Source organism: Arsenicicoccus cauae (assembly GCF_009707125.1).
GTDB classification, from domain to species: Bacteria; Actinomycetota; Actinomycetes; order Actinomycetales; family Dermatophilaceae; genus Arsenicicoccus; species Arsenicicoccus cauae.
This window is the reverse complement of the sequence record NZ_WLVL01000039.1, coordinates 54572-164145: the sequence shown is the minus strand read 5'-3', so window position 1 is coordinate 164145 and position 109574 is coordinate 54572. Positions and strand designations below refer to the sequence as shown.

Below are 109574 nucleotides of genomic sequence, written 5' to 3'. Positions count from 1 at the left end.
CTGGGCAACGGCCAGACCTACACCGGTGTGGGCACCGGCGGCAAGGTCGGCCCGGCGACGGTCATCGACTCCGAGAAGGCGGGCCTGCCGGGCGCGGACCCGGCCAAGGTCAGGTACTGCTACTCGGACGCCGACGACAACCACGGCAACGGCATCACGCCGGTCCTGGACCCCGCCAAGACCAAGGGCAAGATCGTCCTGTGCACCCGCGGCGGCAACGCCCGCGTCGACAAGGGCGAGGCGGTCAAGGCGGCCGGCGGCATCGGCATGATCCAGGTCAACACCTCGGACGCGCAGTCGCTCAACGCCGACTTCACGCCGGTCCCCATGGTCCACCTCAACGCCACGGACGGCTCCAAGGTCAAGGCCTACGTCAACGGTGACGCCAACCCCACCGCGACGATCGGCGACCCCTACCTCGACCCGGCCGCGCGCAACCCGCAGATGGCGGGCTTCTCGTCATACGGCCCGTCCCTCGCCGGCGGTGGTGACCTGCTCAAGCCCGACATCACCGCCCCGGGCGTCGACATCATCGCCGCGGTCTCGCCCAAGGCGGACGGTCACAACAACTTCAACTCGATGTCCGGCACCTCGATGTCGGCCCCGCACATCGCCGGCATCGCCGCGCTCATCAAGCAGGCCCACCCGGAGTGGACCTGGTCCCCGATGGCCGTGAAGTCCGCGATGATGACGACGGCGACCACCCAGGACGACAAGGGGCTGCCGATCCAGCGCAGCGGCGAGAACGCCACCCCGCTGGACTACGGCGCCGGCCACGTCCGTCCGGCCCAGGCCCTCAACCCGGGTCTGGTCTACGACTCCTACTCGCCCGACTGGCTGATGTACCTCTGCGGCATCAAGCAGCTCGAGCTCGTCCAGGCGCCGGGCACCTGCGACCGGGTCGGCACCATCGACCCGAGCAACCTCAACTACCCGAGCATCGCGATCGGCGACCTGGCCGGCTCGCAGACGGTCACCCGCTACGTGCGCAACGTCGAGAGCAAGACCGCGACCTACAAGGCGCGCGTCCAGCAGCCGACCGGCGTGAGCGTCAAGGTCGAGCCGGCGGTCCTCACCGTCAAGCCGGGTGAGACCAAGAAGTTCACGGTCACCTTCACCCGCACCGCGGCGCAGATGGACCAGTACGGCTTCGGCGCGCTCACCTGGCAGGGCAACCGCGGCCAGGTCGTCCGCAGCCCGCTCGCGATCCGTCCGGTGGCCCTGGCCGCCAGCACCGGCGAGATCAAGAGCACGGCGACGTCCGGCTCCGAGGTCGTCGCGATCACGCCCGGCTACTCGGGCACGCTGACCGCCAAGCCGGCCGGCGCGATCCCGTCGCAGGTCAGCACCGGCACCGTCGCCAAGGGCGCCGTGCTCACGACGACCGTGCAGGTGCCGGCCGGCACCAAGGCCGCGCGCTTCGCCACCTTCGACGCCGACTACCCCCAGGGTGTCGACATCGACCTGGTCGTCAAGAAGGACGGCAAGGAGATCGGCACCAGCGGCGAGGCCACGGCGCAGGAGCAGGTCACGCTCATGGACCCCGCTGCCGGCACCTACACGGTCGAGGCCAAGCTCTTTGCCGGGGCGGACTCGCTCGCGGTCAAGCAGCACTCGTTCGTGCTGGGCGACAAGGCCGAGGGCAACCTGACGGCCACCCCGGCCGCGCAGTCCGTGACGATGGCTCGGCCGACCAGCGTGACCGCCGCGTGGAAGGGCCTGACCGCGGGGCAGCACTACTTCGGTGCGATCTCGCTCGGCAACGGCACGACCACGGTCAAGGACGTCCTGGTCAGCCTGGACCCCCAGTGATCTCGGCCCGCTGAGTCGACGAGGGCCCGTCACCTCCCGCGAGGAGGGGGCGGGCCCTTCGTCGTCCCCGCGTCGATCAGCGCGTCGTGACCAGGCCGTGCAGGTCGGGGAGCACGAGGTCGGCACCCGCCGCGCGGAGCTCGTCCGCGGAGAAGCTCGTGGTCACGCCGACGACGGTCCCGGCGCCGGCGGACCGACCCGCGCGGACGCCCGCGGGGGTGTCCTCGGCGACCAGGCAGTCCTCGGGCCGGACCCCGAGGGTGCGTATGGCGAGCAGGTAGCCGTCGGGAGCCGGCTTGCCGTCGGTGACGTCCTCGCGGGTCACCATCGCCGCGAACCGCCCCGCGCCGCCGAGGATCTCGAGCGCGGTGCGGGCCCAGCGGCGGTCGGCCGAGGTGACGAGCACGCACGGGATCCCCCGCGAGCAGGCGTCGTCGACCAGCTCGCGGGCGCCCTCGACCGGCTCGGGGAGCAGGTCGTGGGGGTGGTGCGAGGCGACCTCGTGAAGGAGCGCGGTCGGGTCCTCGCCGGACCACGGCCCCGGGGTGCCGGCGAAGACGTCGTCCGGACGACGCCCGGTGAACTGCGCCAGCAGGGCGTCGTCGTGCTCCCACCCGCGGGCGCCGAAGAACCGCCGGTAGGTCTCGCGGTGCACGGGCTCGGAGTCGACGAGGGTGCCGTCGAGGTCGAGCAGCAGCGCGGCGGGAGGCCTCAGGCCGGCCACGTCAGCAGCCTCTGCCCGACGGCGACCTGCTCGCCGGCCCGGTCGGCGGGCACGGCACCGGCCGGCTGGTCCAGGACGCACACCATGACGATGGGGGAGCGGTCGCCGGCCTCGACGGTGGCGGGGTCCCAGCGGACCACGACGTCACCTGCCTCGACGTGGGTGCCCTCGGTCGCGACGACCTCGAAGCCCTCGCCGCCGAGCTGGACGGTGTCGATGCCCAGGTGGACGAGCACGGCAATGCCGCCGTCGCCGTCGCCGGCGATGGCGAAGGCGTGCGGGTGGAGCTTGGCGATCGTGCCGGTGATCGGTGCGACGGCCGTCTGCGGCTCGCGGGTGGGGTCGACGGCTAGGCCGGGGCCCACCATCTCGGCGGCGAAGACGGGGTCGGGGACCTCGGACAGCGGTCGGATCGTCCCGGCCGCCGGGCTGAGGACGTCCGTCACAGCAGGTCCTCGATGTCCTCGGCGAGGTTGTCGGCCTCGGGGCCGACGACGACCTGCACGACCGTGCCGGCGACGACCACGCCGTGCGCGCCGGCGGCCTTGAGGGCGGCCTGGTCGACGACGGAGGCGTCCTTGACCTCCGTGCGCAGGCGCGTGATGCACGGCTCGATCTCGACGATGTTGGCGGCGCCGCCGAGGGCGGCGAGGATGTGCTCGGCCTTGCTCATGTCAGGGTCGGTCCTTTCGGGCTGGGCTGGGCTCTCAGCGGGTCTCGGAGGCAGGCGAGCCGGCGTCGGTCTGGGTGACCTTGGCGAGCCCGCGCGGGTTGTCCGGGTCCAGGTCCAGCCGTGCGGCGAGGCGTTCGACGACGAGCTGGGCCGGGACGATGGTGCCGATGGGGGACAGCGTCTCAGGTGCGGCGGGTGCCGGCACGTGCAACCCGCAGGCGCGCACGAAGTCCTCGTCACCACCGACACCGACGACGGTGGCGCCGCGCTCGGCGAGCGACCCGGCCAGCTCGGTCATCGCCGCCGTGAGCGGGCCGTCCTGGGCGGCCACGAGCACGGCCACCGCGCCGGGACGGACGACCGCGATGGGCCCGTGCCGCAGGTCGGCGTAGGAGTAGCCGCGCACCGGGCGCAGGCAGGTCTCCTCGATCTTGAGCGCCGTCTCGAGCGCGGTGCCCAGCAGCAGGCCGCGCCCCGTGACGATGGTCGGGCCCATGGCCTCGGCCAGCGCGCAGGCGGCCTCGTCGACGCCGGTGCCGGCCTCGATGACCTGCGCGATGCGGCCGGGCAGCTCGGCGAGCTCGCCGTCCAGCGCGACCCGCGCACCCTCGTCGGGCGCCAGGGTCGTGGCCAGGACGGCCATGGCGATGGTCTGGCCGAGGTAGGTCTTGGTCGCGGGCACGGCGAGCTCGGGACCGGCCTGGGTGACGAGGGCGAGGTCGGCCTCGGCCGCCAGCGGGGAGTCGCCCACGTTGGTGACGGCGACCGTCGCCGCGCCTCGCTCGCGGACCAGCGCCTGCGTCTCGACCAGCTCCTGGGTGCCCCCGGACTGGCTGATGGTGACCACGAGCGTGTCGGACAGGTCGACGGCGGCGTGGTAGTGCGTGAACACGCTCGGTGCCAGCATCGCGGCGGGGCGTCCGGCATACGTCTCGAGCAGGTACCGGCCGTAGAGGCCGGCGTTGTCGCTGGAGCCGCGCGCCGCGAACAGGACGTGCCGTCGCCCCTCGGCGAGCGCGGCGATCTGCGGACGGAGAGGCGTGAGCGCCTCGATGGTGCGAGTGGCGGCGGCGGGCTGCTCGTGGATCTCGCGCAGCATCTGGCTCTCGGTCATGACGTCTCCTTCGAGTCACGAGTCGGCATCGACGTGGGCGGGTGCGTTGACAGTGATGGCTACCAGGTGGATCCTACAGGTCCGTACTGGTACGGACCAGTTTTACCCCAGCAGCGACGACGCTCCCCACGGACGTCCGGACGAGAGGACCCTGATGCCACCGCGCACCCCGCTCGCCGACGGCCCCGTCCCCAAGCACGTCCAGCTGCGCGAGGCCCTCGCCCGGCAGGTCCGCACCCTCGGCCCCGACGAGGCGATCCACTCCGAGCGCGAGCTCATGGCGGCCTACGACGTCAGCCGGGCCACAGTGCGCCGGGCCATCGAGGGACTCATCGCCGACGGCGTCCTGCACCGCATCCAGGGCAAGGGCACCTTCGTGGCCCGGCCGCGCGTGCAGTCCCACCTGCACCTCGCGTCGTTCACGCAGGACATGCGGCGCCGGGGCCTCACCCCGTCCACGCGCCTGGTCGGCATCAGCCTCGAGCAGCTGCCCGGCCAGGCGGCCGCGGACCTGCGTCTCGGGGTGGGAGCGCCGGCCTGGCTGGTCCGACGGGTCCGGCTCGCCGACGACGAGCCGATGGCCTACGAGCGAGCCTGGCACCCCGCCGACCTGCTACCCGGGCTCGACCAGCGCGACCTCACCGGCTCGCTCTACGACGTGCTGGCCCGCGACTACGCGCTCACCGTCGACGAGGCCGAGCAGACCGCGTGGGCCGACCAGGCCCAGTCCGTCGCCCGCCACCTGGGGGTCTGCGCCACCTCCCCCGTCATGATCTTCGACCGGACCTCCCGCTCCCGGGGCCGGCCGATCGAGCGCGTGCGCAGCTGGTACCGCGGAGACCGCTACCAGCTGCACATGTCGCTCGACCGCACGATGGCGCCCTGATGCCGTCGCGCAGCACCACCCCGCACCCCCGAGAGGAACGCCCGATGAGCACCACCAGCACGACGACGGCGTCGGCGCCCCGCGAGCGCAAGGGCCTGGCCGCCGCCCAGAAGCTCGGCCGCAGCCTCATGCTGCCGATCGCCGCGCTTCCCGCGGCAGCCATCCTGCTGCGCCTCGGTCAGCCGGACATGCTCGGTGCCGACGGCGCCGGCTGGACCCAGGTCGCCCCGGTCATCGCGGCCGCCGGCGGCGCGCTCTTCGACAACCTGCCCCTGATCTTCGCCGTCGGCGTGGCCATCGGCTGGGCCAAGAAGGCCGACGGCTCCACCGCCCTGGCCGCCGTCATCGGCTACCTCGTCTTCAAGGGCGTCGGCGACGCCATGTCCCTGATGGTCCTCCAGCAGCCGACCGCGGCCGGCGCCAAGCCCGCCCTGATCAACTACGGCGTGCTCGGCGGGATCATCATCGGCCTGCTCGCCGGGTGGCTGTGGCAGCGCTACTACCGCATCTCGCTGCCGCCCTACCTGGCCTTCTTCGGCGGTCGCCGGTTCGTGCCGATCGTGACGGCCTTCGCCGCGCTGCTGCTCGCCGTGGCCACCGCCTTCCTCTACCCGGCCTTCAACGCCGGCCTCACCTCCGTCGGCGAGTGGGTCGCCCAGAACACCATCCTCGGCGGCTTCGTCTACGGCACGCTCAACCGGCTGCTGATCCCCCTCGGCCTGCACCACATCCTCAACTCCGTGCCGTGGTTCATCCTCGGCGACTACACCGCCGCGTCCGGCAAGGTCGTCCACGGCGACATCGCCCGCTTCCTGGCCGGCGACAGGACGGCCGGCGCCTTCATGACCGGCTTCTTCCCGATCATGATGTTCGCCCTGCCTGCCGCGGCGATCGCCATCTGGCAGGAGGCCAAGCCGGCCGCCAAGAAGGTCACCGGCGGCATCATGCTGTCCGCGGCGCTGACCGCCTTCCTCACCGGCGTCACCGAGCCGCTGGAGTTCGCGTTCATGTTCGTCGCCTGGCCGCTCTACGTCATCCACGCCGTCCTGACCGGCACCTCGCTGGCGCTGGTCAACGCCCTGGGCATCAAGGACGGGTTCGGCTTCTCGGCCGGCGCCATCGACTTCGCGCTCAACCTGGGCATCGCCACCAACCCCTGGTTGCTCGTCCCCATCGGCCTGGCCTACGCCGCGCTCTACTACGTCCTCTTCCGGTTCGTCATCCGCAGGTGGAACCTCAAGACGCCCGGCCGCGAGGACGAGGGCGAGGACAGCGCCGTGCTCGACGCCGACGCCCGCCGATGATCCTCACCGCGCAGCGGCTGCTCACCACCCGGGGCATCACCGGCCCCGGGTGGGTCCGCGTCCAGGGCGACACGATCGTCGAGGTGTCGTATGCCGAACCGCCCGCACCCGGGGCCGGGCCGGACGCCGAGGAGCGGCTGGACCTCGGGGACGTGCTCCTCTCGCCCGGCTTCGTCGACGCGCACAGCCACGGAGGCGGGGGAGCGGCCTACACCGACGGCACGGTCGAGGCCGCCCGCCAGGTGATCGCCACCCACCGCGCCCGCGGCACCACCACGATGATGGCGAGTCTGGTCACCGACACCGTCGACGAGCTCGCCCGGCTGGTGGGGGTGCTCGCGCCGCTGGTGGCGGACGGCGAGCTGGCGGGAGTGCACCTCGAGGGGCCTTGGCTGAGCCGCTGCCACAAGGGCGCGCACGACCCGGACAAGCTGGTGCCGCCGACCCGCGCCGACCTCGGTCGGCTGCTCGGCACGCATCCCGGGACCGTGCGGATGGTCACCCTGGCGCCCGAGCTCGAGGGCGGGATCGAGGCGGTCCGCACCGCCGTCGAGCACGGCGTGGTGGCGGCGATCGGCCACTCGGACGCGACCTACGACCTCGCCCTCGAGGCGGTGGACGCGGGGGCGACGGTGGCGACGCACCTGTTCAACGCGATGCGGCCGCTGCACCACCGCGAGCCCGGCATCATCGGCGCGTCGCTGACGGACCCGCGCGTCACCGTCGAGGTGCTCTGCGACGGCATCCACGTCCACCCGGCGATGGTGCGCCACGCCGCCGACACCTGCCCCGAGCGGCTCGTGCTCGTCACCGACGCGATGGCGGCGGCGGGGGCGCCGGACGGTCACTACCTGCTCGGCCCGCTCGGCGTCGAGGTGACCGACGGCGTGGCGCGGCTCGTCACCAACGGCGCCATCGCGGGGAGCACGCTCACGCTGGACCGCGCCGTCCGCTTCGCCGTGCAGGTCGCCGGCGTCCCGCTGGAGGTCGCGCTGGCCGCCGCCACCACCAACCCCGCCCGCGTGCTCGGGCTGGACGACCGCGGCACGCTCGAGCCCGGCCGGCGCGCCGACCTGGTCGCCCTCGACGGTGACCTGCAGGTTGCCGCGGTGGTCCACGCCGGGATCCGCCTGAGCTAGGTCGCGGCCCGCGCGAAGGGGCCGGTCACCGCGATGCGGCGACCGGCCCCTCGGCATACGGGCAGGACCTCGGTCCGGACGGATCCCGAGCTCAGTGACCCACCGGGCGATCCATCCCCTCGGTGTCGCTGTGGTCCGGGACCACGATCGGCCGCAGGCGCGCCCACGCCATGAAGCCGCAGGCGACGACCAGCAGGGCGACGCCGGTCCACAGGTTGGCGTTGACGCCACCGGTCTTGTCGAGCTCCTTGTCCCCGAACAGTCCCATCAGGGTGAGGACCAGGCCGTAGAGGCCGAGCAGGTAGCCGATGAAGTTGCGGATGTCGAACGCGCCCGCCTTGTGCCGACCCGTGCCCGGGCTGTCATCGGCGGGCTGCGCGGCGGAGGAGCTGGTGCTCATCGGTGCCTCCTCAGGCGAAGATCGTGTTGAGGATGATGACGAGGACGAGAGCCAGACCGGCCAGCGGCACCGGCCGGGCGAGCAGCGGCAGGGCGGCCGCGTCCGCGTCGGTCAGGTGCTCCTTCGGCGTCTCGGAGTAGACCAGGCCGAGCAGCGACTCGCGCGGCTTGGGCTTGGTCATGAGGGAGACCACGACGCTGACGACGATGTCGACGACGAAGGCCGTGGAGGCGGCGAGGAAGGCCAGGCCCTGCCCCGCCATGTCGAACGCACCACCGAACTTCGAGGCGTACCACAGGCCGATGGCCGAGACGGTGCCGGCCACCAGGCCCGCCCAGCCGGCCGTCGCCGTCATCCGCCGCCAGAACATGCCGAGGATGAAGGTCGCGAACAGCGGGGCGTTGAAGAAGCCGAACAACGTCTGGAGGTACTCCATGACGTTGCCGAACTGCCCGGCGATGCTGGCCGTGAACACCGCGATGATGGTGGCGGCGACGGTGGCCAGGCGGCCGACGCGCAGGTAGTACTCGTCAGGCTTGTCCTTGACGACGTACTCCTGCCACAGGTCGTAGCTGAACACCGTGTTGAAGGCCGAGATGTTGGCGGCCATGCCGGCCATGAACGCCGCCAGCAGACCCGCGATCGCGAGGCCTAGCAGACCGTTGGGCAGCACGTCGCGCATCAGCAGGAGCAGAGCGTCGTTGTAGGTCGCGGTCGTGTCGCCGCCGCCCTTGAGCGTCTTGATCTCGCCGACCAGGACCGCCGCCACCATGCCGGGCAGGATCACGATGAACGGGATGAACATCTTGGGGAAGGCGCCGATGATCGGCGTCTTGCGGGCCGCGGTGATGGAGTTGGACGCCATCGCCCGCTGCACCTCGACGAAGTTGGTCGTCCAGTAGCCGAAGGACAGCACGAACCCGAGGCCGAAGATGATGCCGACGACCGACAGGATCGGGCTGTCGAAGCCCGACAGCGCCTGGCCCGGCCAGGACGACAGCTGCTCGGCGCCACCGGGCGAGGCCGTGACCCGCTCGGTGAACCCGCCCCAGCCGCCGACGCGGTGCAGACCGATCAGTGTCAGCGGCAGCAGCGCCGCCACGATGACGAAGAACTGCAGCACCTCGTTGTAGATCGCGGCCGAGAGGCCACCGAAGGTGATGTAGGACAGCACGATCACGGCGGCGACGATCAGCGACACCCACTGCGGCCAGCCGAGCAGCGCCTCGACGATGCGGGCGAGCAGCAGCAGGTTGACGCCGGCGATCAGCAGCTGCGCCAGCGCGAACGAGATCGCGTTGACCAGGTGAGCGCCCGGGCCGAAGCGACGGAGCATGAACTCCGGCACCGACCGCACCTTGGAGCCGTAGTAGAACGGCATCATCACGACGCCGAGGAAGAGCATCGCCGGGATGGCGCCGATCCAGAAGTAGTGGAAGGTCGGCATGCCCATCTCGGCACCGGTGGCGCTCATGCCCATGATCTCGACGGCACCGAGGTTGGCCGAGATGAACGCGAGCCCGGTGACCCACGCGGGGAGGGACCGGCCGGACAGGAAGAAGTCGATGGAGCTGGAGACCTGGCGGCGGGCGGCGAACCCGATGCCCAGGACGAACAGGAAGTACAGCGCGATCAGGAGGTAGTCGACCCAGGTCGCGTCGATCAACGTGTCCTTGGCGGCGAGGGCCGCCGCTGGAACGAGTGCAGTCATGGGACCACCCTTGCGTCGGTGGAAAGGTATGGCGGGACCCTACGCCCGCCACGGGGCGACCACCTACCGGGCCCCTCGTGGTCCTCGCACTGTGGCCGAACCGTCATACTGTGCGGGCCATGTCATCGCTCGCGCCGTCGCCCGCAGAGGCGCGCATCCCTCGTGAGATCTGGGTCCTGGTCGCGGCGGCCCTGGTCATCGCGCTCGGCTTCGGCCTCATCGCCCCTGTGCTGCCCGCCTACGCGCGGTCCTTCGACGTCGGGGTGACGGCGTCGTCGGTCGTCGTCAGCTCGTTCGCGCTGATGCGGCTGGTCTTCGCGCCGGTCGGCGGGCGTCTCATCGGTCGGCTCGGTGAACGCCCCGTCTACCTGCTCGGTCTGCTCGTCGTGGCGGTCTCGACGGGGGCCTGCGCCTTCGCCGGTTCCTACTGGCAGCTGCTGGTCTTTCGTGCGCTCGGGGGCATCGGGTCCACCATGTTCACCGTCTCGGCGGCCGCGCTGATCGTGCGGCTCGCGCCACCGAGCCTGCGCGGGCGGGTCTCGTCGGCCTACGCCTCGGCCTTCCTCACGGGCAACATCCTCGGCCCGGTCGTCGGCGGCACCCTGGCCGGTCTCGGCTATCGCGTGCCCTTCGTCGTGTATGCCGTCACCCTCGTCATCGCGTCGGCCGTCGTCGCGGTGTTCCTGTCCGGCGCGTCGTTGCGGCCGGCCCCCGGCTCGGTCCCGCTGCCGCCGACGACCGTGCGCGAGGCCTGGGCCCACCCGACCTACCGCGCCGTCCTGGGGGCCGGTTTCGCCAACGGCTGGTCGAACTTCGGCATGCGCGTGGCGATCCTGCCCCTCTTTGCCGTCGCGGCGCTCGGCACCTCCCCTGCGGTCGCGGGGCTCGCGCTCGCGGTGTTCGCCGCCGGCAACGCCTGCGCCCTCACCGTCTCCGGCCGGATGGCGGACCTGCGGGGTCGCCGCCCTCTGGTGATCGCCGGGCTCGTGGTCAACGGCGTCTTCACGATGGTCGTCGGGGTCACCGGGTCCCTGTGGCTGCTGTTCGTCGTGTCGCTGCTGGCGGGGGCCGGGGCGGGGCTGTTCAACCCCGCGCAGCAGGCCGCCGTGGCCGACGTCGTGGGCAACGAACGCTCGGCGGGCGAGGCGCTCGCGACCTTCCAGATGGTGCAGGACGCGGGCATGATCGTGGGGCCCGTGCTGGCCGGCGTGATCGTCGACCACGTCGGCTACGGCTCGGCGTTCGCGCTGTCGGGGCTGATCACGCTGTTCGCGGTGGTGCCGTGGCTGCGCGCCCCCGAGACCGCCCCTACCACCACCTGACCCACCCGCACCTCGCCCCCACCCGCACCTCACCCCCACCCGCACCCTCACCCCCGATCATCGGTCCGATATGTCGACGACCCGTGGCTCGTGGCACTGCTGCGCGGAGCTCGGCGCGCGTCACGATGCCCGCGCGCCGTCTGGCGAGAGCGGTGAGGTAGCCCCGATCTACGGCAACCAGACGGTAGGCAGAGTCAGGGGAGGATGGGGGCATGAGCGAGGGAGCAGATCGCGTGCAGGTGCCCGACGCCGTGCTCGCCCCGGCGCGGGGCGTCGCGCGGGTCTGCGTCCTGACGTGACGTCGCCTGGTTCGTCATACGGTCGAGCACATAGGATTGCACGGACACCTGACCACAGGGAGGGACCCACGATGACCTCGCCCCAGCTGCCCCCGCGCCTCGAGACCGTCCGCGAGACGATTCTGCGCCGCAACCCGGGGGAGGTGGAGTTCCACCAGGCAGTGGACGAGGTGCTCGTCAGCCTGGGGCCCGTGCTGGAGCGCCGCCCCGACTACGTCGACGCCAGCATCCTGGAGCGTCTGGCCGAGCCCGAGCGGCAGATCATCTTTCGCGTGCCGTGGGTCGACGACCAGGGCCGCGTGCAGGTCAACCGGGGCTTCCGCGTCGAGTTCAACTCCGCGCTCGGGCCTTACAAGGGCGGGCTGCGCTTCCACCCCAGCGTCTACCTCGGCATCGTCAAGTTCCTCGGCTTCGAGCAGGTCTTCAAGAACTCCCTGACCGGGCTGCCCATCGGTGGCGGCAAGGGCGGCTCCGACTTCGACCCCAAGGGCAAGTCGGACGGCGAGGTCATGCGCTTCTGCCAGGCCTTCATGACCGAGCTCTACCGCCACATCGGGGAGTACACCGACGTGCCGGCGGGCGACATCGGCGTCGGCGGCCGCGAGATCGGCTACCTCTTCGGGCAGTACAAGCGCATCACCAACCGCTACGAGGCCGGCGTGCTGACCGGCAAGGGCCTGACCTGGGGTGGGGCGCAGACCCGCACGGAGGCCACCGGCTACGGCACCGTGTTCTTCGCCGAGGAGATGCTGGCGATGCGCAAGAGCGGGTTCGACGGCATGCGGGTCGTGGTCTCGGGCTCCGGCAACGTCGCGATCTACGCGGCGCAGAAGGTCGAGCAGCTCGGGGGCACGGTCGTGGCGATGAGCGACTCGGGCGGCTACGTCGTCGACGAGGACGGCATCGACATCGACGTCATGAAGGACCTGAAGGAGGTCCGCCGCGAGCGGATCAGCGCGTATGCCGAGAACCGGTCGTCGGCTCGCCACGTCGCCGACGGTTCCATCTGGGACGTCCCGTGCGACGTGGCCCTGCCCTGCGCGACGCAGAACGAGCTGCCGGTCGCCGGCGCCCGGGCCCTGATCAGGAACGGCTGCCGGGTCGTGGCGGAGGGCGCCAACATGCCCACCACCCCCGACGCGACCGACGCCCTGCAGCAGGCCGGGGTGCTCTTCGCACCCGGCAAGGCGTCCAACTGCGGCGGCGTCGCCGTGTCCGCGCTCGAGATGCAGCAGAACGCCTCACGCGACTCGTGGACCTTCGAGCACACCGAGGAGCGGCTGCGGGAGATCATGTCGGGCGTCTTCGGCACCTGCGCGATGACGGCCGAGGAGTATGGCGTGCCCGGCGACTTCGTCAAGGGCGCAAACATCGCGGGCTTCGTCAAGGTGGCCGACGCCATGCTCTCGCTCGGCGTCATCTGACGAAGGGGGCGTCCCTTCCTGGGCTTTCCTACGGGCCCACCGACCTGCCCGTCGTCGCCACCCGGCCGGTCGCCCCCTCCTGCCGGTCGCGGGGGTGGACAACGTGCTGGCGGCTCTGGTCCAGCTGCTCGTCGACGTCGAGTGGGCCCTCGGCGCCGTGGCCGGCCGCCGCGAGGTGTGGTGCCTCCAGGCCCGGTCCATCACCACCCTCCCGCAGCCCTGCCAGGTCGGGGACCAGCCGGTACGGTAGGCGCCGTGACCTCCCGCAGCACCGCCCGCCCCGCCGGCTCTCCCTCCTCCACGTCATCGTCCCGCCGCTGGTGGCAGGCCTCCCCGCCCGCCAACCTCGCCGCCGTCGCGCCCGAGGTGGCCCGCCGCACCCCCACCAAGGTCGTGGCGCGCCGGCGTCGGGGCAAGGACTGGCACCCCGTCACCGCCACTCAGCTCGCCTCCGAGATCGCGCAGCTGGCCAAGGGTTTCGTCGCGGCCGGGGTGCAGCCGGGAGACCGCGTCGCGCTGATGAGCCGCACCCGCTACGAGTGGATGCTCGTCGACCTGGCGCTGTGGACCGCGGGCGCGATCCCGGTCGCGGTCTACGACTCCTCGTCGGCCTCGCAGCTGGAGTGGATCCTCGAGGACTCCGGCGCGGTCGGCGTCGTCGTCGAGGGGCGCGACGGGGTCGCGATGGTCGAGCAGATCGCGTCCCGGCTGCCGGTCCTCGTCCACCGCTGGAGCATCGACGACATCCGCGACCGCGACGACGCCGATGACATCGACGGCGCGACCAGCCTGGACGTCCTCGTCACCCGGGCCGGCGAGGTCGACGACGCCGAGCTCGACCGGCGCCGCGAGGCACTGACCCGCGACGACCTGGCCACCCTGATCTACACCTCCGGCACCACGGGGCGACCCAAGGGCTGCGAGCTGACGCACGACAACCTCCTGCGGGAGGCCGAGCTGGCCGTGGGGCAGCTGCCCGAGCTGTTCGACCCGGAGGACGCCTGCTGCCTGTTCTTCCTGCCCATGGCGCACGTCCTGGGACGACTCATGGAGGTCGCCTTCCTGCTCGACGGCACCACCGTCGGCCACAGCGACCCCGGCCGCGTGACGCTCGACCTGGCGACGCTCCGCCCGACCTTCACGGTGGCGGTGCCGCGCATCTTCGAACGCATCTACGACGGCGCGCAGCGCAAGGCCGCCAAGGACGGCAAGGGCCGCATCTTCGACGCCGCGACCACCACCGCCATCCGGTGGAGCAAGGCCCGCCAGGGCGGCCGGGTGGGGCCGCTCCTGGCGGCGCAGCACGCGGTCTTCGACCGGCTCGTCTATGCCAGGATCCGCGAGCTCTTCGGCGGCCAGGTGCGCTATGTCGTGAGCGGGGGGGCGCCCCTGGGGGAGCGGCTCGGCCACTACTTCCACGGCATCGGCATCACGGTCCTCGAGGGCTACGGCCTCACCGAGACGACGGGGGCGGCCACCGTCAACACCGCGGCGCAGATGCGCATCGGGTCGGTAGGGCGGCCGCTGCCGACGTATGACGCCCGGGTCGACGCCAAGGGTGAGCTGCTGGTCCGGGGCCGCCACGTCTTCCGCGGCTACTGGGGCAACCCCGAGGCCACCGCGGAGGTCCTCGACGAGGACGGGTGGTTCCGCACCGGCGACCTGGCGCGCATCGACGCCGACGGCTACGTCCACATCACCGGCCGGGCCAAGGAGATCATCGTCACCGACTCGGGCAAGAACGTCTCGCCCGCCCCGCTCGAGGACGTGATCCGCGCGCACCGCCTCGTGTCCCAGGCCGTCGTCGTCGGCGACGCACGTCCGGCGATCGGGGCGCTGATCACCCTGGACGAGGAGGCGGTGGGCGAGTGGCTCGCCGAGCAGGGCCGCCCGGCGACCCCCGTGACCGAGCTGGTGGACGACGCCGCCCTGCGGGCCGAGCTGCAGCGCGCGGTGGACGACGCGAACGCGACGGTGTCGCACGCCGAGCGGATCGCCCGGTTCACGATCCTCCCGGCCGAGCTGACCGAGGAGGGAGGGCACCTCACCCCCACCATGAAGCTCCGTCGCGGCGCGGTGACCTCGCAGTTCGCCGACGAGATCGACGGGCTCTACCGCCGCGGCTGACCGTCCACAGGCCGACACGCACGGCCATGTCGTATGCCGCCGGGTGATCGCGGCCCACCGTCTGGCGCTGCCAACCTGAGAGATGTCTGCACATTTCGCGCCGACGCCTACCCTACCCTCACGTAAGGGTAGGGTTGACGTCATCGCCGAGCTCGCCGACCTTCGCCAAGGAGCCACAGCCGTGACCCGGTCCAACGCCTTCCGGCCCCCGTGGGACGCGCCTCAGCCCGAGCCCGCCCAGCCCACCTCTTGCGATGCCCGCGTCCCTGCCGAGCGCCGCTGGGTCGAGTGGCTCGCCCGGCGCCACCCGATCGTCGACATCCTGCGCGAGGACCGCCAGCGCAACGACGGCATCTCGTCGCCGGGATTCCAGGCCGTCGCGTCGCAGCGTCTGGCCCGCTGGGCAGCCTCCGGTGAGGCCCCGCGATGGGCGCGGGGACCTGTGGGTCGCGCCGCTCGTGCGGGGCAGTGGGTTGCCCGGTCCGTCTACGGCATCGAGATCCCGGCCGAGGTGAGCCTGGGCCGTCGCATCCGGGTCGCTCACCAGGGCGGCATCGTCGTGCACCGCGACGCGGTGATCGGTGACGACGTCACGCTGCGGCAGAACGTCACGATCGGCCTGCACCGCGACGACGTCGACGACCAGGCGCACAACGTGCCGACCATCGGCGACGGCGTCTCTCTGGGCGCTGGTGCCGTGGTCGTCGGGCCCGTCGCGGTGGGTGCCGGTGCCCGGGTGGGCGCCAACGCCGTGGTCACCGAGGACGTGCCCGCCGGGGGCAAGGCCGTGCTCCCCAAGGGTGTCGTGAGCGGGCCCGACCGGCTCGCGGCGACGCCGCGCGCCTCCTGATCCCGGGCCCTCGCGCGGGACCGATCAGACCCTCGCGCGGGCGGTGGCCTGTCCCAGCCGTTGCCCCAGGTGCTTGGCCGCCGACAACCGCTGCTCGATCTCGGCCATCGCTGTCGTGACGTCCGAGCGGCACTCGTCGACGGTCGCCACGTCGTGGACCGTGCCTTCGCCGTTCTCCAGCGCCAGGCAGGCGTCGACGATCGGACGGATCCGCTCGAGAGGCAGCCCGATGATCTTGAGGTCCATCACGAGCCGCAGCCGCTCGACGGCCTCGGCGCCATAGATGCGGAAGCCGCCGTTGGTGCGGCCGCGGGGCGTCACGAGCCCCAGGTCCTCGTAGTGCCGGATGGACCGCAGGCTCAGCCCCGTCAGGTCGGCGACGTCCCCGATGTGCAGAGGGCGGTCGGGGACGGGCCCGGACACGGGCGAGGTCAGCATCGAGGACTCCGGGGGCCTGGTGGGCAGGGTGGCTGGCTAGGCATCCTAGCCCGGTCAGGCCCAGACCCCCGACGATCCCCGGCGATGGCTGTCGACCAGGTGGGTGTCGATGATGCCGAGGGCCTCCATCAGGGCGTGCATCGTCGTCGGCCCCACGAATCGGAACCCGCGCGCCTTCAGCGCCCGCGACAGCGCCACCGACTCCGGGGACGTGGTCGGGATCTCGGCGAGGGTCCTCGGCGCGGGGGTCGCGGCGGGGCGGTGGGACCAGACGAGCTCGGGCAGCCCGCCCTCGCGGCGCAGGGCCACGGTCGCGCGGGCGTTGGTGATGGTCGCCTCGATCTTGCGGCGGTTGCGGACGATGCCGGCGTCGCCCATCAGCCGCTCGACGTCGCGCTCGCCGTAGGCCGCGACGACGTCGGGGTCGAAGTCCGCGAAGGCGGCGCGGAAGGCCGGTCGCTTGCGCAGGATCGTCGCCCAGGACAGGCCGGACTGGAAGGCCTCCAGGCTCAGCCGCTCGTAGACCCCGCGCTCGTCGCGGACCGGCATCCCCCACTCGGTGTCGTAGTAGTCGCGCAGGAGAGGGTCGGTCGCCGCCCACGGTGGGCGCGCCAGGCCGTCCTCGCCGATCACGATCTCGCTCAACGACTCTCCTCAGGTGCCGGTATGCCGATCCGCCGGCGTGACCGCGGCGGACTCCATTGCCAGCAGCCACCGCTTGGCCGCGGCTCCACCACGATAGGCGCCGGTCGTGCCGTCGCTACGGACGACGCGGTGGCAGGGCACGAGGATGGGGACGGGGTTGGTGGCGCAGGCCGTCCCGACGGCCCGCACCGCACGCGGGTTGCCGCAGGAGGTGGCGACGGCGGCGTAGGACTCCGTCCTCCCATAAGGGATCTCGCGCAGGTGGTCCAGGACCTGTCGCCGAAATCCCTGGGCCAGCACCAGGTCCGTGGCCACGCGGATCTCGTCCCGGCGTCCGGCGAAGAACTCGTCGAGCTCGCGCGCAACGTCGTCGAGGGTGGATCCCGCGGGCAGGACACGGGGCGACAGGCGGCGGGCCAGGTCGGCGACGACCTCGTCGAACCCCTCGTGGGAGAACGCGACCCGGACCACCCCTCGGGGGGTGGCAGCCACGAGCAGGGGCCCGAGAGGTGAGTCCACGCTCCGGTGCCGCAGGTCGAGCTCGCCTGCGGCGAGGGCGCGTTCGGCGAGGCGGGCGCGCAGCGCAGCCAGGTGCGACGGGTCGACGTGGTCGAGGGCGGCGAGGTCAGTCATGCGGGTCCTCCTCGGCGAGCAGGGGATACGTGCGGCGGAGCGCAGCGATGCCGTCGGCGCAGGCCCGGCGCGCGGCGGCCGGGGTGCTGCCGAGGATCGCCGCGACCTCGGCGTGCGGCAGCCCGGCCAGGTGGTGGTAGGCGACGGCCTGCCGCTGTCGGTCGGTGAGCCCGGCCAGCGCGCGCCACAGGTCGGGGTCGTGGTCGTGCGGGTTGCCCTGGCGTGCAGGACGGTCCGGGAGGTGATCGGTCGGTGTGCTGCGAGCGTCCTTGCGCACCAGGTCGATGGCCTTGCGGTGCGCGATCGTGACCAGCCACGCCTCGACATTGGCGTCCGCGTCCAGCCGTGGCCAGGCGCGCAAGGCCGCGAGGAAGGTCTCGGACCAGGCGTCCTCGGCGTCGACGGGCCCCACCACGGCGCGGCACACCCGCAGGACGGTGGCCCCGTGCGCGGTGACCACGTCCTCGAAGGGCTCGGTGCGCGGCATACGAGATCCGTTGCTGCTCAAAAGAGTCGACCGGTCACGTCGGCCGCTGGCTCCTCGTGCGCGAGGAGCCAGCGCTTGCGTTCCAGGCCCCCTGCGTAGCCGGTCAGGGAGCCGTCGGACCCGATGACGCGGTGGCAGGGGACGACGACGGAGATCGGGTTGGCGCCGTTGGCGTTGCCGACCGCCTGGGCCGCGCCAGGCTGGCCGAGGGCCCGGGCGAGCTGTCCGTAGGACCGCGTCTCGCCGTAGGGGATCTCGCGCAGCTGGGCCCATACGCGCTGCTGGAAGGCATCGCCTGGCGGCGCCAGCGGCAGGTCGAAGGTCGTGCGCCGGCCCGCGAAGTACTCGCCCAGCTGGGCGCTCACGCGCGCCAGCAGCGGGTCGGCGTCGACGCGAGCACCGTGGTCGGTGACGGCAGGCCGGCGTCCGTGCGCCTCGAAGTAGACCGCGATCAGCGCGTCCGCGTCGGCGACCGCGGTCAGCGGCCCGACGGGGCTGTCGATGATCGTGTGGCGACGCATCCTGCTCCTCGGGACTCGTGTGTCGCGCGGCTCGCTGCCCCGCCTCACACCGTAGACGCCGCAGCCTGCCGATGTGTGAGGTCCGGGTCAGACGGGGGCCAGGGGCTCGTCGCGGCTGACGGCGACGACGTGCGGGGCGGTCATGGTGCCAGCCTGGCACAGGCCTACCGATAGGTCTGGGCGATGCCGTGCCAGGCCAGCTCGGCGAGCTGGTGCGTGAGCTCGGCCCGTGTCATCCGGGCGGCGGGGTCGGCGGCGAGCCAGTCGTCGGCGCACGCCTGCACCGAGCCGACGAGGGCCACAGCCCACACGTGGGCGATCGCCGGGGTGGTCGTGTCGTCGAGCAGACCGGCGATGGTGGCCGCCACCTGGCTGGTGATGCCGGGCACCGGGTCGTCGTCCAGGGGGCCCTCGACCAGCGGACGTCGTATGACGAAGCGGTACAGCTCGGGGTCGCGCTCCACCAGGCGCAGGTAGGCGTCGATGACGGACTCCAGCACCTCGCGCGGCGAGGCGTCGGCGTCGAGCGACGAGCGAACCCGGCCCACGATCTGCCCCTCTACCCGTTGCGCCACCGCTCGGTACAGGCCCGTCCGATCGTCGAAGTGCCGGTAGATCACGGTCTTGCTGGTCCCCGCCTGGGCCGCGACGTCGTCGAGACCGACCCCGGCGCCGTGCCTGCGGATGGCGCGGACGGTGTGGTCCACGAGCTCGACCCGACGCTGGCGACGGTGCTCGTCCCAGCGCGAGGCGCGCCCGTCGACTCGTCCGTCGGCGCGCCCGGCGTCGTCGTCCGAGGCGGGAGTGGCGCTCGTCATACGCCAGAAGTTATCAGGTGATCAAGGTATCGGATACTCAGGGTATCGGTTACATTGGCGGGAGCGTCCGACCCGTCTCGCACAGGAGCACCCATGACGACCACCCGTCGCGTCGCCGTCCTCGGCGGCAATCGCATCCCCTTCGCCCGGTCCAACGGCGCCTACGCCAAGGCCTCCAACCAGGACATGCTCACCGCCGCGCTCGACGGGCTGGTCGCCCGCTACGGCCTCGCGGGGCAGCGGCTCGGCGAGGTCGCCGCCGGGGCCGTGATCAAGCACTCGCGCGACTTCAACCTCACCCGCGAGTCCGTGCTCGGCACCCGGCTGTCCGCGCAGACCCCGGCCTATGACCTGCAGCAGGCGTGCGGCACCGGCCTCGAGGCCGCGATCCTCGTCAGCAACAAGATCGCCCTCGGCCAGATCGACGTCGGCATCGCCGGTGGCGTCGACACCACCTCGGACGCCCCGATCGTCATCAGCGAGGGTCTGCGCCGCACCCTGCTCACGGCGATGCGAGCCAAGACCCCCCTGGCCCGCGCCAAGGCGGTCGCCAGCCTGCGACCCCAGCACCTCGCGCCCGTCGCCCCGCAGAACGACGAGCCACGCACCGGGCTCTCGATGGGCGAGCACATGGCCCAGACCGCCAAGCGCTGGGGCATCACCCGCGAGGCGCAGGACGAGCTGGCCGCCGCCTCGCATCGCAACCTCGCCGCCGCCTACGACCGTGGCTTCTTCGACGACCTGATGACGCCGTTCATGGGCCTCACCAGGGACAACAACCTGCGCCCCGACTCCACGGTCGACAAGCTCGCCACGCTCAAGCCCGTCTTCGGCAAGGGTGAGGGCGCCACGATGACCGCGGGCAACTCCACCCCGCTCACCGACGGCGCCTCGACCGTGCTCCTCGCGAGCGAGGAGTGGGCGCGCGAGCACCACCTCGAGCCTCTCGCCTGGTTCGTCGACGGCGAGACGGCGGCCGTCGACTACGTACACGGCGACGAGGGCCTGCTGATGGCGCCGGCGTATGCCGTGCCCCGCCTGCTCGCGCGAAACGGCCTGAGCCTGCAGGACTTCGACTTCTACGAGATCCACGAGGCCTTCGCCTCGACGGTGCTGTCGACCCTCGCGGCGTGGGAGGACGAGGACTTCTGCCGCGAGCGGCTCGGCCTGGACGCCCCGCTCGGCTCGATCGACCGCGCCAAGCTCAACGTCAACGGCTCGTCCCTCGCGGCGGGCCACCCCTTCGCGGCCACCGGTGGCCGCATCCTCGCCAGCCTGGCCAAGATGCTGCACGAGCGGGGCTCGGGCCGCGGCCTGATCTCCATCTGCGCGGCCGGTGGCCAGGGCGTCGTCGCGATCGTGGAGGCCTGAGGTGACCGACCAGTACTCCGACTTCGTCAACACCCCCTTCGGCAAGAATGTCGCCCAGCGGCTGGGGCTGCCCGCCCCGGTGCGCCTGCGGCGCTACGAGCCGGGCCAGATCCTCTGCGAGTCACCGGTGCTCGTGGCCGGGACGGGCTCGTATGCCGCGAGCGTGCGCTCCCTGCTCACCAACGCCGCTGTCTCCGTGGTGGGCTCGCTCGACGAGCTGGGCGAGGGCCGCCTCGGTGGCATCGTGCTCGACCTGTCGGACGCGCGTCGGCCCTCCGACCTCGCGGCGCTGCCCGAGCTGGCGGCGCCGGCCGTCAAGCGGCTCGCCCGCAACGCGCGCGTCGTCGTCCTCGGCACCGACCCCACCCAGCTCACGGACCCCGTGCAGGTGGCGACCCAGCGCGCGCTCGACGGGTTCACCCGATCCCTGGCCAAGGAGCTCCGAGCGGGCGCGACGGCCAACCTCGTCCTCGGGCCGGTCCGCGAGGGCGGCACCGGCGAGGGCGTCGCGCAGCAGGCCGAGGCCAACGTCGGCGAGGCCGTGCGCTTCTTCCTCTCGGGTCGGTCGGCCTTCGTCGACGGCCAGCCGGTCCGGGTGAGCGACGCTGCGGCGCAGGCCAACCCGTCGGTCGACCGCCCCCTCGACGGCCGGGTGGCCGTCGTGACGGGTGCGGCTCGCGGCATCGGTGCGGCCATCGCCCGCACCCTGCACCGCGACGGCGCCACGGTCGTGTGCGTCGACGTGCCCGCGGCCGGCGAGGCCCTGGCGCGCGTGGCCAACGAGGTGGGCGGCACCGCGCTCCAGCTCGACGTCACCGCCGAGGACGCCGGCCGACGCATCCTCGACCACGCCCGCACGCGTCACGGCGGCCTCGACATCGTGGTGCACAACGCCGGCATCACCCGCGACAAGCTCTTCGTCAACATGGACGAGTCCCGTTGGGACAGCGTCATGGCCGTCAACCTCGCCTCGATCGTGCAGATGAACGAGACCCTCCTCGGCCCCGACGGTCTCGGCGAGGGCGGCCGCATGGTGTGCCTGTCCAGCCAGTCCGGCTTCGCGGGCAACCGCGGCCAGACCAACTACTCGGCCACCAAGGCCGCGATCATCGGGCTCGTGGGCGCCCTCGCCCCGCAGCTCGCGGAGCGCGGCATCACCATCAACGGCGTCGCCCCCGGCCTGATCGAGACCGAGATGACCGGCAAGATGCCGTTCGCCACGCGTGAGGCGGCCCGGCGCCTGTCCTCCCTGCAGCAGGGCGGTCTGCCGGTCGACGTCGCCGACACGATCGCCTGGCTCGTCCAGCCGGCCTCGGCGGGGGTCAACGGCCAGGTCATCCGGGTGTGCGGGCAGAACATGATCGGGGCGTGAGCGCAGGATGACGACCGACCAGCCCGCGCTCCCCAGCCCGGAGCTCGGCGAGATCCGCGAGATCCGCGAGTCCCCGTCGCTGGTGGGCTCGCTCGTGCGCGGCGCCCTTACCGCCAAGGGCCGGGGCGGTGACCTGACCACCCGGCGCCTGCTGCGCCGCGGCGTGCAGGTCGACCGGGGTCACCTCGCGGACTACCAGCGCCTCGTCGGGGCGCCGGGAGGCGACGTCCTGCCGCACGCCTACCCGCACCTGCTGGGCTTCCCGCTCGCGGCCAAGATCATGTCCGACCGGGACTTCCCGCTACCCATGCCCGGTCTCGTGCACGTCGAGAACGCCACGACCGTGCACCGCACCCTGACCGCCGGTGAGGACTACGACGTCACCGTGTGGGCCGAGGCGCTGCGCCCTCACCCCAAGGGGCGACTCGTCGACCTGGTCACGCTCCTGCAGGTCGACGGCGAGGCGGTGTGGGAGGAGACCAGCACCTATCTGCAGCGGGGTCGCGGCGACGACGGCGCCCCGCGCGGCGCTGACGCGCCCGGCATACCGGCGGGTGAGCCGTGCGCCCGGTGGCGGCTGGCCGACGACCTGGGCCGCCGCTATGCCTCCGTCTCGGGGGACGTCAACCCGATCCACCTGCACCCGCTGACCGCGCGGGCCATGGGGTTCCCGCGGGCCATCGCCCACGGCATGTGGACCGGCGCACGGACCCTCGCCGCACTGGGCCCCGCGAGCACCGGCCCGAGCCGGTCGCACGTGTGGTTCCGCAAGCCCGTGCTGCTGCCCACCACCGTCGACCTCGTGGTGGACCGCTCCGGCGACGTCCAGGTCGCCGCAATGCGCTCTACCAAGAGGCCCGAGACCGTCCACCTGGTCGCCACCCTCGAGGCCTGACCGGCGTCGCCCGCGCCCCCGCCCGGGCGCGTCAACGACCGCTGATGCGGGAGTACGGGATCCGCTTGATCTCCAGCACCTCGCCGACCGTGCCCCACTCGTCCCGGCCGAGCCGGGCGAGCGGCGCGAGATCACGGATCCGGGCGTGCGGGCCGTCGGGGCGGCTGAGGTCGAGGACGTCCTCGTCGACGGCGACGTGCTGCACCGCGCCGATCACCACTGTCGAGTCGCCGAGGGTGAGGGCGGCGTGCAGACGGCACTCGATGGCCACCGGGCTGGCGGCCAGCCGGGGCACGGCGACGGTGACGCTGGGCTCCCGCTCGAGCTGGAGCGCGTCGAGCTCGCTCACCTGTGGCGGGTAGTCCGTGCCCGACGCGTTGCCCACCTCGACGTGCCGCTCCCCGAGCAGGTGCACGACGAACTCTCCTGTCTCCCGGACGTTTCGCAGGGTGTCCTTGACCCCCACCGAGGTGAACTGGACCATTGGCGGGTCCACGCACGCCACGGTGTAGAACGAGTGCGGTGCGAGGTTGTCCACCCCCGCGGCGGACCGTGAGGTGACCCAGGCGATGGGCCGCGGGACGATCACCGACGTCAGCAGGCGATAGAGGGCCGGGTTGTCCGGGGCGTTCTCTCCGTGGACCGGGAAGTCGTGACGCATGCCGCCACCCTAGCTAGAGTCCCCGCCATGGAGACCCTCGACCACGACGGCGGACCGGTCGTCACCTCGACGCCCGAGCTCGTCCGTCGGCTGGCGGAGGCCATCGACGGCCCCACACGCCGCAAGGCGCGCGCCTTCGAGATCGTGCTCGTCGGGCTGACTGTCGTCGCGGCGGTGGTCGTGGCGTTGTCCGGCGGATCGATCTCGTGGTGGCTGGCCCTCGCGCCCGCCATCCTGGCGCTGGTCCTCGTGGGGGCCGACGTCGGTCGGCGCCGACGGGTCACCTCGGCCCTCGGTCGCCAGGAGCGCTTCGCCCTGCGGTATGACGCCCCCGCCCGCCTCGTGCGCTTCCCGCTCTCGGGGACGGAGCACCCGCTCGACCGTTTCCGTCGGGCGCGGGTCACCGACGACGGCGTGCTCGTCCTGGAGCGCCGCGACAACACCCGCACCCCGCTGCCCGTCGACGCGATCCCCGCCGACCAGCGCGACTCGCTCCTCGCCGACCTCGACGGCTGACGCCGCGCCGTCCCGAGCCGCGGGGCGAGACATTTCTGCTGGGGGAGCGCGGGATGTGCGCGTGTGGGGTCGCTGGGTGTGACATTTCTGCTGGGGGAGCGCGGGATGTGCGCGCGGGTCAGGCGTCGCCGAGGTGCTTGAGGGCCTCGCGGACCGACAGGGGCGACAGGCGGGTGCGCCGGGTCGCGACATACGTCCGCACCCAGGTGGGGTCGACGCGGGCGTGCTGGCGCAACGCCCACCCGATCGCCTTGCGGATGAAGACCTCGCGGTCGCCGAGGTTGGCGTCCAGGCAGTCCTGCAGGAGCGCGACGTCGGTGCGGCCCTTGCTGTCGAGCTGGCCGATGATCGAGGCTCGGCGCAGCCACAGGTCGTCCGACCTCGACCATTCGCGCAGCTGCGACGCGAGTCCCGGCTCCGCGCGCAGGATCTCGCCGACGACCGGCGTGGTCGCGTCGACGACGTCCCACCACGCGCCGGTCGTGATCAGGTGCTCGAGCAGAGGTGCCAGCGCCGTGTCCCGCCAGCCGCGGTAGGCCCGGTGCCGGAGCAGCTCGATCGCGGTGTAGCGCTCCTCGCGGTGGGTCGCCTCATCCCACAGCCGGCGGATGGTGGCCTCCCACTCCTCGCGGGTGGCCAGGCGGTGCGCCGCGAGGATCGGGCGGGTCACGAGCCGTCGCTGCGGTGTCGTCAGCCCGTGGAACGGCATGGCCGACCGCATGTAGCGCTGCTGCCCGGCGGCCCGCTCCGGGTCGGCGTGCGCGGCCAGGGCCGCCCGGACCTGCGCGACCAGGGTGTCGGCGTCGCTCACGCCGTCAGCGTAGCGATGCGTGACCGACCGCGGGTGCCGCGGCTCAGTGCGGGCCGCCGGGCCGCCACTGGTCGGGGTCGGGCACGCCCGCCGAGATGATCGAGCCGTCCGTGCGCAGGTCCCCGATCACCGGGTGCGAGCCCTGCAGGCTGGCGCGGCGCTCGCCCTGCCCGTCGAGCGGGACGGTGACGGGTGAGCCGGCGGTCACGGCATACGAGACCCCACGGACCGACAGGTCGACCCGGGTGCCCTCCTCGACCTCGAAGGCGATCGACTCCTGCCGCACGGTGACGCGGATCCTGGTGCCGCGCAACCGGATCGGGAAGGTCAGCTGGGGCCAGGCGTCGGGCATGCGGGGGTCGAAGGACAGGGTGCCGTGGTAGTCGCGCATCCCCGCGAAGCCGTGGACCAGGGCGTTCCAGACGCCGCCCGCGGAGGCGATGTGCACGCCGTCGGAGGTGTTGCGGTGCAGGTCGGCGAGGTCGACGAAGAGCCCGGAGTAGAAGTACTTGAGCGCCATGTCGGCGTAGCCCACCTCGGCGGCGATGATCGACTGGACCACGGCCGACAGGGTGGAGTCGCCCGTCGTGATCGGGTCGTAGTAGTCGAAGTCGCGGCGCTTCTCCTCGAGGGAGAAGCGGTCGCCCTGCAGGAACAGCGCGAGTACCACGTCGGCCTGCTTGAGCACCTGGAAGCGGTAGATCACGAGCGGGTGGTAGTGCAGCAGCAGCGGTCGTTTCGTGGGATCGGTGCGGGACAGGTCCCAGACCTCGCGGTCGATGAAGTGGTCGTCCTGCGGGTGGATGCCCAGCTCGTCGTCGTAGGGGATCTCCATGTGCTCGGCGCACGCGTCCCACTCGACGACCTCCTCGTCCTCGAGCCGCAGGCGTCGCACGAGCCGGGCGTAGCCGGAGGGGTCGGTCTCCCGCAGCTCGCGGACCGCGCGGGCGGCGCGCTCGAGGTTGTCGCGGGCCATGACATTGGTGAACAGGTTGTTGTTGACCACGGTGGTGTACTCGTCCGGGCCGGTGACCCCGTGGATCTGGAAGGTGCGGTCGCCGTTCTCGCGCCAGAAGCCCAGGTCGGCCCACATGCGCGCGGTCTCGACCAGCACGTCGATGCCGTCGCGGGCCATGAAGCCCACGTCGCCCGTGATGTCGTGGAACTTGCTGAACGCGAAGGCCACGTCGGCGTCGATGTGGTACTGCGCGGTGCCCGCGGCGTAGTAGGCCGAGGCCTCCTCGCCGTTGATCGTGCGCCAGGGAAAGAGGGCACCGCGCTGCGACAGGTCGCGGGCGCGCTCGCGGGCCTTCGGCAGCATCTGCACGCGGGCGCGCAGGGCATTGCGGGCCACCTCGGGGGAGGTGTAGGTGAGGAACGGGACGACGTAGACCTCGGTGTCCCAGAAGTAGTGCCCCTCGTAGCCGGAGCCGGTGACGCCCTTGGCCGCGATGCCCATCTGGTCCGCGCGCGCCGACGCCTGGGCGAGCTGGAACAGGCTCCAGCGGATCGCCTGCTGCAGCGCCGGGTGGCCCTCGACCTCGACGTCGGTGTTGGCCCAGTAGCGGTCCATCCACTCCCGCTGCTGCTCGACGTAGAAGTCGACGCCGTGCTCGCGGACGCGGTCCAGGGTGCGCCGGCACCGGTCGACGAGCTCGCGCACGGGGACGCCGCGCGACGTGTGATAGCTGACGGCCTTGGTGATCGTGACGGTCTGGCCCTGCTTGGCGTCGATGCGATAGATCTTGCGGCCGCGGTCCTGGTCGCTGTCGATGAGCTCCTCGTATGCCGCCTCTGTCTCGATGGTGTGGTCAGCGCCGACGGCGAGGGTCATGCCGGACTGCGCGGTGCGGTAGCCGAGGATCATGCGGCGGTCGCTGTGCCAGTGCGACTGCGGCTCGAGCACCCGCTGGCTGAAGGCCGCAGCCTTGCGGGGGTCGTGGCCCTCGCCCATGGCGGCCGCGCGCACGTGGTACTCGTCCTTGCCGTCCTGCCGGTTGATGATCTGGCTGGACACGACGATCGGGGCGTCGCCCTCGAGCAGGGTCACCTCGAGGGTCATCAGGGCGAGGTGACGCTCGGTGAAGCTCACCATCCGGGTCGAGCAGATGCGCACCCGCTTGCCGGACGCGGTCCGCACCTCGACGTCGCGGGTCTGCCTGCCGGACCGGAAGTCCAGGGCGCGCTCGTAGTGCACGAGGTCGGCGACGGACAGCAGGAGCGGCTCGTCGTCGATGTAGAGCTTCATCAGCTTGGAGTCGGGGACGTTGACGATGGTCTGCCCGACCTTGGCGAAGCCGAAGGCCTGCTCGGCGTGCCGGATGTCCCAGGTCTCGTGGAAGCCGTTGATGAAGGTGCCGTGCGTGTGCGCCTCGCGCCCCTCGGGCGGGTTGCCGCGCATGCCGAGGTAGCCGTTGCCCACGGCGAACAGCGTCTCGGTGGTGCCGAGGTCGTCGCCGGAGTACTCGGTCTCGACGAATCGCCACGGCTCGACGGGGAAGCGGGTGCGGTCCAGCGGGTCGGCCGTCAGGTGCAGCGGCGTCACGGCACCAGCTCCGCGAGGTCCGAGACCACGACGTCGGCCCCGGACGCGGTGAGGCGGTCCACGCCGGCGCCACGGTCGACGCCCACGACCAGCCCGAAGCCGCCCGCACGCCCCGCCGCGACGCCGGACTCGGCGTCCTCGAGGACGACCGCGCGCTCGCGGGGCACGCCGAGGCGCTCCGCGGCGTCGAGGAAGGTGTCGGGGGCGGGCTTGCCGGCGAGGCGGTCCTGCCGCGCGACGACTCCGTCCACGATCACGGGGAAGCGGTCGACCAGCCCGGCCGAGGTCAGCACGGGGCGGGCGTTCTGGGAGGAGGAGACGACCGCGACCTTGGTGCCGATGGCGGCGAGGTGGTCGAGCAGCTGCACCGAGCCGGCATACGGCTCGACGCCGTCGCGCTCGAGGACGGTGCGGAAGGCGTCGTTCTTGCCGTTGCCGAGGCCGCAGACGGTCTCGGTGCCGGGCGCGTCGGTGGGCTCGCCCTCGGGGAGCGTGATGCCGCGCGAGGCGAGGAAGGTCCGCACGCCGTCGTAGCGCGGCTTGCCGTCGACGTAGGCGAAGTAGTCCTCGTCGGTGTAGGGCTCGGCGATCCCGCGCGAGGTGAGGTAGGCGTTGAACATCTCGCTCCACGCCCGCATGTGCACGATCGCGGTCGGGGTGATCACGCCGTCGAGGTCGAAGAGCGCAGCGTCATATCGGGTCCAGTCCACACCACGAGGGTACCGAGGTTGTCGCCGCTCTTGAACGATCCAGCCGCGATTGCCCCGCACGAGCGCCGGGGGTCGCCCAGCGTGACGAGGGGTGGGCCGGGCAGAGTGGTCCCATGACGACGACCGAGCGCACTCCCGCGCAGTCCGTGGCAGGGATCGAGATGGGCGGCACCAAGGTGGTGTGCGCCATCGGTTCGGGCCCGCAGGACCTCCGCGAGCGGACGGTGATCCCCACGACGAGCCCGGACGAGACGCTCGGCGCCGTGAGCGACTGGCTGCAGGCGCGGCTCGACGAGGGGGAGGACCTGGCCGCGCTCGGGGTCGCGTCGTTCGGGCCGGTGTGCCTGGACGAGGCCGACCCGGCCTACGGCCGGATCACGACCACCCCCAAGCCGGGCTGGCGTGACACCGACGTGGTGGGTCGCCTGCGGGAGAGGTTCGGGCTGCCGGTGGGGTGGGACACCGACGTCAACGGCGCTGCGCTCGCCGAGCAGCGCTGGGGTGCGGGGCAGGGGGTCGGCTCGGTCGTCTACCTCACCGTCGGCACCGGGATCGGCGGCGGCGCGGTCCTCGACGGCCGACCGGTGCACGGCCTGCTCCACCCGGAGATGGGGCACGTCCTCGTCGAGCGTCACTCGGACGACGCCTACGACGGCCGCTGCCCCTACCACGGGCGGTGCGCGGAGGGTATGGCGAGCGGCCCGGCCTTCGCGGACCGCTACGGCACGCGCCTGGAGCTGCTGGACCCCGCCCGCCAGGCCGAGGCGGCGCAGCTCGCGGGCTACTACATCGGTCAGGTGACCGCGGCGCTGGTGCTGATCCTCTCGCCGCAGCGCATCGTCGTCGGCGGCGGCGTGCCGCACCTGCCGGGAGCGCTGGAGGCGACGCGCGCCGCCATGGTGGGCAGGCTCGGCGGCTACATCAGCCGGCACGAGATCACCGGCGATGCAGGCGATTACGTCGTCGCACCGGGTCTGGGCGACGACGCCGGCGTCCTCGGCGCCATCGCCCTCGGGCTCGACGTCAGCGGCTGACGAACGGATCCACGATGGTCACGCCGCGGAGCGTCGACCCGGTGGCGAGGTCCTCCGTCCACAGCTCCGTGCAGCCCGCCTCGGCTGCCGCCTCGACCACCATGGCATCCCAGATGCTCAGCTGATGGTCCCTGGCGGTCGTCGCTGCCCGGACCACCAGGTCGGCGTCTGTGGTCACGCAGGGGAGCTGTGCCAGCCGTGCCACGACGACCTGCGCGTCGTCGAGACCGACCGGTGGACGGAACTTCCGGGTCAGCACCGAGTGGAGCTCCAGGAGGACCTGGGTGCTGACGGTGAACCGGTGACCTGGTCGCTGCAGGAGTCGGCCTGCCGCGATCTGCTTGGAGGGCTCGCCATCGTCGTAGAGGTAGGCGAGGACGTTGGTGTCGAGGAAGATCTCAGGCACGGTGCAGCTCGTCCCTGCTCCACGACCGAGGGCCGTTGTCGGCCCCCGCTCCGGACGCTCGGACCACGCTCAGGGTGTCGGTGAAGATCTCCGCCTGGGGCACGTCCCCGGCATACCTGCGCAACATCTCGGCGAGATAGCCGTTGACCGACTCGCCCCGCTCCAGGGCTCGTATGCGGGCGCGCCGCAGGGTCTCACCGTCCACGGTCACGGTAAGGTTCGCCATGTCATCAGTGTAACGCTGAATCAGTGCTGCACGGGTTTACGGCGTCACCCAGGATGACGTGGCACGATCTGCGTCGCTGTCGTCAACCGTGCCGAGGAGTCTCGTGAGCCCCCGCCTGCTGTACCGCCGTCTCGCCCGGGCCGAGGTGGTCACCTGGACCCTGCTGATCGCCGGCATGGTCCTCAAGTACGTCACGCGCACCACCGAGCTCGGGGTGCGGGTCGGTGGGCTGGTGCACGGTGTGGTCTTCCTCGCCTACGCGCTCGTGACGGTCGTGGTGGCGATCGACCGGCGCTGGTCTCTCGGCACGACCCTGTCCGGACTGGCGTCGGCCGTGGTGCCCTACGCCACCGTGCCGTTCGAGTCGTATGCCGAACGGCGCGGCCTGCTCGCCGACCGCTGGCGCCTGGCGGCCGGCGGCGACGCCCCGCGGACGCTGCCGCAGCGGCTCGTCGCCATGGGTCTGGCCCGCCCCCTCCTGGCCGTCCTCGTCGCGGCGCTCGTCGTCGCCGTCGTCACGGCCGTGCTGCTCTGGCTGGGACCGCCGGTCCCGCAGCGCTGACGGGTGACGGGCGCCGGGTCGGGGTCGTGGTGACCCTCGTGGTCAAGCCGCTGCGGGCAGTCTTCGGGCTGCTCGAGCGGGTGCTCCTCGGCCGGCTGCTCCGGTGGCTGACCGTGCCGGGCGGCCCACTGGCGCTGCAGCACCGAGGTGCGGCAGCAGCGAGGGGCGACCTCACCGCAGCTGTGAGCGGAAGGCTCGGGCGTAGGCGGTCTGGCCGTCGATGGTCGGGTGCATGGACGAGCCGTCGATCGACACCGCGCCCGTGGTCGCCGAGACGGTGCCCTTGACGGGCGTGATCCACGACGTGGTGCTGCTGCACAGCGCGTGGTCGCCGTAGGCGGGGCGCACGTCGGCCACCCGCGCCGGACGACCACGCACCGAGCGCGGCGCGTCGAGGATCACCTGGTCGAGGCGGTTGACCGTCGCGGCGAACCACGCGGCGTCGGCCTTGGAGACATAGAGGGGGACGGTCTGGGTGGGCGCCTCGCGGACGGTCAGGCCGCCGACCCGGCACTCGCTCCCGGCAAAGGTCGAGGACACCAGCTGCGGGTAGGTGCCGAGCACGACCTTGGCGTGCGGGGAGCGGGCCCTGATGTCGGCGATGATCTGGCGCAGCGGCGTGATCGGCAGGCCGCCCGGGGTGGTGGCGGTGCCGCGCCCGGCCAGGGCGTCGATGCGGGCGGCCACCGCACCGGTCAGCGCGGCGTTGGTGGAGCAGTCCGTGCGGGTGGCGCGCTGGCGGTCGCCATACAGGCACGCCGCCAGGATCGAGCCGAAGCCCACGTCGTTGCCCCCGATGGTCAAGGTGACGACGTCGGTGCGCCGGTCGACCCGGCTGAGCTGGGCGGGCTCCAGGGCGTCGACGGTGACGCGGTTGCCGTTGTGGTCGGGGGCGTAGAGGTCCTGGGTGACGGCCCCCGAGCAGGCCCCGTGGTCGACGGTCGTGGCGTGCAGGGAGTCTGCCAGCTGCTGGGGATAGGCCCGCAGGGAGCGGTGGCAGCGGTTGATGGCGGTGTCCGAGCCGGGGAGGTAGGGCGTGACAGACTCGCCGGAGGAGTAGGAGTCGCCGAGGGCGACGTAGTCGCGCGGGCGCTGGGCCTGGGCGGGGGCGGCCGCGAGGAGGACGAAGGTGCCGGCGAGGGTCGAGCCGACCGCGGTCGCGGCAACGAGGGTCGCGAGCCGGGCAGGGCGGGTCGTCCGGCCGACGGCGGGGGTGCGGTGCTGACCCATGGGTGCTCCTGGGGTGCGGTCTGGGGCGTGGTTGACGGTGACGATAGCGGGCCGTGGTCGAGGATGGGCCCTTCGACTGGGATGATGTGCGCATGGGCGATCCCCGACTGATGAGCATGCAGCAGCGCTACGAGACCTGGGCGGACCACGCGAGCGTCGTGCTGCTGGAGACGGCGGCCGTCCATCAGACCGCCATCACCCATGCCGACCTGGCCGCTCGCGTCCAGGAGCGCTCGGGCGTGCGCACCGAGGTGCCGTTCCGCAGCTGGTTGGGCAAGGTCCTCACGATCGTGGGTCGGCGCACCCGCGAGGCCGGCGAGCCCGACCTCGTGTCCTTGGTCGTGCAGGCGGACGGGGCGGTGGGTCCGATGTATGACGCGGTCCTGGTCGCCTGCGGGGACCCGGCACCTGGACCGGGGCTGCGCGAGCAGGCCGCTGCCGAGGCGCGGCTGGAGTGCAACCGCCGCTATGCGCCCGCGGTGACCGAGGACGCCCAGCCGCTGCTGCGCCCAATCACCACGGTCGACACGTCGCCGGAGCGCGCGTCGCAGACCGCGCGGACCAACCCGGCCAGGCAGACGGCGCGGCCCTCGCGGGCCCCGCGAGTCCCCAAGGAGCCCAAGGCCTCTCGCGCCTCCCGTTCGGCCAAGGCCGAGGAGCCGGCGCCGGTGATCTGCCCGCGCTGCTTCCTGCAGCTGCCGTTGAGCGGGATCTGCCCCAACTGCGACTGACCACCCTCACGCCCGGCCCCCGCTCCTCCTCCGGGGGGAGGGGATCGCGTCCCGATCTCCGCCCGACGGGCCGCGGACAGGCTCGGGGTCAACCGGGCCGCCGTCGAGAGCCACCTGCGACTCCTTGGAAGACCTCTTCCTCGTGGTCCGCCTGCCCGCGTGGGGCAAGAACCTGCGCTCCCGCGTCAGCGCAAGGGCCCGAGGTGCACGTCGTCGATTCTGGTCTGGCTGCGCGGCTGCTACGGCTGACACCTGACAAGCTCACCGCCCTGGACCCGACAGCGCTGGCCGACTTCGGGCACCCGCTTCACCGCCGGCATCATCCTCACCACAGGAACCCGCTCCTACACGTGCACCGCGCAACCACGAACGCGCAGTGACATGGCGCTGACCGGTCGATAGACGTCGCAGATCACTGGAGATGGGTCCAGGTCGGGACCAGCAACCCTCAGCGCTGAGGGTCAGGGCGCCGAGCCGCCGTCACGGGGTCGCGGTCGCGGCCCCGGCTGGCGGCCCAGCCGAGCCCGACGACCGCGAGCAGGGCGATGAGGGGCCCGAAGACCCGGGCGAAGCCCGACGGCTCGTGCTCGCGCGAGATGTCATCAGTCATCCCGCCACCGTAGCCGCGCCCTGGTCACCACCGTCCCGGACGCCGCCGCCGTGCGCGCCATGGCCCTGATCCCCGCCGCGCCATTCTCGGTGGCGGATATGGGGTTTCCCGTCCGGGCGGACGTTCCCGTCGGCTGAGGTCGGTCAGCGGCGGCGGTTGGTGCGGGCGGTGGCTCGGGCGGTCCACGGGTCCTCGGGCCAGGGGTGCCGCGGGTAGCGGCCGCGCATCTCCGCTCGCACCTGCTGGTAGGGGCCGCTCCAGAAGGACGCCAGGTCGTCGGTGATCGCCAGCGGGCGCTGCGCCGGCGAGAGCAGGTGGAAGGTGATCGGGACCCAGCCGTCCGCCACCGTCGGCGTCGCAGCCCAGCCGAAGCACTCCTGCAGCTTGACCCGCACGGTCGGTCGGGCATCGGGGTCGTCGTGCGGGGGATAGGTGATGCGCACGTGCGAGCCGCTCGCGACGGCCAGCCGCTCGGGAGCGAGCTGATCGAGCCGCGATGCCGCGGGCCAGGGCAGCAGGCGGCGCAGCGGCTCGGTCAGGTCGATGCGCCCTGCCGCGGACCCCCTTGCGAGAGCGTCGATCTCGGGACCGAGCCACTCGTCGAGCCGATCGAGCAGGGCCTCGTCGGACACGTCCGGCCAGGGGTCGCCGAGATGAGTGTGCAGCAGTGCCAGGCGATCTCGCAGCGTGCGCGCGGCGTCTGACCAGGTGAGGACCCCAAGACCCCGATCGCGCAACGCTTCTCGCACGGCGGCGTGCGCGGCCGGGCCGGAGGCGGCCACGGGGGTCGACGTCAGCTCGATAGCGCCGAGCGCCCGCACCCGACGTGCGCGGACGCGCCCCTCCACGAGCTCGGCGCGCACCTCGTCGACGAGCAGGTGGGCCGCCACGAGCTCGGCGCCCTCCTGGTCCAGGGGTGCGGCCAGCCGGATCACCGCGCCCGTCCCCGCCGCCGTCCTGCCCGTCGCCCGCGTCACGTCGGCGATCGCGAGCCACTCCTGATGTGCAAGCGGACTGCCCTGCGGCAGAGCCGCTCTCGTGCCGCCGGCCAGCAGATAGGTGTCACCCGAGCGGCGGGCGACCCACTCGGGGTGGGCCATCCCGACGACGAGACCCTCGACCATCGCGTCGTATGCCGCCGCGCCCGCCCCCACCGCGAGGGACTCCAGGCGGCGGGACTCCCGACGCCATCGGTCGGAGGCCGGGTGCCCCGAGCGCAGCTCGCGCAGCAGGCCGGTGAGATCGCCGGTGGGAGAACGCAGGTCGTCGGCGAGCGCGGCCACCACCTCGGCGGCGCGGCGCGGGCCGACGAGCTCGGACCCGTCGAGCAGACCTCGGGCCAGCCTGGCACCCACCGGGATCCGCGCGAGCCGTCGCCCCTCCGCCGTCACGACGCCCTCGTCGTCGACCGCGCCCAGCCGCCGCAGGGTCGTCTCCGCGTCGCGGAGCGCCACGACAGGGGGAACGGTGGGCAGGCCAAGGCCCTGCCCCCGCGGCGTGCCCCAGCAGGCCAGCAAGAGAGCGCCGTCCGTGAGGTCGCTCGTGGCGATCGCGGGGGTCACGTGCTCGGGCATCCCGGCATACGTGCTCTCGTCGTAGCACCGGACCACCTCACCCGGCCCGAGGCGGGCCGCCCGCCCGGCCCGCTGGTCGGCGGAGGCACGCGAGCAGGTGACGGTGACCAGGCCCGACATGCCGCGGGCGGCGTCCCGGCGCGGCTCCCGGGCGAGGCCCGCGTCGACGACCAGGCGCACGCCCGGGACGGTGAGCGAGGACTCGGCCAAGGACGTGGACACCACGATGCGGGCAGGGTCGCCCGACCGACGGCCGCCCACGGCGCGGTCCTGCTCCCGAGGCCCGACCTGCCCGTGGAGCTCGAGGACCTCGGTCCCGTCCGGTCCCGCCAGCGCCCGCAGCCGCGTCGCGACCTGGCCGACCTCCCAGGCGCCCGGCACGAACACCAGGGCGTCGACCGACGGATCCTCAGCCACGGCGGCGCGATGAGCCTCGGCGGCCACGGTCGCCACGTGGGCGAGGAAATCACGGGACACGCCTCGGGCGTCGGTGCGAGGGCCCGCGCCCGGGCGCCACGCCACGGCGAGGGGGTGCAGTGCCGACGGGCAGTCGACGACCGGGGCAGGCGCGCCGTCGGGACCGATCAGCCGGGCGAAGGCGGCCGCGTCGACGGTGGCCGACATCGCCACCAGCAGCAGGTCCTCGCGCAGCGTACGCAGGTCGGTGAGCAGCCCCACGAGCAGGTCGGTCTCCAAGCCCCGCTCGTGCACCTCGTCCAGCACGACTGCACCGACCCCCTCGAGCGAGGCGTCGGCGAGCAGGCGGCGCAGCAGGATGCCGGGCGTCACGACCTCGATCAGGGCCGTCGGCTCCAGCCGACGCTCCCCGCGCACCGTCCAGCCGATCAGCTCGCCGACGCGCGAGTCCGTCAGAGCGGCAAGACGACTCGCGGCGGCCCGGGCCGCCACCCGTCGAGGCTGGACCACGACCACGCGCCCAGCACCGCTCCCGCGAGCCGCCAGCGACCGGGCCACCACGGGTGGCACCAGCGTCGTCTTGCCTGTCCCCGGGGGCGCCTGGACGACGGCGACGCCGTCGGCGAGCGCCTGCTCCAGGGCCGGCACCGAGCGGGCGAAGGGCAACCCGGCGCCGATCCGGCCGAGATCCAGGCGGTCGGCCGAGGCGCTCATGCCCCGAGGGTAGCCCCGGCTGTCAGAGTGCTCTCAGCGTGTGCAACATAAACCACGAAATATCCCGTGATCATCGGTCTCATGCTGTTCTGCGTGCGCTCGCTCATGCCGGGCCACGAGTGGAACGACCGCTGGATCAGGCGCGCTCGCCCAACGGGGTGTTGGTGGCGGGAACCCGCTCGGCCTTGGGCACCGGGCCGGGCGCGGTGCCCGCCCCCCACGGCGACCCACCGAGCGACTCGCGGCCGCTGGGCTCGAGCAGACCGGCGAGGTCGGGCCCGAGCGGCACGACCTTGGTGGGGTTGATGTCGGTGTGCACCACGTAGTAGTGCTCCTTGATCTGCGGGAAGTCCGTCGTGTCGCCGAAGCCCGGCGTCTGGAACAGGTCGCGCAGGTAGGCGTGCAGCACCGGCATCTCCGACAGCTTCTGCCGGTTGCACTTGAAGTGGCCGTGGTAGACGGCGTCGAAGCGGACGAGGGTCGTGAACAGGCGCACGTCGGCCTCGGTGATGTGATCGCCCACGAGGTAGCGACGGTCCGCCAGGTAGTCCTCCAGCCAGTCGAGCGCGGCCCACAGCCGCTCGTAGGCGGCGTCGTAGGACTGCTGGTCGGCGGCGAACCCGCAGCGGTAGACGCCGTTGTTGACCTCGGTGTAGATGCGCCGCATGATCGGCTCCATCTCGTCCCGCAGGGCCTCGGGCCACAGGTCGGGGGCGCCCTCGCGGTGGTGCTCGCGCCACTCGGTCGACAGGTCGAGGGTGATCTGCGGGAAGTCGTTGGTCACCAGCTGACCGGTCGGGACGTCGACGATCGCCGGGACGGTGACGCCCTTGGGGTAGTCGGGGATGCGGGCGTCGTAGGCCTCGCGCAGCAGGTGGATCCCGAGCACCGGGTCACGGCCGTCGGGGTCGAGGTCGAAGCGCCACGACTCCTCCCCGTGGGTGGGGGAGACGAGGCCGAGGGAGATGACGTCCTCGAGCCCCAGCAGTCGGCGCACGATGACGCCGCGGTGCGCCCAGGGGCAGGCGCGCGCGGCGACCAGGCGGTAGCGGCCGGGCTCGACGGGCCAGCGCATGGCGCCGACCCGATCGCCCGTCGGAGCGCCGGCGGGGGCGTCCGCCACGATCCGGTCGTTGACGTAGGACTCGTCCCGCTCGAAGGCTCCGGCGGTGGAGGCGTTGCGTGCGTCAGGCATGGTGATACCATGCCCCACATCGAGGATCGGTAGCCAGGTCAGGGACCATGCTCACGCCACCTGGAAGGACCGCTTGGACAGGCCGGTCCAGTAGCCGTCGATGACGCCGTGCACGGGGGCGGCGGGGTCGGTTGACGCGCCGAGGGTGACGAACAACGGCGTGAAGTGCTCGACGGTCGGGTGGGCGAAACCCACACCGGGGGCGCACCCGGCGAACCGCGCCAGCTCCTCTACGTCGCCGCGCGCGAGCGCCTCGCCGGCCCACGCGTCGAACTCCGAGGACCAGTCGGGGACGAGGTCGGGGCGGGACCACTGGATGAACGGGAGCCCGTGGGTCATGAAGCCGGACCCGATCACCAGCACTCCCTCGTCGCGCAGCGGTCGCAGGGCGGCACCGAGGCGCAGCAGCCGCTCGGGGTCTGCGGTCGGCAGGCTGAGCTGGAGCACGGGGACGTCCGCCTCGGGGTACATCGCCTTGAGGGGGACCCAGGCGCCGTGGTCGAGACCGCGGTCGGTCTGCTCGTGGACGTGCACCCCGTCGGGCATGACCTCGCGCACGCGTCGGGCGAGCCAGGCGGCGTCGGGGACGTCATACCGCAGCTGCTCGTAGAGGGGGTCGAATCCCCAGAAGTCGTAGACCAGCTCGCGCGGGTGGGGGTTCGTGATGGCGATGGCGTCGGACTCCCAGTGGGCGCTGACCACCAGGATGGCGCGGGGCCGGGGCAGGTCGTGCGCCCAGGCGTGCAGCTGGGTCATCCACCCCTGGTCGGCGAGCAGCGGGGGAGCGCCGTGGGAGAGGTAGATCGCGGGCAGGGCTCCGTCCTCCGGCGTCCAGGCGCGGTGCGGTGCTGCGGCCGCGGCGAGGCGCAGGTGGCCGGCGAGGGGGTGAGACGCCGGGACGAGCGCGTCGGCTGCGGCGGTGGTGGTGGTCATGGGTCGGGCTCCTGGCGGGAGGGCTCACAAGATAGTTGAGGATTCAACGATATCAGACGTGCGCCGCAGGGTGAAGAGGTATGGCGGCATCCCCCGCAGGTCCATCACCCCCACGAGCGTGTCCGCGTCGACGCCGCGGAAGCTGTCCACGATCGGCTGATGGTCGTAGACGAGGGATGCCGTCACGACGCCTCGGTGCTCGAGCATCCGCAGCCGGCCCCGCGGCCGACGGGTCCGCAGCGCAGGGCTGACGACGCGAAAGGCCTTGGCCGTCATACGGCCTCGCAGCAGGGGTGGCACCTGCAGGCCGACCGCAAGCGGCAGGCGACCCGGGTCCACCTCGTAGCGCCGGCCACCCTGGGTGCGGAACACCAAGGGGTGCGCGTCCTCGGGTCCGGCGAACCACTTGCCCCACCAGCCGTATGCCGTCAGCGCGCCGCCGAGCGGATGCCCCGTCGGGATCTCGGCGCCGCGCCACCATCCGCGCAGCTGCGCCACCGGCACGGGCGCCATCCGGTCGTAGGCCGCCAGCGCCGTCCCCAGGTCGGTGCCGCGCTCCAGCTGGTCGATCGACTCCATGGGACCACTGTGCCCGCCCGAGCCCGCCGGTGGTCACTGAGCCGACCTGGTGCTGCGGATCGCCCACGCCGTGAGCGCGGCGGGGAGCGCTGCAGGGAGGGAGGCGGGGAGCGCGTCGGTGTGGACGTCGGGGACGGTGACGGCGGGGGTGCTCGTGACTCCACGGTGCGCCGCGGTCCTGCCGAGGGACCGTCGCGGGTCTGTCACCGGGTCTGTGACCGGGCTGGGCGTCCGTCGGAGCCCGGCGACCGCGGGGGGTCGCCGGGCTCCTGGGATGGCGCGGCCGAGGGGGGACGGGCCGCGCGGGTTCGCGGGTCAGGCTGACGCGGCAGCGCTGGGGGCGGAGGTCGCCCCGGCGCCGGGTGCCTGCTGGCCCTGCTGGCCCTGCTGGCCCTCGGGGGTGCCGCCCCGGCCGCCCGGAGGGCCGGGCCCGCCGGTGCGGACCTCGACGGTCGCCAGGTCCTTGGACACCTCGACCATGACGGGCTGGCCGGCCTTGGTGCCGTGGACGTCGTAGGAGCCGTCCGGGTCCTTCTGCACGTCGCTGACCGTGACGGCAGAGTCCTTGGCCGTGACCGCGGCCTTGACCTTGGACAGCTCGTCCCCGGTCACGGCGGTGTGCTGGTGCTGGGCCTGCCCGCCGTGCCGGCCGCGCCCGCCACCGGTGTCCACGGTGACGGTCTGGTAGTCCGCCGACACATCGACGCGGACCTGCTGCCCCGTCTTGGTCCCGAGCACGTCGAAGGAGCCGTCCGGGTCCTTCTGCACCGTGGTGACGGTGATGGTGGAGTCCTTGGCCGTGACGGCGGCCTTGACCTTGGCGGTCTGGTCGGCCGTGGCCGCGGTGTGCTCGTGCGGGGCGCGCTGGCCACCCTGGCCGGGTGCGCCATAGCCCTGCTGGCCGCCTGGCGCCGACTGGGCGTAGCCGGTGGACGCCTGTGGCGACCCGCCGGTGGCGGCGTTGGCGGCAGCGGCCCCGCCGGCGATCATCAGCCCGGCAGCGGCCACCGCGGCGGCGGTGAGGGTGCGGTTGTTGGGGGACATCGTTGCTCCTGGTGGATCGTGATCAGGTCGGGTGCTGGTGCACCTGAGGGGTCCTTCACTCGCACCTCCACGGTCGCGGCCGGGGCTGTCGTGACGCTGTCAACGCCGTGGGGGTCACCTAGGAGCAGCGCGCCCTCCCTGTGCATCCTGCTCAGACGGCGTAGCCCGCGGGCGAGGCGGCGCTGGCGCCGGGGGTCGGCGCCTGGCCGGGCCCACGGTCCCGGCCGCCGTGCCCGCCGTGGCGGCCGTGTCCGCCCGGCCCGCCGGTGCGCACCTCGACGGTCGCGAGGTCCTTGGACACCTCGACCATGACGTGCTGTCCGGCCTTGGTCCCCATCGCGTCGTAGGACCCGTCGGGGTCCTTGCGCACCTGCTCGACGGTGAGGGTCGCGTCCTTGGCCTTGACGGCGGCCCTGACCTTGGCGGCCTCGTCGCCGGTCACGGTGGTGTGGTCGTGGCCGCCGTGCCTGCGGCCGTCGCCATACCCGGGCTGTGCGCCATACCCGGGCTGTGCGCCATACCCCGTGGCTGCGGGGGTGGTCGAGGTGGCTGCCTGGGCGGCGGCCGCACCCCCCGCGATCATGAGGCCGGCAGCGACGACGGCGCCGGCGGTGAGGATGCGGTTGTTGTCGGACATCGGAACTCCCTGTCGACTCCCTGTCACTGAGCTGGTCGCGACCGAGCCTGGCGTCGTGGGCTGTCGGGAATCTGTCGCGCAGGTATGAGTTGCCTAGGAATCTGCACCCTCGGCGTAGGAACGCAGGACGCGCAGCGCGCTCGCGCCGTAGCCACCGCCGAAGAGGATGGCGTGCACCAGCAGCGGGGGCAGCTGGTACCACGGCACGCGCTCGCGCCACCCGTCGGCAAGGGGGTAGGTCTCGTCGTAGGCGCGGTAGCACTCCTCCCCGAACCCGCCGAACAGCTGCATCATCGCCAGGTCGACCTCACGGTGGCCCCAGTACGCGGCCGGGTCGATCAGCCAGCTGCGACCGCCCTGGTCCACCAAGCGGTTTCCGCCCCACAGGTCGCCGTGCAGCAGCGCCGGCGGCTCGGGTGGACCGCACAGCTCCTCGGCCCTGCCGGCGAGCTGGTCGACCAGCCGCAGCGCCACGGGGTCGACGCGGCCCTCCCTCACCGCGCGCTCGGTGAGGGGACGCAGCCGTCGCTCAACGTAGAAGTCGCGCCACGAGTCGGTCGGAGTCAGGTCCACCTGCGCCGAGCCCAGGTAGCCGGCCAGCGCACCGTCGATGGCCCCGAACGTCGGGTGGGTCGCCCGGTGCAACCCGGCCAGCCCCCGGCCGAGGGACTCCTCCGTATGCCGCCCCGGCCGCCCCTCCTCGATCCACTCCAGGACCAGGCCGCTGGCGTCGGCGCGGACCACCTCGGGGACCCCGATCTGCTCGGGGGCGTGCTCGCGCAGGATCGCCAGCCCGGCGGCCTCCCGCTCGAAGAGGTCCGGCGTCGGACGCTCCTTGGTCTTGAGGAAGAAGGGGCCGTCGGGGGTGTCGAGGCGGTACGCCAGGGCGATGTCGCCACCGCTGAGGGCAGTGGCGCGGCATACCTCCAGGCCGGAGACGAGCGACTCGGGCAGGTGAGGGGACATGACCTCCTTCCTACCCGCCCGGCCGCCCGCTCAGGCCAGGGAGAGGAAGAGCTTCTCCATCGCCTCGAGGTCGGCCTCGCGCTCGGGGTTGTCCGACGTCATGCACTGCTGCAGCCCGGTCGAGATCAGCGCGAAGCCCGCCCGGTCGAGCGCCTTGCTGCACGCCGACAGCTGCATGACGACGTCGCGGCAGTCCCGCTCCTCCTCGATCATGCGGATGACCGCGCTCAGCTGCCCCTGGGCGCGGCGGAGCCGCTTGAGGACGGGGTCGAGATCGTCGGCGGGGAGCTGCATCGGTCAGCGCCCCAGGAGGCGACCGAGGAGGCCGCCCCGCTGGGCCGGCTGGTCCGGGTGGCCGGGGCACCACTGGCCCGCGGGGACGGAGCGGCGCACCTGGTCGACGTGCTGGCCGCAGCCGGCCCAGGTGGTCTTGCCGCAGGTCGTGCAGGTGACGGGGCGACACATGTCGGTCTCCTTCAGGGGTGGGGTGTGACGTGCTTCAATACACAGCATATACCCCCTGGGGTATGCTGGACTCATGAACATCGTGATCATCGGAGGCGTGGCCGGCGGGATGTCGGCGGCCGCGAGACTGCGCCGCCTGGACGAGTCGGCCACCATCACCGTCGTCGAGCGCAGCGGGCACGTGTCCTTCGCCAACTGTGGGCTCCCCTATCACGTCGGCGGGGTCATCCCCGAGCGCTCGGCGCTGCTCCTGCAGACGCCCGAGGCGCTGCGGGCGCGCTTCGAGCTGGACGTGCGGGTGCAGACCGAGGCGGTGCGGATCGACCGTGACCGCCGGGTCGTCGTCGTGCGCTCGCTCATGGGCGGATCGGAGAGCGAGCTGCCGTATGACGCCCTCGTGCTCGCCCCCGGCGCCCGACCCGTCCGGCCTGCGATCCCCGGCATCGAGCGCGCCCTCGCGCTGCGCAGCGTGGAGGACACCGACGCGATGGTGGCCGCCGTGGCAGGGGCCCGCACCGCCGTCGTCGTGGGCGGGGGGTTCATCGGCGTCGAGACCGCCGAGAACCTCCTGCACCGCGGCCTCGCCGTGACCATGGTCGAGGCGACCCCGCAGGTCATGGCGCCCCTCGACCCGGAGATGGGTGCCCCGGTCCACGCCGCCCTGCGCGAGGCCGGGATCGACCTGCGCCTGTCGGCCTCGGTCACCGCCATCGGCGAGCGGGACGTCGAGCTGTCCACGGGGGAGCGGGTCCCCGCCGACCTCGTGGTCGCGGCGATCGGGGTCCGTCCCGACACGGGCCTCGCGCAGGCTGCCGGCCTCGAGATCGGCGCGCGCGGCGGGATCGTCGTCGACGACCACCTGCGTACGAGCGACCCCGCGATCTACGCCGTCGGCGACGCGGTGGAGAAGGCCGACGCCCTTGACGGCTCCCCGGTGCTGGTGCCCCTCGCCAACACCGCCAACCTGCAGGGCCGGCGCGTGGCCGACCTGATCGCGGGTCGCGACGTCCGCGACCGGCCGGTCCTCGGCACCGCCATCGTCGGGGTCCTCGGGCTGCAGGTGGCGACCGTGGGGTGGAACGAGAAGCGCCTGGTCGCCGCCGGCCGCGCCCACCGGGTCATCCACACCCACCCCCTCTCGCACGCCGGTTACTACCCCGGGGCGCAGGGGCTTGCGCTCAAGCTGCTCGTGGACCCCGGCACCGACGCGATCCTCGGGGCCCAGGCCGTGGGCCGGGACGGCGCCGACAAGCGCATCGACGTCATCGCGACGGCCATGCGCGGCGGCCTGACCGCGAGCGACCTGGCCGAGCTCGAGCTGGCCTACGCCCCGCAGTTCGGGTCCGCGAAGGACCCCGTCAACATGCTGGGCTTCGTCGACGAGAACCTCGCGAGCGGCCTGACCGACAGCATCCAGTGGCACGAGGTCGAGGACGCCCAGCGGGACGGGGTGACCGTGGTGGACGTGCGCACGCCGGAGGAGTTCGCGGCGGGCGCCATACCGGGGGCCGTCAACGTCCCGGTCGACGAGGTCAGGGACCGCCTCGACGAGGTGCCCGAGGGAGACCTCGTCGTCCACTGCGCGGTGGGTGTCCGGGCACACCTGGCGACCAGGATCCTGCAGGCGTCCGGCCGGTCCGTCCGCAACCTGGACGGCGGCTACCGGACCTGGGTGGCCGGGATGGCCTCTCGGTCGTGACCGCTGGGCGGTAGAGACGCGGCCGCCCGCGATGGGCGAGCCTGCCGGGGTGGCTCCTGCGCCAGGTGGAGATCGTCGCGGTCGCCGCCTTCCTTGCGGCGACCTGCTGGACCAGGGCGTGGAGGCGGCGAGGGACCGGGTGGGGGAGATCTTCACCCGGCTGGGGTCGGTCGCGGCCGCCGGCGCCGGCCTCCTGTCGTCCGCCCTCACCGTCCTGCTGATCACGGTGTTCCACGGCCGGTGGCGTGGCCCTCGGTCTGGTCGGCGTCTTCTTGGCCGTGCCCTTCGCCGGGGTGGTCGTCGCCCTGCGCCGGGGGTGGCGCCAGGGCAAGGACCGTGGCGACTCGCGCGCCGGGGGAGCGACCCGGTTGGACCCCGACGACGTGACTCCCTGACGTCACGGCCCCGCCAAAAGGCGTTGAGGGCGGGGGTCCGGGGTGGGAGAGTGGGCGGACGCCCAGCGAGAGGAGACGACGATGTCTGCCAAGGACAAGCCGCACCACGCCCCCGTCCCGGACGAGGTCAAGCAAAGGATGCGAGCGGCCCTCGACGCCAAGAGGTCTCACGCGGGACGGGACGTCTCGGCCGACGACAACGACCGGTCCAAGGTCTCCGGGCAGGGGCACGGTCGTGAGGCCTCTCAGCAGATGTTCCGCCGCAAAGCCGGCAGCTGATCGGCCGACCTCAGGACGTGCCGGAGCGATCAGCACCCTCGGTGGTCAGTCGTGCGACGTGGAGGGTGAGGTAGACGACCTCGTCCTGCGTGACGGACCGGCCGAGGCGCAGCTCCAGGACGGTCCGGCACCGCTGCGCGCACGCGTAGGCCCCGGGGTAGGACGACCGGATGGCCTCGCGCAGCGGGCCGGCCTCGCCGGTCAGCTGCCGGTCGCCCTTGACCCGCACGAGGAAGTAGCGCAGGTGCGTGATGAAGCGAGCTCTCGATCACCTCGAAGAGCTGCTTGATGATCCCCGTCATCGCATAGGTCTCCGACAGGTCGCCGCCCATCATCGCGGCGTTGACCAGGTGCATCGCGATGGCGACGGCCTCGTCCTGCGGGAGCGGCTCCGGGAGCCGGCCGTTGACGTGCTCGAGCACGCGGCGGGCGCGCTCGAGCTCGCGGGGATAGAGGTGCTCCACCTCGGCGCGCAGGGGCATCTCGAGCTCGATGCCCTGGTGCACCCGCTTGATGGCAAAGCTGAGGTGGTCGGCGACCGCGACGAGGGTCGTCGCGGTGACCGGCACCCCGACGAGGTCCAGGGCCTCCTCGGCCAGGGCGATGTGCTCCGGCGGTATGGCGGCGACCAGCCCGCCCAGCGTGTCGGGGTCTCGACCGTCGGTCGGCTCGAAGACGCGGACGACCTTGAGCGGGTCGACCTCCTCGCCGGCGCGCCGCTGGAAGCCGAGGCCACGTCCGGTGAGCACGACCTCGGTGCCGTCCCCACGCCGTCTGCACGGGGCACCTCCCGTCCGGGCCGACCTCATGCCACGCGTCCGACGGGGGGCTGGACGAGGAACCCGGCCTGGACGAGCGCTCGGTCCCGGGCCAGGCGCCGGGCCCTCTCGGCAGCGCACGTGTCGGGGTCCTCGTGCTCGTGCGGGCGGCTCGAGAGCAGCTGCCCGAGGTAGGTCTTGATGCGCAGGGAGCCGTCCGGGCGGAGCTCGTGCTGCCAGCGCTCCGATGTCTTGAGCTGGTGGTGGTGGCGGCATAGGGCCACGAGGTTGTCCGGGCTGGTGGGCCCGGCGGGCCACGGCGTGCTGTGGTCGAGGTCGCACAGCTCGGACCGTCTGTCGCACCCGGGGACGCGGCAGGTGAGGTCACGGGCCTGCACGTCGGCCCGCATGCTCTCGGTGGGCCCGTAGGTGTGGGTGGTCCGCTCGAGCAGCGTGCCGGTGACGGGGTCGTGGACGATGCGGTGCCACACGCTGTCGGTGCGCAGCGCGATCTCGCGGGCGAGGTCCGCGCTGAGCCAACCGTGACCGACGAGCTCGGCCGGGTCGTCGCGCAGCCCGAGCAGGGTGGTCAGGTTGACCCGGACGTCGATGCGGGCGGCGGGAGTCGGCAGGGAGGCGAGGAGTGTCGCGGTCGCGACCAGCCAGGGGTCTGGATGCTGCGGCAGCGTCGGTGGTGGGTCGGTGCGGAGGGGCTCGTGCAACGGCAGGTCAGCGAATGGCGAGGCGGCGTGCTTGGCGCTCTCGGCCGCCTGTCGCTCCGCCCTGCGCGCTCCTCGGCCACGCACCCCCGGCCCGAAGGGTCCCAGCACCTCGCCGGTCCTCGGGTCGAGCAGCAGGCCGTCAAGGCCGATCAGCCGGCGGCGGCGAGCGTGCGTGAATGGCGCTGGCGTGCCGAGGGGCTCGGGCCGAACGAACGACCCCGCCGGGCGGAGCTCCTCGCCGCCGTCGACCGTCCCGTCGCCCGTGCCGTGGTTGACCGTGCCGTGGAGGAGCAGGGCGAAGGCGATGTCCGACCGGAGCTGGGCGAGCGTCCGGGACTCGCCGCGGCTCTTGGCCGCTCGCGCCATCGCATCGATCCGGTCCCGCGCTGCCGCGGCCTGCTCGGCCGTGCCGGTGGCGCACAGCTCGCCCGTGCCATGGCTCGTGGTGGTGGCGTGCACGTCGCGTCGGGCCAGGTGGTCGGCGCGAGCCTGGTCGTCGAGCCCCAGACGGGCCTCCTCCTTGACCACCTCCGCGCGGATGCGCTGGCGGAAGAGGCGCTGACCGACGACGGCGTCCGGCGACCGGTCGTCGGGGGCGTACCCGCGCTTGGGGCGCAGCACCCGCACGACGACCTCTGCGGCGACCTCGTCGGGCAGGCGATCGGTGTCGTCGCGCAGCGTCGTGGCGCGCTCGAGCGTGCAGGTGCCCCCGGCCATCGCCTCCACCAGCGGATCGCGCACCGCTGCCGCTCCCGACGCGAGGCGCGCCCGCCGCTGGACGGCGCCCACGCCGAGCCCGGTGGCGGCGACGATCTCGTCGGTGGTCAGCCCGCGGGCGTCGGCGCGCAGCGACTCGGGCCCCGGGTGTCGTCCGTGCTCGGCCTCGGACCGACGCAGGTCGTCGACGACGGCGTCGACCAGGTCGGCGTGGGCCGTCACCGCGAGGGCCTCCAGGCAGGCGGTCGCGCGATGGACGGCCACGACCACGGCGAGCGAGCGCCGCGCCCGCTCCAGGTCCGAGCTGCCGGCGTCCCCCTCGTGACCCGCGCCACCGGCGCAGGGTGTGTCGGTGGCAAGCGCCAGGATGGGCTCGAGCGCCTCGCGGAGGTGCTCCGCGACGACCTCGGACAGGGACCTCGACACCATCGGGACCACCTCCTCGACCTCGTCCCGGGATACCTCCAGACTACCGCAGGGCCTGTCTCCAAGGGAAGGGGTCATTTACATATTTCTGCAGGTCAGAGGCTGTTTTGGGACGCCGCGAGGGCGCCACGAGCCATGCCCGCGCGCCCCCCCGGCATACCGTCAGGCCAGGGAGCCGCCGTTGGTCGCGATGACCTCGCGATACCACCCGAAGGACTTCTTGCGGTGGCGCTCCAACGTCCCCGTCCCGTCGTCGTCGCGGTCGACGTAGATGAAGCCGTACCGCTTGGACAGCTGGGCCGTCGAGGCGCTCACCAGGTCGATGGGACCCCAGGAGGTGTAGCCCAGCAGGTTGACGCCGTCCTGCAGCGCCTCGCCGACCTGGACGAGGTGGTCGTTCATGTAGGCGATGCGGTAGTCGTCCTCGACGGTCTTGACGCCGTCGACCTCGACCAGCTGGTCCTTGGCGCCGAGCCCGTTCTCGACGATGAACAACGGCTTCTGCCATCGCTGCCAGTAGTCGTTGAGGACGATCCGCAGGCCGACCGGGTCGATCTGCCAGCCCCACTCGGACGCCTCGAGGGTGGGGTTGGGGACGCCGCCCATGATGTTGCCCTCGCCCTTGTCCTGCTTGGCCGGGTCCGCGGTCTGGCAGACGCTCATGTAGTAGCTGAACGACACGAAGTCGACCGTGTTGGTGAGGTCCTCGCGGTCCTCGTCCGTGATCTCCAGCTCGATGCCGGCCTCCCGGAAGCGACGCAGGGGGGGTCAGCTCGTTGACGCGAAATGCTCCTCGAGGACGACCGCGATGCCGTCGTCGTCGTTGGAGGCCGTGACCCGGTCGGCGCCGTCCTTGACGTGGTCGAGCGCGTTGCCCATCGCGACGCCGGTCCCGGCGGCGCGGAGCATCGGCAGGTCGTTCTCGTTGTCCCCGAAGGCAGCCGCCTCGGCGGGGTCGAGGTCGCGGGCCGCGCAGTAGTCGAGCAGCCCCGACCCCTTGTCGACGCCGGGTGGCGTGATCTCGAGGTAGAAGGGGGCGGACAGCGCCAGCTCGGCCTGGCCGTGCAGCTCGCGCCGGAAGGTCTCGACGTGCCGGGCGAGCAGGGCGGGCTCGGCGCAGACCAGGACCTTGTGGAGGGGCTCGCCCAGGTCCTCGAAGCGCGGCGTGATGGCCAGCTCCATGCCGTTGGCGGGTGCCTCGGCGGAGACGTTGTAGCCGTCCTCGCGGGTCGCTTGCACCACGTGGCCGAGCGGCGTCATCGCCGCGAGGCCCAGCTCCTCGACCAGGTCGAGCACCCGCACGACGAGGGCCGGGTCGAGCGTGCGGTGGCAGATGATCTCCTCCGTCTCGGCGTCCACCACGGCCGCACCGTTGCACGAGGCCAGCACCAGCCGTTCCAGGCCCAGGCCGAGCGTCTCGGCGAGGTGGCGCAGGCCGTGCTCGGGCCGCCCCGAGGCGAGCATGAGGACCGCGCCCTGGTCGCGAGCGGTGCGGAGGGCGTCACGCGTGCGGGGGGAGACGGTCTTGTCGGACCGCAGCAGGGTCCCGTCGATGTCGACGGCGATCAGGCGAAACATGTGTCTCCTCAGCGGATCCCGGGGGCGGGGCGGCCGTTCTCGAGATAGGTGGCGTGCTCGGCCTCCAGGCCGACGGCGACGCGGCGACGCACCGGCTTGCGGAGCAGCTGCAGCGCCTCGTCGACCGGCGCGAAGCGGTGCTCGCTGATCTCCTCCTCCTGCAGGCGGATGCGCCTCGCGGCACGCGTCGTGACCGTGCCGCAGTGAAAGAGCAGGCGCAGCCCGAGCTTGGCGCCGTCCTTGCCGGGGCGGGTGTCGACGACGACGAGGCGCCCCGCGTCGACCTCGAGCCCCGTCTCCTCCCGCACCTCGCGGCGGCACGCGTCCCACGGGGACTCCCCGTCGGCCTCCATGACGCCCCCGGGGATGGTCCACCCGGACTTGTAGGTCGGCTTGAGGATCAGCAGGCGGCCCTGCTCGTCGAGGAGGATGGCGCCCGCCGACACGGGCAGCTCGGGCGGGGTCCACGCGCTCATGGGCGCCAGCATGTCAGACCGTCGTCCGCTCACGGGCCGGCAGCTCACCGAGCCGGACGAGGGGGCTCGCGACGACCAGCCAGCACGCCACCATGTGCAGGCCGGCCATCGCGAGGATCGTGGGGCGCACGCCGAGGGTGCTGCCGAGCCAGCCGGCCAGCACCCCCGCGAGCGGCATGCGAGCAGGACGGCGGTGTGGAGGCGACCGGTGCCGACGCGGCTGGCCAGGGGGACGGCGATCACGGAGCCGATGACCCCGCCGATCGCGCCGGTCGTGAAGTACTAGCCGACCATGTCGGTGGTGAGCCCCAGGTTCCGTACCAGGTAGAGGACGAGGAGGGCGCCATACCCGGTCAGCCCGAGGTTGGACAGGCCGCCGATGACGACCAGCCACGGCAGGTAGCGGTCGCGGACGACGAACGCCAACCCCTCAGCCGATGTGGAGGACGACCGCGTCGACCTTGGCCACGGCACATCCCCGCGCCTCCGCGGACAGCCACGAGCAGTGGGCTGAATGACGTCGAGCGGCAGGCGTCCCGGGTCCGGGCAGCCCAGTCCCTGCAGGAGCAGCAGCACGTCGACGCCGGCCAGGTCGCGCAGCGCCTCCCAGGTCATCGACTTGGTGAGCGCCTCGTCGTCGTGTCGCCGTACGGACGGTCCCAGGACACCTGCGCGATCGCGAGCTCCAGGTCGACCGCCTGCTGAGCCACGCCCGGGGCGAGACCGCAGGCCGCCATGAGATCGTCGAGAGGCAGCAGGCCATGTCACCCCGGGGGAGGGGTGCGGTATCCCGGCCGGCCGGCGGTCGCCGCCGCGCGCAGGGCGCCGCGACCGAGCGCTCCGGCCGCGCGGCTGAGCATGCCCGGTTGGTCGCCGGTGACCCGCGGCGGCATCACGACGACCGGGCAGGCCGCGGCATAGACCAGGCGCTGCGCGAACGCGGTGCCCGTGGCGGGCAGCCCGCGCGGGGCGTCGACCACGAGCAGGTCGGCATCCTGGGCGGCCTCGAGCAGAGCCTTGCGCTTGCCGCCCCGCACCAGCTGCAGCCGAGCGCCGTGGTCCCGCCCGAGCGTGGCCTCGACGTCGGCCTCGAGCGAGCGCAACGCCTCACGCTCGACGTCCTCGGCGACCGAGACGCGGCCGGGCGAGATGCCGGAGGGTGTGGCCTGCGGGCTGGGGACCTTCCAGGCGCGTACGGCGACCAGCTCGCCCCCGTGGGTCTCCGCCTGGTCGCGGGCCCAGGCCAGGGCGGCCGGCGAGCCGGAGGTGGCGCTGACGCCGACGACGACGGTGTACGGACGTTCGGTCATCTGGGCCTCCTCACACCGGGAGCTTGGTGGTCTCGTTGCCCTGCTCGTCATAGCTCGTGAGCGGGGGCGCGATCTCCTCGAGCGACTTGCCCTCGGCGTCGACGCCCCACTTCGCCGCCACGAAGGCGCCGAAGAGCATGATCACCGACGCGATGACATAGCCCCAGAACATCGGGTCGCGGTCCTTGCCCTCACCGATCAGCCAGCCGTAGAAGACGGGGCCGATCGAGCCGAAGACCTGGGCGATCGCGAAGAAGTAGGAGATGGCCTGGCCGCGGACCTCCAGCGGGAAGATCTCGGAGACCGTCAGGTAGCCGGCCGAGGCGCCCGCGGAGGCGAAGAAGAAGGCCACGCACCAGAAGGCGGTGTGCACCCAGGCGTTGATCATGTTGGCCTGGAACATCCACGCCGAGACCAGCAGGACGACGGCGGCGAAGGAGTAGCAGCCCGCAATCATCTTGCGGCGCCCGACGGTGTCGAACAACGGTCCCAGCAGCAACGGACCGAGGAGGTTGCCGACGGCGAAGGGGAAGAAGTAGATCGCCGCGCTCGCCGCAGTGAGCCCGTAGAAGTTCTGCAGCACGAGGGAGTAGGTGAAGAAGATCGCGTTGTAGAGGAAGGACTGCGTGATCATCAGCGTGGCGCCGAGGAAGGTGCGCGAGGGGTACATCGTGAAGAAGACGTAGCGCAGCTGTTTGGGGCTCAGGCCCTCGCGGGGCTTGATCCACATGGCCTGGTCCTCGGACAGCTCGGGCAGCGCCTTGCCCTGGGCCTGCGCGTCCTGCTCGATGCCGGAGACGATGCCCTCGGCCTCCTCGCCGCGGCCGTGGGTGAGCATCCAGCGAGGGCTCTCCGGGATGTGGCGGCGCAGGTAGATGATGCCGAGGCCGAGGATCGGGCCGAGCAGGAAGGCGATGCGCCAGCCGAGGTTGTCGTCGAAGCGGCCCTCCGCCAGGAAGTACGCGCTCGCGGCGGCGCCGAGACCGGCACCGAGCCAGTAGGTGCCGTTGATGGCCAGGTCCACGCGGCCGCGGTACCTGCCGGGGATGAGCTCGTCGACGGCGGAGTTGACCGCGGAGTACTCGCCGCCGATGCCCGCCCCGGAGATGAACCGGCACGCGAGGAAGATCCACATGTTGGGGGAGATGGCGGCCAGCGCCGATCCGGCCAGGTAGACGAACAGCGTCAGGACGAACAGCTTCTTGCGGCCGAGGGAGTCAGTCAGCCGGCCGAAGGTCAGCGCGCCGATCACCTCGCCGAGCAGGTAGACGGTGCCGGCCAGGCCGACCTGCGCCGAGCTCATGCCGAGCGACTTCTCGAAGCCGCCTGCGGCGACGATCTGGACCTCGAGACCGTCGAGGATCCAGGCCGTGCCGAGGCCGAAGATGACCATCCAGTGGAAGCGCGACCAGGGCATCTTGTCCATGCGCGCCGGGATCATGCTGCGGACCGGCTTGTCCTCGGTGGATGCAGCAGCCGTCATGGGTGCCTCCTTCCGTTGAGGTCACAGAGGGTTCACAGGTCGACGTGCATCTTCCCGTCCGGCAACCTACGCCTCCGACGGAAACTACGCAGGATGTAGCGACGAAAAGAGGGCGGGCCTCACCAGAATTCTCGTCATCGCCGCCCCGTCTGGTGGATGACATTCATGGGCTCGACGTGGGTCTCGGTCGGGACCGAGCCGTTTGACGGGCCGCCGCTGGGTGCAACGGGAGTGGCCGTGCGCCGGTTGGCATGGAGCTCGGCTCCGCCGCATGCGGGCCGCTGTCTGGTGGCGGTGCCGAGAGCGTCGGCGACGACTGCTCACCTACGGTCCACAGCAGGGGCGCGAGCCCATCGATGAGGGCCAGGAAGAGGCCGACCAGTACATCGAAGCGCTCCGCGCCGCCCTCACCGAAGACGTGCGCACCCTCACCGGCGGCAACATCGTGCGCGAACGCCAGTTCTCCGAGCGCCTCGCCGAGCTGACCAACCGCTATGTGAACGGCCAGCTCACCTCCGCCGAAGTCCTCGAAGAGCTGCTCCGCGTGGCCGACGAGATCCGCGAGGAAGCCGAACGCGAGGAGAGGTTCACGCCACCCCTCGACCGCGACGAGCTGGCCTACTGGGACGCCGTCGGCGCCAACGAGTCCGCCCGCGACCTGCTCGGCGACGACGTCCTCGCGCAGATCGCACGCGAGCTCGTCACGATCATGCGCCGCGACACCTCCACCGACTGGACCGTGCGCGAAGACGTCCGGGCCAAGCTGCGGTCCACCGTCAAGCGCCTGCTGGTGAAGTACGACTACCCGCCGGACAAGCAGCCTGAGGCCATCCGGCTGGTGATCGAGCAGATGGAGGTGATGGCTCCCAGGTACAGCACCGGCAGGACGTCATGAAGGTCGGGGTCTACGTCGACGGGTTCAACCTCTACTACGGCGGCCGCAAGCAGTGCGGTGATGCCGAAGGCTGGAGGTGGCTGGATGTACGAGGGCTCAGCGCGACCTTGGTTGAAGAGCAGCGGGGTTGGCCGGAGGCTCAGATCGAGCGCGTCGCGTACTGCTCCGCTCCGATTGACCAAGGGCTCAATCCGTCCGGATACGCCAAGCAGTTCCTCTACTTCCAGGCGCTGCAGCAGTCTGGGAGCGTCGACCTGTCGAGTTCGGCAAGTATCAGACAGGCGTCCGCTACCGTCCTCTGGCGGTCAAGAAGGACCCTGGCGGCATCGAGCTGGTTTCGCCGGCGTGGCCGGTGATGGTTCAGGCGCCCATGGGCACCTCTCGAGCCGACGCTGTGTTCATGGTCTCGATCCTGCACCAGGAGGAGAAGGGCTCCGACGTCAACGTAGCCACGCACCTCCTCACCGACGTCCTCACCGGGGCTGTTGACGCGGCGGTCGTCATATCCAACGACTCGGACCTGAAGCTGCCCGTGCACATCGCCCGTGAGCGCGTGCCCGTCGGCCTGGTCAACCCGCACGGCAACAGGCACGCCGGGGACCTCCGAGGACAACGCGGCCAGGGTGCAGGGAGGCACTGGTGGCGGAGGCTCGGTCCGGAAGACTTCCTGAAGCACCAGCTCCCACCCGTGGTCGAGCGGATCTCGAAGCCGCCCAACTGGTGAAGGCCGATTAGCAGGGGTTGGGCCCATGCCCAACCCCTGCTAATCTGTAGTCATAACCCACCCGGTCTCTCTGAGGCCGGGTTTTTCATTGCTCCTCGGGCGGGAGGTCCACGACGTACACCCGGCGGAGCTTGATGACGTCCCGCCATCGGATCGGGAGCGCCTCGTAGTGGTTCAGGACGAGATTGGCGATGTCTGAGCCGCTCAGGAGCCGCAAATCCTGTCGCATGCGTTCCACAGCCTGCGCGTCCCGGGTGTAGGTCCCCAACGCCACGAAGAGCCCGACCTCTCCGCGCGAGAGCGTGCCGACGAGCTGCTGGACCTGCGGTGCCCCCTGGCTGACGGTCGTGTGCTTGCATTGCACCTTGATGAGGGGCGCTTCGAGCCCGAGACGGTCCTTGTGGGCGATCACGTCGACCCCGCCATCCTGCGAATAGCTGGTGGTGCGGGCCTGGTATCCCATCACGCGGAGCAGATCAGCGGTGAAGAGCTCGAACTGCTCGTGAGTGAGGCTGCGGTGCAGCGTCCGCACGATGAAGTCCTGGGTGTGCTGCTGGATCCGGTCGGCGTTGGGCTCCTCCTCGGCAGGGGTGGGAGCCAACCCGTCGTCGGGCTCGGCATCGACCGCCCCTGTGGCTGCATCCTCGACCGCAGTCGCCGCTGCCTCGAAGGCCTCCTCGTCAGGCGTGGCGAGGAACTCCTGGAAGATGTGCTCGTGTCGGCGGATCCGGAACAGCGTCACGGCCGAGCCGATCTCGTAGAGCGCTGATTGGGGGAACAAGCCGCGGGCGACGCCGGTCCGGAGCCATTCGACGCGCCGCCGATGGCGATGCACGCGCTCCTCGGCGTGGTACTCGTAGCCTCCGACCACCCTGCCGAAGTTGATTGTGCCGTCCGCCTTGTAGGGAGCCACGACGAGGTCGCCCTCCTCGATCTCATAGGCGAACCTGTGCAGCACCCCGGCCCATACCGGGAACGCGCCGGGCTTGCTCCCGGGGTACGTCCGCGTCACGGCTGCCTTCAGCGATGACCGGTCGTTGCCTATGGCCCGGATGTCGCCGACCTCGTCCCAGCCGATCGAGATGAAGCCCTTCTCCACCAGCTCGGCGCCGAGCGCGTCGTTGTGAATACCCCACATGGCCGTCATGGCTCTCATCTCCTCTGGGATCGACGACTACAGACTGTCACGGTCGTGACGTTCGTGGCGCCGGCAGCTTCTGGACCTCGGGCAATCCGACGAACCCCGCTTCTGAGCCGACGATCAAGGCCATGCCGGTCGACTGCACCAAGTCCGCCAGATCTTGCCCCGGCCACTCGGGCAGCACGATGGCGAGATGGGGGAGTGGCGTCCGATACCTCGAGTAATCGAGCAATTGGCCGATGGCCATGCGCACGGATTCGCGGTTCGCCCCCTCCTTCACCTCGTAGAGGACGTTGGACGTGGCGTCATAAGTGTCAGTGACGAAGGAGCCCTCGCCGCTGGCTGGCTGGATGCGAAGCCTGCCGGGGTGGTGCCCCAGCCCGCGAAGTTGCTCCTCGAGGCGTCGCATGAGGTCGGCCTCGCTGCGGCAACCTGTTCCGGCTGGCTGTGGGCCAGTCGCGAACGCTGTCGCAGTGTTCTTCTCGCACGGCACAACCGTGACGACGGGACCCAGTGCCGTGCCCGTGCTCGCGCTCGCCGCCGGGCTTGCAGCGGGTGGCGGGTAGAAACCCACCTCTGCAAGTCGTTTCATTGCGTGCTGGCCGCCCTCGCCGTGAAGATCGGCGGCGCATGCCACCGTTTCGTCTACGTGCCAAAAGGCGCGGCCCATGACGGCCTTCGCTGGGTAGGTAGCTCCTTGGTGCTCAATGCGATGCTGGATGTTGTACATACCGAATCCGCAAACATCTAGGAACGTGGCCTCAGATGAGGCCTGACACTCCTCGATGGACATCAGAACCGCCTCGCGGGTGAGTTTGGGCAGCCGCACCTCTCAGAGCGTAGCGGAGCGTCACGCGCTGCGAGAGCTGCGGCCCGGGTACCGGCATACGGCCGGGAGGGAGAGGCGACCGGCTCAGCGGGCGACCGACCGCTGGTAGGCGCGGATCGACAGCGGCACGAACACCAGCAGCAGACCCACGATCCAGGCGAGGGTGTAGATCTCCGCGTGCTGCAGCGCCCAGGTGTACTCGATCTGCTCGCGCAGCTGCTGCGCGCCCGCGCCACCGCCCGCCCCGCCGCCGGGGGCCAGGGCGAAGAGGTTGCCGAAGTTGTCGCGCGCGGCGTGCGTGATGGTGGAGACGGGGTTCCACCCGGCGATGGTGCGCAGCACGGCAGGCATGTTCTCGCTGGGCACGAAGGTGTTGGCGATGAAGGTCAGCGGGAAGATGATCATGAAGGTCGCGTTGTTGAAGATCTCCGGCGCACGCACCTTGAGCCCGATGTAGGCCATGACCCAGCTCACGGCGTAGGCGAAGCCCAGCATGAGGGCGTAGGCCAGGACGGCCTTGAGCAGGCCGTCGCGGATCCGCCACCCGATGGCGAGGCCGGTCAGCGTCATGATGACGAGCACGATCACGTTGTTGAGCAGGTCGCTGAAGGTGCGGCCGGTGAGCACGGCGCCGGGGTGCATGGGCAGGGTGCGGAAGCGGTCGATGACGCCCTTCTGCATGTCCTCGGCCATGCCGGACCCGGTGATGGTGGCGCCGAAGATGATGGTCTGGGCGAAGATCCCGGCCATCAGGAACTCGCGGTAGCCCTGGCCGTTGCCGGACCCCGCGAGCGACCCGAAGACATAGCCGAACAGCAGGATGAACATGATCGGCTGCAGCGTCGTGAAGACGATCAGGTCGGGAACGCGCTTGATCTTGATCAGGTTTCGTCGGGCGATGGTGCTGGCGTCGGCGAGGAGCGTGCTCATCGGGTGGTCTCCTGCGGGGTCTGGTCGGGCTCGTCGTCGTCGGTGTCCTGGGTGGGGCGGCCGGTCAGGGACAGGAAGGCGTCGTCGAGGGTGGGACGGCGGACCCCGATGTCCTGCACGGTGATTCCCCGGTCGGCGAGGAGGCGGACCGCGTCGACGAGGGTGCGGGTCCCGCCTGCGGCGGGCAGCGTGAGCTCGCGGGTGTGCTCCTCCACCTCGACCTGGCCCTCACCGAGGCCTTCGAGGGCCTCGCGAGCGAGCCGTATGTCGGAGGAGTCGGCCACCGTCACGTGCAGGCGCCCACCGCCGACCTGGTCCTTGAGCTGGTCGGCGGTGCCCTCGGCGATCACGCGCCCGTGGTCGACGACGAGGATGTTGTCGGCGAGGCGGTCGGCCTCCTCGAGGTACTGCGTCGTGAGGAGCACGGTCGTGCCCTCGCGGACGAGGTCGCCGATGACGTCCCACATGTCGCCGCGGCTGCGGGGGTCCAGGCCGGTGGTGGGCTCGTCGAGAAAGATCACCGGTGGCTGCGCCACCAGGGCGCCTGCCAGGTCGAGGCGGCGGCGCATACCCCCGGAGTAGGTCTTGGCAGGGCGGTCGGCCGCGTCCTCGAGGCGGAAGTCCCGCAGCAGCTGGCGCGCCCGCTGCCGGGAGTCCTTGGCAGAGAGGTGGTAGAGGCGGCCCACCATCTCGAGGTTCTCGTAGCCGGTGAGGTACTCGTCGACGGCGGCATACTGCCCGCTCACGCCGATGAGCCGGCGGACGCTCTTGGGGTCCGTGACGACGTCGGCGCCGGCGACGGTCGCCCGCCCGGAGTCGGGTCGGATGAGGGTCGTGAGCATGCGGACCGTGGTGGTCTTGCCGGCGCCGTTGGGGCCGAGCACGCCGAGGACGCTGCCCTCGGGCACTGTGAGCGAGATGCCGTCGGCCGCCCTGACGATCGATCCGGTGCGCCCCCTGCCGCTCCGGTAGTGCTTGACGAGGTGGTCAGCGATCACCGCTGGGGTGGATGACATGAGGCGAGCATGGCAGAGGTGTGGGTGCCATCCCAGGCCTCTGCGGTCAGGAGCTGTCCGCTGGTTGCTCTTGCTGCTGGTCGGCGAGTGCGGTGCGTCCTGCCGGCCGGCGGAGTCGGGGTCGGCGGGGGCTAACCTCGACGCATGCACGACCACGTCCACGGCCACGACACCTCCAACCGCACGCGGCTGGCGATCGCGCTGGGCATCACCGCGGCCATCCTCGTGGCGGAGGTCGTGGGAGCCGTGGTGACCGGGAGCCTGGCCCTGCTCGTGGACGCCGCCCACATGCTCACCGACACCATCGGCCTCGCGGTGGCTCTCGTGGCCGCGGCCCTGATGGCGCGACCGCCGTCGGCCCGCCGCACATGGGGGTGGCAGCGGGCCGAGGTCCTCGCGGCCGGTGGCCAGGCGACGATCCTGCTGGCCGTCGGGGTGTATGCCGTCGTCGAGGGGGTGCAGCGACTCCTCGCCCCGCCCGAGATCCGGCCCTCCGCCCTGGTCCTGGTCGGCGTGGTCGGCCTGATCGGCAACCTCGTGGCGATGCTCGTGCTGAGCGGGAGCCGGGGCAGCAACCTCAACATGCGGGCCGCCTTCCTCGAGGTGGTCAACGACGCCCTGGGCTCGGTCGCCGTCATCGTCGCCGCGATCGTGATCGCCACGACCGGGTGGGCCCGGGCCGACGCCGTGGCGGGCCTGGCCGTCGCGGCCCTGATCGTCCCCCGCGCGCTCGTGCTGCTGCGCGAGTCCGGGTCGATCCTGCTCGAGAGCGTGCCGTCCGGGCTGGACCTGGAGGAGGTGCGCCGGCACATCCTCGGGGTGGACCACGTCGTCGACGTGCACGACCTGCACGCCTCGGTCGTCGCCACCGGCCTGCCCGTCCTGTCCGCCCACGTGGTGCTCGCCGACGAGTGCTTCTCCGACGGGCACGCGCTGCGGATCCTCGACCACCTGCAGGAGTGCGTGGCCGGGCACTTCGCGGTCAGCGTGGAGCACTCGACCTTCCAGCTCGAGGCGGTGTCCCATCGCGACCACGAGGCGCACGTCCACGCCTGATCCGTCGCGCCCGGTGCCGCGAGTGGCGGCAGTGGGTCGGGATCAGCAGCAGCGGGCGTCGCCGGTGGTGGTGCCGAGGAAAGCGCGTGCCACGTCCAGGACCTCGGGCACGACGGCGTAGTGCGCCCAGCGACCGCGCTGCTCGCGCGTGATGATCCCCGCGCTGACGAGCCTCTTGAGGTGGTGGCTCAGGGTGGGCTGGCTGATCCCCAGCTCGTCCGGCAGGTGGCAGGCGCACACCGTGCCGCCCTGCGCCGAGGCCAGGTAGCCCACGAGCCGCACGCGGGTCGGGTCGCCCAGCGCCTTGAAGATCTCGGCGAGGCAGACGGCGCGATCCGCGGGCATCAGGGGGGTGCTGGCCGCGGCGCAGCAGTCCGTCGAGGCGGTGGCCAGGGTCGTCATACGTCGAGGGTAGTCCTCATATTGACAACTATCAATGCGAGTGCCAGGCTCCGTATCGACGGACGTCGATGAGAGGAAGCCATGACCACCACCGACCGCGCGCCCGAGTCCTCGGTCGCGGCGCGCCTGTCCACGCTCGACCGCTACCTGCCCGCGTGGATCGGCGCCGCCATGGTGGGGGGCCTGCTCCTCGGTCGCCTCGTCCCGGGCCTGGGTGACGCACTCGCCGCCGTCGAGATCGACGGGGTCTCGCTCCCCATCGCCATCGGCCTGCTCGTGATGATGTACCCCGTGCTCGCCAAGGTGCGCTACGACCGGCTGGACACCGTCACCTCCGACCACCGGATGCTCGGCTCCAGCCTCGTCCTCAACTGGATCGTCGGGCCCGCGCTGATGTTCGCGCTCGCGTGGACCTTCCTCCCGGACCTGCCGGAGTACCGCACCGGCCTGATCATCGTCGGGCTCGCCCGCTGCATCGCCATGGTGATCATCTGGAACGACCTGGCCTGCGGCGACCGCGAGGCCGCCGCCGTCCTCGTGGCCCTCAACTCGATCTTCCAGGTCATCGCGTTCGCCGCCCTCGGCTGGTTCTACCTGTCGGTGCTGCCCGGCTGGCTCGGGCTCGAGCAGTCCGCCCTGGACGTCTCCCCGTGGGAGATCGCCAGGAGCGTCCTGATCTTCCTCGGGATCCCGCTGCTGGCCGGCTACCTGTCCCGCCGCCTCGGGGAGAAGCGTTGGGGCCGTGCGTCCTACGAGCGCTCCTTCCTCCCGCGGGTCGGGCCGTGGGCGCTCTACGGGCTGCTGTTCACCATCGTCATCCTGTTCGCTCTGCAGGGGGAGCAGATCACCGGCCGGCCGATGGACGTCGCACGGATCGCGCTGCCGCTGCTCGTCTACTTCGCGCTGATGTGGGGCGTCTCCTACGTCCTCGGGCGCGCGCTCTCGATGAGCTACGAGCGCACCACGACCCTGGCCTTCACCGCCGCGGGCAACAACTTCGAGCTGGCCATCGCCGTGGCCATCGCGACCTTCGGCGTCACCTCCGGGCAGGCGCTCGCCGGCGTCGTCGGCCCGCTCATCGAGGTGCCCGTCCTCGTCGGCCTGGTCTACGTGAGCCTGTGGCTGCGCCGCCGCTTCCCGCACGCTGTTGACACCCCCGCTGACACCTCTCGTTGACCGAGGAGCCCCGATGAGCGACCGCCGACCGTCCGTCATGTTCGTGTGCGTCCACAATGCCGGCCGCTCCCAGATGGGCGCGGCCTACACCCACCACCTGTCCGGCGGGGCCGTCGAGGTGCGATCGGGGGGCTCGGCCCCCGCCGACGCCGTCAACCCCGCCGTGCGCGAGGCGATGCTCGAGGAGGGCATCGACATCTCCGCCGAGAGGCCCAAGATGCTCACTCCCGAGGCGGTGCAGGCCTCTGACGTCGTGATCACGATGGGCTGCGGGGACGCCTGCCCCTACTACCCCGGGACGCGCTACGAGGACTGGGAGCTCGCCGACCCCGCCGGTCAGGGCGTCGAGGCCGTGCGACCCATCCGGAACGACATACGGCGCCGGGTGACCGAGCTCCTCGGCGAGCTGGGGGTTGAGGTGCAGCCGCTCGGGCACTGACAACGCCCCTCGTGCCGGCCGAGGTCGCCTAGGGTTCGGTGCATGAACACTGGTCGACTCCCTGCAGGGGCAGGGTTGCTCGCACGGTCGCCGCTCGCGGCACTGATGATCGCGGCGGTCTCGGCCTGCGGGGTGCAGGTCCCCACCGATCCCGGACTCACCCTGGACCGGGTCCGGTCCGAGCGGGTGCTGCGCGTCGGGGTGACCCATGCGCCGCCGCGCGTCGTCGTCACCGGCCCCGAGGAGACCCCGAGCGGGCCCGAGCCCGAGCTCGCCCAGCGGTATGCCGAGCATCTCGGCGCCCGCGTCGAGTGGACCACCGACAGCGAAGCCGCCCTCGTCGAGGACCTGTCCGACGGAGAGGTCGACCTCGTGGTGGCCGGGCTCGACGCCACCAGCCCCTGGGCCGCCGAGGTCGGACTGACCCGGCCCTATGCCGAGTCCACGGACCCCGGCGGCCAGACCCGGCAGCACGTCCTGGCCGTCCCGGCGGGGGAGAACGCCCTCCTGTCCGACCTCGAGCGCTGGCTCGACAGCTCGGCGGGAGGGGCCTCGTGAGCCGCTCGTCGACGACGAGGTTCGGCGGGACGACGCTGCCGGAGGAGCAGCGCGACGCCCTGCACCGCGCGACCCGCCTCGAGTGGATCACCATCACCTACATGGTGACCTGCGTGGCCGCCGTCTACCTCGTCATGGGTTCGTCCCAGGCGATGAAGGCCGCCTGGATCGAGGACCTGCTCGCGTTCGTGCCGCCCATCGCCTTCCTGATCGCTCGGAAGCAGGTCGGCAAGAGCCCCTCGCCCGAGTATCCCTACGGACGCCACCGCGCCGTCGCCAGCGGCCACCTCGCCGCCTCGGTGGCGCTGCTGCTGGTCGGCGCGATGCTGCTGTGGGACTCCGTCACCGGGCTGGTCAAGGCGGAGCACCCACCGATCGGCACCCTCCAGCTGCTCGGGCACACCGTCTGGGCGGGCTGGGTGATGATCGCGGTCATGGCCTACACCCTCGTCGGGCCGATCATCATCGCGCGACGCAAGATGCCGCTGGCCGAGGCCCTGCACGACCGCATCCTCTACGCCGACGCGGACATGCAGAAGGCCGACTGGATGACCGCGGCCGGATCCATCGCCGGCATCATCGGCATCGGTCTGGGCTGGTGGTGGGCGGACGCGGCGGTGGCCAGCGGCATCGCCGTGTCCATCGTCAAGGACGGCTGGACCAACCTGCGGTATGCCGGGCGCAACCTCATGGACGGCCGGGCCAGGACCTACGACTCCGCCCACACCCACCCCCTGGTCGCGGAGGTCGACGCGGTCCTGCGGGGATGCGGGTGGGTCTCGGACTCGCGCAGCCGGGTCCGCGACATGGGCCACGTGCTGCACGTCGAGTCCTTCGTGGTGCCACGCGGATCCTCGGCGCTGACGGCGGACGTCGAGGCGGCGGCGGCCGCCATACGAGCCCTGGACTGGAAGCTGGACGACGTGGTGATCATGCCGGTGAGCCGGATCGGTGACATGCCGGACCCGCTCGCGGACCGCGCGTGACGGGACGAGTCGGAGCATGAGCATGGACGTGCGGATCGGGACGTCGGGCTGGACCTACAAGCACTGGCGCGGCACCTTCTACCCCGACGGCCTGCGCATCGCGGACCAGCTCGACTACTACGCCGAGCGGTTCGACACCGTCGAGCTCAACGGCTCGCACTACCGCTGGCCGGCCGACACCACCGTCGAGGGCTGGCGCGACCGCCTCCCGCAAGGCTTCGAGATGACGGTCAAGGCGTCGCGCTACCTGTCCCACTACCGCAAGCTCAAGGACCCGGCCGACTGGGTGGAGCGGATCACGCACACCCACGACCTGCTCGGCGACAAGGCGGGCCCGCTCGTCGTGCAGCTCCCCGCCGACCTGCACCGCGACGACGACCGCCTGTCGACCTTTCTCGGGATGCTGCCCGAGCGGGTGCGGGTCGCGGTCGAGCCGCAGCACGAGTCCTGGCTCGACGACGGGGTGTTCGACCTGCTCGACCGGCACGGCGCGGGCTTCGTGGTGTCCGTGGTCGCCGGGCGCGAGCCCGTGCTGCGGGCGTCCGGTCGCCTGGCCTACGTGCGGTTCCACAACAGCGACCCCGAGTGGCGGTATGGCGGGTCCTTCGACGACGAGGCCCTCACGCGGTGGGTGGGGCACCTGCGGGGTCTCACGGCGGGCGGCCGACCTGCCTACTGCTACTTCAACAACGACAACTACGGGTATGCCGCGTTCAACGGCCTCCGCCTCAAGGAGCTGGTCGCCGCCCAGACCTGACGCCCGCGGCTCACCCGCCGTCGGGGGAGACGGCGGAGGCGGGAGCAGGAGGCGGGGTGGCGTCAGGCCAGCGCCAGCCAGGCGGCCAGACCGACGCCGGCCACCGCGACGAGCCACCGCATGACCCGCTCGGGGATCAGCCGCCGCGCGGCAGGCCCGAGGTTGCCCCCCAGCAGGCAGCCGAGGCCGAGCGCGAGCGCCGCCCACCAGCTCACCGGCCCGAACGCGATGAACAGCACCGCGGCCACGACGTTGGTGGCCGCCAGCAGCACGGACTTCAGGATCATCGACCGGCCGAACGCGTCGCTGGAGGCGAGCAGCGCGACCGCGAGGTAGATCGTGCCCGCGCCGGCGCCGAAGTACCCGCCATACGTGCTCACCGCGAGGACCCCGGCGAGGTAGACCCAGCGGGGCGCGGACCGCTCGCCCTGCAGGGACCGCAGCCGCGGGGAGACGAGGACCATGAGCGAGGCCACGAGGAGCAGCCACGGCACGACGAGCGTGAAGGACCCCTCCCCGCCGAGCAGCAGGACCGCGGCGCCGATCCCGCCGCCGAGGGCCGCGAGGGCGAGCTGGGGGAGCAGGTCGCGTCGGCCGCCGGCGAGCAGGGTCGGCATCCCGCGGGTGGCCGCACCGACGCCGATCCCGATCAGGCCGAGCGTCTGGCTGACGTTGGCGGCGACGGGCGACAGCCCGGCCGCGAGCATGGCGGGATAGGACACGAGCGAGGCCATCCCGGTCAGGTAGCCCACGAAACCCGTTGCCAACCCTGCCAGCACGAGCAGGACGAAGGTAGTCAGCTCCATGCGGTGACCGGGCGGGCGGGCCCCGACGCGGCCAGGTGGAGCGCGCGGATGCCGACCTCAGCCATGTGCTGGATGGTAGCTGCTGCGTGGGTCGGGCGGCTCGGTCGGTCGTCGACACCTACGCTGACGGCATGGACGACGGCGCCACCCCGCTGGTGCGGACGCTCCTGGCGCTCGAGGCGATCCAGGACCGGCCGGGGGTGACGGCTGCCCAGCTGGCCGACCGCCTCGGCGTCACCGAGCGGGCGGTGCGGCGCTATGTCCTGACGCTGCGCGAGGCGGGTGTGCCGGTCGAGTCCTCCCGGGGGCCGTATGGCGGCTACCGGTTGGGGCGCGGCGCCCGCCTCCCTCCTGTCGTGTTCACCGAGGACGAGGCGATCGCCCTGGTCACGGCGGTGCTGTCGGCCACGGCCGGCCAACGGCAGGGGACCGACATCCGGCGCGAGGCCCTCGACAAGGTCATCCGCGCGCTCCCCGCCAGGACTCGGCAGCAGGCCGCGGTCGTGCGCGACACCGCCAGCGGGGCCGGCCGCCCCGACCCGCTGCCGGAGCCCACGGTCACCAGCGCCCTGGTCGCGGCCATCGCGGACGGTCGTCGGGTGCAGCTCGACTACCGCAGCGAGTCGGGGAGAGCGCACGCGTGGCTCGTCGACCCGTGGGCGCTGGTGGTGCGTCACGGCCGGTGGTACCTCCTCGGGCACGCCCACCACGCCCAGGCGACACGGACGCTGCGCGTCGACCGCGTGGTGGCGGCGACCCCGACGTCCGAGCGTTGCTCCGTGCCCGCCGACCTCGACCCCGTGGCCGCCCTCGAGGAGGCGCTCGGAGCCGGGTGGGAGCTCGAGACGCACGTGCGGTTCGACGCGCCCCTCGCGGAGGTCTCGCGGTGGGTCGGCGCCGTCTCCGGGACGCTCACGCAGGTCGAGGGCGGGTGCGAGCTGCGAGGATCGACCAACGACGCGGAGATGTATGTCGTCGAGCGTCTCGCCCAGGTCCCGCACCCGTGGCGCATCGTCGGTGGTCCCGAGCTGCGGCAGGCGGCCCGTGACGTCGCCGCCCGCCTCGCCGCTGCCGCGGACTGACGTCACGGGGGGCTCAGGTCGTATGCCGGGAGCCGGGGAGGTCGGCATACCGCTCCGTCAGGACCCCGGCTGCGCGCTCGCCTGCGCGGCAGGTCGACATCGGGACCTGTCCGAACGCCTTGCGCGGCAAGGGATGTCGGGCGAGCGCGGCCGTGCGCGCGTCGTCCCAGTCCACCAGGACGTGCCAGGCGTCGCCCTCGTGGACGACCTCGCGCACCGAGCCGACCGCGCACAGCTCCTGCCGCCGCGACAGGTAGGCCCAGATCGTGTCGCCCGTCCGCATCGTCCGGTAGCCAGAGCGCAGGCACCAGCGGTCGATCGGCTGGGAGCGCGCGATGGCCTCCCAGACGGGGGTGGCGTCGGGCCGGGTGCGCCAGTCCGCGGGTTGGTGCTCGGCGTGCGCCGCCGGGTCGATCGGGAGCAGCCAGTGCGTCGGCGCACCGGCCGAGGTGGCGGGAGCCGCTGCGGGCCAGGCCGGTCCGCGACGCAGGCGCACGGGACCCCGGGCCACCCGCACGTCGACGGGCTCGCCGTGCTGCACCACCTCGACGAGGCCCCTCCCGGCCAGCCGGGCCGCGGCCTCGCGAGTCGGCGTCATCAGGTCGCGCCAGTGATCGCCACCGAGCGCCCGCGCCACCTCAGAGGGGCAGATCGTGACGTCCGCGCCACGCCGGCCCAGCAGGTCCAGGATGCCCGCCCGCAGCGCGGCGTCGTCGGATGCAGGTGCGACCATGACGGCACTCTAGGTCGTGCGCCCCCGGACCAGCAGCGGCTGCGACATCAGCAGCCCGACGAGCAGGACCGCCCCGAAGCCCAGGGCGTAGGCCACGGCCACGGCGGACTGCGCTGCTGCGGTCGGGCTCATCGCCGCCGAGCGCAGCTGCCCGCCTGCCTACCCCGTCCTGGACCTCGCGGGATGCCATCCTGAAGGCGTGCGTCCACGAGGCTATGTCGGTGTCGTCGGCCCGGGCTCGGCGACGGCGGAGCAGGTGCAGCAGGCGGTCACGGTGGGCCGGCTGCTCGCCGAGCAGGGCCTGGTCGTCGTGACCGGAGGGCTCGGCGGGGTGATGGCCGGTGCCGCCCGCGGCTGCACCGAGGCAGGGGGCACGAGCCTGGGCCTGCTGCCCGGCGACGACCGCGCCGCCGCCAACCCGCACCTGTCGGTCACCGTGCCCACGGGCCTGGGGGAGATGCGCAACGCCCTGCTCGTGCGGGCCTGCGACGCGGTGATCGCGGTGGGCAACAGCTGGGGGACGGTCAGCGAGATCGCGCTCGCGGCCCGGACCGGGGTGCCGGTGGTGCTTCTCGGTGGGTTGCGGCTCTTCGACGAGGTGCCGGTGGCCGACCACGACGTGCGGGCACCCCGCCACGCGGCCTCGCCCGAGGACGCCGTGGCGGCGGTCCTGACGGATCTCGGCCTCGAGCGGTCACCGGCCCGTGAGGGCGGCGAATCGGCATACGACGGCTGGGTCCTCGGCGTCGACGGCGCGCGCGGCGGGTGGACCGGCGCGCTCCTGCCGAGCGCGGGGAGGGGCACGGTCCGGCTCGTCGCCGGGCCGGACCTGGACACCCTCGTGTCGCGCGCACGGGCCGGGTGCGAGGTCCGGCTCGTCGCGGTCGACACCCCCGTCGGGCTGCCGGACACGGGTCGGCGGCAGGCCGACGTGCTGGTGCGACGGCGGCTGGGGCGGCGGGGCAGCTCGGTCTTTGCGACTCCCGTGCGCGACGCGCTCGCGGCCGAGTCGTATGCCGAGGCCCGCCGGATCAGCGTCGCCCGCACGGGCGGGACCAGCCTGGCGGCGCAGAGCTATGCGCTGCGGCGGGCCATCCTCGACGTCGACGGGTACGTGCGCTCAAAGGACCCGGAGCGGGTGCCGGTCGTGGAGGTGCACCCCGAGCTGTGCTTCGCGGTCATGGCGGGTGCGCCGCTGGACTCGAGCAAAAAGACGGTCGAGGGTGTCCACGAGCGCGAGGGGCTGCTGCTCGCGCAGGGCGTGCGGCTGCCGAGCGGCGTGGCCCTGGACCGCCGCGGCGCCGACGACCTGCTCGACGCGGCGGCGGCGGCCTGGAGCGCGGCGCGGGTCGTGCGGGGAGAGGCCGTGCGGCACCCCGAGCTGCCGGAGCGCTTCAGCGACGGGATCGACGCGGCGATCTGGGTCTGACGGTCTGCGGCTGACCTCACTCGCGTCCGGCGCTGATCCAGTCAGGCCCGGCGAAGTCGAGGTTGCGGGTGCCGTGGGCGAGGTCCGCCGCCCGGGCGAGGCGCGACCGCTGGTCGCCGGTCAGGACCAGGGCGGTGCTCGCGGCGTTCTCGGCGACCCGGGCGGCGCTGCGCGTCCCGGGGATGGGCACGACTGGCAGCCCGAAGGTCTCGCCCTGGGCTTGGAGACAGGCCAGCGGCGGGTGTGGCGTCGAGCTCCTCAGTGAGCAGTTGGGGATCAACCCTGAGACGTTGCGGAACTGGGTGACCCAGGCCGAGGTCGATGCTGGTGACCGGCCGGGCACGACCACGGCCGAGGCGGCGCGGATCACCGAGCTGGAGCGTGAGGTTCCGGCTGGTCCGTCCATGACCGAAGGATGACCTACGACATGTTGAGCGAGATCGCGACACATCGATGACACGTCCAGTGAGACTGCGACACCTTCAGTGAGATCCGACAGACAACCCCAGGTGGCGCACCCTGCCTTGATGATGGCGGCCCGGGAATGAAACCACGACGCTCAAGGTTGAGCGTGACAGACTCAAGTTCACTGACACGAGCTTGCACAGGATCGCAGGCGGTCATACCTTGAGTGCTGACGACTCAACATCCGCTAGTCATCAAGGAGAAGCCCCAACATGGCACGTGCAGTCGGTATCGACCTCGGCACCACCAACTCCGCCGTCGCCGTCCTCGAGGGCGGCGAGCCGGAGATCATCGCCAACGCCGAGGGTGGTCGCACGACCCCGTCGGTCGTGGCCTTCAGCAAGAACGGCGAGGTGCTCGTCGGCGAGATCGCCAAGCGCCAGGCCGTCACCAACGTCGACCGCACCATCCGCTCGGTCAAGCGCCACATGGGCACCGACTGGAAGCAGGAGATCGACGGCAAGGACTACACCGCGCAGGAGATCAGCGCCCGCACGCTGATGAAGCTCAAGCGCGACGCCGAGTCCTACCTCGGCGAGCCCGTCACCGACGCGGTCATCACCGTCCCGGCGTACTTCGACGACGCCGAGCGCCAGGCCACCAAGGAGGCCGGCGAGATCGCGGGCCTCAACGTCCTGCGCATCGTCAACGAGCCCACCGCCGCGGCGCTCGCCTACGGCCTGGACAAGGGCAAGGAGGACGAGCTCATCCTCGTCTTCGACCTCGGTGGCGGCACCTTCGACGTGTCCCTCCTCGAGGTCGGCAAGGACGCCGAGGACGGCTTCGCGACCATCCAGGTCCGCGCCACCAACGGCGACAACCGCCTCGGCGGCGACGACTGGGACGACCGGATCGTCAAGCACCTGCTCACCCAGGTCAAGAACACCACCGGCGTCGACCTGTCGGGCGACAAGATCGCCATGCAGCGTCTCAAGGACGCCGCGGAGCAGGCCAAGAAGGAGCTGTCCACCGCGACCAGCACCAACATCAACCTGCAGTACCTCTCCATGAGCGAGAACGGCCCCATCCACCTCGACGAGACGCTCACGCGCACCCAGTTCGAGCAGATGACCGCCGACCTGCTCGAGCGGACCAAGGAGCCCTTCCACAACGTCGTCAAGGACGCGGGCGTCAAGGTCAGCGACATCGCGCACGTCGTCCTGGTCGGCGGCTCGACCCGTATGCCGGCCGTGTCCAACCTCGTCAAGGAGCTCACCGGCAAGGAGCCCAACAAGGGCGTCAACCCGGACGAGGTCGTGGCCATGGGCGCGGCGCTGCAGGCCGGTGTCCTCAAGGGTGAGCGCAAGGACGTCCTGCTCATCGACGTCACCCCGCTGTCCCTCGGCATCGAGACCAAGGGTGGGCTGTTCACCAAGCTCATCGAGCGCAACACCGCCATCCCGACCAAGCGGTCCGAGGTCTTCACGACCGCCGACGACAACCAGCCGTCCGTGCTGATCCAGGTCTTCCAGGGCGAGCGCGAGCTGGCCCAGCAGAACAAGGGCCTCGGCACCTTCGAGCTCACCGGCATCGCCCCGGCTCCCCGTGGCATGCCCAAGATCGAGGTGACCTTCGACATCGACGCCAACGGCATCGTGCACGTGTCCGCCAAGGACCAGGGCACGGGCAAGGAGCAGTCGATGACGATCTCCGGCGGCAGCGCGCTGTCCAAGGAGGAGATCGACCGCATGGTCAAGGATGCCGAGGCGCACGCCGAGGAGGACAAGAAGCGCCGCGAGGAGGCCGAGGCTCGCAACAACGCCGAGCAGCTCGTCTACTCCACCGAGAAGTTCCTCGCGGACAACACGGACAAGCTTCCTGAGGACGGCCGCAAGCCCGTCGACGAGGCCCTCAAGGACCTCAAGGACGCGCTGGCCGCCGAGAGCACCTCGTCCGAGGACATCTCCACCAAGGCGACCAGGCTGTCCGAGGAGTCCCAGAAGCTCGGCTCCGCGCTCTACGCCCAGCAGGCGGACGAGAGCGGTGCGGGTGCCGGGGCGGCCGGAGCCGGCGATGCCGGGGCCAGGGCCGATGACGACGTCATCGACGCCGAGGTCGTGGACGACGACACGGATATGAAGTGACCGACGAGACCACCGGCCACGTGGGTTCCCCCGACGAGGGGGAGCCCAGCGGCCCGGTGATCCGGGACAAGCGACGCATCGACCCCGCCACGGGCGAGGTGCGCCAGCCGGCTCCCGAGCCCACCGAACCCACCGCGAGCGACGACAGGGAGACCCCGATGTCCGACCCGTCAGACCAGCACAAGCCCGGTGACCAGCAGGACGGTATGCCGCAGGACCCCTTCTCCGCCGAGGAGTCGGCGGTCCACGACGCCCAGGTCAGCGCGGCGGAGGCGGACGCCGCGGCCGAGCGGGCCGAGGCGGACGGCGAGCACCCGGACACGGTGCTCGCGGCCGAGCGGCTCGCCGACCTGCAACGTCTGCAGGCCGAGTACGTCAACTACAAGCGGCGGGTCGATCGCGACAAGGTCCTGCTCAAGGACCTCGGCGCGTCCTCGGTCATCGAGGCCCTCATGCCGGTCCTCGACGAGATCGCGCTGGCCCGCCAGCACGGCGACCTCGGCGAGGGCACGCCCTTCGCATCGATCGCCGACAAGCTGCAGCAGGCCCTCGGCCGGTTCGGCCTGGAGGCCTACGGCAAGGCGGGCGACGAGTTCGACCCGGCCCTGCACGAGGCCCTGATGCACGTCGAGGCGGAGCTCCCCGAGGGGGCCACCACCACGACGGTCGTCCAGGTCCTGCAGCCCGGCTACCGGCAGGGTGACCGCGTCCTGCGCGCCGCGCGCGTCTCGGTCGCCGACCCGCAGTAGCACCGTCCCCCACCGGCCCGCCAGCAGGCCCGCCAGACCGCCCGCCGCTGGCGGGCCGGCCGGGGACCACCCCCTTTGCGCAGCACCTTTGACCCATGGAAGGAGTCGCCGATGGCCAGCCAGGACTGGTTCGAGAAGGACTTCTACGCCACGCTCGGCGTGGACGAGGACGCCGACGCGGCGACCGTCAAGCGCGAGTACCGCAAGCTCGCCCGCAAGCTGCACCCGGACCAGAACCCCGGCGACACGGCCGCCGAGCAGCGGTTCAAGGAGATCGGCGAGGCCTACGCCGTCCTGTCCGACGCCGAGCAGCGCAAGCAGTACGACGCGATCCGTCAGATGGCCCACGGTGGCGCCCGGTTCGCGCCCGGGGCCGGCGGCAACGGCGGCTTCGAGGACGTCTTCAGCAACCTGTTCACGGGCGGTGGCGGCGGCCCCGGCATGCGGTTCACCACGAGCGGCGGGCCCGGCGGCGCCCAGCCGGACATGGAGGACCTACTGCGGATGTTCGGCGGAGGAGGGGGGCAGAGCCCCTTCGGCCAGGGATACGGCGCGTATGGCGCCCCCACCGGACCGCGACCCGGCGCCGACGTCGAGGCCACCGTGACCATCGGCTTCCCCGAGGCGGTGCGCGGCGACACCGTCACGCTGACCGCGGCCGACGGCGAGCGCATCACCACGCGGGTCCCCGCGGGTGTCAAGGACGGTCAGCGCATCCGGCTGCGCGGCAAGGGTGGCTTCGGCGACCCGCAGGCCCCGCGTGGAGACCTCTTCCTCAACGTCACCGTCACGCCCCACGAGGTGTTCGGGCGGGACGGCGACAACCTCACCGTCGACGTCCCCGTGACCTTCGCCGAGGCCGCGCTCGGCGCCACCATCAAGGTCCCGACCCTCGGCGGCGACCTGGTCGGCGTCAAGATCGCCGCCGGCACCCAGAGCGGCCAGCGGCTGCGCGTCAAGGGCCGCGGCATCGCCACCAAGACCTCGACTGGCGACCTGATCGCCACCGTCCACGTGGTCGTGCCCCAGCACCTGACCGACGAGATGCGCGCCGCCATCGAGGTGCTGGCCGCCGCGGATGCCGAGACCGACGTCCGCGCCGACCTGCGGGCTCGAGCGGCGAGGGCGTGACCTCGTGGCCGCTCCCGAGCGACGCGAGTTCGTCCCCGACGACGACACCCCGACCTTCGTGATCTCGGTGGCGGCGCAGCTCGCCGGCCTGCACGCGCAGACGCTGCGTCAGTACGACCGGCTCGGGCTGGTCGTGCCGCAGCGGTCCGGGGGCGGCGGCCGTCGCTACTCGGCGCGCGACGTGGCCCAGCTGCGCGAGGTGCAGCGGCTCTCCCAGGAGGAGGGCGTGAGCCTTTCCGGCATACGGCGGATCCTGGAGCTGGAGGACCACGTGAGCGCGCTCGAGGCGCGGCTCGCCGAGGCGCTGTCCGAGGTCGAGCAGCTGCGCCCGCAGGCGCGCTACGGCCAGCGGGTGTTCGCGGCCGGGCGTCGCGGCGACGTGGTGGCCATGCCGCCCGGTCAGCGCCCGAGCGCCGTCCGCTCCACGAGCCAGGCCCTGGTCGTCTGGCGTCCCGACACGACCCGCTGAGCGGGGCGCGGGCCGAGGGCGACGGCCCTACTGCGCGGGCGCCGCGATCTCCCGGCTGCTCAGGGCGGTCTGCATGATGCCCAGGATGTTCTCCGGCTGGCGCGCGTCGTAGGCCTGCCCGTCCGGCACGGCCTTGGCGATGCGCTGCAGCGCCGCGAGGTCGGCGTCCTCGCTGATCGCGATGAGCACGAGCCGCACCGGCCGCGAGCTGTCCTTGCCGACCTGCCGCAGGTTGGCGACGAGCTGCGCCTCGCTCATGGAGCCGGGGTCCTCGTTCTTGCCGTCCGTCAGCAGCACGAGCGCGTTGGCGTAGTCCGGCTGGTAGGTGCGCTGCAGCTGCTGGTAGCCGGCCCAGATCGTGTCGTGGACCGCCGTCCCGTTGGCGCGCTGCCACTGCAGGCTCATGGCGGACCGCGCGAGGGCCTGGCGCTGGGTGACGGGGCCGACCTTGTCGTCGACGCGCCGGATCGGGACGCGCTCGACCCAGTCCCTGGGCTGCGAGCCGTGGGCGAGGTCGAAGGTCCACAGCCCGATCTCGCTGCTCGGCGGGAACTTCTCGAGCGCCTTGAGCGCCGCACCGGACGCGAGCTGGAGGCGGTTCATGCCGGGGATGGCCGGCTTCTTCATCGACTCGGAGGTGTCGATGACCGCCAGCATGCGGGTCTGCCGGGACATGGTCACCCAGGTGCGCAGCGCGGTGTCCGCGTCGGTGGCGCGGGGTGTCCCGATGACCTTGGGCAAGGTGGCGGGCACGCCCTGAAGGTCCGGGCCCTCGGACGCGCCGACCCGGAAGCCCGCCCTGCGCAGGGCATCGACGGACTGGGCGTCCGCGAGGGCGTCGCGCAGCTTGGCGACAGAGTCGTCCGAGGGCGCGTTGGCGCCGGCGACCGTCACGACCCGGTAGTCCAGCTGGGGGGTGGCGTCGCTGGGTGTCATCGCCCGGAGCGGAGTCTTGGGGTTGGTCTGGTTGAGGTGCGCGAGCTGCTGCTCGGAGGTGGGGAAGGCCGGCGCGGCGACCGCTTGCGTCAGGGCCTGGCGCCGCAGGCTTCCCTCGTCGGTCGTGCTGCGGGACAGGGTGAGCAGCAGGCCCTGCAGGGCCCGGGTGTCCTGCGGCGAGGAGGCGACGGCCTGCTTGGCACCGAGCAGCGCCAGCAGGGACGAGGTGCTGCGCTCGGGGCTCGCGACCTTGAGCGGCACGGCGTGCTGGGAGATGAGCTGGGACCAGGTGAGCGGCCCGGGGCGGGCCGCGCTGGCGGCGGCTCGAGGTATGGCGAACACGACCGGCGACGTCGCGACGACCGACCCCAGGTCGAGCTTGGTGCTGGGCGCCGCGGACGTGACGCGCTCGGCCCACAGGGTGGAGTCGGGGATCCACACCTGCGTGCGGTCGTCGTCCCCGCTCATGAGGGCGGACGCGGTCACCGACGAGCTCTGCACGTCCACGGTGTAGTCGATGCAGTCGTCGCCGCGGGTCTCCTCCCGCTGGACCACCTGACCGAGGACGGGCGCGAGGTCCTCGGTGGTGGTGATGCGCATGGGCGTGACCGAGGAGCAGGCGGACAGGCCGGTCCGCGGCGACGTCGAGCCAGCCGCGTCATTGCCCCGGGAGTCGTCGTCGACCAGCGCCGCGACGCCCGCGATGCCGACGACGGCAGCGAGGGGGAGCGCGAGGACCGCGGCCTTGGGGATGGTGCGAGGGGCAGAGTGGCGTCCCATGGCCGCAATGTAGCGGAGGGGAGAGGCGACGCCCGGGTTGTGAGGGCTCCGTCACCTGGGTGAAAACCCGTGCGCCGTAACCAAATACTGTGAGTGGCCGACAAAGAGGAATCCGTCACCGTCAGTGACCCGCCGGTCGGTTCGCGACGCTAGAGGATCGGCACCTGGGCGCGGGTGCGCTCCACCAGGTCGAGGTCGAGGTCGGCCACCAGCAGGTCGGGTGCCCCGCCGAGCCTGGCGCGCACCGCGCCCGTCGGGTCCACGACCGCGCTTCGCCCGATCCCGAGCGGCTTGCGGATCGAGTCGGGGCGCCAGGCCTGCCCCGCGGCGACCAGCCAGGCCTGGGAGTCGTGGGCCCGGGCCGCCGTGAGCAGGTCCCACTGCTGCGCCTTGCCCGGGCCGTCGCCCCAGGACGCGGTGAGCGCCACGACCTCCACGCCCGCGCGGCCGAGCTCGGTGAACTGGTCGGGGAAGCGCACGTCGAAGCAGGTCGCCAGACCCACGCGGACCCCGTCCACCTCGACGCTGACGTAGTCGGACCCCGGGGCCACCGTCTCGGACTCCGTCGTGGTGTAGGCGTCGAACAGGTGCACCTTGCGGTAGGTGGCCTCCGCGTGCGGACCCGTGAGCAGCAGGGTGTTGTGGACCCGCCCGTCGTCGGCGGGCTCGAACATCCCTGCCACGACGGTGATCTCGTGCCGACGGGCCGCCTCGCGCAGGGCCTCGGCGAACGGCCCGTCGAGGGGCTCGGCGTGGGGACCCACCGGCACCGCGAAGGTCACCATGGTCGCCTCGGGGAGGACCACCAGCCGGGCACCGGCCTCCGCCGCCTCGGCCACCAGGCGGCAGGCCTGCTCGAGGTTGTGCTGCACGTCGTCGGTGCTGGCGAGCTGGCCGGCCGCGACGCGCCAGCGCCTCACGACGCCGCCAGCCCGGCGAACGCGGCCTCGAAGGCGACGCACGACGTGGGGTCGTAGGGCACGAAACGCACCAGGTCGATGCCGTCCCTGGGGTGGGCCGCGACCGTGCCGAGGGCGATGCGTGCGACGTCGGCGACCTTCCAGCCGTAGGCGCCGGCGCTGACCGCCGGGAAGGCGATGGTGCGGACGCCGAGCTGCTGCGCGACGTCCAGCGCGCGGGTGTAGCAGGAGGCCAGGAGCCGAGGATCGATCTGCCCCTCGTGCCGGTTGGGCCCGACCGTGTGGATGACATAGCGGCACGGCAGGTCACCCGCACCGGTGGCGACGGCATCGCCGACGGGCAGCCCCTCGGGGTAGTCGGTGGCCCGCAGGTGGCGGCACTCCTCCCGCAGGGTCGGCCCCGCGGCGCGGTGGATCGCCCCGTCCACGCCACCACCCCCCATGAGGGAGGAGTTCGCGGCGTTGACGATCGCGTCGACGGCCTGGGTGGTGATGTCGCCCTGGACGATCTCGATGCCAGCCATGCCTCCCAGCCTACGACGCGGGCCGGGCGCCGGCCCTGGAACCACCCGGCCCGCCGGGTGCCGTGACGGCAGCCGCCAGGGCGTTCGTCGCCGTCGTCTGGCACCGGCCTTCGCGCACCAGGCCGTATGTCGGGGAGGGCCGGCGCCCCGGCATACGGCCTGGTCACATGAGCGCGGAGGCGAGCCGGCAGAACCCGTCCGCCACCTGCTCGTGCCAGGGCCGGCGCTTCCACTCGGTGAGCTCCAGCCGGCGCGAGCGGGACCGCAGCTGGTCCTCGAACGCCTCCAGGTCCTCGGCGAACTCGCGACCCTCGACGAGGGCGGACACCTCCAGGTTGAGGGTGAACGACCTCATGTCCAGGTTGGACGACCCGATCACCGAGGTCTGGCCGTCCACGGTGAGGGTCTTGGCGTGCAGGACATAGGGCTGGGGATACATCCAGATCACGACGCCGGCGCCGAGGAGGATCTCGTAGTAGGACCGCTGGGCGTGGTGCACCAGGAACTGGTCCCCCTGCTCGGACACGAACAGCTCCACCTCGAGGCCCTGCTGGGCGGCCGTGGTGACGGCCATCAGCAGCGACTCGTCCGGCACGAAGTAGGGGCTGATCATCCGCACCGACCGCAAGGCGTTGTAGATGAGGGAGTTGAAGAGCTTGAGGTTGTTCTCGGCGTCGAAGCCCGGGCCGCTCGGCACGCACTGGGCGTAGAGGTCGCCGGTGACCCGGGCCTGCGGGAGGCCCTGCGCCGCGCCGACGTCGAGGAGCTCGTCCGTCTCGGAGTACCAGTCCGTGCGGAAGACGGCGTCCAGCTCGAGGACCACCGGGCCGGTGAAGCGCGCCATGATGTCGATCCACTCGCGCCCCAGGCGGCGGTTGCGCCGCTTGCCGTAGCGCGCGTCGATGAGGTTCTGCGAGCCGATGTAGCCCGCGACGCCGTCGATGATGAGCAGCTTGCGGTGGTTGCGCAGGTCGGGTCGCAGGATCTCGCGCTTGAACGGGGTGAACGGCAGCATGCGCGCCCATTGCGCGCCCATGGCGTCGAGCCGCTTGATGGTCCGGCGGTAGCCGGGGATCCGCAGGGACGCGAGGTGGTCGAACAGGACGCGCACCTCCACGCCGCGGGCGACGGCTCGTTCGAGGGCGTCGAAGACCGGGGCGGTGGTCCGGTCCAGGCTCAGGATGTAGAACTCCGCGTGGACGTACTCGCGGGCCAGGTCGATCTCCTCGGCCATCATCCCCAGCGAGCGGACGTAGTCCGTCTCGACGGTGGCGTCCGACCCCGCGACCATCGGCATGGCCCCGAGCCGGCGGTTCATGCGGGCGACGGGCTCGAGCCAGGGGGGCGCGGAGTCCGGCCCCTGCGTGTCCATGTCGGCCGTCCGCTGCAGGATCACCTCCGACACCCGGCGCTGCTTGTTGCGGCGACGGCGCGGCAGCTTGGGCGACCCGATCACGATGAACGCGATCAGGCCGAGGAAGGGGATGAAGAAGATCGCGAGGAGCCAGGCGACGGCGCTGGACGGGCGCCGGTTGTTGGAGACCACGGAGGCCGCCACGACGCGGAACGCGAGGTCGAGCAGGATCAGCAGCTCGACGCCCACGTTGCCCCAGGTCGGGGGCCAGTCGAACCACCCGAACCAGCCGAACCACCAGTCCATGCTCACCTCCTCCCGGCGCGCGGCCACCTCCTGTGCCGAGTCTGGCACGCGTGGTGGCGGGAGGTGGGGGACGGCCTCAGCGCGTCACGGCTCGCGGTGGTGACGGGCCTCGTCGAGGTCGACGGGCCAGCCGCCCTCGCGCAGGCGCTCCCCGACGCGGGTCATCTCCTCGTCGGTGGGCAGGTCGTCGGTGACCTTGATGATGCCGACGCCGACGTCGACCTTGTCCGCGGGCACCAGCCCGCTGCGGACCAGCTCCTGCCCGAGCTCGTCCACCTCCTCGTCGGTGAGGCGACGGCGCAGGAGGGCGAGCAGGGGCTGGTAGTCGGTGTCGGGAACGCCGTTGGGGTAGCCGGCGCGCAGCCAGTTGAGCGCGCGCTCGATGAAGGAGTTCATGGACCTGGTCCTCGGGGCTCGGAGGGACCTCCAGTATGCCTTCAGGCGCCGCTCGGGGTGGGGTTGTCGGCATCCCTCGTCGGCGCCTCGTCCGGGCTGGTGACATCGCCGGCGGGGGCCGCCGGCTCGACGGGCGCGGACGCCGTCGCCAGCGGCCACCCGCCGGCGGCCAGACGCCCGGCGACCCGGGCGACGTCCTCCTCGGAGGGCCTCTCCAGGGCCGAGCGGCGGATCTGGTCCGCGATCTGATCGCGGCTGATCTCGTCCTCCGGCACCCCGCGCGAGCGGCGCAGGGCGACCGCGATCTCGGTGACCTCGGTCTCGGTGAGGTCGCGGTGCAGGATGCCGTAGAGGGCGACGTAGTCGCTCTGCGGCACCCCGTGGGGGTAGCCGCCGCGCAGCCAGGTCAGCAGACGGGCGAAGGGGTTGTCCGTCATGGCCGTCAGTGCTTGTCGACGATGGTCGGGTAGACGTGCTCGAAGCTGACGGCCTTGCCGAAGCCCGACGCCACGATGATCGTGATGCCGAGCAGGATGGCCGCCGCCACCAGAGCGAAGCACAGGATGCCGATGACGCGCCCCGCCGGGTGCGGGCGGGCCGTGCTGTCGATCTCGGCGGACCCCCCGACACCGTAGGCCATGGACCTGATGCCCAGGGCGAACAGCGCGGGCAGGCCGGCGCCGAGGACGAGACCGACGGCGAGGACCTTCCAGGCCGCGTCGATCAGGAGGGTGAGGTTCTGGGTCATCTGGGCAGTCCTCTCAGCGGCCGGACCGCGACGAGGCGGCCATGGCGTCGGCGGTCTCGGCGGGGACCCCCGAGGCGTCCCAGTCGTCGTTGACGTTGTTGTGGTCGACCGGGGCCTGGCGAGAGCGGTGGTACATGTAGCCGGACAGCAGGCACAGGACCGCAAAGATCGTGATGACCCCGGCCAGCCCGCCGACCGTGTGGCCGACGAACCACATGACGGCACCAACCAGCGCAGCGGCGGGCAGCGTGATGAACCAGGCCGCGACCATACGGGCGGCGACGCCCCAGCGGACCTCGGCGCCCTTCTTGCCGATGCCGGTGCCGAGGATCGAGCCCGTGGCGACGTGGGTCGTCGACAGCGCGAAGCCGAGGTGGCTGGAGGTGAGGATGACGGCGGCCGAGGCGGACTCGGCGGCCATGCCCTGCGGGGAGGCGATCTCGACCAGGCCCTTGCCGAGCGTGCGGATGATCCGCCAGCCGCCGAGGTAGGTGCCGAGGGCGATGGCCAGGGCGCACGAGAGCTTGACCCAGAACGGCACGGAGTGGGTGTCGGTGTGGGAGCCGTAGGCGATGAGGGCGAGGGTGATGACACCCATCGTCTTCTGCGCGTCGTTGGTGCCGTGGGCCAGGGAGACCAGCGAGGCGGAGCCGATCTGGCCCCAGCGGAAGCCGGACTCCTTCCACCGCTCGTTGACGCCCTCGGTGATCTTGTAGATCAGCCAGGTGCCGGCCGCGGCGACGACGGCGGCGATCACGGGCGACAGGAGCGCGGGCATGATCACCTTGCCGAGGACGCCGTCCAGCTTGCTGCCGTCGCCGTTCCACTTGACGCCGGCCCAGCCGATGCCGGCGATCGTCGACCCGATCAGGCCGCCGAAGAGCGCGTGCGACGAGCTGGACGGCAGGCCGAGGAGCCAGGTCAGGAGGTTCCAGACGATGCCGCCGATGAGTCCGGCCAGCACGATCAGCAGGAGCGCCTGGCCGTGGTCGGACACGAGTGACGTGATCGGGGAGCCGTCCTTGTTCTGGATCTTGATGACGGCGTTGGTGACGGTGAGGGCGACCTCCACGCTGAGGAAGGCGCCGATGAGGTTGAGCAGGCCCGAGAGGGCGACCGCGGTCTTGGGCTTGAGGGCGCCGGTCGCGATGGACGTCGCCATCGCGTTGCCGGTGTCGTGGAAGCCGTTGGTGAAGTCGAAGGCGAGGGCCGTCACGACCACCAGCACGAGGAGGATGAGGGATACGTCCACGACAACCATTGTGAGGTGCGCGCGAGGGGTGGGGAACGCCGACGATGGATCTCCGTCACCGCGTCGCCGACTGTTAACCCGGGCGTCGTCCGTCGTTGCCCCCGAAGGGACGATTGGTGATGGACCGGTCACGGAAAGCATCTCTGGGAGGTGATCCAGTGTGGTGCATCTCACAGCTGTGAACGTTCATGATGGGGTCGGGCCCAGGTCGACCACGTGGGTTGAGCGGAATAGACTCAACTTTGCTGAGGTTGATATCTGTGAGGCCGGGCCGTCCGGCATACCACCCGAGGAGTCGCCCCATGGAGCTGACCACCAAGTCGGCCGAGGCCGTCAACGCGGCCGTGCACGACGCCACCGCAGCGCACCACGCGCAGGTGGAGCCCGCCCACCTCCTGCTCGCCCTGCTGGGCCAGCAGGAGACGACCACCGCGCCGCTGATCTCCGCGTCCGGCGCAGACCCGCAGGAGGTGGGCCGGGCCGCCGCCCAGGCGCTCGCCGGCCTGCCGACCGTGTCCGGGTCCACCAGCACACCCGGTGCCTCGCAGGCCACCGCGTCCGTCCTGCAGCAGGCCGGCAACGCCGCCGCCGCGATGGGGGACACCTACATCTCGACCGACCACCTGCTCGCCGCGCTGGCACGCGCCGGCCGGTTCGGCCTCGACCCGGACGCCCTCGAGGCGCAGATCCCGCAGGTCCGCGGCGGCCGCAAGGTCACGTCCGCGACCCCCGAGGGCACCTTCGAGGCGCTCGACAAGTACGGCACCGACCTCACCGCGATCGCGCGTGACGGCAAGCTCGACCCGGTCATCGGCCGCGACTCCGAGATCCGCCGCGTGGTGCAGGTGCTGTCCCGCCGCACCAAGAACAACCCCGTCCTCATCGGCGAGCCCGGCGTCGGCAAGACCGCCGTCGTCGAGGGCCTGGCCCAGCGGATCGTGGCGGGCGACGTGCCCGAGAGCCTGCGCGGCAAGCGGCTGATCTCCTTGGACCTCGGGGCCATGGTCGCCGGCGCGAAGTACCGCGGCGAGTTCGAGGAGCGCCTCAAGGCCGTCCTGGACGAGATCCGCTCCGCCGAGGGCGAGGTCGTCACGTTCATCGACGAGATCCACACCATCGTGGGCGCGGGTGCGTCCGGCGACTCCTCCATGGACGCAGGCAACATGCTGAAGCCCCTCCTGGCCCGTGGCGAGCTGCGCCTGATCGGCGCGACCACCCTGGACGAGTACCGCGAGAACATCGAGAAGGACTCGGCCCTGGAGCGTCGCTTCCAGCAGGTCTTCGTCGGGGAGCCCTCCGTCGAGGACACCATCGCCATCCTGCGCGGCCTCAAGGAGCGCTACGAGGCGCACCACAAGGTCGCCATCGCCGACTCCGCCCTCGTCGCCGCCGCCAGCCTGTCCGACCGCTACATCACCGGCCGGCAGCTGCCCGACAAGGCCATCGACCTCGTCGACGAGGCCGCGTCCCGGCTGCGCATGGAGATCGACTCCTCCCCGGTCGAGATCGACGAGCTGCGCCGTCAGGTCGACCGGCTGCGCATGGAGGAGCTGCACCTCGCCAAGGAGTCCGACGAGGCGTCGCGCGAGCGGCTCGACCGCCTGCAGCGCGAGATCGCGGACCGCAGCGAGGAGCTCGATGCCCTGACCGCGCGGTGGGAGGCCGAGAAGGCCGGACTCAACAAGGTCGGTGACCTCAAGGCCCGCCTCGACGAGGCCCGTTCGCGGGCCGAGGTGCTCGTGCGCGAGGGACGTCTCGACGAGGCCGCGCCGATCATGTATGGCGAGATCCCCGCCCTCCAGCGCGAGGTCGAGGCCGCCCAGGCCGCCGAGTCCGAGGCCGCGTCCTCCGCGGCCACCGTCGGCGCGCCGATGGTCCAGGAGCAGGTCGACGCCGACGCCATCGCCGACGTCATCTCCGCCTGGACCGGCATCCCCGCCGGGCGCCTGCTCGAGGGTGAGACCGACAAGCTCCTGCACATGGAGGAGGTCATCGGACGCCGCCTGATCGGTCAGACCGCCGCCGTCCAGGCCGTCTCCGACGCGGTGCGGCGCTCGCGGGCCGGGGTCGCCGACCCCAATCGCCCGACCGGGTCCTTCCTCTTCCTCGGGCCCACCGGTGTGGGCAAGACCGAGCTCGCCAAGTCGCTCGCGGACTTCCTCTTCGACGACGAGCGCGCCATGGTGCGGATCGACATGTCGGAGTACTCCGAGCGGCACTCCGTCGCCCGGCTGGTCGGCGCCCCTCCCGGCTACGTCGGCTACGAGGAGGGCGGGCAGCTCACGGAGGCCGTCCGGCGTCGCCCCTACAGCGTCGTCCTGCTCGACGAGGTCGAGAAGGCCCACCCGGAGACCTTCGACATCCTGCTGCAGGTCCTCGACGACGGTCGGCTGACCGACGGCCAGGGCCGGACGGTGGACTTCCGCAACGTGATCCTGGTGATGACCTCCAACCTCGGCTCGCAGTTCCTCGTCGACCCGACGATGGACGACGCCGCCAAGCGCGATGCGGTCATGCAGACGGTCCGCTCGGCGTTCAAGCCGGAGTTCCTCAACCGCCTGGACGAGACCGTCATCTTCGACCCGCTGTCGATGGACGAGCTCGGCCACATCGTCGGCCTGCAGGTCGACGAGATGGCGCGTCGCCTCTCCGACCGCCGGATCACCCTCGAGGTGACCGACGCGGCCCGCGAGTGGCTCGCGCTCACCGGCTATGACCCGGCGTACGGCGCCCGACCGCTGCGCCGGCTCGTGCAGCGCGAGATCGGCGACCGGCTGGCCAAGGCTCTGCTGGCGGGGGAGATCCGCGACGGCCAGACCGTCGTGGTCGACCGCGACGGTGACGCCGACGCGCTGACCCTGCGCTGACGTCTCGCACTGGACAGGCCCCGGACCCCCGGTCCGGGGCCTGTCGGCGCGCGGCGGTGGCGCTGCTGGCGGGCACTCGTGGCGAGGGGCGCTGACGGTGGGTGAGGGTCCTGGCGGATGGGCGTCGTGGAACGGCACCCTCGAGCCACCGCTGCGTGGCGGCCCCTGGGGAGCTCAAAAGATCGGCAGCCAGGCGCCCGCCCGGTCCTGGAAGGTCTGGGGATCCCACGACCCCGCGCCCTCGGGGATGCGACCGAGGAGAGGGGCACCGGTCACCTCGGGGAGGTCCTCGAGGTTGAACGTCATCGCCAGGTCGGGGTCCTCGGGCCATGACCCGATGACGAAGCCCAGGCAGTCCAGGCCTCGCAGCTGCAGCGCCTCGGCCGTCAGGGCCGAGTGGTTGAGCGTGCCGAGGCCGGCGGCGGCCACCACGACGACGCCCACCCGCAGGCCGAGCTCCTGCACGGACAGGGCGAGGTCGGCGAGGGTGCCGCCCGCGAGGTCGAGCCGCACGAGCAGCCCACCGGTGCCCTCGACCAGGACGAGGTCGACGTCCTCGCGCCGCGCCACCTGGGCGGCCTGCGAGGCCAGCACGGGCACGGGCGGGATCGAGACCCCGGCCCGACGCGCGGCGGCGTCCGGCGCGAGCGGATCGGGCAGCCGCACCAGCTCGTGGGTCTGGACGTCCCCGGCCAGCTGGCGCACCTGCGCGAGGTCTCCGTCCTCGCCTGGACCGACGCCCGTCTGGCAGGGCTTGACCACGGCGACGCGCAGCCCCTGGTCGCGGAAGCCGACGGCGAGGGCGGCGGTCGCGACGGTCTTGCCGACGTCGGGGCCCGTGCCCGTGACGACGATGACGGGTGCGGTGGTCTCGGTGCTCATGTCCCCAGCCTCTCAGCCGTGGACCAGGGCGGGGGGACTCCACCAGGGCGCGCGTGATGGTGGCGACGTCGGCGTCGGTGCACGCGTACGGCGGCATCGTGTAGGCGAGGTCGCGGAACGGCCGCACCCACAAACCCCGGTCGAGGGCCGCGCGGGTCACCTCGGCCACCCGGACGGGCTCGTCCAGCTGTATGACGCCCACCCGCGGGCCTCGAGCAGGTCCCACGAGGCGAGGGCGATCGCGCAGGCCAGGGGGTTGCCCATGAACGTCGGCCCGTGCATCAGCGTTCGTGGGGCCGAGTCCTTGACTGCCACCGAGTGCGTCGAGCTCGTCCGGCTCTCCCGGGTGAGCGTTCGTCGTCATCTCGAGCACCTCGCAGACTCCGGCCAGGCGACGGTCGCACTCCGCTACGGCTCGACAGGCAGACCGGAGCGGCGATACACCTGGGCTCTCTGAGCGTCCTTCCCGCAGCCTCGACTCAGACCGGCCAGGTCTCCCGGCGCCAGGCGGCGTCCCAGAACATCCACTCGTAGCGCGCCGCCGTGGAGTACGCCTCGTGCATCCGCTGCACGGTGGAGTCGTCAGCGCCCTCGGCGCAGCGGTCCACGATCGCCTTGGCCCGCTCCACCGAGGCGGCGAACTCCGCGTCGGAGTACATCCCGATCCAGTCGCCGTAGGCGTGCCCGTCGAGCGCCCCGGCCTGCCGCAGCAGGTGGTCGCCCACGTCCTGGTAGATCCAGAAGCAGGGGAGCACGCCGGCCGCGGCCACGGCATACGAACCCTGGGTGGTGAGCGAGGCGAGATAGGACGTGTAGGCCAGGCACGTGGGGGAGCGGCGCGCCGCGGCGAGGTCGGCGACGTGGGCGCCGTGCAGCTCCCGCTCGACGACGACGGTGGTGCGCGCGGACTCGGCCCAGAAGAGCATCTCGTCCGGGTCGGTCGCCTGGCTCGCGAGCGCGGCCAGCACCCGGCCGTAGTCCGCGAGGTAGAGCGCGTCCTGGGCCATGTAGTAGGTGAAGCGCTCGCGGTCGAGGGTCCCGTCGGCCAGCCCCTGCACGAAGGGCAGCTCGTCGATGGCGGTCCGGACGCCCGCCGTGCGGGTCCAGGCGTCGGTGGTGAAGGTCATGCTCGGCTCCAGACGTCGTGGAAGTGGTGGACCGGTCCGTGCCCGTGGCCGACGTGCAGCTCGTCGGCGTGGCGCAACGCCTCGGTGAGCCAGGACTTGGCGTCCCGGCAGGTCGTCTCCCAGTCGGGGCGGCGGGGGCGCAGCGCCGCCAGGGCGGAGGACAGCGTGCAGCCGGTGCCGTGGGTGTGCCGGGTCGGCACCCGCTCGGCCGTGATCAGCACGTGACCGTGGGTGTCGGCGAGGACGTCGGTGGCCTGCTCGGTGCCGGTGTGGTGACCGCCCTTGACGTAGGCGCGGCGCGCCCCGGCGGTGACGAGGGCCCGCGCCTGCTCGACCATCTCGTCGACGGTGGTCGCCGGCTCGGCGTCCAGGAGCACCGCGGCCTCGGGCAGGTTGGGGGTGATGATGCTCGCGAGTGGCACGAGCTCGCGGACGGCGGCGACGGCGGACTCGTCGAGCAGCCGGTCCCCGCTGGTGGCCACCATGACGGGGTCGAGGACGATCGGCAGCTCGTCGTCCTCCTCGGCCCTCAGCCGCCCCAGCACGCGACCGACCGCCCGGGTGACGTCCGCGTCGGCGAGCATGCCGATCTTGACGGCGTCGGGGGTGATGTCGCCGAGCAGGGTCTCCAGCTGCTGCGTCACGAAGTCGGCGGGCACCGCGTGCACCCCCGTCACGCCCTGGGTGGACTGGGCGGTCAGGGCTGTGATGACGCACATGCCGTAGGCGCCGAGCGCGCTGAAGGTCTTGAGGTCGGCCTGGATCCCGGCGCCCCCGGAGGGGTCGCTCCCGGCGATGGACAGGGCCGTGGGGGGCGGGCTGGGGGGCGTGTTCATCGGGCCTTCTCGTTGGTCGGCTCGGGCGAGTCGGTCGGCTCGCTCGGCTCGGTCGTATGCCGTTCCGCCGCCTCCCGCCACCGGGCCAGCAGCGTAGCCGCAGCCTCGCGGGGGTCGGGCGCGGCGCAGATGGCGCTGACCACCGCGGCGCCGTCGACGCCGGTGGCGGGCAGCTGGTGGATGCGGTCGATGCCGATCCCGCCGATGGCCACCGTCGGCCACGGGCTCGCCGCGACGAGGGCGGCGATGCCCTCTGGCCCCGCGGGCGTGGCGGCGTCGGGCTTGGTGCTCTGCTCCCACACCGGCCCCAGCCCGAGGTAGTCCAGCGTGCCCGCGGGCAGGGACCGGGCTGCCTCCACGTGGGCGAGGGTCTGGCAGGACAGGCCGAGGACCTTGTCGGGGCCGAGGAGCGCGCGGGCTCGCTCGGGCGGCAGGTCGCCCTGGCCGACGTGGGCTCCCGCGGCGCCTGCCGCCTCGACGAGGTCGACGCGGTCGTTGATGACGACGGGGACGCCGGTGCCCTCGAGCGCCCGGACGACCGATCGGGTCAGGCGCAGGATGCGCTCGTCGTCGGCGTCCGGATCACGGACCTGCACGAGCGTCGCGCCGCCGTCGACGGCAGCGCGGGCGACCCGCCCGACCTCATCGTCGCCGCCGCACAGGGTGGTGTCGGTGACGAGGTAGAGCGTGAGGTCGAGGTCCCGACCGTCGAGCGCGGCGCGCAGGGGTCCCGTCATGACAGCACCAGGGCGCCGGCCAGCTCGTCCGGGGTGACCAGGCTCAGCTCGTCGAGCAGCCCCACGGCGAAGCTGCCGGGGCCGCGCGACGCCCGGGCCGCTCGCTCGGCCGCCACCGTCAGCAGGGCGGTGGCGCTCGTGGCGGCGAGCAGGGCGTCGTCGCACCCGGCCGCGAAGCCCGCCATCAGGGCACCGAGGGCGCAGCCCACGCCGGTGACCTTGGTCATCACGGGGTCACCGTTGTGCACCCGGACCAGGCGCTCGCCGTCCGTGAGGTGGTCGACGGCGCCGCTGACCGCCACGACGGTGCCGCGGGAGGTGGCGAGCTCGCGGGCGCGGTCCAGCACCTGCTCGGGCGAGTCGGCGCTGTCGACCCCGCGGCCACCGAGCCCGCCCAGCAGCCCAGCGATCTCGGAGGCGTTGCCGCGCACGATCGCCGGTGGGTGCACGTCCATGAGCGAGACCGCGACCTCGGTGCGCCAGGCCAGGCCCCCGGCGGCGACCGGGTCGAGGACCCAGGGCGTGCCGGCGGCCTGCGCGCCCGTGACGGCGGCCCGCATGCCGGCGGTCGTGTCGTCGTACGGCGTACCGGTGTTGACCAGCACGCCGCCCGCGACCCGGGCGAAGGCGTCCGCCTCGTGCGGGTTGTCCACCATGGCGGGGGCGGCGCCCGCGGCCAGCAGGACGTTGGCCGTCCACTGAGCCACGACGATGTTGGTGAGGCTCTGGACCAGAGGCGTGGTGTCCCTGAGCCGGGCGAGCGCCTCGCCCACCTGGTCGGGGGTGACTGCGGTCACCGGGTCCACGGATGCGTCCGTCATACGACGTCCCTTCGCTAGCACGACCTAGATCAGGTGCGACGGGTGTGATCTCAGCCCGGCCGACGGCCAGGCACCCCGCGTCTGCCTGCACCCTAACGGACCGCGCAAGCGGGGTGATCGCGGGACTGGTCCCGAGGTTGTCCACAGCCCTCGCCGCGGGCACGTGGATCCGCGTCGTCGTCCACAGGACGCCGGGAGGGGGTGGTGGGCGCGGGTGGCCGGTGGCGACGATCGCCGCATGGACATCACACCCAGCACGCACACCCCCGGCACCACCGCCGACGTCCCGCTCAGGCTCGACGAGCTGCTCGACGGTCACTCGATGCGTGACGTCGCCCGCCTGCGGCGGGCGATCCGCGAGACCATGCCCCCTCCCGGACCGCGCGAGCACGACGTCGCGGTCCTCGTCGGGGACCTCAACGGGCACCTCGTCGCCCCGATGTACTTCCGCGACCTGCCGTGGCCCGGCGACCCCGCCCGCATGCACGTGCTCCTCGACGCCGTCGCCGAGGTGGTCGGCGAGCACGGATCGGTCGTCGTGCTCCTCGTGCGCCCCGGACCGGCGCACGCCACCGCGGCCGACCGCACGTGGCAGGAGGTGGCGCAGCGCTGCTGGCAGGCCAGGGGCGTGCTCGACCTGGGGTGCTACGTCCTGGGCAGCCGCGGCGTGGAGCTGCTCCCGAGGCTGGAGGTGGTGGCCTGAGGCTCCCGGTGCCTAGGCGTCGAGGTCGACGATGACGGGGGCATGGTCGCTGGCGCCCTTGCCCTTGCGCTCCTCGCGGTCGATGGAGGCGCCGGTGACGCGCCGCGCCAGCGCAGGGCTGGCCAGGCAGAAGTCGATGCGCATGCCCTGCTTCTTGGGGAAGCGCAGCTGGGTGTAGTCCCAGTAGGTGTAGGTGCGGGGCTCGGAGGTGTACGGCCGGACCACGTCGGCGAAGCCCGCGTCCACCACGGCCGCAAAGGCATCACGCTCCGGCCTCGAGACGTGCGTCTTGCCCTCGAAGAAGGCCATGTCCCAGACGTCCTCGTCCTGCGGGGCGACGTTCCAGTCACCCATGAGCGCGACCTGGGCCGCCGGGTCCTCGGCCAGCCAGCGCTCGCCGTCCGCCCGGAGCCGGGCGAGCCAGTCGAGCTTGTAGGCGTAGTGGGCGTGCCCGACCTCGCGCCCGTTGGGGACGTAGAGCGACCAGACGCGGACCCCGTCGCAGGTCGCCCCGAGCGCGCGTGCCTCGGCGACCGCGTCCGGCTCCCCGTAGGTCGGCATCTGCTCGAAGCCGACCTGCACGTCGGCGAGCCCGACGCGGGAGGCGATGGCGACGCCGTTCCACTGGTTGAGGCCGTGGTGGGCCACCTCATAGCCCCCCTGCTCGAACGGCAGCATCGGGAACTGCGCGTCCTTGCACTTGGTCTCCTGCATGGCCAGCACGTCCACGTCGTGGCGCTCGAGGAAGGCGACGACGCGGTCGACGCGGGTCCGGATGCTGTTGACGTTCCAGGTTGCGATGCGCACCTCGCCAACCTACCGGAGCCGTCGGACCGAGCCCCTACGCTGTCGTCCATGGCAACCGCACTCGTCACCGGCGCGTCCGCCGGCATCGGCCTGGCCTTCGTCCGTGAGCTGGCCTGCCGCGGCCACGACCTCGTCCTGGTGGCCCGCAACCATGACCGGCTGCAGGAGGTCGCCGACGACCTGCGCGACCTGCACGGGACGCGCTGCGAGGTGCTGGTCGCCGACGTCGCCGAGCGCGACCAGCTGCAGCGTGTGGCCGATCGCGTCGCCGACCGGGAGCGTCCCGTGGACCTCGTGGTCAACAACGCCGGCTACGGCCTGCGGACCGACTTCCTGCGCACCCCGATCGACCAAGAGGAGCACCATCTCATGATCCACACCCGCGCGGTACTCGTCGTGTCGCAGGCGGCGGCGCTGGCGATGCGCGAGCGGGGGCGCGGGGCGATCGTCAACGTCTCGTCGGTGGCGTCGTTCGTGCAGATGGGGACCTACTCCGCCGCCAAGGCGTGGTGCACGACGTTCACCGAGGGTCTCGCCAACGAGCTGCAGGGCACGGGGGTCACCGCCACGGCGCTCTGCCCGGGCTTCACCCGCACGGAGTTCCACCAGCGGGCCGCCATGAGCATGTCGCACCTGCCCGACGTCGCGTGGCTCGACGCCGACCGGCTCGTGCAGGACTGCCTGGACGACGTCGCACGAGGTCGTGCGGTGAGCGTGCCCGGCGGCGTCTACAAGACGCTCGTGGGCCTCGTCCAGGTGGCGCCGCGAGGCCTCGTCCGGCGCGTGAGCGGGGGCCTCGCCTCGGGGCGGCGCACCGCCCGCTGAGGGCGCTGCCCGCGAGCCGCAACTACGCTGGGGCCCCATGAACCCCGCGCCCACGAACCCCGCCGACGCCCGCGCCCGCCTGCTCGAGATCATCAAGGACAAGGCCGTCGTGCACGGCCGCGTCACCCTCTCCTCCGGCACGGAGGCCGACTACTACGTCGACCTGCGGCGCATCACCCTCGACGGCGAGGCGGCCCCGCTGGTCGGGATCGTGATGCGGGACCTCACCAGGGACCTCGCGTATGACGCGGTGGGTGGTCTCACGCTCGGGGCCGACCCCGTCGCCACGTCGATGCTGCACGCCTCGGCCGCTGCGGGCGAGCGTCTCGACGCGTTCGTCGTCCGCAAGGCCGGCAAGGCGCACGGCCTGCAGCAGCGCATCGAGGGACCGTCCGTCCGGGGCCGCCGGGTGCTGGTGGTCGAGGACACCACGACCACCGGCGGGTCGCCGCTCGACGCCGTGGCCGCCGCCCGCGAGGACGGCGCCGAGGTCGTCGCGGTCGCCACGATCGCCGACCGGGCGACGGGCGCCGGGGAGCGCATCCAGGACGAGGCGGGCGTGCCCTACCTCCACGTCTACTCCCTCGAGGAGCTCGGCCTGGCCTGACCGGTCCGGCAGCACGCCCGCCGCCCGCCCCGAGGGAACGTCCGGGGCGGGCGGGTCGTCATACGGGCAACCGCCGTGACCGTCCGACTAGGCTGGTCACGATCTCAGTCCCGCTCTGGAGGGAGCCGACGTGACACCCGTCCTCATCACGCTGATCGTCCTGCTCGTCATCATCGCCCTGATCGTCATGTGGCTCGTCGGCATGCACAACAGCCTCATCGGGCTGCGCAACCGCACGCAGGAGTCCTGGCGGCAGATCGACGTCGAGCTCAAGCGGCGGCACGACCTGATCCCCAACCTCGTCGAGACCGTCAAGGGCTTCGCGACGCACGAGCGCGGCACGCTCGACGACGTGATGCGGGCGCGGTCCGCGGCCGTCAGCGCCGGCGGCAGCCCCGCTGAGACCGCCGCCGCCGAGCAGCAGCTCACCGGCGCCGTGGGGCGCCTGATGGCCGTCGCCGAGGCCTACCCGCAGCTCCAGGCCAACTCGAGCTTCCTGGCCCTGCAGCAGGAGCTCGCCTCCACCGAGGACCGCATCGCGTCCGGTCGCCGCTACTACAACGCGACGGTGCGCGAGCTCAACACCAAGGTCGAGTCCTTCCCGAGCAACATGATCGCCAAGCAGTTCGGGATCCACCAGGAGCAGTACTTCGAGGCCGAGGCGCAGGCCCGCAGCACCCCACAGGTCAACTTCGACACGGGGTCGCCGCGCACCTACGAGTCCGCTCCCGAGCCCCAGCAGGGCGGCCCCTCGCAAGGGGCGACCCCCGTCGCCCCGGCCCAGCCCGCCACCCCGGCTCCTGCCCCCGGCCAGGCCGGCTCCGGCCAGCCGGGTCTCGGCCAGCCCGGCACCGCGGAGGGCGCGCACGCCCCGGCCGGCGGCCTGCCCCCCGGTGCCGCCGACAACGCCCAGGGCGCCGGTCGCCAGGGCGGCGTCGCCGACGTCAACCCGCACCAGGAGGGCGGCGCGCTGAGCTGGCCGTCCACCCAGCCGGACAAGCCCCAGCAGTAGGCGACGGCAACAGGTCCCCAGCACGCAGGACGCCCACCCCGATCCTCGGGGTGGGCGTCCTGCGTGGTGCTCAGCTGCTGCGGTGCTGAGCCGGGCGGCGAGACTCAGGCCTCGTGGTGGGTGCTGCCCGCGCCGGGGGTGGGGTCGACGGTGGCGCGGGCTCGGCGGCGCCGGTGCATCCACCACTCGAAGACCATGGGGAGCATCGAGATGGCGACGATCAGCAGGATCGCGGCCTCGAGGTTGTCGTGCACCGCGGGGATGGCGCCGAGGAAGTAGCCGAGCAGGGTCACACCGCACGCCCACAGCACCGCGCCCACGGCCGACCAGGTGAAGAACCGGCGGCGGTCCATCTGGCCCACGCCCGCCACGACGGTGATGAAGGTCCGCACGATCGGCACGAACCGGCCGATCACCAGCGCCTTGTTGCCGTACTGGTCGAAGAAGGCGATGGTCTGGTCGAAGTACTTCTTCTTGAGCAGACGCCCGTCCCGGTGGTAGAGCGGGGTGCCGATGGCCCGACCGATCTCGTAGCCCACGACGTTGCCCGCGAACGCCGCGACCGACAGCAGCAGCAGGGCCAGGCCGAGGCTGATGTCCACGTCGCCGCGCTTGATGAACATGCCGATGGCGAAGAGCAGCGAGTCACCCGGCAGGATCGGGAACAGCAGGCCGCACTCGACGAAGACGATCGCCATGGACAGCCAGAAGAAGGCGTTGCCGTAGTGGTCGAGCAGGTACTGCGGGTCCATCCAGCTCAGGGAGGACATCAGGTGGGGGGTGATCACGCCGACCAGGGTACGGGGGATTCCTGTCCACCCGCTGTCGCACCGCTGAGGCGGTGGCGGGCGGTGGTGCAGGACCCACCTCGTATGCCGGTAGCCTGCCGCGCGTGGGCGAGCAGGCATCCGGCGGAGGAGCCGCGACGACGGGGGAGGTCCCTGGCGCGACGGTCGGTGTCGGGCCGTGGCCGGGGCCGTGGCCCACTCGGGCGGACGGGTCGCCGGACCCGCGCTACGACCCGACCCTGCTGCGGGATGGTGACCGCCGCAACGTCGAGGACCGGTTCCGCTACCTGACGATGGAGGCGATCGTGGCCGCGCTCGACGAGACGCGGCACGAGCTCCACGTCGCCGTCGAGAACTGGGAGCACGACCTCAACATCGGGTCAGTGATCCGCACGGCCAATGCGTTCAACGTCGCGGCCTTCCACGTGGTGGGCCGCCGCCGCTGGAACCGCCGCGGGGCGATGGTCACCGACCGCTACCAGCACGAGATCCACCACCCCGACGTGGCGGACCTGGTGGGCTGGTGCCGCGCGCAGGAGGGTGACGAGGTGCCGGGCGGGCGCCCCGGCATACGGCCGGGGGCGGGTCCGGGGCAGGGCGGAGGTATGCCGCTGATCGCGGTGGACAACGTGCCGGGGAGCGTGCCGCTGGAGACCTTCGAGCTGCCGCGGCGGTGCGTGCTGGCGTTCGGCCAGGAGGGGCCGGGGCTCACGCGCGAGCTGCTGGACGCGGCGGACTCGGTCGTGCACATCACGCAGTTCGGGTCGACGCGGTCGATCAACGCCGGGGCCGCGGCCGCGATCGCGATGCACGCGTGGGTCCGGCGGCACGCGTTCGGACCTACCGGGGGTAGGGGCATCAGCCTGGCGGACGAAGGCCGGTCGATGTGACTGCCGGGGGTAGGGGCATCAGCCTGGGGGACGAAGGCCGGTTGATGTGACTACCTGGGGTAGGTACGGATACCCATGTGCGAGCCCGCGGGGCGCTCCTAGCCTGGTCGTGCGCGATGCACCAGGGGGGGAGGTGCATCGCGCACCATCGTCCCGGCCCTCGCCGGCGTCCAGCCCGTGGCCTTTCGCGCCCACCAGCTGGACCCCTGCGGGGGCCGGTCGCCGTCCTGGGCCTGGTGATGGAAGGATGGGAACGTGCCTCCGGCCGTGCGCCGGTCACCGACAGCCCAACCGAAGGAGAACTCGCACATGCCCATCGCAACCCCTGAGGTCTACCGCGACATGCTCGACCGCGCGAAGGCTGGCTCCTTCGCGTACCCGGCCATCAACGTCACCTCCTCCCAGACCGCGACGGCCGCGATCCGCGGTTTCGCCGAGGCTGGCAGCGACGGCATCATCCAGGTGTCGACCGGCGGCGCGGAGTACCTCTCCGGCTCGACCATCAAGGACATGGTGACCGGGTCCCTGGCCCTGGCCGCGTACGCCACCGAGGTCGCCAAGAACTACGACGTCAACATCGCCCTGCACACCGACCACTGCCCCGAGAACAAGCTGGACGGGTTCGTCCGGCCGCTCCTCGAGGCGTCCAGGGCCAACTACGACAAGTACGGCGTCCCGATCTTCCAGTCCCACATGTGGGACGGCTCGGCGGTGCCGCTCGACCGCAACCTCGAGATCGCCCAGGAGCTGCTGGAGATCTGCAACAAGCTCGACGTGGTCCTTGAGGTCGAGATCGGTGTCGTCGGCGGCGAGGAGGACGGTGTCGCCAACGAGATCAACGAGCAGCTGTACACCACCACCGACGACGCGCTGAAGACTGTCGAGGCCCTCGGCCTCGGCGACAAGGGCCGCTACATGGCCGCCCTCACCTTCGGCAACGTGCACGGCGTCTACAAGCCCGGCAACGTCAAGCTGCGCCCCGAGATCCTCAAGCAGTGCCAGGACGCGATCGTCGCCAAGTACGGCAGCGACAAGGGCGACAAGCCGCTCGACCTCGTCTTCCACGGCGGCTCGGGCTCGCTGCCGCAGGAGATCTCCGACGCGGTCGACTACGGCGTCATCAAGATGAACGTCGACACCGACACGCAGTACGCCTTCACCCGCCCGGTCGCCGACTGGATGCTCAAGAACTACGACGGCGTCCTCAAGATCGACGGCGAGGTCGGCAACAAGAAGCAGTACGACCCTCGTGCGTGGGGCAAGGAGGCGGAGGCCGGCATGGCCCGCCGCGTCGTCGAGGCCTGCGAGAACCTCCGTTCCGCCGGCACCCACCAGTGAGTCGAGGACGACATGACTGAGCGCCCCAACCTGCTGGGGCCCGAGCCGACGCGGCTGCCGGTGGACCCGGCGGCCGCGTCGCTCGCGTCCGGGCAGGACGCCACGGCCGTCGCGGCGGCCAACCCCACCTCGTCGCTGGCCTGGGCCACCCTCGCCGAGTCCGCGCTGCAGGGCGGCCGCCCGGTCGAGGCCTATGCCTATGCCCGCACGGGATACCACCGCGGGCTCGACGCGTTGCGGCGCGCCGGGTGGCGTGGCCAGGGCGAGGTGCCCTGGGAGCACGAGCCCAACCGCGGATTCCTCTGTGCCGTCGCGGCGCTCGCCTACGCGGCCGACGCCATCGGTGAGGAGGACGAGCGGGAGCGCTGCGCCCAGCTGCTGCGCGACTCCTCCATGGAGGCCGCCCGTCAGATGGGCCTGGTCCCGCCGGCCTGACCGGCCCCGCCCGGCGGGGGGTCGCCATGCCCGACCCTCCCCGGACATGGGTGGTGCCGGGGCATCCCCTGCCCCGGCACCCGTTTCCCCCTGTGAGGCTGGCGCCGCCATCAAGCGCGTGGCCTCGTTCGGCGGACGAGAGCGATGTGGTGCTCAGTCACATCGCATGTTCCTCGTTCGCGTTGTCCCCAGTATGTCGCAACGGAACGTGCCCGGGTGTCGCTTTTTGGCCAATGGCACTAACCTGCCAGGGATGATCTGTAACACCCCCTCTGAGCAGGTGCGATGACCTCTTTCCTCAGCTCCTTGGACATCGACCGCGATGCCGAGCGACTCTACCGGCGGGTGCTCCGCAGCGCCCCCGTCAGCGTTGACGAGCTCGCCGCCAGGCTCGGCTGGTCGGAGGACGCGGTGCGCTCGGCCGCGGTGCACCTGATCGACCGAGGCCTGGTCAGCGAGAACCCCGACGGGACCCTGGACGCCGACGACCCGCGGGCGGCGATCGGCAGGCTGGTGGAGTCCGGGCTGCATGACGTGCGCCGACGCCAGGGCAACCTCGAGCGCACCCGCAACGCCATCGCTCACTTCGCGGTCGACCACGCCGGCGTGCGGGCGGGGGTGCGCCGCCCCACCTGGGAGGTCGTGCCGTCGGACCTCATGACGGGGGTCGTGCTGGAGGGCATCCAGACCACCTCGGGCGTGATCCGGTCCTCCGCCATCAGCGCCGAGTGGAGCCCGGACGGCATCGAGCAGGTCCTCGACCTGTCGCGGCGCACGATCGAGTCCGGCCGGTCGATGCGCTCGCTGTACCCCATGGCCGCCATCGCGTCGGCCTCCTCCCGGATGTGGATGGCTCGGTTCGCCAAGGTGGGGGAGGAGCAACGCCTGGTGCGCGAGCCCCTCAGCGAGTTCGTCGTCTTCGGCGATGACCTGGTGCTCGCCACCACGGACTGGGGCAGTCTCGAGGCCGACTACGTCAAGGTGCGCGACCCCATGCTGGTCGCGGCCTTCCAGCGGCTCTTCGACCTGGCCTGGGAGGCGGGGCAACCCCCGCCGGACGCTGCGGCCGACGACGGGGACACGCGCCGGCTGCTGACCCTGCTCGCGGCCGGGCACAAGGACGAGGTGATCGCCCGCCACCTGGGGGTCTCGCTGCGGACCGTGCGCCGGCGGGTGGCGCTGCTCATGGACGAGGCGGGCGTCGAGACGCGGTTCCAGCTGGGCATGGCGGTGGCCCGGCGTGCGGCCGGCAGCGGCGGCATACCGGGTCGGCAGCGCCCCTGATCAGGCCCGTCCCGTAAACTCGGGGGGCACGGGCGCCTGTCTCGTGCGCACTGACGCAGGGAAGGGCGAATATCTGACATGCCAGGCATCGTGCTGGTCGGGGCGCAGTGGGGCGACGAGGGCAAGGGCAAGGCGACGGACCTGCTCGGCCCCGACATCGACTACGTCGTGAAGTTCAACGGCGGCAACAACGCCGGCCACACGGTGGTGATCGACGGCGAGAAGTACGCCCTGCACCTGCTGCCCTCCGGCATCCTCACCCCCGGGGTCACGCCGGTCATCGGCAACGGCGTGGTCGTGGACCTGTCGGTGCTCATGGAGGAGCTCGACGGTCTCGACGCCCGCGGCATCGACACCTCCCGGCTGCGGATCAGCGCCAACGCCCACGTCATCGCGTCCTACAACACGACGATGGACAAGGTCGGCGAGCGCTTCCTCGGCAAGCGCAAGATCGGCACGACCGGCCGCGGCATCGGCCCCACCTACGCCGACAAGATGAACCGCGTGGGCATCCGCGTCCAGGACCTCTTCGACGAGTCGATCCTGCGGCAGAAGGTCGAGGCCGCCCTGGTCTCCAAGAACCAGGTCCTCACCAAGCTCTACAACCGCCGGGCCATCGAGGCCGAGGAGGTCGTGCAGGAGCTCCTGTCGTATGTCGACCGCCTGCGTCCCATGGTCGCGGACACGTCGCTGGAGATCTCCGAGGCGCTCGACGCCGGCAAGGTCGTGCTGTGCGAGGCGGGGCAGGCGACGCTGCTCGACGTCGACCACGGGACCTATCCCTACGTCACGTCCTCCAACGCCACGGCGGGTGGGGCGTGCACCGGCGCCGGGATCCCGCCCACCCGCGTCGACCGGGTCATCGCGATCCTCAAGGCGTTCACCACGCGCGTGGGGGAGGGGCCCTTCCCGACCGAGCTGCACGACGAGGTGGGGGACCGGCTGCGCGAGATCGGCCACGAGTTCGGGACGACGACGGGCCGCCCGCGGCGCATCGGCTGGCTGGACGTGGTGATCGGCCGCTACGCGACGCGCATCAACGGGGTCACGGACTTCGTCATCACCAAGCTCGACAACCTCGACACCTTCGAGCAGATCCCGGTCTGCGTGGCCTACGAGATCAACGGCGAGCGGGTCGAGGAGATGCCGGTGTCGCAGAGCGACTTCCACCACGCCACGCCGGTCTACGAGGTGCTACCGGGCTGGCAGGAGGACATCACCGGCTGCCGCACCTTCGACGAGCTGCCCGACAACGCCCGCCGCTACGTCGAGTTCGTCGAGCAGCAGATCGGCGCGCGGGTCTCGGTGATCGGCGTCGGGCCGGGCCGCGACGAGGTGATCGTGCGGCACGACATGCTCGGCCGCGACTGACGGCACGGCGCCTCAGCCGTCGGCGTGCTCGCGCTCGCGGATCCGCTCGTGGTGGTGGATCACCTCGTCGATGACGAAGCGCAGGAACTTCTCGCTGAACTCGGGGTCGAGCTGGGCGGCCTCGGCGAGGCGCCGGAGCCGGGCGATCTGCCGCTCCTCGCGCTGCGGGTCGGCCGGGGGCAGCTCGGCGGTGGCCTTGTACTCCCCGACCTTCTGCGTGACCTTGAACCGCTCGGCCAGCATGTGGATCAGGGCGGCGTCGATGTTGTCGATGCTCTGGCGGTAGGCCGCCAGGACCGGGTCGTCGCCGGCGGCCTCGGTCGACCGGTGGTCCTGCTCGCTCATGGGGCCCGAGTCTGTCCTGTCCCCTCGCGAGCGGGTAGGTCCGTCTCAGCGTGTGTCGGGTCGGCGTGCGTCAGGACGGACCACCGTCATGCGGTGGGCTGCGCGCGTCAGCACGACATACAGGGTCCGTATGCCGCCGGCGGTCTCGGCCACGATCGCGTCCGGGTCGACGACCACCGTCGCGTCGTACTCCAGGCCCTTGGTGGACAGCGGGTCGATGGCGACCACCCGGTCGCCGAGCGGCCCCAGGGCCGGACGCAGCGCGTCCCAGGACGCCGGCAGGATGACGGTCACCAGGCCGTCGACCTCGTGCAGCAGCTCGCGGGCCGCCGCGACGACGCGCTCGGCGAGCTCGGCGCGGGGGACGGTCAGGTCCAGGGGGTCGACGCCGGTCTCGCGGACGGCCTGCGGGATGTCGGCGTCGGGCACCGCCGCCCGGATGACGCGCGAGGCGTAGTCGAAGATCTCGGCGGCGTTGCGGTAGTTGGTCGTCATGTGGAAGCGCGCGGGCTCCTTGCCGCCCCAGGCCTCGTCGCGGGCGGCGGCCGCCTCGACCGGGTCCGGCCAGGAGGCCTGGGCCGCGTCGCCGACCACGGTCCAGGACCCCCACCGGCCGCGTCGGCCGAGGGAGCGCCACTGCATGGGCGAGACGTCCTGGGCCTCGTCGACGAGGACGTGGGCGTACTCGTCGACCTCGCCGATCCGCCCGGCCAGCAGGCGCTCTCGGGCCGTGGCGGGGGTGAGCTCGGCGCGCGGCTCGACGGCGGCGAGGCGCTGCCGACCGACGGTGACCTCCTGGACGCCGTGCCGCTCGGTCGCGTCCAGCTCCTCGATCTCGTAGAAGCCGCGCTCCTCCTGCTCGAGCTCGACGGGCGGCCCGAGCCGGGCCGCCAGGTCGTCGACCAGCGCGACGTCGGCGACCGACCAGGTGCCGGTCCGCAGGGCGACCTCGAGGGAGGCGACGACCTCGGCCTGCTCGGCGTCCGAGAGGATGCCCCGCGCGTGCCGGGCGAGGACCTCGGGGTCGGCGAGCCACAGCAGCACCTCGCGGGGGTCGAGCGGCCGCCACCACTCGCGCAGGAAGGCGTCGACCTCGAGGTGGTCGTCGTAGGCGTCGAAGAACTCCTCGCGGTCCCCGCCGTGCACGGTGCCCCAGGCGGCCTCGCCGAGCGCCTCCCCGGCGGCGTCCCAGGAGCCGTTGCGGCGCTGGCGGCGCAGGACCTGGCGGCGGACGCGGTCGAGCGCGCCGGCGTCGAGACGCACCGGGTGACCGGCGATCATGGCACGAAACTCCGTGGGCGCCAACGGGTCTCGTCCGCGGACCGCGCGGGACAGGACCGAGCGCATGCGCATCGACCCCTTGACGGCCGCCGCGGCGGGTGCGTCGACCCGGTCGGTCGAGATGCCGTCGACGAGGTCGCCGAGGGCCCGCAGCGACACCGAGTCCTCGCCCAGCGAGGGCAGCACCCGCTCGATGTAGGCCGTGTAGGCGGCGCTCGGCCCCACCACGAGCACCCCGCCGCTCTCGAAGCGACGACGGTCGGAGTAGAGGAGGTAGGCCGCGCGGTGCAGCGCGACGACGGTCTTGCCGGTGCCGGGACCGCCCGTGATCTCGGTGACGCCCGAGGCCTTGGCGCGGATCGCCTCGTCCTGGTGCTGCTGGATGGTCGCGACGATGTCCCGCATGCGGGCCCCGCGCGAGCGGGTGAGGGCGGCCATGAGCGCGCCGTCACCGATCACGACGATGTCCTCGGGCGCCTCGGGGACCAACAGGTCGTCCTCCACGCCGACGACCCGCGGTCCGCGGCACCGCAGCACCCGACGGCGCAGGACGTCGAGGGGCTCGACAGGGGTGGAGCGGTAGAAGGGGGCGGCGGCCGGCGCGCGCCAGTCGATGACGAGCGGCTCGTAGTCCTCGTCCCGCACGCCCAGCCGACCGACGTATCGCACCTCGCGCCCCTCCCCGGGGCCCGGCGGGTGGTCGAGGTCGAGCCGGCCGAAGACCAGGCCCTCGTGCTGGCTGTCCAGGGAGGCCCGGCGGCGAGCCGCGTTGAACATCAGGGCGTCCCGCTCGAAGAGCGCGGACGCCTCCTCGTCGCGGACGTCCCCGACGCGGTCGGTGCGGCCCCGGCTCAGGCCCTCGGCCTCCAGCAGGCGGGCGCGCACGGACGCCCGCTCGAGCTCGGCGTAGACGCGGTCCACGTGCTCCTGCTCGATGGCCAGCTCGGCACGCAGGGCGTCCTCCGCCGCGGTGGCGGGGGTCTGCTCGGCATCCGTCACGTGTGCTCTCACCTGCTGGTCTCGCGTCGGGGCGGGTCGCGGGGCGCGACCACGCAACCATCCACTCTAGTCGCGTCGACCAGCGCGTGCGCGGCACTCGCGCCACCTGGGGGAGGCGGACGGAGGACCTACTAGGGTTGGGCGCGTGAAGGTACTCGTCATCGGCACCGGTGCCCGTGAGCACGCCATCGTCCACGCGCTGACCCGGGACCCCACCGTCGAGGCGGTCGTCGCCGCGCCCGGCAACCCGGGCATCGACCAGGTGGCGCTGTGCCGCGACCTGCCCGGCGGCATCACCGACGGGGCCGCGATCGCCGACCTCGCCGAGGAGCTGGGTGCCGACCTGGTCGTGGTGGGGCCCGAGGCGCCGCTCGTGGCGGGGGTGGCGGACGTGGTGCGGGAGCGCGGCATCGCGTGCTTCGGACCCTCCGCCGAGGCGGCCCGGCTGGAGGGCTCCAAGGCCTTCGCCAAGGAGGTCATGGCGGCTGCGGGCGTCCCCACCGCGATGGCCCATGTGTGCAGCGCCGTCGACGAGGTGGCGGCTGCGATCGACGGTTTCGGGGCGCCCTACGTGGTCAAGGACGACGGGCTCGCGGCGGGCAAGGGCGTCGTGGTCACCGACGACCGGGCGGCCGCCCTCCAGCACGCGCAGGACTGCCTGGACAAGCCGGGCGGTCAGGTGCTCGTGGAGGAGTTCCTCGACGGCCCCGAGGTCTCGCTCTTCTGCCTCTGCGACGGCACGACCGTCGTCCCGCTCGCCCCGGCCCAGGACTTCAAGCGGGTGGGCGACGGCGACAGCGGCCCCAACACCGGTGGGATGGGCGCCTACTCGCCCCTCGCCTGGGCTCCCACCGGGCTGGTCGACGAGGTGCTCGCGCGGGTCGCGCAGCCGACGATCGACGAGATGGCGCGCCGGGGCACGCCCTTCGTCGGCGTGCTGTACGTCGGGCTGGCCCTCACCGCGCGCGGGCTGCGGGTCGTGGAGTTCAACGCCCGGTTCGGCGACCCCGAGACGCAGGTCGTGCTGGCCCGCCTGGACGCCCCCCTCGGCGCGCTGCTGCGGGCTGCCGCCATCGGGCAGCTCGACGAGCAGCCCGTCCTGCGCTGGCGCGACGAGCACGCCGTCACCGTCGTGATCGCCTCCGAGGGCTATCCGGCGGCGCCGGTCACCGGCGGCCCCATCAGCGGCGTCGAGGAGGTCGGCACCGGACCCGAGGCCTATGTCCTGCATGCCGGCACCCGCCTCGACGACGAGGGCCTGCTCGTCTCCGCCGGTGGCCGCGTGCTGTCCGTCGTGGCCCTCGGGGCCGACCTCGCGCAGGCCCGCAAGCGGGCGTACGCCGCCGTCGACCGGATCGACCTGCCCGGCTCGCACCACCGCACCGACATCGCCCTCGCCGCCCAGCGCGGCGAGGTCGTCGTCTGACACCCGCACGCCCGACCACCTGTCCGACCCCCACGAGAGGCCTGTTGTGGCACCCACGCTCGCGCTCCCCGGCTACACGCACGTCTACTCCGGCAAGGTGCGTGACCTCTACGCGCCGATCGACCCGGCCACGGGCGAGGCGCGCCCCGACCAGCTGCTGCTGGTGGCGAGCGACCGACTGTCGGCCTACGACCACGTGCTCGAGACGCCCATCCCCGACAAGGGTGCGGTCCTCACCCAGCTGAGCCTGTGGTGGTTCGACCAGCTTGCCGACCTCGTGCCCCACCACGTCGTCTCGACCGACGTGCCAGCCGCCGTGGCCGGGCGTGCGGTGTTGTGCGAGCGGCTCGAGATGCTCCCGGTGGAGTGCATCGGGCGCGCCTACCTCACGGGAGGCGGGCTCGACGACTACCGCAGCACCGGCGGCGTGTGCGGCGTCCCCCTCCCCGAGGGGCTGCAGGACGGGTCCGCCCTGCCCGAGCCGATCTTCACCCCCACGACCAAGGCGCCCGTCGGCGAGCACGACCTGCCCATGACGCTGGCCGAGGTCGAGGCCGAGATCGGCGCCGACCTCACGGCCCGCGTCAGCGACCTGACCCGGCGGATCCTGGCCCGGGGCAACGCGATCGCCGAGGACCGTGGCATCCTCATCGCCGACACCAAGGTCGAGTTCGGCGTGCGCCGCAGCGAGGGCGCCGAGCCCCAGCTGGTCCTCGCGGACGAGGTCCTCACCCCCGACTCCTCCCGGTTCTGGCCCGCCGCGACCTGGCAGCCGGGCGCCCGGCAGGAGTCCTACGACAAGCAGTACGTCCGCGACTGGCTCACCTCGACCGCGTCCGGCTGGGACAAGGACTCCGGCGACGCGCCGCCCCCGCTGCCGCAGGACGTCGTCGAGCGCACCCGCGCCAAGTACGTCGAGGCCTTCGAGGCCCTGACCGGCCGTCGATTCGCCTGACCGGCTCGCCTCGGAGCGGTATGCCGGGGGCGCCGGGACGGCATACGAGGCCGGTCGATATCCTGGGCGCACCCGTCCGCCGGACCCAGGAGGCTCTCGACATGGGACGCATCGTCGTCAACATCATGCCCACCGCCGACGCCCCGGACGCCGAGGGGCACGAGGCGCTGCCGCGGGCGGTTGAGCTGGGCTACGGCGAGTTCACGCGCATCCGTCAGGGCCGGCGCTTCGTCCTCAGCGCGCCCGGCGAGGTGACCGAGGAGCTGCTCGCCCGCGCCCGTGCCCTCGGTGACGCGCTCGCCCCCGAGCACCACGAGGTCGCCGGGGTCCACGCGGAGGGCGCGACCATCACGGTGGGGGACTACGACGACGACTGGGACGCCTACGACGCCGGGATCGGCGCCGTCGCCCCCATCCCCGAGGGTGCGGGGCGGCGCGAGGTGCGCCGCACGGCCCACCACGACGTCGACCTGGCCCGCGTCACGGACACCTCCAGCACCGGCGTCTACACCGGTGAGGACGACTGACCGGGAGCCGGTAGCCTAAAGGGCGCTCGACCGTCGCGCCCCGAGGAGCCCTCCATGTCGTCGCCCGCCCACGTCCTCTCCGTCGTCGAGGGGGGTCGGGCGCTCTCCGACTTCCGGGCAGCGGCGCTGCTGGACCGGGTCCGCGCAGTCGTGCCGCAGGTCACGGGGATCGACGCGCGCCACGTCCACTGGGTCGCGAGCGCGCAGGAGCTGACGCCGCAGGCGCGGGCCACCCTCGAGAGCCTGCTGACCTACGGCGAGCCGTGGACGGGGAGCAGCGACGGGACGCTGGTCGTCGTCGCGCCGCGGCTCGGCACCGTATCCCCCTGGGCGTCCAAGGCCACCGACATCGCGCACAGCTGCGGGCTGGACCTGCACCGCGTCGAGCGGGTCGTCGAGTACCTCCTGCACGGGCCCGCCCTCGACGACGAGCAGTGGGCCGCCGCGGCCGCGGTGCTGCACGACCGGATGACCGAGACTGTCCTGATGCGCCGCGAGGACGCCGCGCTGCTCGCGACCGAGCGCGAGGCCGAGCCGCTGGAGCACGTGGACGTGCTGGGGGCGGGGCGCGGTGCGCTCGAGGCTGCCAACCTCAGCCTCGGGCTCGCTCTGTCCGACGACGAGATCGACTACCTGGTCGAGGCGTTCACCGGTCTGGAGCGCAATCCCACCGACGTCGAGCTGATGATGTTCGCCCAGGCCAACTCCGAGCACTGCCGCCACAAGATCTTCAACGCCGACGTCGTCATCGACGGCGAGCCGCAGGCGCGGTCGATGTTCGCGATGATCCGGCACACCGAGCAGGTCAACGGCCAGGGCACCGTCATCGCCTACAAGGACAACGCGTCGGTGATGGAGGGTGGCCGCCGCACGCGCTGGATGCCGGAGCAGCAGGACGGGCTGGGGCGGTACGCAGCCTACGAGGACGAGGTCCACGTCCTGATGAAGGTCGAGACCCACAACCACCCCACCGCCATCTCCCCCTTCCCGGGGGCGGCGACCGGTGCGGGCGGCGAGATCCGCGACGAGGGCGCCACCGGGCGCGGGTCGGCGCCCAAGGCCGGGCTGTCCGGCTTCGCGGTCAGCAATCTGCACCTCCCGGGCACCTCCGAGCCGTGGGAGCAGTCGCCGTACGGCGCCCCCGGCCACCTCGCGAGCCCGCTGCAGATCATGGTGGAGGGGCCGATCGGGGCTGCGGCGTTCAACAACGAGTTCGGGCGGCCGGCGCTGGGCGGCTTCTTCCGCGTCTACGAGCAGACCGTCGACGGGGTCCGCCGCGGCTACCACAAGCCGATCATGAGCGCCGGTGGCCTCGGCACGATCTCGGCCTCGCAGACCGACAAGGTGACCTTTGCCCCGGGGACGCTGCTGGTGCAGCTCGGTGGCCCCGGGATGCGGATCGGCATGGGTGGCGGCGCGGCGTCCTCGCTGGCCGCCGGCGCCAACGCGGCCGAGCTCGACTTCGACTCCGTGCAGCGCGGCAACCCTGAGATCGAGCGGCGCGCGCAGGAGGTCATCACCCACTGCTGGGCGCTCGGCGAGGACAACCCGATCCTCGCCATCCACGACGTGGGCGCGGGCGGGCTGTCCAACGCCTTCCCGGAGCTCGTGGACGGCGCCGGGCTCGGTGCGCGGTTCGACCTCGCGGCGGTGCCGCTGGAGGAGACCGGCCTCGCGCCCAAGGAGATCTGGTGCAACGAGAGCCAGGAGCGCTACGTCTTGGCCATCGCGCCGTCGTCGCTCGGCCTGCTGGCGTCGCTCGCCGACCGAGAGCGCTGCCCCTGGGCGGTCGTGGGCGTCGCCACGGATGACGGGCAGCTGCGGCTCACCGACGACCGGCTTGGTGACGACGTCGCGCAGCCGCTCGAGGATCGGGCCATCGACCTGCCCATGGAGGTGCTGCTCGGCAAGCCCCCGCGCATGACCCGCGACGTCACCCGCGTCGCGCGACAGGGGGACTCCTTCGACGCGGCCGGTGTGGATCTGCGGCGGGCGGCATACGACGTCCTGCGCCACCCCTCCGTGGCGAGCAAGAGGTTCCTGATCACCATCGGCGACCGCACGGTCGGCGGCCTCACCCACCGCGACCAGATGGTCGGGCCCTGGCAGGTGCCGGTGGCCGACGTGGCGGTGACGCTCGGCGACCTCGTGGGCTTCGCGGGCGAGGCCATGGCAACGGGGGAGCGCATGCCGCTCGCCGCCGTCGACGCTCCCGCCTCGGGCCGTATGGCGGTGGCCGAGGCCATCACCAACCTGCTTGCCGCCCCGGTGGAGCTGTCGCGGGTCAAGCTGTCCTGCAACTGGATGGCCGCGTGCGGCGAGGAGGGCGAGGACGCCGCGCTCTACGACACCGTGTCCGCCGTCGCGATGGAGCTGTGCCCCGCGCTCGGGATCGGTGTGCCCGTCGGCAAGGACTCGCTGTCGATGCGGACCCGGTGGAGCTCGGGCCCGGAGGCCGGGGGCACCGACAAGCAGGTGACCTCGCCGGTCTCGCTGGTGGTGACCGCCTTCGCGTCCCTCGAGGACGTGCGCGGCACCCTCACGCCGCAGCTCGCCGGCGGTGGGTCGCTCGTCGTGCTCGTCGATCTCGGCGCCGGCCGTGACCGGCTCGGTGGCTCGATGCTCGCTCAGGTGCACGGCGCCTTCGGCCAGGAGGTGCCGGACCTCGACGACCCGGCGCGCCTCGTCTCGTTGGCGGCCGCGGTCGGAGCCCTGCGCTCGCGCGGCCTGGTCAGCGCCTACCACGACCGCTCGGACGGTGGCCTGTGGGCGGCGGCGTGCGAGATGGCCTTCGCCGGCGCGACGGGGCTCGAGCTCGCCGTCGACTCCGTCCCCGGCCTGTTCGCCGAGGAGCTCGGCGCCCTGTTCGAGTGCGCCGAGGACGACCTCGACGCCGTGCTGCGCGTGCTCGCCGACCACGGGCTCGCCGACCTGGTGTCGGTCGTCGCCCGCACCACCGACGACCGGCGCGTGCGCGTGCGGGTCGGCGAGGAGGACGTGCTCGACGAGGACCTGCGCGACCTGGCGCAGGTCTGGGACGAGGTGTCCTGGCGTATCGCCCGCCTGCGCGACAACCCCGGCTGCGCCGACGAGGAGCACGCGGCGTTCGGCGCGGAGGCGTCCGGTCTGGTGGTCGCCCCCACCTTCGACCCTGGCGAGGACGTGGCGGCGCCATACCTCTCGCGCGGAGCGCGACCCCGGCTCGCCGTGCTGCGCGAGCAGGGGGTCAACTCGCACGTCGAGACCTCGTTCGCGTTCGACCGCGCCGGGTTCGACACCTACGACGTGCACATGACCGACCTGCAGTCGGGGCGCGCGCACCTGTCCGACTTCGTGGGCCTGGTCGCGGCGGGCGGCTTCTCGTACGGCGACACCCTGGGTGCCGGTGCGGGCTGGGCGCGGTCGGTGCTGTTCGACCCGCGCCTGACCGACCAGTTCCGCGCGTTCTTCGAGCGGGGCGACACGATCGGGCTGGGCATCTGCAACGGCTGCCAGATGTTCGGCGAGCTGGCCGAGCTGATCCCCGGGGCGCAGGCCTGGCCCCGCTGGACGCGCAACCGCAGCGAGCAGTACGAAGCCCGCCTCTCGCAGGTCGAGGTGCTCGACAGCCCATCGATCTTCTTCGCCGGGATGGCCGGGTCCCGCCTGCCGATCGCGGTGGCGCACGGCGAGGGTCGCGCGGACTTCTCCCGGCACGGGTCGCCGACGGACGTGGTGCCGGCGATGCGCTACCTGGACGGGTCCGGCGCGCCGGCCGAGACCTACCCGGCCAACCCCAACGGGTCGCCCGGGGGGCTGACCGCCGTGACGACGCCGGACGGGCGGTTCACCGCGATGATGCCGCACCCCGAGCGGGTGCAGCGCAACATCCAGCTGTCGTGGACCGACGGCCCGGTCGACGAGCCGAGCCCCTGGCTGCGGATGTTCCGCAACGCCCGGAGCCACCTCGGCTGACCGCGAACCGGTATGGCGGACGGGCCGGTACGGGACCAACTCGCAGCCGCGGACCGTCGAGGCCATGCTGCGCCTGCTCGACGTGCGGTTCGTGCCGTTGCGGTGAGGTCGCCCCGAAGCCGTCAGCGCAGGCGCCAGCGTCCGAGGTCCGGAGGCCGCGGGGACGAGGCGGCGTCGGGGTCCGCGGCGGCGAGCGCGTCGGTGAGCGCACGCGCCGACCGGGCGCGGCGGGCCAGCTCGGCACCGGACCGCATGCCCGTGGGGAACGGTGACCGGGCCACGTGGCGGCGCAGCTCGACCAGGTCGAGGTCGGCGGTCGAGCCCGCCGCCACCAGCACCGAGTTGCCGAAGCGACGGCCCTTGAGCACGTCGTGCGTCGCCAGCACCGCCTGGGTGCTCAGCCCCGCCTCGACCGCCCCGGCCGCCACCGCCGCGACGTAGCGCCCCGCCGGCTCGTCGGCCAGGTTGAGCATCACCACCCCGTCCGGCCGCAGCACGCGCCGCACGTCGGCCAGGAACTCCACCGTGCCGAGCTCCGGGGGGACCCGGCCGTCGGCATACGCGTCCACGACCACGACGTCCGCGGAGCCGTCCCGCAGGGCCGCCACCCCGGAGCGGCCGTCCACGGGCCGCACCCTGATCCGGTGCCGCCGGGGCAGCGGCAGCTCGCGCCGCACGACCTCGGTCAGCTCGGCATCGGGCTCGAGGACGATCTGAGGCGACCCCGGCCGCGTCGCCTCGACGTAGCGCGCCAGCGACAGACCCGCCCCGCCGACGTGCGTCACGGCGAGCGGCCCAGGCGGCCCCGGCGACAGGGAGTCCAGGACGCACGCAAGGTGCTGGACGTACTCGAACGCCAGGACGGTCGGGTCGTCGAGGTCGACGAAGGACTGCGGGTGGCCGTCGCGCATCACCGTCGCGGCGCGCCCGGCGGCTCGCCCCTCGACCCAGTCGATCCGTATGCCGTTGTCGCTCACCGCTGCTCGCAGGTCGCCGTCACGGCGTGAGCATGACCTTGATCGCGCGGCGCTCGTCCATCGCGCGGTAGCCCTCGGCGACGTCGTCGAGCGGCAGCGTCAGGTCGAAGACCGCGCCCGGGGCGATCTGCCCGGCGAGCACGGAGGAGACGAGGTGGGGGAGGTAGCGCCGCACCGGGGCCATGCCGCCGGCCAGGGAGATGTTCTTGCGGAACATCCGCTCGACGGGGAGCTCGACGCCGTGCGGCACCCCGACGAAGCCCACGCGTCCGCCGGGACGCGCCGCGGCGAAGGCCTGCTCCATCGAGCCGCCGGTGCCGACGCACTCCAGGACGCTGTGGGCACCGAGGCCCCCGGTGAGCTCGCGCACCCGCTCCGCGCCCTCCTCGCCACGCTCCTCGACGACGTCGGTCGCCCCGAACTCCCGGGCGATGGCCTGCCGAGACGCGTGGCGGGACATGGCGATGATGCGCTCGGCGCCGAGCTCGCGGGCGGCCAGCACCCCGCACAGACCGACGGCGCCGTCGCCCACGACCACCGCCGTGTGGCCCTCGCGGACGTCGGCGGAGACCGCGGCGTGCCACCCGGTGGCCATGACGTCGGACAGCGTGAGCAGCGACGGCAGCAGGTCGTCGGACGGCATCTCGGGGGTGGCGACGAGGGTGCCGTCGGCGAGCGGGACGCGGAGGTACTCCGCCTGGCAGCCACCCACGGGCAGGCCGGCGCGGTCCTTGGCGCCGTAGAACCCACCGTGCAGGCAGGCGCTGTGCACCCCGGCCTGGCAGATCTCACAGGTGTTGTCGGAGTACGTGAACCCGCCGATGACGAACTGGCCGGGCGCGACGTTCTTGACCTCCTCGCCGACCTCCTCCACGACGCCGACGTACTCGTGACCGATCGGGTGGGGCTCGTCGGTGGGGTTCTCGCCGCGGTAGGGCCACAGGTCTGACCCGCAGATGCAGGACCGGACGACCCGGACCACGGCGTCGGTGGGGGTCAGGACCGATGGGGCGGGGGCCTCCTCGAGACGGATGTCACGGGCTGCATGGATCATCGTTGCGCGCATGCCACCATCGTGACATGCCGACCCGTCGCCGCATCCCCGCCGACCAGGGCGCCGAGGCGCTCGCCGCCTGGCAGGCCGATCCCGCAGCGCCGCGCCAGACGGTGGCCACGGCCGTGCGATACACGCTGGAGGAGCTCGGCGCGCGATACCCCGGGCGCTCCCTGGAGGTGCGCGTCCCGCCATACGGCGCGGTGCAGGCGGTCGAGGGTCCGGTGCACACCCGCGGCACCCCGCCGAGCACGGTCGAGACCGATGCGACCACCTGGCTGCAGCTGGCGACCGGGGCCCTGACCTGGACGGACGCCGTCTCGGGCGGCCGGGTCCGCGCGAGCGGCCAGCGCTCCGACCTCACCTCGCTGCTCCCGCTCGCGCCCGAGGAGCCCGTATGACGCCGCGCATCGGCCTGACCATCCTGCCCGAGCTGCGCTGGCGCGAGGCAGAGCCCCGCTGGCGGGCGGCCGAGGACCTGGGCTTCGACCACCTGTGGACCTACGACCACCTCACCTGGGGCGGCCTGCCGGACTCCCCGTGGTACGGCACGGTCTCGACCCTGACGGCCGCCGCCCTGGTCACCCGGTACGTCGGGATCGGCACCTTCGTGGCGTCCCCCAACTTCCGCCACCCCGCGGCGTTCGTGCGCGACGTGCAGGCGCTGCAGGACATGAGCGACGGCCGGCTGCTGCTCGGGCTCGGGACGGGCGGCGACCTGGACTCGCGCGTCCTCGGGGGGCCCGAGCTGAGCGTCCGTCAGCGGGTCGACCGGTTCGAGGAGTTCGCCCGCTTGCTCGACCGGCTGCTGCGCGAGGACCACGTGGACCACCACGGCACCTACTTCGCCTGCCGGGACGCCCGCACGCTCCCCGTGGCGGCCACGCGACCCACTGTCGTGATGGCGGCCAACGGGCCGCGCTCGCAGCGGCTCGCGGTCGCCCTCGGCGACGCCTGGGTGACGACGGGCACGCACGGCGACGACCGTGAGGCCTGGTGGCGCAGCCTGGCCGGGCTGTCGGCCCGGATGGACGACCTCGACCCGCCCGAGGGCTTCCGCCGCTACGTCCACGTCGACCCCACCTGCGGCTTCTCCCTGTCGTCCGCCGACCACTTCGAGGACGTGGTGGGGCGGGTGGCCGCGCTGGGCTTCACCGACGTGATCACCCACTGGCCCCGCCCGGACGGCCCCTACGCCGGGGACCCCGCCGTCCTCGAGGAGGTCGCGGCTCGCCTGCTGACGCCGCGGGGCGGGTCCGGCGGGCGCTGACGCGGTCCCCGTGCACGGGCGTTCACGGTCCGTCACGGTTCGACTAGGGTGGCCCGGAGGCGACCCGGACGGGCGCCGGGCTGGGGGAGGACGACCATGGCGACGTCGCGGTTCTGCTACGTCCTGATGTGCCACACCGACGCGGCGGCCATCGTGCGGCTGGTGCGTCGGGTCCACGAGCTGAGTCCCGAGGCGGCGATCGTGGTGCGCCACAGCGTGCCCGACCTCGTGGCTCCCGAGGCGATCGCGGCCTTCGGGGCCACCGTGCACCGCAGCGCGATCGACATCGTCTGGGGCGACTGGTCGATGACCCGGGCCGCCCTCGAGGTGCTCGACCACGCCCGGCGCACGGTCGAGGCGGACCACTACGTCCTGCTGTCCGGCCAGGACTACCCGATCCGCGGCCTCGCCGCCTGGGAGGACGAGGTCCGACGCTGCGGCGTGGACGCCCTGGTCGACGTCTACCCGCCGATGACGGACGACTGGTACTACCGCTGGTGGACGGTCGACCCGCCCCACGTGGGGCCGGTGCTGGCCCGCCGCGCCGTCAAGCTCGCGTGGCGCCTGGTGGCGCGCCGCTGCCGCCCCGCCGTCATGTTCTACCGCGGCCGACGCGACCCCCGCTGGATCCTCGGCGTGCGCCGTCCCGAGCTGCTGCGCGGCGAGGCGCCGGTCGTGGTCCTCAAGGGGAGCCTGTGGCTCACGCTGTCCGGGCGCGCCGTGGACAGCCTCCTGCGGCGCCATCGCGAGGACCGTCGCACGCTGGACTTCTTCCGGTCCGTGCGCATCCCCGACGAGTCCTACGTCCAGTCCCTGCTGCTGGCCGACGCGAGCCTGCGGATCATGGACTGCCCGACGACCTTCGCCCGGTTCCGCTACGACGAGTGGAGCCCCACCTGGGTCGACCTGGACGAGCTCGCCCTGGCGGCCCGGACGCCGGCCGCCTTCGTCCGCAAGCTGCCGGAGGGGGTCGACGCGGCGGTGCTCGCCGAGGCCGACCTCCTGGCGT

At 72.4% G+C, this 109574-nt stretch carries 119 protein-coding genes, 2 pseudogenes and 1 riboswitch (2 of these 122 running past the window's edge); of the genes and pseudogenes, 52 read left to right on the top strand and 69 right to left on the bottom strand.

The window, feature by feature from the left end:
• Positions 1 to 1812, top strand: partial view of a S8 family peptidase gene (locus tag GGG17_RS11250; protein ID WP_311966624.1) — the 3' portion only. It extends 1188 nt beyond the left edge of the window; the window shows 1812 of its 3000 coding nt (coding positions 1189-3000); its start codon lies off the left edge, out of view; the stop codon is at positions 1810 to 1812.
• A 76-nt stretch (positions 1813 to 1888) separates the two neighbouring features.
• On the opposite strand, the gene GGG17_RS11245 is transcribed toward GGG17_RS11250, so the two are convergent.
• From GGG17_RS11245 to GGG17_RS11230, 4 genes are read right to left on the bottom strand one after another with little or no spacing between them, the layout of a single operon-like run.
• Positions 1889 to 2536 carry an HAD family hydrolase gene (locus GGG17_RS11245; protein ID WP_195849216.1) on the bottom strand — a complete coding sequence of 216 codons (648 nt, stop codon included), beginning with the start codon at positions 2534 to 2536 and terminating at the stop codon, positions 1889 to 1891.
• On the bottom strand, positions 2524 to 2982 hold the full coding sequence (locus GGG17_RS11240; RefSeq protein WP_311966623.1) for a PTS sugar transporter subunit IIA: 459 nt from the start codon (positions 2980 to 2982) through the stop codon (positions 2524 to 2526). The genes GGG17_RS11245 and GGG17_RS11240 overlap by 13 nt, the downstream gene beginning before the upstream one ends.
• Entirely contained in the window at positions 2979 to 3209 is a 231-nt protein-coding gene (locus GGG17_RS11235; RefSeq protein ID WP_154593804.1) for a PTS sugar transporter subunit IIB, read from the bottom strand. Before GGG17_RS11235 ends, GGG17_RS11240 begins: the two co-directional genes overlap by 4 nt.
• A 34-nt stretch (positions 3210 to 3243) precedes the next feature.
• A complete protein-coding gene (locus GGG17_RS11230) occupies positions 3244 to 4323 on the bottom strand; it encodes an SIS domain-containing protein (protein ID WP_154593803.1) in 1080 nt (359 codons plus the stop codon).
• Positions 4324 to 4477: 154 nt separating this feature from the next.
• Between GGG17_RS11230 and GGG17_RS11225 the strand changes: the two genes are divergently transcribed.
• The 3 genes from GGG17_RS11225 to nagA are packed head-to-tail and all read left to right on the top strand — an operon-like array spanning position 4478 to position 7652.
• Complete coding sequence (locus GGG17_RS11225; RefSeq protein ID WP_154593802.1) at positions 4478 to 5209, top strand: GntR family transcriptional regulator; 732 nt, start codon at positions 4478 to 4480, stop codon at positions 5207 to 5209.
• Between the two features lie 44 nt (positions 5210 to 5253).
• Positions 5254 to 6513 (top strand): PTS transporter subunit EIIC, encoded by a 1260-nt coding sequence (locus tag GGG17_RS11220; RefSeq protein WP_154593801.1) that lies wholly within the window; start codon positions 5254 to 5256, stop codon positions 6511 to 6513.
• Positions 6510 to 7652: an N-acetylglucosamine-6-phosphate deacetylase gene (gene nagA / locus GGG17_RS11215; protein ID WP_154593800.1), complete on the top strand. Its 1143-nt coding sequence runs from the start codon at positions 6510 to 6512 to the stop codon at positions 7650 to 7652. Before GGG17_RS11220 ends, nagA begins: the two co-directional genes overlap by 4 nt.
• Positions 7653 to 7743: 91 nt before the next feature.
• Here nagA and GGG17_RS11210 read toward each other — a convergent pair whose 3' ends face one another.
• Positions 7744 to 8052 carry a hypothetical protein gene (locus GGG17_RS11210; RefSeq protein WP_154593799.1) on the bottom strand — a complete coding sequence of 103 codons (309 nt, stop codon included), beginning with the start codon at positions 8050 to 8052 and terminating at the stop codon, positions 7744 to 7746.
• A gap of 10 nt (positions 8053 to 8062) precedes the next feature.
• Positions 8063 to 9763, bottom strand: a complete 1701-nt coding sequence (locus tag GGG17_RS11205) for a sodium:solute symporter family protein (protein ID WP_154593798.1) — start codon at positions 9761 to 9763, stop codon at positions 8063 to 8065.
• Between the two features lie 119 nt (positions 9764 to 9882).
• On the opposite strand from GGG17_RS11205, the gene GGG17_RS11200 reads away from it, so the two are divergent.
• Positions 9883 to 11085 carry an MFS transporter gene (locus GGG17_RS11200; protein ID WP_154593797.1) on the top strand — a complete coding sequence of 401 codons (1203 nt, stop codon included), beginning with the start codon at positions 9883 to 9885 and terminating at the stop codon, positions 11083 to 11085.
• A gap of 194 nt (positions 11086 to 11279) precedes the next feature.
• Here the strand turns inward: GGG17_RS11200 and GGG17_RS16930 are convergent, their stop codons facing one another.
• Positions 11280 to 11402 carry a hypothetical protein gene (locus GGG17_RS16930; protein ID WP_283809796.1) on the bottom strand — a complete coding sequence of 41 codons (123 nt, stop codon included), beginning with the start codon at positions 11400 to 11402 and terminating at the stop codon, positions 11280 to 11282.
• Between the two features lie 53 nt (positions 11403 to 11455).
• On the opposite strand from GGG17_RS16930, the gene gdhA reads away from it, so the two are divergent.
• From gdhA to GGG17_RS11185, 4 genes are all read left to right on the top strand, one after another.
• Positions 11456 to 12808 (top strand): NADP-specific glutamate dehydrogenase, encoded by a 1353-nt coding sequence (gene gdhA, locus GGG17_RS11195; RefSeq protein WP_154593796.1) that lies wholly within the window; start codon positions 11456 to 11458, stop codon positions 12806 to 12808.
• A 94-nt stretch (positions 12809 to 12902) separates the two neighbouring features.
• On the top strand, positions 12903 to 13058 hold the full coding sequence (locus tag GGG17_RS16060; protein ID WP_195849215.1) for a hypothetical protein: 156 nt from the start codon (positions 12903 to 12905) through the stop codon (positions 13056 to 13058).
• A gap of 5 nt (positions 13059 to 13063) precedes the next feature.
• Positions 13064 to 14935, top strand: coding sequence for an AMP-dependent synthetase/ligase (locus tag GGG17_RS11190; RefSeq protein ID WP_195849214.1), 1872 nt, complete (start codon positions 13064 to 13066; stop codon positions 14933 to 14935).
• 181 nt (positions 14936 to 15116) lie between these two features.
• Entirely contained in the window at positions 15117 to 15785 is a 669-nt protein-coding gene (locus tag GGG17_RS11185) for a serine O-acetyltransferase (protein ID WP_195849213.1), read from the top strand.
• A gap of 24 nt (positions 15786 to 15809) precedes the next feature.
• On the opposite strand, the gene GGG17_RS11180 is transcribed toward GGG17_RS11185, so the two are convergent.
• The 6 genes from GGG17_RS11180 to GGG17_RS11155 form a co-directional block, all read right to left on the bottom strand.
• A complete protein-coding gene (locus GGG17_RS11180; protein WP_154593793.1) occupies positions 15810 to 16223 on the bottom strand; it encodes a MerR family transcriptional regulator in 414 nt (137 codons plus the stop codon).
• Positions 16224 to 16277: 54 nt separating this feature from the next.
• Complete coding sequence (locus tag GGG17_RS11175; RefSeq protein WP_154593792.1) at positions 16278 to 16868, bottom strand: DNA-3-methyladenine glycosylase I; 591 nt, start codon at positions 16866 to 16868, stop codon at positions 16278 to 16280.
• Positions 16869 to 16877: 9 nt separating this feature from the next.
• Entirely contained in the window at positions 16878 to 17501 is a 624-nt protein-coding gene (locus GGG17_RS11170; RefSeq protein ID WP_154593791.1) for a methylated-DNA--[protein]-cysteine S-methyltransferase, read from the bottom strand.
• A complete protein-coding gene (locus tag GGG17_RS11165; protein WP_154593790.1) occupies positions 17494 to 17988 on the bottom strand; it encodes an RNA polymerase sigma factor in 495 nt (164 codons plus the stop codon). The genes GGG17_RS11170 and GGG17_RS11165 overlap by 8 nt, the downstream gene beginning before the upstream one ends.
• 17 nt (positions 17989 to 18005) lie before the next feature.
• On the bottom strand, positions 18006 to 18509 hold the full coding sequence (locus GGG17_RS11160) for a methylated-DNA--[protein]-cysteine S-methyltransferase (protein WP_154593789.1): 504 nt from the start codon (positions 18507 to 18509) through the stop codon (positions 18006 to 18008).
• A gap of 164 nt (positions 18510 to 18673) precedes the next feature.
• Positions 18674 to 19327: a TetR/AcrR family transcriptional regulator gene (locus GGG17_RS11155; RefSeq protein ID WP_154593788.1), complete on the bottom strand. Its 654-nt coding sequence runs from the start codon at positions 19325 to 19327 to the stop codon at positions 18674 to 18676.
• A gap of 93 nt (positions 19328 to 19420) precedes the next feature.
• On the opposite strand from GGG17_RS11155, the gene GGG17_RS11150 reads away from it, so the two are divergent.
• Genes GGG17_RS11150 through GGG17_RS11140 form a run of 3 tightly spaced genes read left to right on the top strand, consistent with a single transcriptional unit; the run spans position 19421 to position 22965 of the window.
• Positions 19421 to 20698: an acetyl-CoA C-acetyltransferase gene (locus GGG17_RS11150; RefSeq protein WP_154593787.1), complete on the top strand. Its 1278-nt coding sequence runs from the start codon at positions 19421 to 19423 to the stop codon at positions 20696 to 20698.
• A gap of 1 nt (position 20699) precedes the next feature.
• The gene (locus GGG17_RS11145; protein ID WP_311966622.1) at positions 20700 to 22070 is read left to right on the top strand and encodes a 3-oxoacyl-ACP reductase; all 1371 of its coding nucleotides are present in this window, start codon (positions 20700 to 20702) and stop codon (positions 22068 to 22070) included.
• A 7-nt stretch (positions 22071 to 22077) separates the two neighbouring features.
• Positions 22078 to 22965, top strand: coding sequence for a MaoC family dehydratase (locus tag GGG17_RS11140; protein ID WP_154593786.1), 888 nt, complete (start codon positions 22078 to 22080; stop codon positions 22963 to 22965).
• A 31-nt stretch (positions 22966 to 22996) separates the two neighbouring features.
• On the opposite strand, the gene GGG17_RS11135 is transcribed toward GGG17_RS11140, so the two are convergent.
• Entirely contained in the window at positions 22997 to 23626 is a 630-nt protein-coding gene (locus tag GGG17_RS11135; RefSeq protein WP_154593785.1) for a flavin reductase family protein, read from the bottom strand.
• 27 nt (positions 23627 to 23653) lie between these two features.
• Between GGG17_RS11135 and GGG17_RS11130 the strand changes: the two genes are divergently transcribed.
• The gene (locus tag GGG17_RS11130) at positions 23654 to 24142 is read left to right on the top strand and encodes a hypothetical protein (protein WP_154593784.1); all 489 of its coding nucleotides are present in this window, start codon (positions 23654 to 23656) and stop codon (positions 24140 to 24142) included.
• A 118-nt stretch (positions 24143 to 24260) separates the two neighbouring features.
• Here GGG17_RS11130 and GGG17_RS11125 read toward each other — a convergent pair whose 3' ends face one another.
• From GGG17_RS11125 to GGG17_RS11115, 3 genes are read right to left on the bottom strand one after another with little or no spacing between them, the layout of a single operon-like run.
• Positions 24261 to 24953 carry a DNA alkylation repair protein gene (locus GGG17_RS11125; protein WP_311966621.1) on the bottom strand — a complete coding sequence of 231 codons (693 nt, stop codon included), beginning with the start codon at positions 24951 to 24953 and terminating at the stop codon, positions 24261 to 24263.
• A 43-nt stretch (positions 24954 to 24996) separates the two neighbouring features.
• The gene (locus tag GGG17_RS11120) at positions 24997 to 27498 is read right to left on the bottom strand and encodes a glycoside hydrolase family 65 protein (protein WP_311966620.1); all 2502 of its coding nucleotides are present in this window, start codon (positions 27496 to 27498) and stop codon (positions 24997 to 24999) included.
• Complete coding sequence (locus tag GGG17_RS11115; protein WP_311966619.1) at positions 27495 to 28208, bottom strand: HAD family hydrolase; 714 nt, start codon at positions 28206 to 28208, stop codon at positions 27495 to 27497. Before GGG17_RS11115 ends, GGG17_RS11120 begins: the two co-directional genes overlap by 4 nt.
• A gap of 113 nt (positions 28209 to 28321) precedes the next feature.
• On the opposite strand from GGG17_RS11115, the gene GGG17_RS11110 reads away from it, so the two are divergent.
• Positions 28322 to 29242 carry an ROK family protein gene (locus GGG17_RS11110; RefSeq protein ID WP_154593782.1) on the top strand — a complete coding sequence of 307 codons (921 nt, stop codon included), beginning with the start codon at positions 28322 to 28324 and terminating at the stop codon, positions 29240 to 29242.
• Here the strand turns inward: GGG17_RS11110 and GGG17_RS11105 are convergent.
• Positions 29232 to 29648 carry a PIN domain-containing protein gene (locus tag GGG17_RS11105; protein ID WP_154593781.1) on the bottom strand — a complete coding sequence of 139 codons (417 nt, stop codon included), beginning with the start codon at positions 29646 to 29648 and terminating at the stop codon, positions 29232 to 29234. The two genes, GGG17_RS11110 and GGG17_RS11105, sit on opposite strands and share 11 nt — an antisense overlap.
• Positions 29641 to 29874: a hypothetical protein gene (locus GGG17_RS11100; protein ID WP_154593780.1), complete on the bottom strand. Its 234-nt coding sequence runs from the start codon at positions 29872 to 29874 to the stop codon at positions 29641 to 29643. Before GGG17_RS11100 ends, GGG17_RS11105 begins: the two co-directional genes overlap by 8 nt.
• Before the next feature lie 103 nt (positions 29875 to 29977).
• Here GGG17_RS11100 and GGG17_RS11095 point away from each other — a divergent pair, with 103 nt between their 5' ends.
• Positions 29978 to 30436 (top strand): DUF3817 domain-containing protein, encoded by a 459-nt coding sequence (locus GGG17_RS11095; RefSeq protein WP_311966618.1) that lies wholly within the window; start codon positions 29978 to 29980, stop codon positions 30434 to 30436.
• 171 nt (positions 30437 to 30607) lie between these two features.
• Here GGG17_RS11095 and GGG17_RS11090 read toward each other — a convergent pair whose 3' ends face one another.
• Positions 30608 to 31666 carry an SGNH/GDSL hydrolase family protein gene (locus GGG17_RS11090; protein ID WP_154593779.1) on the bottom strand — a complete coding sequence of 353 codons (1059 nt, stop codon included), beginning with the start codon at positions 31664 to 31666 and terminating at the stop codon, positions 30608 to 30610.
• Positions 31667 to 31758: 92 nt separating this feature from the next.
• Here GGG17_RS11090 and GGG17_RS11085 point away from each other — a divergent pair, with 92 nt between their 5' ends.
• A complete protein-coding gene (locus GGG17_RS11085; RefSeq protein WP_154593778.1) occupies positions 31759 to 32397 on the top strand; it encodes a hypothetical protein in 639 nt (212 codons plus the stop codon).
• Positions 32398 to 32845: 448 nt separating this feature from the next.
• Here the strand turns inward: GGG17_RS11085 and GGG17_RS11080 are convergent, their stop codons facing one another.
• The 10 genes from GGG17_RS11080 to GGG17_RS16055 all read right to left on the bottom strand — a co-directional run bounded on the left by GGG17_RS11080 (position 32846) and on the right by GGG17_RS16055 (position 41531).
• Positions 32846 to 33007 (bottom strand): hypothetical protein, encoded by a 162-nt coding sequence (locus GGG17_RS11080; RefSeq protein ID WP_154593777.1) that lies wholly within the window; start codon positions 33005 to 33007, stop codon positions 32846 to 32848.
• 143 nt (positions 33008 to 33150) lie between these two features.
• Complete coding sequence (gene hrpB / locus GGG17_RS11075; RefSeq protein ID WP_154593776.1) at positions 33151 to 35712, bottom strand: ATP-dependent helicase HrpB; 2562 nt, start codon at positions 35710 to 35712, stop codon at positions 33151 to 33153.
• Positions 35713 to 35848: 136 nt separating this feature from the next.
• Positions 35849 to 36907 (bottom strand): glutathione S-transferase family protein, encoded by a 1059-nt coding sequence (locus GGG17_RS11070; protein ID WP_154593775.1) that lies wholly within the window; start codon positions 36905 to 36907, stop codon positions 35849 to 35851.
• Positions 36908 to 36958: 51 nt separating this feature from the next.
• Positions 36959 to 37840 carry a dioxygenase family protein gene (locus tag GGG17_RS11065; RefSeq protein WP_154593774.1) on the bottom strand — a complete coding sequence of 294 codons (882 nt, stop codon included), beginning with the start codon at positions 37838 to 37840 and terminating at the stop codon, positions 36959 to 36961.
• A gap of 24 nt (positions 37841 to 37864) precedes the next feature.
• Complete coding sequence (locus GGG17_RS11060) at positions 37865 to 38419, bottom strand: DUF4334 domain-containing protein (protein ID WP_154593773.1); 555 nt, start codon at positions 38417 to 38419, stop codon at positions 37865 to 37867.
• Positions 38420 to 38734: 315 nt separating this feature from the next.
• The gene (locus GGG17_RS11055; protein WP_154593772.1) at positions 38735 to 39463 is read right to left on the bottom strand and encodes a hypothetical protein; all 729 of its coding nucleotides are present in this window, start codon (positions 39461 to 39463) and stop codon (positions 38735 to 38737) included.
• A 151-nt stretch (positions 39464 to 39614) separates the two neighbouring features.
• Entirely contained in the window at positions 39615 to 40100 is a 486-nt protein-coding gene (locus GGG17_RS11050; protein WP_154593771.1) for a hypothetical protein, read from the bottom strand.
• Between the two features lie 93 nt (positions 40101 to 40193).
• On the bottom strand, positions 40194 to 41066 hold the full coding sequence (locus GGG17_RS11045; RefSeq protein WP_154593770.1) for a fructosamine kinase family protein: 873 nt from the start codon (positions 41064 to 41066) through the stop codon (positions 40194 to 40196).
• A 30-nt stretch (positions 41067 to 41096) separates the two neighbouring features.
• On the bottom strand, positions 41097 to 41360 hold the full coding sequence (locus GGG17_RS11040) for a metal-sensitive transcriptional regulator (RefSeq protein WP_154593769.1): 264 nt from the start codon (positions 41358 to 41360) through the stop codon (positions 41097 to 41099).
• Between the two features lie 3 nt (positions 41361 to 41363).
• A complete protein-coding gene (locus GGG17_RS16055; protein WP_195849212.1) occupies positions 41364 to 41531 on the bottom strand; it encodes a DUF8730 family Cys-rich protein in 168 nt (55 codons plus the stop codon).
• A gap of 73 nt (positions 41532 to 41604) precedes the next feature.
• Between GGG17_RS16055 and GGG17_RS11035 the strand changes: the two genes are divergently transcribed.
• The 3 genes from GGG17_RS11035 to GGG17_RS11025 all read left to right on the top strand — a co-directional run bounded on the left by GGG17_RS11035 (position 41605) and on the right by GGG17_RS11025 (position 43904).
• On the top strand, positions 41605 to 43230 hold the full coding sequence (locus GGG17_RS11035; protein ID WP_154593768.1) for an FAD-dependent oxidoreductase: 1626 nt from the start codon (positions 41605 to 41607) through the stop codon (positions 43228 to 43230).
• A gap of 245 nt (positions 43231 to 43475) precedes the next feature.
• On the top strand, positions 43476 to 43625 hold the full coding sequence (locus GGG17_RS11030) for a hypothetical protein (RefSeq protein ID WP_154593767.1): 150 nt from the start codon (positions 43476 to 43478) through the stop codon (positions 43623 to 43625).
• Positions 43626 to 43706: 81 nt separating this feature from the next.
• Positions 43707 to 43904, top strand: coding sequence for a DUF5302 family protein (locus tag GGG17_RS11025; RefSeq protein WP_154593766.1), 198 nt, complete (start codon positions 43707 to 43709; stop codon positions 43902 to 43904).
• Positions 43905 to 43914: 10 nt separating this feature from the next.
• On the opposite strand, the gene GGG17_RS17375 is transcribed toward GGG17_RS11025, so the two are convergent.
• From GGG17_RS17375 to GGG17_RS10980, 10 genes and pseudogenes are all read right to left on the bottom strand, one after another.
• Complete coding sequence (locus GGG17_RS17375) at positions 43915 to 44133, bottom strand: PRD domain-containing protein (RefSeq protein WP_353889955.1); 219 nt, start codon at positions 44131 to 44133, stop codon at positions 43915 to 43917.
• 169 nt (positions 44134 to 44302) lie between these two features.
• A pseudogene (locus GGG17_RS17370) lies at positions 44303 to 44713 on the bottom strand (PRD domain-containing protein); the annotation flags it as partial.
• Complete coding sequence (locus GGG17_RS11015; protein ID WP_154593765.1) at positions 44710 to 46530, bottom strand: HNH endonuclease signature motif containing protein; 1821 nt, start codon at positions 46528 to 46530, stop codon at positions 44710 to 44712. The pseudogene GGG17_RS17370 and the gene GGG17_RS11015, both read right to left, overlap by 4 nt.
• Before the next feature lie 159 nt (positions 46531 to 46689).
• Positions 46690 to 47289, bottom strand: a pseudogene (locus GGG17_RS11010) (family 1 glycosylhydrolase); the annotation flags it as partial.
• 6 nt (positions 47290 to 47295) lie between these two features.
• Positions 47296 to 48105: a Cof-type HAD-IIB family hydrolase gene (locus GGG17_RS11005; RefSeq protein ID WP_154593764.1), complete on the bottom strand. Its 810-nt coding sequence runs from the start codon at positions 48103 to 48105 to the stop codon at positions 47296 to 47298.
• 8 nt (positions 48106 to 48113) lie between these two features.
• Positions 48114 to 48581: an NUDIX domain-containing protein gene (locus GGG17_RS11000; RefSeq protein ID WP_154593763.1), complete on the bottom strand. Its 468-nt coding sequence runs from the start codon at positions 48579 to 48581 to the stop codon at positions 48114 to 48116.
• Between the two features lie 13 nt (positions 48582 to 48594).
• Positions 48595 to 48759, bottom strand: coding sequence for a hypothetical protein (locus GGG17_RS10995; RefSeq protein WP_154593762.1), 165 nt, complete (start codon positions 48757 to 48759; stop codon positions 48595 to 48597).
• 104 nt (positions 48760 to 48863) lie between these two features.
• Complete coding sequence (locus GGG17_RS10990; protein ID WP_154593761.1) at positions 48864 to 49007, bottom strand: hypothetical protein; 144 nt, start codon at positions 49005 to 49007, stop codon at positions 48864 to 48866.
• Positions 49008 to 49345: 338 nt separating this feature from the next.
• Complete coding sequence (locus GGG17_RS10985) at positions 49346 to 49891, bottom strand: universal stress protein (protein WP_195849211.1); 546 nt, start codon at positions 49889 to 49891, stop codon at positions 49346 to 49348.
• A gap of 10 nt (positions 49892 to 49901) precedes the next feature.
• The gene (locus tag GGG17_RS10980) at positions 49902 to 51374 is read right to left on the bottom strand and encodes an MFS transporter (RefSeq protein WP_154593759.1); all 1473 of its coding nucleotides are present in this window, start codon (positions 51372 to 51374) and stop codon (positions 49902 to 49904) included.
• A 271-nt stretch (positions 51375 to 51645) separates the two neighbouring features.
• Here GGG17_RS10980 and GGG17_RS10975 point away from each other — a divergent pair, with 271 nt between their 5' ends.
• The 3 genes from GGG17_RS10975 to GGG17_RS16550 are packed head-to-tail and all read left to right on the top strand — an operon-like array spanning position 51646 to position 52993.
• Positions 51646 to 52269, top strand: coding sequence for a type I restriction enzyme endonuclease domain-containing protein (locus GGG17_RS10975; protein WP_154593758.1), 624 nt, complete (start codon positions 51646 to 51648; stop codon positions 52267 to 52269).
• A complete protein-coding gene (locus tag GGG17_RS16555; RefSeq protein ID WP_230082905.1) occupies positions 52266 to 52625 on the top strand; it encodes a PIN domain-containing protein in 360 nt (119 codons plus the stop codon). Before GGG17_RS10975 ends, GGG17_RS16555 begins: the two co-directional genes overlap by 4 nt.
• Before the next feature lie 44 nt (positions 52626 to 52669).
• On the top strand, positions 52670 to 52993 hold the full coding sequence (locus GGG17_RS16550) for a PIN domain-containing protein (protein WP_230082904.1): 324 nt from the start codon (positions 52670 to 52672) through the stop codon (positions 52991 to 52993).
• A gap of 85 nt (positions 52994 to 53078) precedes the next feature.
• Here the strand turns inward: GGG17_RS16550 and GGG17_RS10965 are convergent, their stop codons facing one another.
• The 4 genes from GGG17_RS10965 to GGG17_RS10950 all read right to left on the bottom strand — a co-directional run bounded on the left by GGG17_RS10965 (position 53079) and on the right by GGG17_RS10950 (position 56909).
• Positions 53079 to 54140 carry a restriction endonuclease gene (locus tag GGG17_RS10965; protein ID WP_154593757.1) on the bottom strand — a complete coding sequence of 354 codons (1062 nt, stop codon included), beginning with the start codon at positions 54138 to 54140 and terminating at the stop codon, positions 53079 to 53081.
• A 37-nt stretch (positions 54141 to 54177) separates the two neighbouring features.
• Positions 54178 to 54963, bottom strand: coding sequence for a ScoMcrA-related endonuclease (locus tag GGG17_RS10960; RefSeq protein WP_512698686.1), 786 nt, complete (start codon positions 54961 to 54963; stop codon positions 54178 to 54180).
• Between the two features lie 84 nt (positions 54964 to 55047).
• Positions 55048 to 55893, bottom strand: a complete 846-nt coding sequence (locus GGG17_RS10955) for an ABC transporter permease (RefSeq protein WP_154593755.1) — start codon at positions 55891 to 55893, stop codon at positions 55048 to 55050.
• Positions 55890 to 56909 (bottom strand): ATP-binding cassette domain-containing protein, encoded by a 1020-nt coding sequence (locus GGG17_RS10950; protein WP_154593754.1) that lies wholly within the window; start codon positions 56907 to 56909, stop codon positions 55890 to 55892. The genes GGG17_RS10955 and GGG17_RS10950 overlap by 4 nt, the downstream gene beginning before the upstream one ends.
• A 144-nt stretch (positions 56910 to 57053) precedes the next feature.
• On the opposite strand from GGG17_RS10950, the gene GGG17_RS10945 reads away from it, so the two are divergent.
• Positions 57054 to 57965 (top strand): cation diffusion facilitator family transporter, encoded by a 912-nt coding sequence (locus GGG17_RS10945; RefSeq protein WP_154593753.1) that lies wholly within the window; start codon positions 57054 to 57056, stop codon positions 57963 to 57965.
• 42 nt (positions 57966 to 58007) lie between these two features.
• Here GGG17_RS10945 and GGG17_RS10940 read toward each other — a convergent pair whose 3' ends face one another.
• Entirely contained in the window at positions 58008 to 58367 is a 360-nt protein-coding gene (locus tag GGG17_RS10940; RefSeq protein ID WP_154593752.1) for an ArsR/SmtB family transcription factor, read from the bottom strand.
• An 81-nt stretch (positions 58368 to 58448) separates the two neighbouring features.
• On the opposite strand from GGG17_RS10940, the gene arsB reads away from it, so the two are divergent.
• From arsB to GGG17_RS10915, 5 genes are read left to right on the top strand one after another with little or no spacing between them, the layout of a single operon-like run.
• The gene (gene arsB / locus GGG17_RS10935; RefSeq protein ID WP_154593751.1) at positions 58449 to 59543 is read left to right on the top strand and encodes an ACR3 family arsenite efflux transporter; all 1095 of its coding nucleotides are present in this window, start codon (positions 58449 to 58451) and stop codon (positions 59541 to 59543) included.
• A gap of 13 nt (positions 59544 to 59556) precedes the next feature.
• Positions 59557 to 59982 (top strand): arsenate reductase ArsC, encoded by a 426-nt coding sequence (locus GGG17_RS10930; protein ID WP_154593750.1) that lies wholly within the window; start codon positions 59557 to 59559, stop codon positions 59980 to 59982.
• 42 nt (positions 59983 to 60024) lie between these two features.
• Entirely contained in the window at positions 60025 to 60540 is a 516-nt protein-coding gene (locus GGG17_RS10925; protein ID WP_154593749.1) for a transporter substrate-binding domain-containing protein, read from the top strand.
• A complete protein-coding gene (locus GGG17_RS10920; protein WP_311966617.1) occupies positions 60537 to 61526 on the top strand; it encodes a cation efflux transmembrane domain-containing protein in 990 nt (329 codons plus the stop codon). The genes GGG17_RS10925 and GGG17_RS10920 overlap by 4 nt, the downstream gene beginning before the upstream one ends.
• Positions 61527 to 61542: 16 nt before the next feature.
• Entirely contained in the window at positions 61543 to 62283 is a 741-nt protein-coding gene (locus GGG17_RS10915; RefSeq protein WP_230082903.1) for a DUF72 domain-containing protein, read from the top strand.
• Between the two features lie 62 nt (positions 62284 to 62345).
• On the opposite strand, the gene GGG17_RS10910 is transcribed toward GGG17_RS10915, so the two are convergent.
• Positions 62346 to 63089, bottom strand: coding sequence for a TSUP family transporter (locus tag GGG17_RS10910; protein ID WP_154593748.1), 744 nt, complete (start codon positions 63087 to 63089; stop codon positions 62346 to 62348).
• 131 nt (positions 63090 to 63220) lie between these two features.
• On the opposite strand from GGG17_RS10910, the gene GGG17_RS10905 reads away from it, so the two are divergent.
• Positions 63221 to 64171: a helix-turn-helix transcriptional regulator gene (locus tag GGG17_RS10905; RefSeq protein ID WP_154593747.1), complete on the top strand. Its 951-nt coding sequence runs from the start codon at positions 63221 to 63223 to the stop codon at positions 64169 to 64171.
• Between the two features lie 13 nt (positions 64172 to 64184).
• Here GGG17_RS10905 and GGG17_RS10900 read toward each other — a convergent pair whose 3' ends face one another.
• Together GGG17_RS10900 and GGG17_RS16925 are read right to left on the bottom strand one after the other, a co-directional pair.
• Positions 64185 to 64904: a DUF3253 domain-containing protein gene (locus GGG17_RS10900; protein ID WP_311966616.1), complete on the bottom strand. Its 720-nt coding sequence runs from the start codon at positions 64902 to 64904 to the stop codon at positions 64185 to 64187.
• 9 nt (positions 64905 to 64913) lie between these two features.
• Positions 64914 to 65036, bottom strand: a complete 123-nt coding sequence (locus GGG17_RS16925; RefSeq protein ID WP_283809795.1) for a hypothetical protein — start codon at positions 65034 to 65036, stop codon at positions 64914 to 64916.
• 67 nt (positions 65037 to 65103) lie between these two features.
• On the opposite strand from GGG17_RS16925, the gene GGG17_RS16545 reads away from it, so the two are divergent.
• On the top strand, positions 65104 to 66333 hold the full coding sequence (locus GGG17_RS16545; protein WP_311966615.1) for a TIGR00725 family protein: 1230 nt from the start codon (positions 65104 to 65106) through the stop codon (positions 66331 to 66333).
• A 16-nt stretch (positions 66334 to 66349) separates the two neighbouring features.
• Here GGG17_RS16545 and GGG17_RS17365 read toward each other — a convergent pair whose 3' ends face one another.
• The gene (locus GGG17_RS17365; protein WP_195849210.1) at positions 66350 to 66523 is read right to left on the bottom strand and encodes a hypothetical protein; all 174 of its coding nucleotides are present in this window, start codon (positions 66521 to 66523) and stop codon (positions 66350 to 66352) included.
• Here GGG17_RS17365 and GGG17_RS17360 point away from each other — a divergent pair.
• The 5 genes from GGG17_RS17360 (at position 66516) to GGG17_RS10865 (ending at position 71231) form a co-directional block, all read left to right on the top strand.
• Positions 66516 to 66752 carry a transposase gene (locus GGG17_RS17360; RefSeq protein WP_154593744.1) on the top strand — a complete coding sequence of 79 codons (237 nt, stop codon included), beginning with the start codon at positions 66516 to 66518 and terminating at the stop codon, positions 66750 to 66752. The two genes, GGG17_RS17365 and GGG17_RS17360, sit on opposite strands and share 8 nt — an antisense overlap.
• Before the next feature lie 258 nt (positions 66753 to 67010).
• The gene (gene dnaK / locus GGG17_RS10880) at positions 67011 to 68882 is read left to right on the top strand and encodes a molecular chaperone DnaK (RefSeq protein ID WP_154593743.1); all 1872 of its coding nucleotides are present in this window, start codon (positions 67011 to 67013) and stop codon (positions 68880 to 68882) included.
• Entirely contained in the window at positions 68879 to 69631 is a 753-nt protein-coding gene (locus GGG17_RS10875) for a nucleotide exchange factor GrpE (RefSeq protein ID WP_311966614.1), read from the top strand. Before dnaK ends, GGG17_RS10875 begins: the two co-directional genes overlap by 4 nt.
• A 111-nt stretch (positions 69632 to 69742) precedes the next feature.
• Positions 69743 to 70762: a DnaJ C-terminal domain-containing protein gene (locus GGG17_RS10870; protein ID WP_154593742.1), complete on the top strand. Its 1020-nt coding sequence runs from the start codon at positions 69743 to 69745 to the stop codon at positions 70760 to 70762.
• Between the two features lie 4 nt (positions 70763 to 70766).
• On the top strand, positions 70767 to 71231 hold the full coding sequence (locus tag GGG17_RS10865; RefSeq protein WP_311966613.1) for a heat shock protein transcriptional repressor HspR: 465 nt from the start codon (positions 70767 to 70769) through the stop codon (positions 71229 to 71231).
• A 27-nt stretch (positions 71232 to 71258) separates the two neighbouring features.
• On the opposite strand, the gene GGG17_RS10860 is transcribed toward GGG17_RS10865, so the two are convergent.
• The 8 genes from GGG17_RS10860 to GGG17_RS10825 all read right to left on the bottom strand — a co-directional run bounded on the left by GGG17_RS10860 (position 71259) and on the right by GGG17_RS10825 (position 78456).
• Entirely contained in the window at positions 71259 to 72947 is a 1689-nt protein-coding gene (locus GGG17_RS10860; protein WP_154593740.1) for a VWA domain-containing protein, read from the bottom strand.
• Positions 72948 to 73096: 149 nt separating this feature from the next.
• The gene (locus GGG17_RS10855; RefSeq protein WP_311966612.1) at positions 73097 to 73867 is read right to left on the bottom strand and encodes a carbon-nitrogen hydrolase family protein; all 771 of its coding nucleotides are present in this window, start codon (positions 73865 to 73867) and stop codon (positions 73097 to 73099) included.
• On the bottom strand, positions 73864 to 74391 hold the full coding sequence (locus tag GGG17_RS10850) for an O-acetyl-ADP-ribose deacetylase (RefSeq protein WP_154593739.1): 528 nt from the start codon (positions 74389 to 74391) through the stop codon (positions 73864 to 73866). Before GGG17_RS10850 ends, GGG17_RS10855 begins: the two co-directional genes overlap by 4 nt.
• Before the next feature lie 163 nt (positions 74392 to 74554).
• Complete coding sequence (gene cls / locus GGG17_RS10845) at positions 74555 to 76051, bottom strand: cardiolipin synthase (RefSeq protein ID WP_154593738.1); 1497 nt, start codon at positions 76049 to 76051, stop codon at positions 74555 to 74557.
• An 84-nt stretch (positions 76052 to 76135) separates the two neighbouring features.
• Complete coding sequence (locus GGG17_RS10840) at positions 76136 to 76447, bottom strand: DUF3349 domain-containing protein (protein WP_154593737.1); 312 nt, start codon at positions 76445 to 76447, stop codon at positions 76136 to 76138.
• 41 nt (positions 76448 to 76488) lie between these two features.
• Positions 76489 to 76884, bottom strand: a complete 396-nt coding sequence (locus GGG17_RS10835; protein WP_154593736.1) for a DUF3349 domain-containing protein — start codon at positions 76882 to 76884, stop codon at positions 76489 to 76491.
• 5 nt (positions 76885 to 76889) lie between these two features.
• Entirely contained in the window at positions 76890 to 77195 is a 306-nt protein-coding gene (locus GGG17_RS10830) for a hypothetical protein (protein WP_154593735.1), read from the bottom strand.
• 13 nt (positions 77196 to 77208) lie between these two features.
• Entirely contained in the window at positions 77209 to 78456 is a 1248-nt protein-coding gene (locus GGG17_RS10825) for an inorganic phosphate transporter (RefSeq protein ID WP_154593734.1), read from the bottom strand.
• A gap of 293 nt (positions 78457 to 78749) precedes the next feature.
• On the opposite strand from GGG17_RS10825, the gene clpB reads away from it, so the two are divergent.
• Positions 78750 to 81314: an ATP-dependent chaperone ClpB gene (gene clpB / locus GGG17_RS10820; protein WP_154593733.1), complete on the top strand. Its 2565-nt coding sequence runs from the start codon at positions 78750 to 78752 to the stop codon at positions 81312 to 81314.
• Positions 81315 to 81488: 174 nt separating this feature from the next.
• On the opposite strand, the gene bioD is transcribed toward clpB, so the two are convergent.
• The 6 genes from bioD to thiM form a co-directional block, all read right to left on the bottom strand.
• Entirely contained in the window at positions 81489 to 82196 is a 708-nt protein-coding gene (gene bioD, locus GGG17_RS10815; RefSeq protein ID WP_154593732.1) for a dethiobiotin synthase, read from the bottom strand.
• 156 nt (positions 82197 to 82352) lie between these two features.
• Positions 82353 to 82478, bottom strand: coding sequence for a hypothetical protein (locus GGG17_RS17355; RefSeq protein WP_353889952.1), 126 nt, complete (start codon positions 82476 to 82478; stop codon positions 82353 to 82355).
• 197 nt (positions 82479 to 82675) lie between these two features.
• Positions 82676 to 83323, bottom strand: coding sequence for a thiaminase II (gene tenA / locus GGG17_RS10805; protein ID WP_154593731.1), 648 nt, complete (start codon positions 83321 to 83323; stop codon positions 82676 to 82678).
• The gene (gene thiD, locus GGG17_RS10800; RefSeq protein WP_154593730.1) at positions 83320 to 84159 is read right to left on the bottom strand and encodes a bifunctional hydroxymethylpyrimidine kinase/phosphomethylpyrimidine kinase; all 840 of its coding nucleotides are present in this window, start codon (positions 84157 to 84159) and stop codon (positions 83320 to 83322) included. The genes tenA and thiD overlap by 4 nt, the downstream gene beginning before the upstream one ends.
• Positions 84156 to 84896: a thiamine phosphate synthase gene (gene thiE / locus GGG17_RS10795; protein WP_154593729.1), complete on the bottom strand. Its 741-nt coding sequence runs from the start codon at positions 84894 to 84896 to the stop codon at positions 84156 to 84158. Before thiE ends, thiD begins: the two co-directional genes overlap by 4 nt.
• Entirely contained in the window at positions 84893 to 85717 is an 825-nt protein-coding gene (gene thiM, locus GGG17_RS10790) for a hydroxyethylthiazole kinase (protein ID WP_154593728.1), read from the bottom strand. Before thiM ends, thiE begins: the two co-directional genes overlap by 4 nt.
• Positions 85707 to 85805: riboswitch (TPP riboswitch) on the bottom strand. (Overlaps the previous gene by 11 nt.)
• Before the next feature lie 150 nt (positions 85806 to 85955).
• On the opposite strand from thiM, the gene GGG17_RS10785 reads away from it, so the two are divergent.
• A complete protein-coding gene (locus GGG17_RS10785) occupies positions 85956 to 86420 on the top strand; it encodes a hypothetical protein (RefSeq protein WP_154593727.1) in 465 nt (154 codons plus the stop codon).
• 12 nt (positions 86421 to 86432) lie between these two features.
• On the opposite strand, the gene GGG17_RS10780 is transcribed toward GGG17_RS10785, so the two are convergent.
• A complete protein-coding gene (locus GGG17_RS10780; RefSeq protein WP_311966610.1) occupies positions 86433 to 87227 on the bottom strand; it encodes an exodeoxyribonuclease III in 795 nt (264 codons plus the stop codon).
• A gap of 48 nt (positions 87228 to 87275) precedes the next feature.
• On the opposite strand from GGG17_RS10780, the gene GGG17_RS10775 reads away from it, so the two are divergent.
• The 3 genes from GGG17_RS10775 to GGG17_RS10765 all read left to right on the top strand — a co-directional run bounded on the left by GGG17_RS10775 (position 87276) and on the right by GGG17_RS10765 (position 89671).
• The gene (locus tag GGG17_RS10775; protein WP_154593726.1) at positions 87276 to 88052 is read left to right on the top strand and encodes an SDR family NAD(P)-dependent oxidoreductase; all 777 of its coding nucleotides are present in this window, start codon (positions 87276 to 87278) and stop codon (positions 88050 to 88052) included.
• A gap of 37 nt (positions 88053 to 88089) precedes the next feature.
• Complete coding sequence (gene pyrE / locus GGG17_RS10770; RefSeq protein ID WP_154593725.1) at positions 88090 to 88659, top strand: orotate phosphoribosyltransferase; 570 nt, start codon at positions 88090 to 88092, stop codon at positions 88657 to 88659.
• A gap of 130 nt (positions 88660 to 88789) precedes the next feature.
• Positions 88790 to 89671 carry a LemA family protein gene (locus GGG17_RS10765; RefSeq protein WP_311966609.1) on the top strand — a complete coding sequence of 294 codons (882 nt, stop codon included), beginning with the start codon at positions 88790 to 88792 and terminating at the stop codon, positions 89669 to 89671.
• A gap of 104 nt (positions 89672 to 89775) precedes the next feature.
• Here GGG17_RS10765 and GGG17_RS10760 read toward each other — a convergent pair whose 3' ends face one another.
• Positions 89776 to 90441, bottom strand: coding sequence for a DedA family protein (locus GGG17_RS10760; protein WP_154593948.1), 666 nt, complete (start codon positions 90439 to 90441; stop codon positions 89776 to 89778).
• A 122-nt stretch (positions 90442 to 90563) separates the two neighbouring features.
• Between GGG17_RS10760 and GGG17_RS10755 the strand changes: the two genes are divergently transcribed.
• From GGG17_RS10755 to GGG17_RS10735, 5 genes are all read left to right on the top strand, one after another.
• Positions 90564 to 91349 (top strand): TrmH family RNA methyltransferase, encoded by a 786-nt coding sequence (locus tag GGG17_RS10755; RefSeq protein WP_311966608.1) that lies wholly within the window; start codon positions 90564 to 90566, stop codon positions 91347 to 91349.
• Positions 91350 to 91658: 309 nt separating this feature from the next.
• Positions 91659 to 92687 (top strand): class II fructose-bisphosphate aldolase, encoded by a 1029-nt coding sequence (fbaA, locus tag GGG17_RS10750; protein WP_154593724.1) that lies wholly within the window; start codon positions 91659 to 91661, stop codon positions 92685 to 92687.
• A gap of 12 nt (positions 92688 to 92699) precedes the next feature.
• Positions 92700 to 93122: a DUF3151 domain-containing protein gene (locus GGG17_RS10745; protein ID WP_154593723.1), complete on the top strand. Its 423-nt coding sequence runs from the start codon at positions 92700 to 92702 to the stop codon at positions 93120 to 93122.
• 285 nt (positions 93123 to 93407) lie between these two features.
• Positions 93408 to 94406 (top strand): helix-turn-helix domain-containing protein, encoded by a 999-nt coding sequence (locus GGG17_RS10740; protein WP_154593722.1) that lies wholly within the window; start codon positions 93408 to 93410, stop codon positions 94404 to 94406.
• A gap of 78 nt (positions 94407 to 94484) precedes the next feature.
• Complete coding sequence (locus tag GGG17_RS10735; protein ID WP_154593721.1) at positions 94485 to 95777, top strand: adenylosuccinate synthase; 1293 nt, start codon at positions 94485 to 94487, stop codon at positions 95775 to 95777.
• A 12-nt stretch (positions 95778 to 95789) separates the two neighbouring features.
• Here GGG17_RS10735 and GGG17_RS10730 read toward each other — a convergent pair whose 3' ends face one another.
• The gene (locus tag GGG17_RS10730; RefSeq protein ID WP_154593720.1) at positions 95790 to 96122 is read right to left on the bottom strand and encodes a chorismate mutase; all 333 of its coding nucleotides are present in this window, start codon (positions 96120 to 96122) and stop codon (positions 95790 to 95792) included.
• A 45-nt stretch (positions 96123 to 96167) separates the two neighbouring features.
• The gene (locus tag GGG17_RS10725; RefSeq protein ID WP_311966607.1) at positions 96168 to 98402 is read right to left on the bottom strand and encodes a HelD family protein; all 2235 of its coding nucleotides are present in this window, start codon (positions 98400 to 98402) and stop codon (positions 96168 to 96170) included.
• A 145-nt stretch (positions 98403 to 98547) separates the two neighbouring features.
• Here GGG17_RS10725 and purD point away from each other — a divergent pair, with 145 nt between their 5' ends.
• The 4 genes from purD to purL all read left to right on the top strand — a co-directional run bounded on the left by purD (position 98548) and on the right by purL (position 105264).
• On the top strand, positions 98548 to 99828 hold the full coding sequence (gene purD, locus GGG17_RS16535; RefSeq protein ID WP_311966606.1) for a phosphoribosylamine--glycine ligase: 1281 nt from the start codon (positions 98548 to 98550) through the stop codon (positions 99826 to 99828).
• A 46-nt stretch (positions 99829 to 99874) separates the two neighbouring features.
• Positions 99875 to 100783 (top strand): phosphoribosylaminoimidazolesuccinocarboxamide synthase, encoded by a 909-nt coding sequence (locus GGG17_RS10715; RefSeq protein WP_311966605.1) that lies wholly within the window; start codon positions 99875 to 99877, stop codon positions 100781 to 100783.
• A gap of 101 nt (positions 100784 to 100884) precedes the next feature.
• On the top strand, positions 100885 to 101310 hold the full coding sequence (locus tag GGG17_RS10710) for a hypothetical protein (RefSeq protein WP_154593718.1): 426 nt from the start codon (positions 100885 to 100887) through the stop codon (positions 101308 to 101310).
• 54 nt (positions 101311 to 101364) lie between these two features.
• The gene (gene purL / locus GGG17_RS10705; RefSeq protein WP_154593717.1) at positions 101365 to 105264 is read left to right on the top strand and encodes a phosphoribosylformylglycinamidine synthase; all 3900 of its coding nucleotides are present in this window, start codon (positions 101365 to 101367) and stop codon (positions 105262 to 105264) included.
• Positions 105265 to 105386: 122 nt separating this feature from the next.
• Here the strand turns inward: purL and GGG17_RS10700 are convergent, their stop codons facing one another.
• Both GGG17_RS10700 and GGG17_RS10695 read right to left on the bottom strand, forming a co-directional pair.
• The gene (locus tag GGG17_RS10700; protein WP_311966604.1) at positions 105387 to 106241 is read right to left on the bottom strand and encodes a spermidine synthase; all 855 of its coding nucleotides are present in this window, start codon (positions 106239 to 106241) and stop codon (positions 105387 to 105389) included.
• A gap of 19 nt (positions 106242 to 106260) precedes the next feature.
• Positions 106261 to 107307 carry a zinc-dependent alcohol dehydrogenase family protein gene (locus GGG17_RS10695; protein WP_154593716.1) on the bottom strand — a complete coding sequence of 349 codons (1047 nt, stop codon included), beginning with the start codon at positions 107305 to 107307 and terminating at the stop codon, positions 106261 to 106263.
• Between the two features lie 14 nt (positions 107308 to 107321).
• Between GGG17_RS10695 and GGG17_RS10690 the strand changes: the two genes are divergently transcribed.
• The 3 genes from GGG17_RS10690 to GGG17_RS10680 all read left to right on the top strand — a co-directional run.
• On the top strand, positions 107322 to 107696 hold the full coding sequence (locus GGG17_RS10690; protein ID WP_154593715.1) for a sterol carrier family protein: 375 nt from the start codon (positions 107322 to 107324) through the stop codon (positions 107694 to 107696).
• Positions 107693 to 108565, top strand: a complete 873-nt coding sequence (locus GGG17_RS10685; protein ID WP_154593714.1) for an LLM class flavin-dependent oxidoreductase — start codon at positions 107693 to 107695, stop codon at positions 108563 to 108565. Before GGG17_RS10690 ends, GGG17_RS10685 begins: the two co-directional genes overlap by 4 nt.
• Before the next feature lie 96 nt (positions 108566 to 108661).
• On the top strand, positions 108662 to 109574 hold the 5' portion of the coding sequence (locus GGG17_RS10680) for a hypothetical protein (protein ID WP_154593713.1). 125 nt of this gene lie beyond the right edge of the window; 913 of the gene's 1038 nt are visible here — the first part of the coding sequence; its start codon is at positions 108662 to 108664; its stop codon lies off the right edge, out of view.

Coding starts and splice junctions, on each gene's coding strand:
- GGG17_RS11065 (WP_154593774.1), bottom strand. CDS start 37,840: ATGACCACCACCACCGCCGCAGCCGACGCGCTCGTCCCGGCGTCTCAC.
- GGG17_RS11200 (WP_154593797.1), top strand. CDS start 9,883: ATGTCATCGCTCGCGCCGTCGCCCGCAGAGGCGCGCATCCCTCGTGAG.
- GGG17_RS10695 (WP_154593716.1), bottom strand. CDS start 107,307: ATGCGCGCAACGATGATCCATGCAGCCCGTGACATCCGTCTCGAGGAG.
- GGG17_RS11035 (WP_154593768.1), top strand. CDS start 41,605: ATGAACATCGTGATCATCGGAGGCGTGGCCGGCGGGATGTCGGCGGCC.
- GGG17_RS10900 (WP_311966616.1), bottom strand. CDS start 64,904: ATGGTCGCACCTGCATCCGACGACGCCGCGCTGCGGGCGGGCATCCTG.
- GGG17_RS11205 (WP_154593798.1), bottom strand. CDS start 9,763: ATGACTGCACTCGTTCCAGCGGCGGCCCTCGCCGCCAAGGACACGTTG.
- GGG17_RS10940 (WP_154593752.1), bottom strand. CDS start 58,367: ATGACGACCCTGGCCACCGCCTCGACGGACTGCTGCGCCGCGGCCAGC.
- pyrE (WP_154593725.1), top strand. CDS start 88,090: ATGAACCCCGCGCCCACGAACCCCGCCGACGCCCGCGCCCGCCTGCTC.
- GGG17_RS10860 (WP_154593740.1), bottom strand. CDS start 72,947: ATGGGACGCCACTCTGCCCCTCGCACCATCCCCAAGGCCGCGGTCCTC.
- GGG17_RS10980 (WP_154593759.1), bottom strand. CDS start 51,374: ATGACGGCTGCTGCATCCACCGAGGACAAGCCGGTCCGCAGCATGATC.
- nagA (WP_154593800.1), top strand. CDS start 6,510: ATGATCCTCACCGCGCAGCGGCTGCTCACCACCCGGGGCATCACCGGC.
- GGG17_RS11210 (WP_154593799.1), bottom strand. CDS start 8,052: ATGAGCACCAGCTCCTCCGCCGCGCAGCCCGCCGATGACAGCCCGGGC.
- GGG17_RS11055 (WP_154593772.1), bottom strand. CDS start 39,463: ATGTCCCCCAACAACCGCACCCTCACCGCCGCCGCGGTGGCCGCTGCC.
- GGG17_RS11090 (WP_154593779.1), bottom strand. CDS start 31,666: ATGGGTCAGCACCGCACCCCCGCCGTCGGCCGGACGACCCGCCCTGCC.
- GGG17_RS11135 (WP_154593785.1), bottom strand. CDS start 23,626: ATGCGTCACGACTTCCCGGTCCACGGAGAGAACGCCCCGGACAACCCG.
- fbaA (WP_154593724.1), top strand. CDS start 91,659: ATGCCCATCGCAACCCCTGAGGTCTACCGCGACATGCTCGACCGCGCG.
- GGG17_RS11060 (WP_154593773.1), bottom strand. CDS start 38,419: ATGGAGTCGATCGACCAGCTGGAGCGCGGCACCGACCTGGGGACGGCG.
- GGG17_RS10690 (WP_154593715.1), top strand. CDS start 107,322: ATGCCGACCCGTCGCCGCATCCCCGCCGACCAGGGCGCCGAGGCGCTC.
- dnaK (WP_154593743.1), top strand. CDS start 67,011: ATGGCACGTGCAGTCGGTATCGACCTCGGCACCACCAACTCCGCCGTC.
- GGG17_RS10915 (WP_230082903.1), top strand. CDS start 61,543: ATGAGCATGGACGTGCGGATCGGGACGTCGGGCTGGACCTACAAGCAC.
- GGG17_RS10710 (WP_154593718.1), top strand. CDS start 100,885: ATGGGACGCATCGTCGTCAACATCATGCCCACCGCCGACGCCCCGGAC.
- GGG17_RS16055 (WP_195849212.1), bottom strand. CDS start 41,531: ATGTGTCGCCCCGTCACCTGCACGACCTGCGGCAAGACCACCTGGGCC.
- GGG17_RS11045 (WP_154593770.1), bottom strand. CDS start 41,066: ATGTCCCCTCACCTGCCCGAGTCGCTCGTCTCCGGCCTGGAGGTATGC.
- GGG17_RS10760 (WP_154593948.1), bottom strand. CDS start 90,441: ATGTCCTCCCTGAGCTGGATGGACCCGCAGTACCTGCTCGACCACTAC.
- GGG17_RS10735 (WP_154593721.1), top strand. CDS start 94,485: ATGCCAGGCATCGTGCTGGTCGGGGCGCAGTGGGGCGACGAGGGCAAG.
- GGG17_RS17355 (WP_353889952.1), bottom strand. CDS start 82,478: ATGCACGGGCCGACGTTCATGGGCAACCCCCTGGCCTGCGCGATCGCC.
- GGG17_RS11100 (WP_154593780.1), bottom strand. CDS start 29,874: ATGGCGAACCTTACCGTGACCGTGGACGGTGAGACCCTGCGGCGCGCC.
- GGG17_RS11040 (WP_154593769.1), bottom strand. CDS start 41,360: ATGCAGCTCCCCGCCGACGATCTCGACCCCGTCCTCAAGCGGCTCCGC.
- GGG17_RS10975 (WP_154593758.1), top strand. CDS start 51,646: ATGCGGGCCGCTGTCTGGTGGCGGTGCCGAGAGCGTCGGCGACGACTG.
- GGG17_RS10925 (WP_154593749.1), top strand. CDS start 60,025: ATGAACACTGGTCGACTCCCTGCAGGGGCAGGGTTGCTCGCACGGTCG.
- purL (WP_154593717.1), top strand. CDS start 101,365: ATGTCGTCGCCCGCCCACGTCCTCTCCGTCGTCGAGGGGGGTCGGGCG.
- thiE (WP_154593729.1), bottom strand. CDS start 84,896: ATGACGGGACCCCTGCGCGCCGCGCTCGACGGTCGGGACCTCGACCTC.
- GGG17_RS11155 (WP_154593788.1), bottom strand. CDS start 19,327: ATGACGAGCGCCACTCCCGCCTCGGACGACGACGCCGGGCGCGCCGAC.
- arsB (WP_154593751.1), top strand. CDS start 58,449: ATGACCACCACCGACCGCGCGCCCGAGTCCTCGGTCGCGGCGCGCCTG.
- GGG17_RS10825 (WP_154593734.1), bottom strand. CDS start 78,456: ATGGTTGTCGTGGACGTATCCCTCATCCTCCTCGTGCTGGTGGTCGTG.
- GGG17_RS11085 (WP_154593778.1), top strand. CDS start 31,759: ATGGGCGATCCCCGACTGATGAGCATGCAGCAGCGCTACGAGACCTGG.
- GGG17_RS10835 (WP_154593736.1), bottom strand. CDS start 76,884: ATGACGGACAACCCCTTCGCCCGTCTGCTGACCTGGCTGCGCGGCGGC.
- GGG17_RS10965 (WP_154593757.1), bottom strand. CDS start 54,140: ATGACGGCCATGTGGGGTATTCACAACGACGCGCTCGGCGCCGAGCTG.
- GGG17_RS11140 (WP_154593786.1), top strand. CDS start 22,078: ATGACGACCGACCAGCCCGCGCTCCCCAGCCCGGAGCTCGGCGAGATC.
- GGG17_RS16550 (WP_230082904.1), top strand. CDS start 52,670: ATGGTCTCGATCCTGCACCAGGAGGAGAAGGGCTCCGACGTCAACGTA.
- GGG17_RS10775 (WP_154593726.1), top strand. CDS start 87,276: ATGGCAACCGCACTCGTCACCGGCGCGTCCGCCGGCATCGGCCTGGCC.
- GGG17_RS11000 (WP_154593763.1), bottom strand. CDS start 48,581: ATGAGCGCGTGGACCCCGCCCGAGCTGCCCGTGTCGGCGGGCGCCATC.
- GGG17_RS16925 (WP_283809795.1), bottom strand. CDS start 65,036: ATGAGCCCGACCGCAGCAGCGCAGTCCGCCGTGGCCGTGGCCTACGCC.
- GGG17_RS11165 (WP_154593790.1), bottom strand. CDS start 17,988: ATGCCGCGCACCGAGCCCTTCGAGGACGTGGTCACCGCGCACGGGGCC.
- GGG17_RS11050 (WP_154593771.1), bottom strand. CDS start 40,100: ATGTCCGACAACAACCGCATCCTCACCGCCGGCGCCGTCGTCGCTGCC.
- GGG17_RS11110 (WP_154593782.1), top strand. CDS start 28,322: ATGACGACGACCGAGCGCACTCCCGCGCAGTCCGTGGCAGGGATCGAG.
- GGG17_RS10910 (WP_154593748.1), bottom strand. CDS start 63,089: ATGGAGCTGACTACCTTCGTCCTGCTCGTGCTGGCAGGGTTGGCAACG.
- GGG17_RS10730 (WP_154593720.1), bottom strand. CDS start 96,122: ATGAGCGAGCAGGACCACCGGTCGACCGAGGCCGCCGGCGACGACCCG.
- bioD (WP_154593732.1), bottom strand. CDS start 82,196: ATGAGCACCGAGACCACCGCACCCGTCATCGTCGTCACGGGCACGGGC.
- GGG17_RS16555 (WP_230082905.1), top strand. CDS start 52,266: ATGAAGGTCGGGGTCTACGTCGACGGGTTCAACCTCTACTACGGCGGC.
- GGG17_RS10945 (WP_154593753.1), top strand. CDS start 57,054: ATGCACGACCACGTCCACGGCCACGACACCTCCAACCGCACGCGGCTG.
- gdhA (WP_154593796.1), top strand. CDS start 11,456: ATGACCTCGCCCCAGCTGCCCCCGCGCCTCGAGACCGTCCGCGAGACG.
- GGG17_RS11220 (WP_154593801.1), top strand. CDS start 5,254: ATGAGCACCACCAGCACGACGACGGCGTCGGCGCCCCGCGAGCGCAAG.
- GGG17_RS10850 (WP_154593739.1), bottom strand. CDS start 74,391: ATGGCTGGCATCGAGATCGTCCAGGGCGACATCACCACCCAGGCCGTC.
- GGG17_RS10930 (WP_154593750.1), top strand. CDS start 59,557: ATGAGCGACCGCCGACCGTCCGTCATGTTCGTGTGCGTCCACAATGCC.
- GGG17_RS10955 (WP_154593755.1), bottom strand. CDS start 55,893: ATGAGCACGCTCCTCGCCGACGCCAGCACCATCGCCCGACGAAACCTG.
- GGG17_RS11005 (WP_154593764.1), bottom strand. CDS start 48,105: ATGTTTCGCCTGATCGCCGTCGACATCGACGGGACCCTGCTGCGGTCC.
- hrpB (WP_154593776.1), bottom strand. CDS start 35,712: ATGAGCGCCTCGGCCGACCGCCTGGATCTCGGCCGGATCGGCGCCGGG.
- GGG17_RS10785 (WP_154593727.1), top strand. CDS start 85,956: ATGGACATCACACCCAGCACGCACACCCCCGGCACCACCGCCGACGTC.
- GGG17_RS11225 (WP_154593802.1), top strand. CDS start 4,478: ATGCCACCGCGCACCCCGCTCGCCGACGGCCCCGTCCCCAAGCACGTC.
- GGG17_RS10995 (WP_154593762.1), bottom strand. CDS start 48,759: ATGCCGCTCGCGGGGGTGCTGGCCGGCTGGCTCGGCAGCACCCTCGGC.
- GGG17_RS11180 (WP_154593793.1), bottom strand. CDS start 16,223: ATGCTGACCTCGCCCGTGTCCGGGCCCGTCCCCGACCGCCCTCTGCAC.
- GGG17_RS11080 (WP_154593777.1), bottom strand. CDS start 33,007: ATGACTGATGACATCTCGCGCGAGCACGAGCCGTCGGGCTTCGCCCGG.
- GGG17_RS10905 (WP_154593747.1), top strand. CDS start 63,221: ATGGACGACGGCGCCACCCCGCTGGTGCGGACGCTCCTGGCGCTCGAG.
- GGG17_RS11170 (WP_154593791.1), bottom strand. CDS start 17,501: ATGACTGACCTCGCCGCCCTCGACCACGTCGACCCGTCGCACCTGGCT.
- GGG17_RS10840 (WP_154593737.1), bottom strand. CDS start 76,447: ATGAACTCCTTCATCGAGCGCGCGCTCAACTGGCTGCGCGCCGGCTAC.
- GGG17_RS16930 (WP_283809796.1), bottom strand. CDS start 11,402: ATGACGAACCAGGCGACGTCACGTCAGGACGCAGACCCGCGCGACGCC.
- GGG17_RS10740 (WP_154593722.1), top strand. CDS start 93,408: ATGACCTCTTTCCTCAGCTCCTTGGACATCGACCGCGATGCCGAGCGA.
- GGG17_RS11235 (WP_154593804.1), bottom strand. CDS start 3,209: ATGAGCAAGGCCGAGCACATCCTCGCCGCCCTCGGCGGCGCCGCCAAC.
- GGG17_RS11015 (WP_154593765.1), bottom strand. CDS start 46,530: ATGGTGTCGAGGTCCCTGTCCGAGGTCGTCGCGGAGCACCTCCGCGAG.
- GGG17_RS11160 (WP_154593789.1), bottom strand. CDS start 18,509: ATGCGTCGCCACACGATCATCGACAGCCCCGTCGGGCCGCTGACCGCG.
- GGG17_RS11070 (WP_154593775.1), bottom strand. CDS start 36,907: ATGCCTGACGCACGCAACGCCTCCACCGCCGGAGCCTTCGAGCGGGAC.
- GGG17_RS11130 (WP_154593784.1), top strand. CDS start 23,654: ATGGAGACCCTCGACCACGACGGCGGACCGGTCGTCACCTCGACGCCC.
- clpB (WP_154593733.1), top strand. CDS start 78,750: ATGGAGCTGACCACCAAGTCGGCCGAGGCCGTCAACGCGGCCGTGCAC.
- GGG17_RS11150 (WP_154593787.1), top strand. CDS start 19,421: ATGACGACCACCCGTCGCGTCGCCGTCCTCGGCGGCAATCGCATCCCC.
- thiD (WP_154593730.1), bottom strand. CDS start 84,159: ATGAACACGCCCCCCAGCCCGCCCCCCACGGCCCTGTCCATCGCCGGG.
- GGG17_RS11025 (WP_154593766.1), top strand. CDS start 43,707: ATGTCTGCCAAGGACAAGCCGCACCACGCCCCCGTCCCGGACGAGGTC.
- GGG17_RS11230 (WP_154593803.1), bottom strand. CDS start 4,323: ATGACCGAGAGCCAGATGCTGCGCGAGATCCACGAGCAGCCCGCCGCC.
- GGG17_RS17360 (WP_154593744.1), top strand. CDS start 66,516: ATGGGCACGACTGGCAGCCCGAAGGTCTCGCCCTGGGCTTGGAGACAG.
- GGG17_RS10830 (WP_154593735.1), bottom strand. CDS start 77,195: ATGACCCAGAACCTCACCCTCCTGATCGACGCGGCCTGGAAGGTCCTC.
- GGG17_RS10985 (WP_195849211.1), bottom strand. CDS start 49,891: ATGACCGAACGTCCGTACACCGTCGTCGTCGGCGTCAGCGCCACCTCC.
- GGG17_RS10685 (WP_154593714.1), top strand. CDS start 107,693: ATGACGCCGCGCATCGGCCTGACCATCCTGCCCGAGCTGCGCTGGCGC.
- GGG17_RS10950 (WP_154593754.1), bottom strand. CDS start 56,909: ATGTCATCCACCCCAGCGGTGATCGCTGACCACCTCGTCAAGCACTAC.
- thiM (WP_154593728.1), bottom strand. CDS start 85,717: ATGACGGACGCATCCGTGGACCCGGTGACCGCAGTCACCCCCGACCAG.
- cls (WP_154593738.1), bottom strand. CDS start 76,051: ATGGACTGGTGGTTCGGCTGGTTCGGGTGGTTCGACTGGCCCCCGACC.
- GGG17_RS10745 (WP_154593723.1), top strand. CDS start 92,700: ATGACTGAGCGCCCCAACCTGCTGGGGCCCGAGCCGACGCGGCTGCCG.
- tenA (WP_154593731.1), bottom strand. CDS start 83,323: ATGACCTTCACCACCGACGCCTGGACCCGCACGGCGGGCGTCCGGACC.
- GGG17_RS10870 (WP_154593742.1), top strand. CDS start 69,743: ATGGCCAGCCAGGACTGGTTCGAGAAGGACTTCTACGCCACGCTCGGC.